The 114,086-nt window shown below is 66.2% G+C and carries 101 protein-coding genes, 1 other RNA gene and 1 riboswitch (2 of these 103 cut by a window edge); of the genes, 41 read left to right on the forward strand and 61 right to left on the reverse strand.

Annotated elements, in window-relative coordinates:
- The 13 genes from tkt to QOL57_RS08615 form a co-directional block, all read right to left on the reverse strand.
- Nucleotides 1-839, reverse strand: partial view of a transketolase gene (gene tkt, locus QOL57_RS08555; RefSeq protein WP_089236643.1) — the beginning only. It extends 1,159 nt beyond the left edge of the window; 839 of the gene's 1,998 nt are visible here — the first part of the coding sequence; it begins with the start codon at nt 837-839; its stop codon lies off the left edge, out of view.
- Between the two features lie 202 nt (nt 840-1,041).
- Nucleotides 1,042-2,376, reverse strand: coding sequence for a dicarboxylate/amino acid:cation symporter (locus QOL57_RS08560; protein WP_089236644.1), 1,335 nt, complete (start codon nt 2,374-2,376; stop codon nt 1,042-1,044).
- A 57-nt stretch (nt 2,377-2,433) separates the two neighbouring features.
- Complete coding sequence (locus QOL57_RS08565) at nt 2,434-4,137, reverse strand: BatD family protein (RefSeq protein ID WP_089236645.1); 1,704 nt, start codon at nt 4,135-4,137, stop codon at nt 2,434-2,436.
- Nucleotides 4,134-6,038: a tetratricopeptide repeat protein gene (locus tag QOL57_RS08570; protein ID WP_089238081.1), complete on the reverse strand. Its 1,905-nt coding sequence runs from the start codon at nt 6,036-6,038 to the stop codon at nt 4,134-4,136. The genes QOL57_RS08565 and QOL57_RS08570 overlap by 4 nt, the downstream gene beginning before the upstream one ends.
- A 17-nt stretch (nt 6,039-6,055) precedes the next feature.
- Nucleotides 6,056-7,060, reverse strand: a complete 1,005-nt coding sequence (locus QOL57_RS08575) for a VWA domain-containing protein (RefSeq protein WP_089236646.1) — start codon at nt 7,058-7,060, stop codon at nt 6,056-6,058.
- The gene (locus QOL57_RS08580; protein ID WP_089236647.1) at nt 7,057-7,506 is read right to left on the reverse strand and encodes a DUF4381 domain-containing protein; all 450 of its coding nucleotides are present in this window, start codon (nt 7,504-7,506) and stop codon (nt 7,057-7,059) included. Before QOL57_RS08580 ends, QOL57_RS08575 begins: the two co-directional genes overlap by 4 nt.
- The gene (locus QOL57_RS08585; RefSeq protein WP_089236648.1) at nt 7,503-8,432 is read right to left on the reverse strand and encodes a DUF58 domain-containing protein; all 930 of its coding nucleotides are present in this window, start codon (nt 8,430-8,432) and stop codon (nt 7,503-7,505) included. Before QOL57_RS08585 ends, QOL57_RS08580 begins: the two co-directional genes overlap by 4 nt.
- 8 nt (nt 8,433-8,440) lie before the next feature.
- Nucleotides 8,441-9,466 (reverse strand): MoxR family ATPase, encoded by a 1,026-nt coding sequence (locus QOL57_RS08590; protein ID WP_089236649.1) that lies wholly within the window; start codon nt 9,464-9,466, stop codon nt 8,441-8,443.
- A 254-nt stretch (nt 9,467-9,720) separates the two neighbouring features.
- Nucleotides 9,721-11,694 carry a type IV pilus secretin PilQ family protein gene (locus QOL57_RS08595; RefSeq protein WP_089236650.1) on the reverse strand — a complete coding sequence of 658 codons (1,974 nt, stop codon included), beginning with the start codon at nt 11,692-11,694 and terminating at the stop codon, nt 9,721-9,723.
- 21 nt (nt 11,695-11,715) lie between these two features.
- Nucleotides 11,716-12,252, reverse strand: coding sequence for a pilus assembly protein PilP (locus tag QOL57_RS08600; RefSeq protein ID WP_176429831.1), 537 nt, complete (start codon nt 12,250-12,252; stop codon nt 11,716-11,718).
- Nucleotides 12,249-12,905: a type 4a pilus biogenesis protein PilO gene (gene pilO / locus QOL57_RS08605; protein ID WP_089236651.1), complete on the reverse strand. Its 657-nt coding sequence runs from the start codon at nt 12,903-12,905 to the stop codon at nt 12,249-12,251. Before pilO ends, QOL57_RS08600 begins: the two co-directional genes overlap by 4 nt.
- Nucleotides 12,902-13,798 carry a PilN domain-containing protein gene (locus QOL57_RS08610; protein ID WP_089236652.1) on the reverse strand — a complete coding sequence of 299 codons (897 nt, stop codon included), beginning with the start codon at nt 13,796-13,798 and terminating at the stop codon, nt 12,902-12,904. Before QOL57_RS08610 ends, pilO begins: the two co-directional genes overlap by 4 nt.
- Nucleotides 13,798-14,856 (reverse strand): pilus assembly protein PilM, encoded by a 1,059-nt coding sequence (locus QOL57_RS08615; protein ID WP_032951624.1) that lies wholly within the window; start codon nt 14,854-14,856, stop codon nt 13,798-13,800. The genes QOL57_RS08610 and QOL57_RS08615 overlap by 1 nt, the downstream gene beginning before the upstream one ends.
- 217 nt (nt 14,857-15,073) lie before the next feature.
- On the opposite strand from QOL57_RS08615, the gene QOL57_RS08620 reads away from it, so the two are divergent.
- Together QOL57_RS08620 and QOL57_RS08625 are read left to right on the forward strand one after the other, a co-directional pair.
- Nucleotides 15,074-17,500 (forward strand): penicillin-binding protein 1A, encoded by a 2,427-nt coding sequence (locus QOL57_RS08620; RefSeq protein ID WP_089236653.1) that lies wholly within the window; start codon nt 15,074-15,076, stop codon nt 17,498-17,500.
- A gap of 237 nt (nt 17,501-17,737) precedes the next feature.
- Nucleotides 17,738-18,382 (forward strand): hypothetical protein, encoded by a 645-nt coding sequence (locus tag QOL57_RS08625; protein ID WP_089236654.1) that lies wholly within the window; start codon nt 17,738-17,740, stop codon nt 18,380-18,382.
- An 81-nt stretch (nt 18,383-18,463) separates the two neighbouring features.
- Here the strand turns inward: QOL57_RS08625 and QOL57_RS08630 are convergent, their stop codons facing one another.
- The 8 genes from QOL57_RS08630 to QOL57_RS08665 all read right to left on the reverse strand — a co-directional run bounded on the left by QOL57_RS08630 (nt 18,464) and on the right by QOL57_RS08665 (nt 31,296).
- The gene (locus QOL57_RS08630) at nt 18,464-19,189 is read right to left on the reverse strand and encodes a hypothetical protein (RefSeq protein WP_342351544.1); all 726 of its coding nucleotides are present in this window, start codon (nt 19,187-19,189) and stop codon (nt 18,464-18,466) included.
- Between the two features lie 81 nt (nt 19,190-19,270).
- The gene (locus tag QOL57_RS08635) at nt 19,271-24,562 is read right to left on the reverse strand and encodes an ESPR-type extended signal peptide-containing protein (RefSeq protein WP_089236656.1); all 5,292 of its coding nucleotides are present in this window, start codon (nt 24,560-24,562) and stop codon (nt 19,271-19,273) included.
- Between the two features lie 62 nt (nt 24,563-24,624).
- Complete coding sequence (locus QOL57_RS08640; RefSeq protein ID WP_089236657.1) at nt 24,625-25,332, reverse strand: pilus assembly protein; 708 nt, start codon at nt 25,330-25,332, stop codon at nt 24,625-24,627.
- Nucleotides 25,333-25,349: 17 nt separating this feature from the next.
- On the reverse strand, nt 25,350-26,459 hold the full coding sequence (locus tag QOL57_RS08645; protein ID WP_089238085.1) for a CfaE/CblD family pilus tip adhesin: 1,110 nt from the start codon (nt 26,457-26,459) through the stop codon (nt 25,350-25,352).
- Between the two features lie 20 nt (nt 26,460-26,479).
- Nucleotides 26,480-29,203, reverse strand: coding sequence for a TcfC E-set like domain-containing protein (locus QOL57_RS08650; RefSeq protein WP_089236658.1), 2,724 nt, complete (start codon nt 29,201-29,203; stop codon nt 26,480-26,482).
- Nucleotides 29,204-29,254: 51 nt separating this feature from the next.
- The gene (locus tag QOL57_RS08655; RefSeq protein WP_089236659.1) at nt 29,255-29,761 is read right to left on the reverse strand and encodes a CS1 type fimbrial major subunit; all 507 of its coding nucleotides are present in this window, start codon (nt 29,759-29,761) and stop codon (nt 29,255-29,257) included.
- A gap of 292 nt (nt 29,762-30,053) precedes the next feature.
- Nucleotides 30,054-30,419, reverse strand: coding sequence for a NirD/YgiW/YdeI family stress tolerance protein (locus QOL57_RS08660; protein WP_089236660.1), 366 nt, complete (start codon nt 30,417-30,419; stop codon nt 30,054-30,056).
- 109 nt (nt 30,420-30,528) lie between these two features.
- Nucleotides 30,529-31,296 carry an alpha/beta hydrolase gene (locus tag QOL57_RS08665; protein ID WP_089236661.1) on the reverse strand — a complete coding sequence of 256 codons (768 nt, stop codon included), beginning with the start codon at nt 31,294-31,296 and terminating at the stop codon, nt 30,529-30,531.
- A gap of 93 nt (nt 31,297-31,389) precedes the next feature.
- On the opposite strand from QOL57_RS08665, the gene QOL57_RS08670 reads away from it, so the two are divergent.
- Entirely contained in the window at nt 31,390-32,163 is a 774-nt protein-coding gene (locus QOL57_RS08670) for a helix-turn-helix transcriptional regulator (protein WP_089236662.1), read from the forward strand.
- 237 nt (nt 32,164-32,400) lie between these two features.
- Here QOL57_RS08670 and QOL57_RS08675 read toward each other — a convergent pair whose 3' ends face one another.
- The 4 genes from QOL57_RS08675 to QOL57_RS08690 all read right to left on the reverse strand — a co-directional run bounded on the left by QOL57_RS08675 (nt 32,401) and on the right by QOL57_RS08690 (nt 36,633).
- Nucleotides 32,401-33,498: a hypothetical protein gene (locus tag QOL57_RS08675; protein ID WP_089236663.1), complete on the reverse strand. Its 1,098-nt coding sequence runs from the start codon at nt 33,496-33,498 to the stop codon at nt 32,401-32,403.
- 292 nt (nt 33,499-33,790) lie between these two features.
- Nucleotides 33,791-35,068, reverse strand: coding sequence for a citrate synthase (locus tag QOL57_RS08680; protein WP_089236664.1), 1,278 nt, complete (start codon nt 35,066-35,068; stop codon nt 33,791-33,793).
- Between the two features lie 296 nt (nt 35,069-35,364).
- Entirely contained in the window at nt 35,365-35,607 is a 243-nt protein-coding gene (locus QOL57_RS08685) for a type B 50S ribosomal protein L31 (RefSeq protein ID WP_010484049.1), read from the reverse strand.
- An 87-nt stretch (nt 35,608-35,694) separates the two neighbouring features.
- On the reverse strand, nt 35,695-36,633 hold the full coding sequence (locus tag QOL57_RS08690; RefSeq protein WP_089236665.1) for a nucleoside hydrolase: 939 nt from the start codon (nt 36,631-36,633) through the stop codon (nt 35,695-35,697).
- An 801-nt stretch (nt 36,634-37,434) separates the two neighbouring features.
- Between QOL57_RS08690 and QOL57_RS08695 the strand changes: the two genes are divergently transcribed.
- Nucleotides 37,435-37,845: a hypothetical protein gene (locus QOL57_RS08695; protein ID WP_089236666.1), complete on the forward strand. Its 411-nt coding sequence runs from the start codon at nt 37,435-37,437 to the stop codon at nt 37,843-37,845.
- A 193-nt stretch (nt 37,846-38,038) separates the two neighbouring features.
- Here QOL57_RS08695 and recG read toward each other — a convergent pair whose 3' ends face one another.
- The 6 genes from recG to QOL57_RS08725 form a co-directional block, all read right to left on the reverse strand.
- Nucleotides 38,039-40,150, reverse strand: a complete 2,112-nt coding sequence (gene recG, locus QOL57_RS08700; RefSeq protein ID WP_089236667.1) for an ATP-dependent DNA helicase RecG — start codon at nt 40,148-40,150, stop codon at nt 38,039-38,041.
- Nucleotides 40,151-40,157: 7 nt separating this feature from the next.
- A complete protein-coding gene (locus QOL57_RS08705) occupies nt 40,158-40,544 on the reverse strand; it encodes a RidA family protein (RefSeq protein WP_025874214.1) in 387 nt (128 codons plus the stop codon).
- Nucleotides 40,545-40,620: 76 nt separating this feature from the next.
- A complete protein-coding gene (locus tag QOL57_RS08710; RefSeq protein WP_025874213.1) occupies nt 40,621-42,783 on the reverse strand; it encodes a bifunctional (p)ppGpp synthetase/guanosine-3',5'-bis(diphosphate) 3'-pyrophosphohydrolase in 2,163 nt (720 codons plus the stop codon).
- A 106-nt stretch (nt 42,784-42,889) separates the two neighbouring features.
- Entirely contained in the window at nt 42,890-43,189 is a 300-nt protein-coding gene (gene rpoZ, locus QOL57_RS08715; protein WP_005410877.1) for a DNA-directed RNA polymerase subunit omega, read from the reverse strand.
- A 110-nt stretch (nt 43,190-43,299) separates the two neighbouring features.
- Nucleotides 43,300-43,962 (reverse strand): guanylate kinase, encoded by a 663-nt coding sequence (gene gmk, locus QOL57_RS08720; protein ID WP_089236668.1) that lies wholly within the window; start codon nt 43,960-43,962, stop codon nt 43,300-43,302.
- Nucleotides 43,959-44,819, reverse strand: a complete 861-nt coding sequence (locus QOL57_RS08725) for a YicC/YloC family endoribonuclease (protein WP_089236669.1) — start codon at nt 44,817-44,819, stop codon at nt 43,959-43,961. The genes gmk and QOL57_RS08725 overlap by 4 nt, the downstream gene beginning before the upstream one ends.
- Nucleotides 44,820-44,941: 122 nt before the next feature.
- Here QOL57_RS08725 and rph point away from each other — a divergent pair, with 122 nt between their 5' ends.
- The 8 genes from rph (at nt 44,942) to pepQ (ending at nt 52,616) form a co-directional block, all read left to right on the forward strand.
- The gene (gene rph, locus QOL57_RS08730; RefSeq protein ID WP_025874210.1) at nt 44,942-45,667 is read left to right on the forward strand and encodes a ribonuclease PH; all 726 of its coding nucleotides are present in this window, start codon (nt 44,942-44,944) and stop codon (nt 45,665-45,667) included.
- Nucleotides 45,664-46,050, forward strand: a complete 387-nt coding sequence (locus QOL57_RS08735; protein WP_089236670.1) for a VOC family protein — start codon at nt 45,664-45,666, stop codon at nt 46,048-46,050. Before rph ends, QOL57_RS08735 begins: the two co-directional genes overlap by 4 nt.
- Complete coding sequence (rdgB, locus tag QOL57_RS08740) at nt 46,050-46,652, forward strand: RdgB/HAM1 family non-canonical purine NTP pyrophosphatase (RefSeq protein WP_089236671.1); 603 nt, start codon at nt 46,050-46,052, stop codon at nt 46,650-46,652. Before QOL57_RS08735 ends, rdgB begins: the two co-directional genes overlap by 1 nt.
- Nucleotides 46,653-46,678: 26 nt before the next feature.
- Nucleotides 46,679-47,179: a hypothetical protein gene (locus QOL57_RS08745; RefSeq protein ID WP_089236672.1), complete on the forward strand. Its 501-nt coding sequence runs from the start codon at nt 46,679-46,681 to the stop codon at nt 47,177-47,179.
- A gap of 35 nt (nt 47,180-47,214) precedes the next feature.
- A complete protein-coding gene (gene hemW / locus QOL57_RS08750; RefSeq protein ID WP_244900659.1) occupies nt 47,215-48,441 on the forward strand; it encodes a radical SAM family heme chaperone HemW in 1,227 nt (408 codons plus the stop codon).
- Nucleotides 48,442-48,561: 120 nt separating this feature from the next.
- Nucleotides 48,562-50,838, forward strand: coding sequence for a DUF1631 family protein (locus QOL57_RS08755; RefSeq protein WP_089236673.1), 2,277 nt, complete (start codon nt 48,562-48,564; stop codon nt 50,836-50,838).
- Nucleotides 50,835-51,209 (forward strand): PilZ domain-containing protein, encoded by a 375-nt coding sequence (locus QOL57_RS08760; protein ID WP_089236674.1) that lies wholly within the window; start codon nt 50,835-50,837, stop codon nt 51,207-51,209. Before QOL57_RS08755 ends, QOL57_RS08760 begins: the two co-directional genes overlap by 4 nt.
- Before the next feature lie 75 nt (nt 51,210-51,284).
- The gene (pepQ, locus tag QOL57_RS08765) at nt 51,285-52,616 is read left to right on the forward strand and encodes a Xaa-Pro dipeptidase (protein ID WP_089236675.1); all 1,332 of its coding nucleotides are present in this window, start codon (nt 51,285-51,287) and stop codon (nt 52,614-52,616) included.
- Nucleotides 52,617-53,115: 499 nt separating this feature from the next.
- On the opposite strand, the gene QOL57_RS08770 is transcribed toward pepQ, so the two are convergent.
- Together QOL57_RS08770 and QOL57_RS08775 are read right to left on the reverse strand one after the other, a co-directional pair.
- Nucleotides 53,116-54,438, reverse strand: a complete 1,323-nt coding sequence (locus tag QOL57_RS08770; RefSeq protein ID WP_089238089.1) for an aminopeptidase P N-terminal domain-containing protein — start codon at nt 54,436-54,438, stop codon at nt 53,116-53,118.
- Between the two features lie 5 nt (nt 54,439-54,443).
- A complete protein-coding gene (locus QOL57_RS08775) occupies nt 54,444-54,992 on the reverse strand; it encodes a YecA family protein (RefSeq protein WP_089236676.1) in 549 nt (182 codons plus the stop codon).
- 153 nt (nt 54,993-55,145) lie between these two features.
- On the opposite strand from QOL57_RS08775, the gene QOL57_RS08780 reads away from it, so the two are divergent.
- From QOL57_RS08780 to QOL57_RS08815, 8 genes are all read left to right on the forward strand, one after another.
- On the forward strand, nt 55,146-55,367 hold the full coding sequence (locus QOL57_RS08780) for a TIGR02449 family protein (RefSeq protein WP_025874200.1): 222 nt from the start codon (nt 55,146-55,148) through the stop codon (nt 55,365-55,367).
- Entirely contained in the window at nt 55,364-55,660 is a 297-nt protein-coding gene (locus tag QOL57_RS08785) for a cell division protein ZapA (RefSeq protein ID WP_025874199.1), read from the forward strand. The genes QOL57_RS08780 and QOL57_RS08785 overlap by 4 nt, the downstream gene beginning before the upstream one ends.
- Before the next feature lie 97 nt (nt 55,661-55,757).
- Nucleotides 55,758-55,943: non-coding RNA, 6S RNA (gene ssrS / locus QOL57_RS08790), on the forward strand.
- 83 nt (nt 55,944-56,026) lie between these two features.
- Nucleotides 56,027-56,620 carry a 5-formyltetrahydrofolate cyclo-ligase gene (locus tag QOL57_RS08795; protein ID WP_089236677.1) on the forward strand — a complete coding sequence of 198 codons (594 nt, stop codon included), beginning with the start codon at nt 56,027-56,029 and terminating at the stop codon, nt 56,618-56,620.
- Nucleotides 56,617-57,096 carry an EVE domain-containing protein gene (locus QOL57_RS08800; protein ID WP_089236678.1) on the forward strand — a complete coding sequence of 160 codons (480 nt, stop codon included), beginning with the start codon at nt 56,617-56,619 and terminating at the stop codon, nt 57,094-57,096. Before QOL57_RS08795 ends, QOL57_RS08800 begins: the two co-directional genes overlap by 4 nt.
- A 24-nt stretch (nt 57,097-57,120) precedes the next feature.
- Nucleotides 57,121-57,768 carry a ribose-5-phosphate isomerase RpiA gene (gene rpiA, locus QOL57_RS08805; RefSeq protein ID WP_089236679.1) on the forward strand — a complete coding sequence of 216 codons (648 nt, stop codon included), beginning with the start codon at nt 57,121-57,123 and terminating at the stop codon, nt 57,766-57,768.
- Between the two features lie 20 nt (nt 57,769-57,788).
- Nucleotides 57,789-58,235, forward strand: a complete 447-nt coding sequence (locus tag QOL57_RS08810) for a DUF192 domain-containing protein (protein WP_089236680.1) — start codon at nt 57,789-57,791, stop codon at nt 58,233-58,235.
- A gap of 318 nt (nt 58,236-58,553) precedes the next feature.
- Complete coding sequence (locus QOL57_RS08815; protein ID WP_089236681.1) at nt 58,554-59,399, forward strand: SirB1 family protein; 846 nt, start codon at nt 58,554-58,556, stop codon at nt 59,397-59,399.
- Nucleotides 59,400-59,461: 62 nt separating this feature from the next.
- On the opposite strand, the gene QOL57_RS08820 is transcribed toward QOL57_RS08815, so the two are convergent.
- Nucleotides 59,462-59,686, reverse strand: a complete 225-nt coding sequence (locus QOL57_RS08820) for a rubredoxin (protein WP_089236682.1) — start codon at nt 59,684-59,686, stop codon at nt 59,462-59,464.
- Between the two features lie 34 nt (nt 59,687-59,720).
- On the opposite strand from QOL57_RS08820, the gene thiE reads away from it, so the two are divergent.
- On the forward strand, nt 59,721-60,356 hold the full coding sequence (thiE, locus tag QOL57_RS08825; protein ID WP_089236683.1) for a thiamine phosphate synthase: 636 nt from the start codon (nt 59,721-59,723) through the stop codon (nt 60,354-60,356).
- A gap of 15 nt (nt 60,357-60,371) precedes the next feature.
- Nucleotides 60,372-61,661: a glutamate-1-semialdehyde 2,1-aminomutase gene (hemL, locus tag QOL57_RS08830; protein WP_089236684.1), complete on the forward strand. Its 1,290-nt coding sequence runs from the start codon at nt 60,372-60,374 to the stop codon at nt 61,659-61,661.
- Nucleotides 61,662-61,826: 165 nt separating this feature from the next.
- Here hemL and azu read toward each other — a convergent pair whose 3' ends face one another.
- Nucleotides 61,827-62,276 carry an azurin gene (gene azu, locus QOL57_RS08835; protein ID WP_089238091.1) on the reverse strand — a complete coding sequence of 150 codons (450 nt, stop codon included), beginning with the start codon at nt 62,274-62,276 and terminating at the stop codon, nt 61,827-61,829.
- Nucleotides 62,277-62,398: 122 nt separating this feature from the next.
- On the opposite strand from azu, the gene QOL57_RS08840 reads away from it, so the two are divergent.
- Nucleotides 62,399-63,001: an HAD-IA family hydrolase gene (locus QOL57_RS08840; protein ID WP_089236685.1), complete on the forward strand. Its 603-nt coding sequence runs from the start codon at nt 62,399-62,401 to the stop codon at nt 62,999-63,001.
- A gap of 148 nt (nt 63,002-63,149) precedes the next feature.
- On the opposite strand, the gene QOL57_RS08845 is transcribed toward QOL57_RS08840, so the two are convergent.
- A complete protein-coding gene (locus QOL57_RS08845) occupies nt 63,150-64,376 on the reverse strand; it encodes an acetylornithine transaminase (protein ID WP_089236686.1) in 1,227 nt (408 codons plus the stop codon).
- Between the two features lie 63 nt (nt 64,377-64,439).
- Here QOL57_RS08845 and QOL57_RS08850 point away from each other — a divergent pair, with 63 nt between their 5' ends.
- Nucleotides 64,440-65,312, forward strand: coding sequence for an ion transporter (locus QOL57_RS08850; protein ID WP_089238093.1), 873 nt, complete (start codon nt 64,440-64,442; stop codon nt 65,310-65,312).
- A 107-nt stretch (nt 65,313-65,419) separates the two neighbouring features.
- On the opposite strand, the gene QOL57_RS08855 is transcribed toward QOL57_RS08850, so the two are convergent.
- From QOL57_RS08855 to QOL57_RS08865, 3 genes are all read right to left on the reverse strand, one after another.
- Nucleotides 65,420-66,367 (reverse strand): YiiG family protein, encoded by a 948-nt coding sequence (locus QOL57_RS08855; RefSeq protein WP_089236687.1) that lies wholly within the window; start codon nt 66,365-66,367, stop codon nt 65,420-65,422.
- Between the two features lie 158 nt (nt 66,368-66,525).
- Nucleotides 66,526-67,518 (reverse strand): YiiG family protein, encoded by a 993-nt coding sequence (locus QOL57_RS08860; protein WP_089236688.1) that lies wholly within the window; start codon nt 67,516-67,518, stop codon nt 66,526-66,528.
- A 93-nt stretch (nt 67,519-67,611) separates the two neighbouring features.
- Nucleotides 67,612-68,430 (reverse strand): NAD(P)-dependent oxidoreductase, encoded by an 819-nt coding sequence (locus QOL57_RS08865; RefSeq protein WP_089236689.1) that lies wholly within the window; start codon nt 68,428-68,430, stop codon nt 67,612-67,614.
- Nucleotides 68,431-68,537: 107 nt separating this feature from the next.
- Between QOL57_RS08865 and QOL57_RS08870 the strand changes: the two genes are divergently transcribed.
- Nucleotides 68,538-69,221, forward strand: a complete 684-nt coding sequence (locus QOL57_RS08870) for a hypothetical protein (protein WP_089236690.1) — start codon at nt 68,538-68,540, stop codon at nt 69,219-69,221.
- A 44-nt stretch (nt 69,222-69,265) separates the two neighbouring features.
- Here the strand turns inward: QOL57_RS08870 and QOL57_RS08875 are convergent, their stop codons facing one another.
- Both QOL57_RS08875 and QOL57_RS08880 read right to left on the reverse strand, forming a co-directional pair.
- A complete protein-coding gene (locus QOL57_RS08875; protein WP_089236691.1) occupies nt 69,266-69,754 on the reverse strand; it encodes a DUF2867 domain-containing protein in 489 nt (162 codons plus the stop codon).
- Nucleotides 69,751-70,413 (reverse strand): serine/threonine-protein kinase, encoded by a 663-nt coding sequence (locus QOL57_RS08880; RefSeq protein WP_089236692.1) that lies wholly within the window; start codon nt 70,411-70,413, stop codon nt 69,751-69,753. Before QOL57_RS08880 ends, QOL57_RS08875 begins: the two co-directional genes overlap by 4 nt.
- Nucleotides 70,414-70,498: 85 nt before the next feature.
- Here QOL57_RS08880 and QOL57_RS08885 point away from each other — a divergent pair, with 85 nt between their 5' ends.
- Nucleotides 70,499-72,496, forward strand: coding sequence for a bifunctional DedA family/phosphatase PAP2 family protein (locus QOL57_RS08885; RefSeq protein ID WP_089236693.1), 1,998 nt, complete (start codon nt 70,499-70,501; stop codon nt 72,494-72,496).
- Nucleotides 72,497-72,752: 256 nt separating this feature from the next.
- Here the strand turns inward: QOL57_RS08885 and QOL57_RS08890 are convergent, their stop codons facing one another.
- From QOL57_RS08890 to QOL57_RS08900, 3 genes are all read right to left on the reverse strand, one after another.
- Nucleotides 72,753-73,331, reverse strand: coding sequence for an LON peptidase substrate-binding domain-containing protein (locus QOL57_RS08890; RefSeq protein WP_089236694.1), 579 nt, complete (start codon nt 73,329-73,331; stop codon nt 72,753-72,755).
- Nucleotides 73,328-74,692 (reverse strand): UDP-N-acetylmuramate:L-alanyl-gamma-D-glutamyl-meso-diaminopimelate ligase, encoded by a 1,365-nt coding sequence (gene mpl, locus QOL57_RS08895; RefSeq protein WP_089236695.1) that lies wholly within the window; start codon nt 74,690-74,692, stop codon nt 73,328-73,330. Before mpl ends, QOL57_RS08890 begins: the two co-directional genes overlap by 4 nt.
- Before the next feature lie 327 nt (nt 74,693-75,019).
- Nucleotides 75,020-75,583 (reverse strand): adenylate kinase, encoded by a 564-nt coding sequence (locus tag QOL57_RS08900; protein ID WP_025874177.1) that lies wholly within the window; start codon nt 75,581-75,583, stop codon nt 75,020-75,022.
- 136 nt (nt 75,584-75,719) lie between these two features.
- Between QOL57_RS08900 and QOL57_RS08905 the strand changes: the two genes are divergently transcribed.
- The gene (locus tag QOL57_RS08905) at nt 75,720-76,976 is read left to right on the forward strand and encodes a 6-phosphofructokinase (protein ID WP_089236696.1); all 1,257 of its coding nucleotides are present in this window, start codon (nt 75,720-75,722) and stop codon (nt 76,974-76,976) included.
- Between the two features lie 30 nt (nt 76,977-77,006).
- Nucleotides 77,007-77,396, forward strand: a complete 390-nt coding sequence (locus QOL57_RS08910) for a DUF488 family protein (protein WP_089236697.1) — start codon at nt 77,007-77,009, stop codon at nt 77,394-77,396.
- Between the two features lie 69 nt (nt 77,397-77,465).
- On the opposite strand, the gene QOL57_RS08915 is transcribed toward QOL57_RS08910, so the two are convergent.
- A complete protein-coding gene (locus QOL57_RS08915) occupies nt 77,466-77,969 on the reverse strand; it encodes a hypothetical protein (protein WP_089236698.1) in 504 nt (167 codons plus the stop codon).
- 291 nt (nt 77,970-78,260) lie between these two features.
- Between QOL57_RS08915 and QOL57_RS08920 the strand changes: the two genes are divergently transcribed.
- Nucleotides 78,261-80,288 (forward strand): sodium-translocating pyrophosphatase, encoded by a 2,028-nt coding sequence (locus QOL57_RS08920; RefSeq protein WP_089236699.1) that lies wholly within the window; start codon nt 78,261-78,263, stop codon nt 80,286-80,288.
- Between the two features lie 133 nt (nt 80,289-80,421).
- Here the strand turns inward: QOL57_RS08920 and QOL57_RS08925 are convergent, their stop codons facing one another.
- Genes QOL57_RS08925 through QOL57_RS08945 form a run of 5 tightly spaced genes read right to left on the reverse strand, consistent with a single transcriptional unit; the run spans nt 80,422 to nt 83,373 of the window.
- A complete protein-coding gene (locus QOL57_RS08925; RefSeq protein WP_089236700.1) occupies nt 80,422-81,141 on the reverse strand; it encodes an energy transducer TonB in 720 nt (239 codons plus the stop codon).
- Nucleotides 81,138-81,563, reverse strand: coding sequence for a TonB system transport protein ExbD (gene exbD, locus QOL57_RS08930; protein WP_089236701.1), 426 nt, complete (start codon nt 81,561-81,563; stop codon nt 81,138-81,140). Before exbD ends, QOL57_RS08925 begins: the two co-directional genes overlap by 4 nt.
- A gap of 8 nt (nt 81,564-81,571) precedes the next feature.
- Nucleotides 81,572-82,300 (reverse strand): tonB-system energizer ExbB, encoded by a 729-nt coding sequence (exbB, locus tag QOL57_RS08935; protein ID WP_089236702.1) that lies wholly within the window; start codon nt 82,298-82,300, stop codon nt 81,572-81,574.
- Nucleotides 82,287-82,754 (reverse strand): YbaN family protein, encoded by a 468-nt coding sequence (locus tag QOL57_RS08940; protein WP_089236703.1) that lies wholly within the window; start codon nt 82,752-82,754, stop codon nt 82,287-82,289. Before QOL57_RS08940 ends, exbB begins: the two co-directional genes overlap by 14 nt.
- A 31-nt stretch (nt 82,755-82,785) precedes the next feature.
- A complete protein-coding gene (locus QOL57_RS08945) occupies nt 82,786-83,373 on the reverse strand; it encodes a biliverdin-producing heme oxygenase (RefSeq protein ID WP_089236704.1) in 588 nt (195 codons plus the stop codon).
- A gap of 108 nt (nt 83,374-83,481) precedes the next feature.
- On the opposite strand from QOL57_RS08945, the gene QOL57_RS08950 reads away from it, so the two are divergent.
- A complete protein-coding gene (locus QOL57_RS08950) occupies nt 83,482-83,739 on the forward strand; it encodes a DUF2789 domain-containing protein (protein WP_089236705.1) in 258 nt (85 codons plus the stop codon).
- A gap of 166 nt (nt 83,740-83,905) precedes the next feature.
- Here QOL57_RS08950 and QOL57_RS08955 read toward each other — a convergent pair whose 3' ends face one another.
- The 5 genes from QOL57_RS08955 to QOL57_RS08975 all read right to left on the reverse strand — a co-directional run bounded on the left by QOL57_RS08955 (nt 83,906) and on the right by QOL57_RS08975 (nt 89,579).
- A complete protein-coding gene (locus QOL57_RS08955) occupies nt 83,906-86,821 on the reverse strand; it encodes a TonB-dependent receptor (RefSeq protein WP_089236706.1) in 2,916 nt (971 codons plus the stop codon).
- Between the two features lie 169 nt (nt 86,822-86,990).
- Entirely contained in the window at nt 86,991-87,932 is a 942-nt protein-coding gene (locus QOL57_RS08960; RefSeq protein WP_089236707.1) for a FecR domain-containing protein, read from the reverse strand.
- 103 nt (nt 87,933-88,035) lie between these two features.
- Entirely contained in the window at nt 88,036-88,536 is a 501-nt protein-coding gene (locus QOL57_RS08965; RefSeq protein WP_089236708.1) for an RNA polymerase sigma factor, read from the reverse strand.
- Nucleotides 88,537-88,620: 84 nt separating this feature from the next.
- Nucleotides 88,621-89,094 carry a hypothetical protein gene (locus QOL57_RS08970; protein WP_089236709.1) on the reverse strand — a complete coding sequence of 158 codons (474 nt, stop codon included), beginning with the start codon at nt 89,092-89,094 and terminating at the stop codon, nt 88,621-88,623.
- On the reverse strand, nt 89,094-89,579 hold the full coding sequence (locus QOL57_RS08975; RefSeq protein ID WP_089236711.1) for a hypothetical protein: 486 nt from the start codon (nt 89,577-89,579) through the stop codon (nt 89,094-89,096). Before QOL57_RS08975 ends, QOL57_RS08970 begins: the two co-directional genes overlap by 1 nt.
- 185 nt (nt 89,580-89,764) lie before the next feature.
- On the opposite strand from QOL57_RS08975, the gene ppa reads away from it, so the two are divergent.
- Entirely contained in the window at nt 89,765-90,301 is a 537-nt protein-coding gene (gene ppa / locus QOL57_RS08980; protein ID WP_025874161.1) for an inorganic diphosphatase, read from the forward strand.
- 151 nt (nt 90,302-90,452) lie between these two features.
- On the forward strand, nt 90,453-91,574 hold the full coding sequence (locus tag QOL57_RS08985; protein ID WP_089236713.1) for an HDOD domain-containing protein: 1,122 nt from the start codon (nt 90,453-90,455) through the stop codon (nt 91,572-91,574).
- 187 nt (nt 91,575-91,761) lie between these two features.
- Here QOL57_RS08985 and QOL57_RS08990 read toward each other — a convergent pair whose 3' ends face one another.
- From QOL57_RS08990 to thiC, 5 genes are all read right to left on the reverse strand, one after another.
- Nucleotides 91,762-94,650 carry a TonB-dependent receptor gene (locus QOL57_RS08990; RefSeq protein ID WP_176429833.1) on the reverse strand — a complete coding sequence of 963 codons (2,889 nt, stop codon included), beginning with the start codon at nt 94,648-94,650 and terminating at the stop codon, nt 91,762-91,764.
- A 49-nt stretch (nt 94,651-94,699) separates the two neighbouring features.
- Nucleotides 94,700-95,599, reverse strand: coding sequence for a helix-turn-helix transcriptional regulator (locus QOL57_RS08995; RefSeq protein ID WP_089236717.1), 900 nt, complete (start codon nt 95,597-95,599; stop codon nt 94,700-94,702).
- A 115-nt stretch (nt 95,600-95,714) separates the two neighbouring features.
- On the reverse strand, nt 95,715-98,039 hold the full coding sequence (locus tag QOL57_RS09000; protein WP_089236719.1) for a winged helix-turn-helix domain-containing protein: 2,325 nt from the start codon (nt 98,037-98,039) through the stop codon (nt 95,715-95,717).
- 259 nt (nt 98,040-98,298) lie between these two features.
- Entirely contained in the window at nt 98,299-98,970 is a 672-nt protein-coding gene (locus QOL57_RS09005) for an ion channel (RefSeq protein WP_089236721.1), read from the reverse strand.
- A 101-nt stretch (nt 98,971-99,071) separates the two neighbouring features.
- The gene (gene thiC / locus QOL57_RS09010) at nt 99,072-100,916 is read right to left on the reverse strand and encodes a phosphomethylpyrimidine synthase ThiC (protein WP_089236722.1); all 1,845 of its coding nucleotides are present in this window, start codon (nt 100,914-100,916) and stop codon (nt 99,072-99,074) included.
- A gap of 93 nt (nt 100,917-101,009) precedes the next feature.
- A riboswitch (TPP riboswitch) is annotated at nt 101,010-101,111 on the reverse strand.
- A 267-nt stretch (nt 101,112-101,378) separates the two neighbouring features.
- On the opposite strand from thiC, the gene QOL57_RS09015 reads away from it, so the two are divergent.
- Nucleotides 101,379-102,956, forward strand: coding sequence for a BCCT family transporter (locus QOL57_RS09015; protein ID WP_089236724.1), 1,578 nt, complete (start codon nt 101,379-101,381; stop codon nt 102,954-102,956).
- A 576-nt stretch (nt 102,957-103,532) separates the two neighbouring features.
- Here QOL57_RS09015 and ggt read toward each other — a convergent pair.
- Nucleotides 103,533-105,194, reverse strand: coding sequence for a gamma-glutamyltransferase (gene ggt / locus QOL57_RS09020; RefSeq protein WP_089238095.1), 1,662 nt, complete (start codon nt 105,192-105,194; stop codon nt 103,533-103,535).
- Between the two features lie 788 nt (nt 105,195-105,982).
- Between ggt and ilvC the strand changes: the two genes are divergently transcribed.
- The 8 genes from ilvC to leuD all read left to right on the forward strand — a co-directional run.
- Nucleotides 105,983-106,957 carry a ketol-acid reductoisomerase gene (ilvC, locus tag QOL57_RS09025; RefSeq protein WP_089236726.1) on the forward strand — a complete coding sequence of 325 codons (975 nt, stop codon included), beginning with the start codon at nt 105,983-105,985 and terminating at the stop codon, nt 106,955-106,957.
- 37 nt (nt 106,958-106,994) lie between these two features.
- On the forward strand, nt 106,995-108,731 hold the full coding sequence (gene ilvG / locus QOL57_RS09030; protein WP_089236728.1) for an acetolactate synthase 2 catalytic subunit: 1,737 nt from the start codon (nt 106,995-106,997) through the stop codon (nt 108,729-108,731).
- Nucleotides 108,715-108,966, forward strand: coding sequence for an ACT domain-containing protein (locus tag QOL57_RS09035; protein WP_089236730.1), 252 nt, complete (start codon nt 108,715-108,717; stop codon nt 108,964-108,966). The genes ilvG and QOL57_RS09035 overlap by 17 nt, the downstream gene beginning before the upstream one ends.
- Before the next feature lie 96 nt (nt 108,967-109,062).
- Nucleotides 109,063-110,154, forward strand: a complete 1,092-nt coding sequence (locus tag QOL57_RS09040) for a threonine dehydratase (protein ID WP_089236732.1) — start codon at nt 109,063-109,065, stop codon at nt 110,152-110,154.
- A complete protein-coding gene (locus tag QOL57_RS09045) occupies nt 110,151-111,743 on the forward strand; it encodes a 2-isopropylmalate synthase (RefSeq protein WP_089236734.1) in 1,593 nt (530 codons plus the stop codon). The genes QOL57_RS09040 and QOL57_RS09045 overlap by 4 nt, the downstream gene beginning before the upstream one ends.
- 10 nt (nt 111,744-111,753) lie before the next feature.
- The gene (locus QOL57_RS09050; RefSeq protein WP_089236736.1) at nt 111,754-112,533 is read left to right on the forward strand and encodes a class I SAM-dependent methyltransferase; all 780 of its coding nucleotides are present in this window, start codon (nt 111,754-111,756) and stop codon (nt 112,531-112,533) included.
- A 59-nt stretch (nt 112,534-112,592) separates the two neighbouring features.
- Complete coding sequence (gene leuC / locus QOL57_RS09055; protein ID WP_089236738.1) at nt 112,593-114,011, forward strand: 3-isopropylmalate dehydratase large subunit; 1,419 nt, start codon at nt 112,593-112,595, stop codon at nt 114,009-114,011.
- On the forward strand, nt 114,011-114,086 hold the 5' portion of the coding sequence (gene leuD / locus QOL57_RS09060; RefSeq protein WP_089236740.1) for a 3-isopropylmalate dehydratase small subunit. 503 nt of this gene lie beyond the right edge of the window; 76 of the gene's 579 nt are visible here — the first part of the coding sequence; it begins with the start codon at nt 114,011-114,013; the stop codon falls past the right edge of the window. The genes leuC and leuD overlap by 1 nt, the downstream gene beginning before the upstream one ends.

The following is a 114,086-nucleotide window of genomic DNA, read 5'->3' on the forward strand; positions in this document are numbered from 1 at the left end:
TCCAGCGCCTTGCGGGTGGCTTCCAGTTCGTCCTTGCCCAGCGGTGCGCCGTGGCTGGATTCCTTGCCGGCCTTGTTCGGCGAACCAAAACCGATCGTGGTGCGGCAGCAGATCAGGGTCGGCTTGCCGTCCTGCGACAGTGCCGCTTCGATACCGGCCTTGATGCTCTCCGGATCGTGGCCATCGACGCCACGGACCACGTTCCAGCCATAGGCCTCGAAACGCTCCGGGGTGTTGTCGGTGAACCAGCCTTCGGTGTTGCCGTCGATGGAGATGTGGTTGTCATCCCAGAAGCAGACCAGCTTGTGCAGGCCCCAGGTGCCGGCCAGCGAGGCGGCTTCGTGGGAAATGCCTTCCATCAGGCAGCCGTCACCCATGAACACCCAGGTACGGTGGTCGACGATTTCCAGCTCCGGGCGGTTGAAGCGCTGTGCCAGCAGCTTCTCGGCCAAGGCAAAACCGACGGCGTTGGCGAAACCCTGGCCCAGCGGGCCGGTGGTGGTCTCCACGCCCGGGGTCTCGTGACGCTCCGGATGGCCGGCGGTGTGGCTGCCCAGCTGGCGGAATGCCTTCAGCTGCTCGATCGGCAGGTCATAGCCGCTCAGGTGCAGCAGCGCGTACTGCAGCATCGAGCCGTGGCCGTTGGACAGCACGAAGCGGTCGCGGTTGAACCACTGCGGGTTGTTCGGGTTGTGACGGTGGTAGTCGTTCCAGAGGACTTCGGCGATGTCGGCCATGCCCATGGGCATGCCGGGGTGGCCGGACTTTGCGGTTTCAACCGCATCGGCGGCGAGGAAGCGGATGGCGTTGGCCAACTGGCGACGGGTAGGCTGCGTCATGGTTCTGTCGGAATCGGGAGGCGGCCGCGGAACTGCGGGCGGCCTATTGTCCCACAGACGCCGGGCGGGGTCAGGCCAACAAGGGTGGTCGTGCCGGCCGCTGGCCGGCAACGTCGTGATTTCCGCTGGATTCCGCATATGAAAAGGGGTCGGAGCCCTTTCCTGCGGAAAGGGCTCCGACCCCGATCAGGTATTGCCTGGGTCAGTTGTCCAGACGGGCCGCGGCGGCAGCGATCTCGGCCGGGGTGTCCGCAGCTTCGCCCTTGGCCACCAGGGTGGTCAGGGCCAGGTCGCCGGTCACGTTCAGCGCGGTGCGGCACATGTCCAGGAAGTGGTTCACGCCCAGGATCAGGCCGATGCCCAGCGGGTTGACGCCGACCATCGCACAGATCATCGCCACCACCGGCAGCGAGCCGGACGGCACACCGGCGGTACCGATACCACCAAGGATGCAGACCGCCATCACCATGACCTGCTGGCCGATGCTCAGGTCAACACCGAAGAACTGGGCGAGGAAGATCACCGTCACGCCCTCGAACAGCGCGGTGCCGTTCTGGTTGGCGGTGGCGCCCACGGTCAGCACGAAGCGCGACACGCGCTGCGGCAGGCCCATCTGGTCGGCCACACGCAGCGCGGTCGGCAGGGTGGCGTTGCTGGAGGCGGTGGAGAAGGCCATCACCGTGGCCTCCTGGGTCTGCCGGAAGAATGCCAGCGGCGAACGCCCCGACAGCCATACCGCGGTGCCGTAGGTCACCACCATGTGCAGGCCCAACGCCAGCACCACCACGCCCACGTAGGCACCCAGGCGGATGATCAGATCGAAGCCGAACAGCGCGGCCAGGTTGAACATGAAGCAGGCCACTGCATACGGCGCCAGGCGGATGACCAGGTTGATCAGGGTCATCGAGATTTCGAACACGCCTTCGATGGCGCGACGCAGCGGGGCCACCTTGGCCTCGTCGGTCAGCACCATGCCGATACCGAACATCAGCGCGAAGAACATCAGCGACAGGATCGCGCCATTGTCCGAAGCGGCCTGCAGCACGTTGCTCGGCACGATCGACAGCAGCATGTCCATGCCCTTCGGCGTGCCATGGATGCCAGCCACGATTTCCTTGCTGCGCTCAGCGTTCTCCGACAGCATCAGCGCGGCCACCTGCGGGTCGACGCCGGCACCGGGCTTGAGCAGGTTGACCAGCACCAGGCCGATACCCACTGCGATGCCGGACAGCAGCACGGTGTAGGCCAACGTCTTCCAGCCGATGCGGCCAAGGGCGCGGATGTCGCCCATCTCCGACACGCCCATGATCAGCGCCGAGAAGATCAGCGGCACGATCAGCATGAAGATCAGGTTGAGGAACAGGCCCGAAGCCGGGGTGGTGACGTAGTCCATTACCCACTTGGCACCGGTCTGCAGGCCTTCGATGCTGCCGCCCAGGGCATGCACGATCAGTCCCAGGACCAGGCCGATCGCAAAGCCGATGCCCATCTTCCAATGCAAGGGCAACTTCTTCTTGTCGGCAGCAGCTGCTGTCATGCGCGGGATTCCTCGAAAAATGAATCTACTCTAACAAAGCGCGCAAGCCGCGCCGGTTCAGGGTTGCCGCGGCGGATACAGCGGCGGCAGCCCAGTGTCGACGGCGCCGCTGGCGCCCGACCAGTGCGGTCCGTCACGGAAGCTTTCGCGCAGGCGGGACCGCAGCACGGAGACATCGCCCATCCCGCCCCAGCGCGCCTGCTGCAACGCCTGCAGGGTCTGCCGCTGGGCCGGGTCGGCCAGGCGCTCGATCACCTGTTCCAGGCGCTCCACGCCCGCCATCGAACACAGCAGCGCCTCCACCTGGTCGAAGCCCTCGCCATCGATGGCCCGGCGCAGCTCGGCCACACTGGCACGCGACGACGGCGCAGGTGCAGTGGTGGCCCCAGTGCGGAGAACCGGGCGGGCATGGGCGACCGCATGGCGACCACGTCGCCATCCCCATGCCAGGGTCAACAGCCACAGCAGCGCCAGACCTGCGGCTGCTGCAATCCACGGCCACGGCCGGGTACCGGCTGCGGTCGGTGCAAGAGAGGATGCAACGGCAGGCGCGGCGTCTTCCGGCAGCGCGGCATCGGTATCGATCGGTTGTGCCACGGGCGCGCCGGCCCGGCCTGCCGCCACGGCCAGATCCAGATCCGGCAGGCTGGCCTGCTGGGCACTGCCGCTGTCCACGTTCCACCAGGCCACGCGTGGCCCGGGCACGCGCAGCGATCCAACCTGCCGCGGCACGATCGAATAGCGTCGGGTGATCTTCAGGCGTGGCGTACTGCCGTTGAAGGTCTCCTCGTACTGGGCCGGTTCGGCGAACACCTGTGCGGCGTCGCCGAGGTCGGGCACGGGCAGATCGGTGAACTGGGCCCGGGTAGCGCCGTTGGCGATCGCTTCGACCATCACGGTGGCCGCTTCGCCCGTGCGCGCACTGCTGGGTGCAGTGGTGTAGCGCAACTGCAGGCTGTGCAGAGGCAACCACGGCTGCACAGCCTGCGCCGGTTGCGCCTGTACCTGCAGCGTGCGTTCGGCACCGACGGCATTCATGCGGCCATCGCCACCGTTGCCGAAGAAGTCATCGAAGAAGCCCCCTGCACTGCGGCCGGTGAAGCGCACGCCAGGCACACGCAACGCACCGCTGCGCTCGGGGATCAGCAGGAAGCGACGTTCGACCACGTTGTAGCGACGGCCGTTGACCTGGCGCACGTCACTACGGTCCTCGCCCACCCGCTGCAGCGAAGCGCCACTGGGAGTGTCGAGCACCAGTTCGCCCGACGCCAGCTGCGAAGCGAAATACAGCCTGACCACCACGCCCACGCTCTGCTGCACGTAGGGCGTCCGGTCATCCACCTCGGTTTCGATGAAGGCGGTGGCATTGCTCTGTGGGGTAGCCACCACGGCATCACTGACCTGCAGCGACAGGGGGGCGGTGCGTGCACTGCCGACCTGCAATGAAGGCACCTGCAGCGTACCGGTGCGGCGCGGCGTCAGCGCAACCGTATAGAGGTTGCGCTGCTGGACGCCGCCGTTGCTCCACTGCACCTGGCGATTGCTGCTCTGCGCGCTGAGCGCGAAATCAGCATTCAACGGTGCATAGTCCGGTGCACCTTCGTCGGTCTCGATGTGCAGGGTCACCGCATCACCGGCGGCAATGCTGTCCTGTTCCAGCCAGGCGCGCGTCTGCGCCATGGCCACCATCGGCAGCCACAGCAGCAGCATCGCCAGCACAGGTAGAGGCCACCGGAATTGCCTGCTCGCCATGCCTGTCATCGCCCTTCCCTCTTTCTACGTTCGTTTTCCAACTGGAACTTGGCCCGCAGCAGTGCCCCCGGATCATCCGGTACGCGCCGCATCCAGGCCTCCACGGCCTGCTGCTCCTCGCGCTGTTGCGGTGTGCCGCCAGCGCCGCGCACTGCCGTCTTGCCGGCTTCGCCAGCACGCGCCTGCTGCAGGGCTTGCTGCATGCGCTGACGCTGCTGGGCATCGGCCTGCGCCTGGGCCTGCGGGTCAGCTGCCTGCGGCGGCTCCTGTTTCGCACCCTGCTGGCTGGAGCCTGCAGACGCTGGATTCTGCTGGCCCTTCTGGCCCTGCGGTTGCTGCTGGCCTTGTTGACCCTGTTGAGGATTCTGCTGGCCTTGCTGCGGATTCTGCTGGCCTTGCTGCGGATTCTGCTGGCCCTGCTGCGGATTCTGCTGGCCCTGCTGCGGCTGATTCTGCTGCCCTTGCTGCCCTTGCTGTCCCTGCTGGTTCTGCTGCTGGCCCGGCTGCGGCTTCTGCTGCCCCTTGCCCTGCCCCTGGCTGTTGCTCGGTGGCGGCTTGCGCTTGCGCGCAGCGTCGACCACGGCGCGGTTGGCGACGGCGTCGGCCATCTGCGGGTGGCGCGTCAGGGCCTTGTCGTAGGCGGCGATGGCGCCGTCGTAGTCACCCTGGCGGGCAAGCACGTTGCCGAGGTTGTACCAGCCGGCGTCGCTGTCGATGCCTTCGAACTGCTTGCGGGCAGTAGCGAAATCACCTTGACGGTAGGCCTGCACGCCCGCAGCCAGGCGCGCATGCTCACGCTGGTCGGCACGCTCCCACAACGTGCCCGCTGCAGGTGCAGGTGTCTGTGCAGCTGTCGGCGCGCGCGGCTGCGCCTGCAGCTGCCCGCTCAAGGGCAGAAGACCCACGGCCAGCACTGCCGCCAGCACCGCACGGCGGCGGAACGCCAGCAGTGCCAACAGCATCACCGGCGGCAACAACCAATAGCCTTCGTCCTGCCATTGCCGGGCCTGTCCGGGCCGCTGCAGTGCGCCTCCATCGCTGGCATCCAGCACGCCCAATGCCTGCAGGTCGCGATCATCGCTGGCGATGCGCTGGTAACGCCCGCCGCCTGCGGTGGCGACGGCACGCAGGCTGGTTTCATCCAGCGCGGCCTGAGCGATCTGGCCTTGACCATCGCGATAGGCGGCGCCGGACGGCGTGCCCAGGCCCAGCACCGACACCTGCAGGCCGAGACCACGCGCCTGCGTTGCCGCAAGCATCGCTTCGCTGTCAGCCTGGTCGCTGACCAGGAGAATCTGGCCGCGCAGGGCACCGGTCTGCCGCAGCAACCGCACCGCCCAGTCGATGCCACGGTCGGCGCGCTGGCCATCACGCGGCATCACCTCCGGCGCCAGCGCATCCAGGTACAGCGCCACGTTTGCAGCGTCGTCGGTCAACGGCGCCACCGTATAGGCATCTTCGGCATACACCACCAGACCCACCTGCCCGCCTTGACGGGCACGCAGCAACGCACCGATTTTTGCCCGCGCCTGCAGCAGCCGCGAGGGTGGCAGGTCGGTCGCGGTGATGCGGCTGGAGAGATCCAGCACCACCACCAGCGGCGCGCTGGCCTGATAGACCGGCTGCGCCTGCTGCCGCCAGCTGGGGCCAGCCATCGCCAGTGCAGCCAGGGTCCAGCCCAGCAGCAGAGCCCATGGCAGGCGCGCGCGTCGCTTCCCCTCACCGGCCAGCAGGTGGGACAACAGATGGGCGTCGACTGCCTGCCGCCAGGCGTCGCTGCGCCGCTGCCGGTATACGGCCACCGCCACGATCAGCGGCAGTGCCGCCAGCATCCACAACCACTCCGGGCGCAGGAAATGCAGCGCGCTCCAATCGAACGTGCTCAAGTCGAACGCGCTCCAGTCGGGCATCTTCAGGAAGGTGGCGCTCATCGTCGGCGCTCCGGCCATACCCACGCCAACGCGCCCAGCAGCAACGCGACAGCCAGCGGCCACGCATAGCGCTCGTTGCGCGGACGCAGTGTCGGTCCCTTCGCGGCGATCGGCTCCAGCCTGTCCAGTTCGGCATAGATGCCGACCAGCTGGTCGGTGTCACGCGCACGGAAGAAGCGGCCGCCGGTCATCTCGGCGATCCTGCGCAGTGTTGCCTCGTCCACCGGGTCGCGGTCGGCGGCCACGGGAATGCCGAAGAACCGCGCACTACCGTCGCTGCCAAAGGCCACGGTGTGCACGCGCACGCCTTCGGCACGCGCCAGCTCGGCGGCGCGCAGGGGCTCCAGCACACCGGCGTTGCTGACGCCGTCGGTCAGCAGGATCAGTACACGCTGCCCTTCGGGCTGGTTGCGCAGGCGTTTGACCGCCAGCGCGATGGCATCACCAATGGCCGTCTCGCGCCCGGCAAGACCGACCACGCTGTCGCGCAGTTGATCGCGCACGCTGGACAGATCCGCAGTCAACGGCGTGAGCGTGTAGGCACGATCACCGAACACCAGCAGGCCGACGCGATCACCGGCACGACGGTCGAGGAAATCGGCCAATACCGCCTTGGCAGCGGTCAGGCGCTCTACCGCCTGTGCGCCGAGCACCATGTCCGGCTCGCTCATGCTGCCGGACACGTCCATTGCCAGCATCATCTGCCGGCCTCCCTGCGGCGGGGTGATCGCCTCGCCCAGTTGCTGCGGCCGCGCCATCGCCACGCACAGCGCCAGCCAGGCCAACCACAGCAAGCTGCTGCGCAGCCAGGAAACCCCGATGCGACCGCCGCCAGCCAGTGCTTCCAGTTCGGCAGCAGCGTAGGGTACGCGCAGCGCCGCGCCCGGGTCGGCACGCCGTTTCCACGCGTACATCAGGATCGGCAACGGTAGTGCCAGCAGTGCCAGCGGCCACGCCAGCTGCAGATCCGGCCACGGCCAGTAAGCTGCCAGCGCGCTCATCGGCGGCGCTCCTGCAGCAACGCCAGGTAGCGCGCCCGCGCCCACGTGCGCACCTCGGCCACGGCAGCGGCATCCACGTGTGGACGATAGGCCCCCTCGGCCAGCAGATTGCGCTGCGCAGCCGGAAGGGTGTCCTTGGGGTCGACGTACTGCCACCATGCGTCATCGCGCAGGGCTTCGCTGCCCGGGCGTGCCTGACGCGCCGCACGCCGCAGCAGGCTGGCGATGGCTGCCAGTTCCGACGGCGCGCCGTTCAGTGCCGCAATCTCCTGATCGAATACTCGCATCCACTGTTGGCGGCGACGACGGCGACGCCAGGCCAGCGCAGCGACGATTGCCAGCAACAGCAGAACCAGTGTGATCAGCATCAGCCAGCCAGGTGCGGGTGGCCACCACGCTGGCGAGGCCGGCAACTGCACATCACGCAGTGGCAGGGAGGCACTCATGCCGGCACCTCCGTCGGTGCCGGCGCCAGCCAGGCATCACTGGGCGCATCGGTGGAAAGCACCTGCACATCGACGCGACGCGCGGCAAGCTGGCTGCGCAACTGCTTCAGGGGTTCGACGAAATGCGCTTGCCAGTGCGCCTGCACATCGCTGCGACGCAGGTCCAGGCCGATGCGCTGCTGTGCGGCAAGAAACTGCAAGGGGGCCGCCGGCGGTTGCAGCTCCAGCGGATCGACCAGCAGCAGCAGACTCAGGTCATGGTGTTGGGCCAGTGCGCTCCAGCGCGCTGGCGGAATGCGGATCGCCTGCTGCGGATCGGCCAGTACCAGCATCCGCGCGCCGGGCCGCAGCACCCGCCCGGCATGGTCCAGCGCGCGCTCCAGGCCGAGGTCATCGGCGGGTGCCTGCGCGTACCAGCGGGTGAGTGCATCGAGTACGCGCAGTACACCGCGCGCACCGCCGGCCGGTGCGATCGGTGCTTCACGATCACTGCCGCGCAATGCACCGATGCGGTCACCGCGGCGCTGCGCAGACCATGCCGCGACGGCACCGGCGCGCGCCGCCTGCACCGACTTGAAGCGTACGCGGGTACCGAAATACAGCGCAGGCGACGTATCGGCAACGATCAGGGTGACCCGTTCGCGTTCTGCCTGGAACAGTTTGGTATGCGTGCGCCCGGTGCGTGCGGTGACGCGCCAGTCGATGTGGCGCGCGTCGTCGCCCGCCACGTACTCGCGTGATTCTGCATATTCCATGCCGCGTCCGCGCAGCGGCGAAGGTGCCTGGCCTGCGCTGCCCGCGCGCCCTCGACGAGGCGGCGGCGGACGCTGCGCCAGGCGGCGCAGTGCCACCAGCTCGGCCAGCTGCGGTCGCAGACCATCGCCTTCGCTGGTACCCGGAGCAGGTCCGTTGGTCGTGCCGGTCATGCGCGCACTCAGGGTGCCGGTACCCGGGCCAGCAGTTCCTGCACCAGGCGTTCGCCATCCCAGCCCTCGGCGATGGCTTCATAGCTGGGCAGGACCCGGTGGCGCAGCACATCGGCAGCCACGGCACGCACGTCGTCGGGGGTGACAAAATCACGCCCAGCCAACCACGCCCGCGCCCGTGCGCACCGTTCCAGTGCGATGGAGCCGCGAGGGCTGGCGCCCCACGCGATGCGGCGCGCCAGCGACGCGTCGTAGCGCGAAGGGTCGCGCGAGGCCAGCACCAGCTCGATCAGATAGCGCTCAAGCGCAGGGGCCATGTGCAGTTCCAGCACCTCGCGGCGCGCATCGAAGACATCCTGCATCGGCAGTTTTTCCGGCGCCGCTGCGGCCTCGCCAAGCGCACCCCTGGCACGCTCGCGGGCCAGCCGCAGGATCTCCGACTCGGCCGCCTGGTCCGGATAACCGATGCGTACGTGCATCAGGAAACGATCCAGCTGCGCTTCCGGCAGCGGGAAGGTGCCTTCCTGCTCGATCGGGTTCTGCGTGGCCATCACCAGGAACAGCGACGGCAGCGCGTAGGTGTGGCGGCCAACGGTGACCTGGCGTTCACCCATCGCTTCCAGCAGCGCGGACTGCACTTTGGCCGGCGCGCGGTTGATTTCATCGGCCAACAGGATCGGATGGAAGATCGGCCCCGGCACGAACTCGAAACGCCCTTCCTGCGGGCGCCAGATCTCGGTGCCGGTCAGGTCGGAAGGCAGCAGGTCCGGGGTGAACTGCACACGTGCGAAGTCTGCTTCCAGCCGCGCCGCCAAGGCCCGGATGGCCGTGGTCTTGGCCAGGCCCGGCGCACCTTCCACCAACAGATGGCCATCGGCCAGCAATGCGATCAGCAGGCGTTCGACCAGCGCCGCCTGGCCGACGATCTCGGCCGACAGCGCGTCGCGCAGGTTGCTGAAGGCCGCATGCAGGCGCGAGGTGGCGGGGGCAGGCGGCGGAGAAATGGATTCGGGCATCGGCGGAGGCAGGTTCATGGGGGCCTTTGACCGGCACAGGATGGCTCGGGTTCCCCACATCATCGCAGGCCCTCTGCCTGCTGGCATCAAGAACGGCTGAACAGCGTCCACGCATGGCGTGGATCTACTCACCCATCCACGCATGGCGTGGATCTACTTGGGGGACATGACATGGATCCATTGCGCCCATCCACGCATGGCGTGGATCTACTGGCGCAAACGACGCGGGGCCGCACGTGGCGGCCCCGGTCGGATGCAACAGGTGCAACGTCTCAGTTCTGGCGCGCCACGCGCAGGACCTTCGGGGTCACGAACACCAGCAGTTCGGCCTTGTCCTTGTTGCGACCGCGCTTCTTGAACAGGTTGCCGAGGAAGGGCACGTCACCCAGGAACGGTACCTTGCTGACACTGTTGCGGTCGGTGAACTCATACACGCCACCGATCACCACGGTCTGGCCATCTTCCACCAGCACCGCGGTATTGACCTCGCGGCGGTTGATGGACGGCACCGTACCGTAGCCCTGCAGCTGGATCAGCTGGTCGACCTCGTCCTTCTTCACCGCCATGTTGAGGAACACGCGGTTGTCGTTGGTGATGGTCGGGGTGACCTTCAGTTCCAGAACCACTTCCTTGAACTGGACGTTCGGGGTGGCCACACCACCGGCGCCACCACCACTGATGGTTACATAGCCGATTTCCTTGCCCTGCTTGATCAGCGCCTCGCGCTGATTGGTGGTCACCACCCGCGGATTGGAAATCACTTCACCACGCGATTCCTCCTGCATGGCCGACAATTCCACGTCAAGCAGATAGCCGGCATTGAGGATCGACAGCGCCAGCGAACCAGGATTGCTGGCCGTTGCCACCGGCAGGTTCCAGTTCAGGCCGCGGGTGATGGCCGAACCGACCGAAACCGGCGGCGGACCCACGCGGCCACCGGCGATCCAGTCGCGCTCGGCCTTCGCGTTCGTGCTGGCGGTGTCCACCTGCGATTCGCGGGTCTTCCGATTGGCCTCAAGGTCGCCGCTGAAGTACACGTTGTCACGGCTGCCACTGATACCAAACTTGGCACCCAGTTCGCGAGCGAATGTGTCGGTAGCGATGACGATGCGTGCTTCGATCAGCACCTGGTCGACCGGACGGTCGATGACGCTGATCAACTCGCGCATGCGCGCGATCTTCTTCGGAATGTCGCTGATCATCAGTGTGTTGGTGCGCTCGTCTGCGACGATGCGCCCACGTGCCGAGAGGAAGCCACTTTCTTCCTGCGAACTACCGCCACCACCACCGCTGCCACCGCCACCACCGCCACCGATTCCCTTGGCCTCGGTCAGCGCTTTGAAGATCTGCGTGGCGCTGTGGTAATTGACCTGGACGTAGTCGGTCACCAGGTCTTCGCGGTTCTCGATGGCGATGCGCGCGTCTTCCTTCTCCTGCTCGAACTTGGCCAGCTCGGACTGCGGCGCAACCCACACCACGCTGCCGTCACGACGCTTGTCCAGGCCCTTGGCACGCAGCACGATATCCAGCGCCTGGTCCCACGGCACGTTGACCAGGCGCAGGGTCACATTGCCCTGCACCGAATCGGAAGCCACCACGTTCAGATTCGACTCTTCGGCGATCAACTGCAGCACGGTGCGCACGGGCACGTCCTGGAAATTGAAGGTCACCGGCTTGCCGGCATAGCCACGCTGCGGCACACCCTTGGCGGCCTGGGTCACGCTGCCGGCAGTGACTGCGCCAACAGCGGCCTGCGCCTGCCGTGGGCTGATCTCCACCACATACTCGTTGCCACTCTGGTAGGCCAGCGACTCGACCGGACCGCCCGTGCTCAGCACCAGCTGGGTGCCGGCCCCGGACGGCTTGGCATCGATGCGCTGCACCGGGGTGGCGAAGTCGGTGACGTTCATCGGCTTCTGCAGATTGGCCGGCAGGCGTGCGTTGCCGACATCGACAACCACGCTGTTGCCCTGGCTGCGCAGGTCGGGCATGGCGCCCTGGCCATCGAACTGCAGGATCAGGCGGCCCGCGCCGTCATCGCCACGCTTGAAGTCGATACGCGAGACCGACAGGCCTGCCGGCGTAGCGGCCGGCGTCGCCGCCAGCGCCGTGCCGGTCGGTTTTTCCGACGGTGCGGCGGCCAGCGCCGGAGCGCAGGCCAGCATCAACGCGACTCCCAGCGCGCTGATGCGGTTCAAGGTAGAGCGCCGGATGGGACGCAGCCCCTTGGCTTGGTGAAAGGTCATCGTGCTATCCCCAGTAAACGATCATTGATCTTCCAGCGCGAGCGTTGCTGGACGTTCCAGCCAGCCACCCGCGCCATCCGGCACCAGTTCGATCAGCTCCACGCGGTCTTCGAAGACCGCGGTGACCCGCCCGTCGCTCTGCCCCAGGTAACCGCCGGGACGCACCCGGTAGGTCACCTTGTCCGGCCCCATCACCAGCGCCACGGTGCCGGCGCCTGTTCCGATGGTGCCGACCATGTCCAGCGCGTCCAGCGGGAAGCCTTCCATCGGCTCCTTGCGCCGGTTCGGATCTGGCCGCAGTCCCCCATTCCCCTGCTGCGGGTTGGTCCAGGCATCGGTGAACGGATCGCGCATGCCCTGCGCGGAATACTCGAAGGTCTCGAACTGCTGCATCACCGGCAGCGGCTCCAGCGGCTGCGCCGGTCGCGCACGCTCGCTTTCGACCCACTTTTCCAGGTTGGGTGAATCACCCGGCGTACTGGTCACGCCACGGCCACAGGCGGCCAGCAGCAGCACCGTCAACGCCATACCACCACGTGCAATGAAGGAACGGATCACTTCTTCGCCTCCTTGCCCGCTTCAGCCTTCTGCTGTTCCTCGACCTCGGCCTCATCCAGGTAACGGTAGGTCTTGACCGTACCGGACAGTTCCAGCGCACCGGCACGGATGTTGCCGCCGGTCTTGTCCTTGGGCTTGAGGTTGATGTCGTGCATGGTCAGGATCACCACCCGCGGCAACGAGGCCACGCCGCTGACGAAGGCACCGAACTGGTGGTAACTGCCCACCATCCGCAGCTTGATCGGCTTCTCGGCGTAGAACTCCTTGATCTGCTCCTGCTCCGGCTCGAACAACTCGTTGGACAGGCCGCTGGACAGCGCGGTCTGCGAGATGTCGATGATCAGGTCAGGCATCTCGGTCTTGCTCGGCAGCTGCCGCAGCATCTGCTGCAGGACCTGCTCCATCTGTGCCAGCTGCTGCTTCAACGGTTCCAGGTTGACCGCGCGTTCCTGTTCCTTGGTGAACTCGGCACGCAGCTCGGTTTCGCGCGACTCCAGACCGGCCAGCTCCTCGCGCTTGCCGCTGACCAGCAGCATCCAAAGCACGAACATGATGACCAGGGCGATCAACGAGCAGAACACGATCTTCGCGTTCCTCGGCCAGTTGCCGATGTCGTTGAAGTCCAGGTTCTTGATGTCGACTTTCTTGCTCATGCGCGATCCCCCTGCAGCGGGGCGTGGAAGGCCTGCGGCGGCTGCGCCAGGCGGCTGCCCTCAGGCTTGGGTGCGGGTGCGGCCTGCGCGGGCTTGGCCGGTGCAGGCGTTGCCGCCGGTGCCGGGGCCTGTGCTGGAGCAGTTGCAGGCGTGGCTGCCGGTGCCGGAATAGATCCCGGCGCCTGTGCGGCAGCAGCCGGCGCTGCGGCGTCGGGCCCTGCGCTGAGCGGTGCGACGGTCGGTGCCACCGGCGCGGTGCCGGCCACGCTGCCATCAGGGTTCAGGCCCGGAGTGGTCGCTGCTTCCTCGCTCTGCGCGGGCAGCTTGACCTTGACCTTGAACACGTACGGCAACGCCTTGATGTCAGCCACCGGGCCGGTCGCGCGTCCTTCCTTGTCCTTGTCCGGCTCACGCGCCTCGATGATCGCCAGCTCCGGATTGGTCATCCAGCCAGAAACTTCCAGGTTGCGCATGTAGGCCGAGACACGGGCGTTGGACTGGGTGCGGCCTTCCAGCGTCAGCACGTCGCCTTCCTGCTGCAGGGCGGTGAGCACCACGCCATCGGGGATGGTGCGGACCAGCGCATCGAACAGGTGGACCATCTGCGAGCGCTTGGCCTGCAGCTGCTCGATCACGGCCTTGCGGGCCAGCAATCGATTCTTCTGCTCGTCAAGGCGGTCGATTTCCTTGTTCTGCTCCTTGACCTTGTCGATCTCGGTCTGCAGGTAGGCGTTGCGATCGTTCTGCCCGCTGACCTGCATGTCGTAGTAGAACCAGATCAACAGCGACAGCAGCAGGCCACCGAGGGCGGCCATACCCAGCATGATGCCGAACTCGCGCTGGCGTTGCTTGCGCCGTTCGGCGCGCCAGGGCAATAGATTGATGCGCGCCATCAGTCAAAGCTCCTCAGCGCCAGACCGGTCGCGATCATCAGCGCGGGGGCGTCCTGGGCCAGCGCGTGCGCCTGCACCTTCGGCCCCAGGGTCATCTGTGCCAGCGGGTTGGCGACCACGGTCGGCACGCCCAGCTGTTCCTCGACCATCTCCGGCAGGCCTGCAAGGGCAGCACAGCCGCCAGCCAGCACGATGTGATCGACCCGGTTGAATTCGCTGCCTGCATAGAAGAACTGCAGCAGACGGCTGATCTGCTGGACCGTGGCTTCCTTGAACGGCTCCAGCACTTCCATCTCGTAGCTTTCCGGCAGCCCGCCCTGGCGCTTGGCCAGACCGGCTTCCTCGTAGCTCAGGCCATAGCGGCGCATGATCTCGTCGGTCAGCTGCTTGCCACCGAACACCTGTTCGCGGCTGTACAGGCTGCGGCCACCACGCAGTACGTTGAGGGTGGTCATGGTGGCGCCGATATCGACCAGCGCAACCACGCCCTCGGCCGAAACCGGCAGCTCGCTGGCCACCAGGGCGAAGGCGTTCTCGACCGCGAAGGCCTCCACGTCCATCACCTTGGCCTGCAGGCCGCCCAGTTCCAGTGCGGACTGGCGCAGTTCAACGTTTTCCGAACGCGAGGCCGCCAGCAGCACCTGGACCATTTCCGGGTTGTTCGGGATCGCCCCGATCACCTCGAAGTCCAGGTTCACTTCCTCGATCGGATACGGAATGTAGTTGACCGCTTCCAGCTCGATCTGGGCTTCCATGTCGTTCTCGTCCAGGTCGGCCGGCATCGGGATCACCTTGGTGATCACCGCCGAACCGGCCACGGCCGCAGCGGCCAGCTTGGCCTTGCTGCCGGAACGGTTCATCGCCCGGCGGATGGCCTCTCCCACGGCCTCCACTTCGACGATGTTCTTCTCCACCACCGCATTCGGCGGCAGCGGTTCCACGGCGTAATGTTCCACACGGAAACGGTTGCCGCTGCGGGAAAGCTGCAACAGCTTTACCGCAGTCGAACTGATGTCGACGCCAATGAGCGGCGACTGACTTTTTGGGATGAGCCCCACGGTTTCTCCCCTGCCGACGGGCACTTGGACGCAAGAGCTGCGTCCGCGCATTAATAACGTATTCTTAGCAAATGGCAACCGCCCTGCTGTGACATCCCTCACAGGATGAACACGCAGCCCCTGGCGTCCCCTTGCACTCCCCAGTGCCGGCCCCAGCCGCCACCTTGCGTAATCTATACTCTGCGACCACGAAATTCGCAATCGGAATCTGACACCGATGACCCGTCTCCGCCGCTGGCTGCGCTGGATCTTTCTTGTTGTCCTGGTCCTGGCGCTGGTCGGAGCGGCCGCCGTTGGCGGCCTGTACTACGCCGTTTCTTCCAAGCTTCCCGACGTGCAGACCCTGCGCGATGTGGAAATGCAGGAGCCGATGTACGTCTACGCTGCCGACGGCAAGCTGATGGCGGTGTTCGGTGAGACCCGGCGTACCCCCATCACCATGAAGGACGTGCCGGAGAAGCTGAAGCAGGCGTTCCTGGCCACCGAGGATGCCCGCTTCTACGAGCACGGCGGCGTGGACTACAAGGGCATTGGTCGCGCGGTGTGGCTGCTGGCCACCACCAACGACAAGCGCGTGCCCGGTGGCTCCACCATCACCCAGCAGGTGGCCCGCCAGTTCTTCCTCAGCTCCGAGTACAGCTACACCCGCAAGCTGGCCGAGATCCTGCTGGCGCGCAAGATCGAGTCCGAGCTGAGCAAGGACGAGATCTTCGAGCTGTATCTGAACAAGAGTTTCTTCGGCAACCGCGCCTACGGCGTGGCCGCCGCCGCCGAGTTCTACTACGGCAAGAAGCTGGGCGAACTGGACCTGGACGAGATGGCCTCGCTGGCCGGTATCCCCAAGTTCCCGTCCTCGGGCAACCCGATCTCCAACCCGGAGCGCGCCCGCCAGCGCCGTGACAACTATGTGCTGCAGCGCATGGCCGACCTGAAGTTCGTCAGCCAGGCCGAGGCCGACGCGGCCAAGGCCGTGCCGATGCACGCCACCGCGCATGAGCCGCCGGTGCAGGTCGATGCGCCTTACGTGGCCGAGCTGGTGCGCCAGGAAATGATCGCCCGCTTCGGCGGCGACGTGGTCAACAAGGGCTACCACGTCACCACTACCATCGACGCGACGCTGCAGACCGCCGCCAACCTGTCGGTGCGCGACGGCCTGCTGCTGTACGACCATCGCCACGGCTGGCACGGTGTGGAAAAGCAGGTGCAGCTGGGTGCCGGCGATGATGCCGCCGCACTGGCCGAGCACCTGCGCGGCACGTTCTCGCAGTCCGGCCTGCTGCCGGCGATCGTCGCCAGCACCGGCGCCGACGGCAGTGCCACTGTGGTACTGGCCAACCGCAGCGAGATCGTGCTGCCGGCCGGTGCCGCCAAGTGGGCCAACAAGAGCCCGGCCAAGCTGGTACAGCGCGGCGACATCGTGCGCGTGCGCGCCGGTGCCAAGGAGGGCGAGTGGCTGCTCGACCAGCTGCCGCGCGGCCAGTCCGCACTGGTCTCGCTGGACGCCCATAGCGGCGCACTGAAGGCGCTGGTCGGCGGCTTCAGCTTCTCCGGCAACAAGTTCAACCGTGCCACCCAGGCCCGTCGCCAGCCGGGTTCGAGCTTCAAGCCGTTCGTCTATGCGGCCGCCTTCGACAAGGGTTACAACCCGGCCTCGATCGTGCTCGACGCCCCGGTCGTGTTCCGCGACCGCCGCGGCAAGACCTGGGCGCCGCAGAACGACGGCGGCGGCTTCCGTGGCCCGATGCGCCTGCGTGAAGCGCTGGTGCAGTCGCGCAACCTGGTCTCGGTGCGCCTGCTTGATGGCATGGGCGTGGACTACGCGCGCAAGTACATCAACCAGTTCGGCTTTGCCGAATCCGAGCTGCCGCCGAACCTGTCGATGTCGCTGGGTACTGCCTCGCTGACGCCGCTGTCGGTGGCCCGTGGCTATGCCGTGTTCGCCAACGGTGGCTCGCGCGTGGACACCTGGCTGATCGACCAGGTGCTCGACCGCGATGGCAACCTGGTGTTCAAGGAAAACCCGGCGATGGCCTGCCGCGACTGCGCTGGCAGCAGCGACCAGCCGGTGAACCAGGTGGTGGATGGCTTCAACTTCGGCGCCCCGGCACCCAAGGTTGACGCCACCGCCGCCGCCAAGGCGGAAGCCAAGACCGAAACGCCGGCCGCACCGGTCAACCCGGACGCGCGTACCGCACCGCGTGCCATCGACGCACGTACCGCGTACCAGCTGGTGTCGATGATGCGCGACGTGGTCCAGCGCGGCACTGGCGCCCAGGCCAAGGTGCTCGGCCGCGAGGACGTGGGCGGCAAGACCGGCTCCACCAACGATCACCGTGACGCCTGGTTCTCCGGCTTCGGCGGCCCGTACGTGACCACCGTGTGGGTGGGCCGCGACGACTTCCGCTCGCTGGGCTACCGCGAATATGGTGGCAAGGCGGCCCTGCCGATCTGGATCGACTACATGCGCACCGCGCTGAAGGACACCCCGATCGCGCAGAACGAACCGCCGAGCGGCATGGTCCAGGCCACCCTCAACGGTGCGGTGGAGTGGGTGAAGGTGGAAGACATGGACCGCCTGACCGACTACGACCTCAACCTGCAGAGCACCCCGCAGGCCGACGCGGCCGCGTTCGATATCTTCTAAAGGCGCAGGTTCGGTGGGTGCCAACCGTTGGTTGGCACTGCCCTTTGTAGAGCCGAGCCCATGCTCGGCTCCGGGGGCCCGCGGTAGAGCAGCCGAGCATAGGCTCGGCTCTACAGCATCAACGGCACCCTCTTGCTCGGGTAAACGCCAACCCTCGTTGACACCTCCGTCAAATACCCACGCAGATGTCACATGCCTGCGTTAGTCTGTGGCCAGGTCGCAACAGGGAGTCATCGCATGCACCGCGCTCACCAGCATGCTGCCAGCCAGACCCGCGAACGGCGTCATCGCCTCGCCCACGAAGCCGCCCGGCTGATGGCCGAAGGCGGAATCCGCGACTTCCACCAGGCCAAACTCAAGGCCGCCAGCCGCCTCGGCATCCACGACGATGCCTCGCTGCCCCGCAACGTCGAGATCGAACAGGCCCTGCGCGAGTACCAGCGGCTGTTTTCCGGCCCACAACACGGCAACGAGCTGCAGCGGCGGCGCGAGTCCGCGTTGCGCGCGCTGGAGTTCCTGCACGGCTTCTCACCGCGCCTGGCCGGCCCCGTGCTGGACGGCACCGCCGACGCCAACAGCCCCGTGCAACTGCATCTGCACAGTGACGACCCGGAGGCCGTGCATCGCTTCCTGGACGAGCACCGCATCCCCGCCGAATCGCGCACGCGGCGCCTGCGGCTGGACCGCGAGCGCAACCTGGACGTACCGGTGTGGGTGTTCAGCGCCGAAGAACTGACCTTCGACCTGGCCGTGCTGCCCTACGACGCCCTGCGCCAGGCACCGCTGTCGCCGGTGGATGAGAAACCCATGCGGCGGGCGTCGGCCACGCAGTTGCGGCAGCTGCTGGCCGAGACGGAGATCACCGCCTACATCGGCGGCTGACCGAGGTAGAGCCGAGCCTGCGCTCGGCTCGGCTCAGGGCCGCCATATTTCGCGCGGAGAGCAGCCGAGCATGGCTCGGCTCTACGGGAAGATCAGCTTTTCCTCGGACGGGGTTGCCAATCGTGCCAGCCACGGCACCGCAGCACGGTACGGGTACTCGGCCATCATGCGCGCATGCATCTTCTGCAGGTCATGCAGGTTCCAGGCGTGCGAGTACACGTCCTGGAAATCATCCGCCCAACCACTGCGCACGCGCATGCGTTCGCCATCAAGATTCGGTACCAGGTACCACGGCACCTGCAGGATCTCGGCCAGTGCCTTGTTGCGTACAGCACTCTCGTGCCCCGACCGCTGCAGCTGTTCGATGCGGAAACTCACGCGGCGGCAGGGAAAGGGCATGCAGGCACCGGTAGCGTTGATGTAATCGGCGATATCCGCGTACATGTCCGCCTGCAGCTTCATCGGTACCGGGTCCTGCAGCGTCTGCCGCACCCGCAGCGTGCGCTGGGTGCTGCCGCGGATCTCCGCGGCACTGTAGAAGGGATGACCCGGCGTCGTGCCCCCGTGGCGCACCAGCACGATGCGATGGATCGCTTCGTCGGTCAGCACTTCCACCCGCACGGCGGCGGCTTCCGGATGGATGCGCGGCTGCGGCACGTTCACCACGCGCCAGAACCCCCACACCATCAGCCCCATGCAGATCATCAACACCAGGCACGCCAGCGTCCACGTATCCATGTCGTGGGTGACGTAGCGGATGCGGGCGCGCCAGACGTAGTAGCGCCGGTAGGTCATGAAACGGCTCATGAAGCTATACATCGCAATTTCCTCTGCAATGGCCCCGGCGCGGCGGGGCTCGTTACGCGCACCACACCGGGGCGCCATGGCTTACCAGCCGATGCCCACACCCACGCCCATGCTGCGCTCACCGCTGTTGGTGAACGCACCATTGAGGCTGAAGGTGGCTGAGCCCTTGTCGTTGAGTACGCGCTGGTAACCCACCGCCATGGCCGACTCGCCCTCGGCATAGCCCACGCCCGCGCCGAGGCGGTTGTAGGTGGCCAGGCCAGCGGTGTTCATGGCCATCGCCGTCTGCGCACTGCTCATCGCCGCCATGCGGTTGAAGCGCTTGTCCATCTTGTCCAGGCGACGCTCGAAGTTGCTGATGGCACCATCGGTGTACTCGTTGGCGCGGGCCAGCATCTTCTCCAGTTCAGCGGTATCGACCTGCGGCGTGGGCGACGGCGTGTCGTCCTGCTTCGACTTCGGCTGAGGCGTGGGCGACGTGCCCTCGCCTGCCGAGGCCACCTGCGGCGAATCGCTGGCTTCCGGCGTTGGCGTGACCTGTTCGGTCGGCGCGGCCGAAGCCGTAGCCAATGCACGTGCCTGCGGCTTGCCATCGACGCGCTGCTCCAGCCCGTCCATGCGGCCATTGAGCTGCTGCTGTACGGCATGCAGCTGGCCACCGTTGACCGCCTCGCGGCTGCCGGCGGCGATCAGGCCGTTGGCCACGTTGGAGATGACCATGCCGTTGGCGCCGGCCAGGGTGAGCAGGGCGGTGCCGTCGCTGCGGGTGGAAGGCGTTTCCTGGAAGACCGAGCGGAGCTGGGTTTCGACGCGGTCCATGCGGGAGCCGGTGATGACTACGGCGGCGTCGAGGGTGGTGAGAGCGTCGTTGACGGTGCTCTGATGCTGGCCCTGGACGTTGAAGCCGGGGGTGGTGACGTTGCCGTTGGCGTCGATGTTGCCGCCGAGGGCGGACAGGGCGCCGCGGAGCTGGCCGATGGTGGCTGCGTCGTTGGCGTTGCGGCCGTTGGCTACGTTCACAATTCGGCGTTTCAGGTAGTCATTGCCAACAGAAACTGTGCCCACCTGATCCGCGACAGACTCAGCCCCCAATGCAACACTACCGTCAGCGCCGCCGAGGACTTGGCTAGCTGCACCAATAGCAACACCGAATCTCGCGTTGACACGGGATCCACTTCCCACGGCGAATCCATAGAAGCCACTCTCTGAAACCCAAGCCCCCCGGCCCAGCGCAATGGAGTTGGTCGCCTCCGCCGTGGCGTAGCTCCCTAGAGCTGTCGCTCCGGTTCCACCAGCAACTGCATCACCACCAAGAGCCACACCTAGCGCCCCAGCAACTGCCCCGCGTGATTGGTCGTCAGTGCCCACCGCAAGCCAGGCCGAATCAGCTTCAACTTTCGAGAGACGAAGATTCGTCTCATGCAGCTGACCTCCATTGACAAGATCGCTGCTGTCGCCATCAATGCGTCCCTTGGCGGCTCCAGTTAGACGAGAGCCCCCAAAGTCGACCACGCCATCAGGATCTGACGCCTCCATGAAACCACGCGACTTCAGTTCCTCCAGATGGATACGGTTGCGCGCGATATCTTGCCTCGCCTCAAACAACTGGCTACCAGTCACTGCATCGCGACTACCTTCAGCAATACGCCCATCGGCCAAGTTCGATAGAACCATGCCCTGCGCGCCTGTCAGATTCAGCTGGCCAACTCCATCCACCCGGGTCGAGGGTGACTGTTGGAACGTCGCACGCAGCTGACCTTCGAGGCCATCTACGCGACTTTCTGACCTGACCACTGCACCATCGAGTGCAGCCAAGGCATCTCCGACATTGTTCTGCTTGCCACCTTGCACGCTATAGACTGGCCCGACAACGTTCCCCAAAGCATCCAAGCCTGCACCGCCACCCAGCCCGGCAAGAGTTTCGTTGAGCTGCGCGATTGTGGAGACGTCCCCCTCTGCGATACCTCGACTTACATTCACCAGCCGGCGCTGGTACAGACTCGTTCCAAAGGAGACGGTGTCAGACTCCCTTGCAATTGATCCAGCCCCCACGGCGACGGACCTGGCCGCACTTGCTTCAACCCTACTATTCGCGCCAACCGCCGTTGTTTCAACTGCCGCTGCGCGCGAACCGGCACCGAGCGCGAAAGAACTCTCCGCCCCCTTCTCCACAAGTGCCCCTCTACCGAGGGCTACAGAGTTCTTGCCACCCGCGTTGGCATATGCACCTACTGCGGTTCCTCCCTCATGTTCAACGCTTGCCTGCGCCGAATCACCGATGGCCACACCCAAAGAACCCGATCTGGCGGCTTCGCTGAGGCTGTCGCTTCCAATACTCAGGAACTTTCCAGCGCTCTCGATTGCATTGACGCGCTCATTGGTCGCAAACAACTGACCACCATTCACAGCATCCGTGCTGGTCGCAGAACTTATATCCCCCGCCGCCACGCCCGATACGCGCGCACCCTCCATATCCACCAGACTGCGATCGACACTGAACTTAACAACGCCATCCAGATCCGGATCGAAGTTATCGAAGTCCGCACGCAGCGCATCCAGCTCGAGCCGGTTATCTGTGATACGCCCGTCCTGATTCGTCAGCTGCTGCGCATGCCCGGCTAGAGCCTGCCGCTGCGTCTCCACCAAGGCGTTGGTTGCAAACAGCTGCTGCCCGGTCACCGCATCCGTGCTGCCCGCGCTCAACGCTCCGTTGGCGATGTTGTAGATGCGCCGCTTGGCACCACTCTTGTTTGCGACATCCACGATGGTCCCAGTGTTCTCTGCACCCAGGCGAACGCTGCCGCTCGCAGATACCTGCCCCACCAGTCCGCCCAAGGCATCAGCCTTCAGCACAGCGCCATCGGCCACGCCACGGGCAGCGTCGGCCGCCGTCTTCGCCGCGGTTGCCGCCGTGCGCACACTGGTCACTTCGCTGTTGGTGTTATCGAGCTGCTGCCCAGTTACCGCATCGGTGCTGGAAGCGCTGAGCACGCCGTTGGCCAGATTCTGCAGCTTGCGCTTAACGCCGGTCTTGTTAGCCACATCGATGACGGTGCCGGTGTTGTCAGCGCCCAGGCGCACGTTGCCGCTCGCCGACACCTGCCCCACCAGACCATCCAGTGCCGCCACCCGCGCCTGCGCACCATCTGCGGTCGCCTTCACAGCAGCCACGCTGGTGTTGGTCGCATGCAGCTGCTTGCCAGTCACGGCATCACTGCTAGACGTATCCACGGCGCCGTCGGCCACATTGATCACTTTGCGCTTCAACGAGCCATTGCCCACGGAAACCTGATTGGCTGCGGTCGTTACCGAGCCATTTCCCAGAGCCACCGCGCCCGCATGCGTCGCACTGGCGCGATCACCGAGCGCCAACGCGCTCTGTGCCGTAGCACTCGCCTGATTACCCAGTGCCGAGGCATACAGGCTGCTGGCAACCGCTCCGCGCCCGACCGCCGTCGCCTGGCTGGCAGACGCGTTGCTCTGGAAGCCAAGTGCCGTTGCGTGCGTGCCTTTCCCGGACGCCTCATGACCGACAGCAACGCCCCTATCACCCGTTGCAACAGCATCTAGTCCGAGCGCTACCGCACCGTTGCCACTGCGGGTGCCAGCACCGATGGACACACCTCCGTTGCCACTGATCTTGTTACCCGCGTCATCCACCGTCGCGCGAGCGTCTGCGCCCATGGCGACGCTCTTGCCGTTGTAGGCTTTGGCGTTGTTACCCAGTGCAGTACTGATGCCGTAGCTGGCCTGCTCCGCGACAGCTCCCGCGCCCAGTGCCACCGCACTGGCATTCAGCCGTGCAGCCGTTGCGTCGGCTGCTGCCTGCGCCTTGCTGACATTCGCATTGGCGGCGTTGAGCTGCTTACCCGTAACCGCCTCGGTGCTGGTCGTGCTCAGCGCTCCATCCTTCAGACCGGTGATGGCGCGAACAGCATTGGACTTGTTTCGGACATCCAGAACGGTGCCGGTGTTCTCACCGCCAAGACGCACGTTGCCACTGGCCGATACCTGGCTGACCAGGCCACTGACCGTATTGGCCTTGGCCAATGCAGTGTTGGCATTGGTATTGGCCGTAGTGGCCGTGGACTGCGCTGCCGTGGCCGTCGTCTTCGCGGCATCGGCTGCAGTTCTGGCACTGGTCACATTGGTGTTGGTTGCATTGAGCTGCTTGCCCGTCACGGCTTCAGTGCTGGATGCAGAAAGCGCCCCGTCCTTCAAGCCGGTGATGCTGCGAACGGCGTTGGACTTGTTACGCACATCCAGCACCGTACCGGTGTTCTCACCACCCAGCCTTACGTTGCCACTTGCTGATACCTGGCTGACCAGGCCGCTGACCGCATTGGCCTTCGCCAGCGCTGTGCTGGCATTGGTGTTGGCCGTGTTGGCGGTGGATTGTGCTGCCGTGGCTGTCGTCTTCGCTCCATCGGCTGCGGTCTGGGCCTTGGTTACGTTGGAGTTGGTTGCATACAACTGCTTGCCTGTGACCGCATCACTGCTGGTCGAGTTCAGCCGCGCATCGGCCACATTGACCACCCGACGCTTCACGCTGCTGGTACCGACCGAAACGGTGTTGGCCTCTGTGGCAAGCGATCCACGACCAAGTGCCACAGTGCCATTTGCCGATGTCTTTGCACCATAACCAACAGCCACACCGTCGTACTCTGCGCGCGATTCCCCACCCAGTGCGATCGCACCCGTCCAGCCAATACTGCCCGCGTACGCATTGCCGCCGATGGCAATCTTTGAGACGCCAGCCCCGGCGTCCGTCATGGAACCACTTCCCACGGCAATGGAGTTTTCGGTTTGAGCCTTGGCATTCTGCCCAAGCGCCGTTGCTCCAATCCCGTTGGCCCTACTGTAGGTGCCTACAGCAGTGCCATATCCACCGTTCTCGGTGACGGCATAGTGACCGAGCGCAATGCTGTTATCTCCCCATGCCTCCGAGAGGCTCCCAAGCGTCACGCTTCTCGCACCCGCGGCACGGCTGCTGATACCTGCCGCGAGACTATGTTCACCGCTGGCACGTGCTTCCGACCCCAGTGCCATGGACTCCTTGCCGTCGATGACACTCCAGTTGGCGCGCGATGTGTTGCTGTACACATCGCCACGATTGACTGCGCGGGTCTCGAATGCACGCCCGCTGGCGCCAGCCGTTGCGACGAAGGCACTCATTGTCTGTCGTGCCCACCAGGCTGTGTCATCTTCGTCATCCTCGCGCGCGCCAGCAGTCGGCACCACCAGCAACGAAAGAAGCACAAGACTCCCTGCACGAACGGTGGAAGACGCCTTTCCGCGCGATGGTGCCAGTTCGCTGGCCACCACCCAGCACTGACGGACGCGACTCCATAGACGGCGATAGATACGATTCATTGGATCTCCTTAACAGGGATGTCAGAAAGAACCCCACCAGCGCCGCTGGCGGGGCTGAGGAATCAACCGGCGCTGGGCGCCAGGGTCTGCAGGTGCTCGCGATAGCCATCGCGGGTCAGTCGGTAACGCATCTGCAGCGTGTGTCCCGGCTGCACGGGGAAAGGCAGCTCCAACGCACTGCCGGGATACAGGCTTCGCGACACGTCGTGCGCAGTGCAGCGCGCACCATCGCAGTCAGCGATGCTGGTGATGCCTACGCGCACAGTGCCGGTGTTGCGCAGGCGATTGCCTTCCACCTGCACCGCCATGGCCGGCTGCGCGGGCAGCACATTGACCAGTGCGCCCCATATCAGGCTGACGCCGACATTCGCCTGCGCGCGCTCGCCCTCGTCTGCGCGCTCAATGACGTCAGGGCCACGCACGCCTTCGAAATACACGCGGTAGGCGGTTTCCTTCTCGACCGGCTGCAGCGGAATTACCCGGATCAGGCGATTACCGCCACCAGCCAGCGCGAACTTTCCGGGCGTGATGGCGATGGCCGCTTCGCCGGGCTCGACCTCGACCTCGTGTTCTTCTGCACCGGCCGGGTCGACGATGCGCTTGATCGAGGCCTGCACGTACTGCGGCAGGGTGGACTGCGAATAGATGCGGATCTGCGCGCCCTTCTTCACGTCCACCGACGTGCGCATGGGGTGCACGGTGAGGTTGGCGTGGGCAGGCATCGCCATCAGCAGCGACAAGGGAAGCAGGCAGCGAATGAGAGGCTTCATCGGGGGCTCCATGGGAATCAGGGCGTGACAGTGGGAACGCGCAGTTCCACCTTGAGATCGCCGTCGTAGTAGCCGGGGCGTTTGCTGCTGACCGGCACGCGGGGGGTTTCCAGCGTCAATGGCGTGGGCACGCAGAACACCGGCTGCGTCATGCCGGGCAACAGCACCAGGCGCAGCTTGGCGGTATCGATGCCGTGCAGCAGCTGCTCCACGCCGTTGCGCAGGGGCATGGCGCTGCCGTTGTGATCGAGGGTGACGGTGTAGTCCACGCGTTGCGTGGCATCGCTGCCGCCGTCGGTATGCCAGACCGAATAGCCGGAAGGCCCCGGAGGACGTGGCCCGCTGTCGCGCACGGTGACGCCCAGGTACTGGCTCTGCGAGCCCAGTCCGTCGTACAGGCACATGTCGAGTTGGGTTCGGCCGCCGATGGTCTGTGCGAGCGGGTCGTACTGCAGGTTCAAGCCGACGTGTGGAGTGACCTGGTCGAAGAGCGGGAAGTAGATGGAGACCGCGTTGTAGTCGGTGATGGTGAAGTCGAAAGTGATGACATTGGTCAGCACCGTCCCTTGTGCTGGATCCACTTTGAGATCGAGCTGGAGCTCACCGTGCCACTGACCCGCTACCAGTCTCCTGAGTTCTTCTTGTGGAAGTACAAGCCTTACTCCGGTACCTAGCGGCTCATCAACATTGCATTGGTCCCAAGCTGCTGAGTAAAGCGGATACACGTACAGGGTCCAAAAATCGTTAGTGCATGCACGACCCGACACGATCCGTCGCAACCAACCGTTCAATCTCACTTCTGTTGGAAGACCGGATCGTTGTTCGACCATCCTGAGTACGATTTCCGACGATCCGAATAGCACATCCTCATCGCCAGAGGTTCTGCAGCTGCCTTGCGAAGGATCCACACTGGATCGGCAGGTCAGATGTATCTGGCCAAGCTTGCGCGACACGTCACGACTGAAGCCCAGAACCGTCCTGTCTGGCCAAATCTCCAGATCACCTGGCATGGACGATCGATCCCACGCAAGCGTCACCTGCTGAACTATCGGACTGGGATCGGTCTCCGGCGGCTGCTGCGCCATCGCCCGTGGCGCCAACACCACCAACGCGCACAGCACCGCCATCACCCACCACACCCGCCGGTTCACTGCGCACCTCCCGCTGCCGCAGTCTGCGGCGTGGCGGCAATCAACGCCTGCTCCTGCAGCAGTCGCGTCACCCGTGCCTGATGGCGGATGTCGGCGGGCAGCTGCGCTACGGCCAGCGGTTCGCACTGCACAGTGCCCACCAGCATCACCACGCTGCGGCGCTCACGCACCTGCAGCGGGCAGTGCAGCAGCCTGTCGTCCTGCAGCAGGTACAGGGTCTTTTCGCGTCGTGGGAAGTCGGCCACGAAGCCTCCATTGCTGCCGGTGCCGGGCACCGGCGCGTTGAGAATGCGGGCGCCGCGCAGCGGTGCACCGGCGATGTCGTGGGCGTTGCCGATGAAGGTGTAGGTCACTTCAATCGGCACCGGCATGCGCACCAGCCGCCCGGGCGAGAGGAACAGCGGACGTGCGCCGCCGACACCGCTCACACGCACGGCGGCGATGCTGTCCAGTGCGCTGGCGTCCTGTACTTCGGCGCGGTGCGATTGGTAGGCGGAAATCGGCAGCAGGCGACGTTCGCCCAGCTTCAGCCGCTGCCGGCGCAGTCCGCCCACCTGCAGTTCGGCGGCCACGCCGGTCAAGTCCAGATCGTCAGTGCCGTCCACCTGCACCGCCAGCCCGGCATCGGCACCCACGCCTGCGCCCCAGTACAGCCCGCGCGAGCCGATGGCCAGCCCGGAACTGTGCGTGGCGCTGTACGCCACCTCGTTGCCGCCCTGGTGCTGGTAGCGCGATACCGTGGCGCCGGTTTGGCCGATGCGGTTCTGCAGCTGCCCGCTGAGCGTGGCGCTGTAGCGTTCGTTGTTGTTGCCACGCAATTCGCCGGACACTTCGCGGTACTGGTCTTCGTATTCCTGGCGCAGGGTCTGGCCGGCGCTGTAATTGATGTCCGGTCGTGCGTGCTGCGGCTGGCGCACATCCAGGCCGTAGCGCCGCTGTGAGCTACCGCGATCACCGCGCTGCAGGCGGTTGAGGCTGAAGTTGAAATAGATGCCGCGGTCACGCCCGTCGCGCAGGCCGCCGCCGCTGGTCTGCTGCCACACGCCGATGCGGCTGGACACACTGAACTCGCCCCAGCGCTGGCTGCGGCTGTAGCTGGCCTGCCAGGTGCGGCTGAGCTGCGGCACGCGCGTGGGCTGTGGAATCCACGGCGGCAACAGCGGGTCCAGCCCGGCCAGCGGATCATCCCCCAGCCCCGGCTGCACGGTACCTGCGCGCCAGGTCTGGCGGCGGGTATAGGCCACGTAGGCATTGCCACCGGCCAGCGGCAGTGCCATCGAGGCGCTGAGCGAATCGGCACAGCCGAGCCGGTCGCGTGCGTCATCCTCGAACTGGCAGGCACGGCCGCGCATGCGCTGGTGGTACACATTCCACGAGGCACGGCGACGATAGGACACCTGATGCTGCTGGCCACGGCTGCCATCGCTGCCGTGCATGCCGCTGAGGGTGGCGCGGATCTCCTGGGTGGCGAAGACATGGCGCAGGTCCAGCCGCAGTTCGCCATAACTGAAGCCACCAAGGTCGGCGAGGCCGGCCGTCATCGCCACGTTGCGCGACATCGGCACGCGCACGCCGCCCATCGCCGCCAGCTCATCATCGAAACGATCGCTGCGGCGCTCGTTGCGGCGGCCGCCCTGCAGGAACCACTGCACGCTGCTGTCGGTCCAGTCGCCGCCCTTGTCGAACGGCGCGTCCTCGCTGCGTACCAGCACGCCGTCTTCGTAGATGCGCAGGGTGATGGTGTAGTTGCCCAGCGGGAACCGGCGCGTATCGAGCTGGTTGATGCCGGCCTGCAGATAGAAGGTCTGCAGCAGGCGCTCGCCATCGAAGGCGTCCACCCGTGCATCGCGCGCCAGCAGCACGGTAAGCGGCGTGGCCTGCACGGCGGCAGCTGCATCCACGTAGGCCTGCGTGGTACCCAGCCGCAGGCCCTGGAAGCGATCCATCGGCAGCATGCTGAAACTGAAGGTGCCGCCCTGCGGACTGCTCAGGTTGCGGCGGTCCATGCGCCCAGCCTGCAGGTAGTGCTGCTGCCCCAGGTCATGGCGGTAATAGGCGTTGTCCAGCTGGAAATCACGGGTGGCGCGGCCACCACGGTAGTGCTGCTGGCTGAAGGTCCAGTCGGCGGACAGGTGCCCGCGCTGGAACACGCCCAGCGCGCCCATGCCCTGCGCAGCCAGCGACTGGTAGCCGCGGCCACCGCTGACGTTGAGCGTGTGCTGGTGCAGGAAGGCGTTTTCGGCATTAGCGCTGACCTGGTGGTAGCGCTCGGCGGCCGGTTCGCCGGGAATCCATTGGCGGGCGACGAACAGGCGCACGGCGCCCTCGCCTTCGTCATACAGCGCGCGCACGGCGGTGGGCTCCTCGGGGGGATCGATGTAACCGCAACCGGCGCTGGCGCCACCATAACGGCAGGCCAGATGGCTGTTGCGCGGCAGCGGCTGCGACAGCGCCGGCAACAATGCGGCCTGTGCCTCGGCGGGGAGCTGCAATGCCTGCAGCGCCTCGGCCGGGGCTTCCAGCTGCACGTGTTCCAGGGTCACGCGCACCGGCACCAGCCCGGTCGAACGACCGAACAGGCGTACCTCGAGTTGTTCGGTCTGGCCTTCGACCAGATCCTCGAAACCGGCGGGAACGCCGCGCGCCGCGACCAGGGGCGTGGCCAACGACAGGGCGAGCGCGACCGCCAGCCGGGTGACGGCGGGTGCGGGAGATTTCATGGGGGTGTTACCGGAAGCGGCCGGCCCGGCAAGCGGGCCGGCGCGGGCGCCTTACGGGCTGGTGGTCTTCTGCTGCATGGCGATGGTGACGATGCCTTCGTACTGGCCACCGGCAGTGATCGGCGCCTGGTTGGTCTGCGCGATACGCAGCGGCATCGGAATCGATGCGCCCGGCAGCGCGCCATCGAACAGGTCGGAGGCAAGGAAGTCCTGCGCGGCCACGGTCAATGCCTTGCCGTTGAGGCTGACGGTCAGCGGCACCGGGGCGCCAGCGCCCGAGGTGTGCAGCAGCTGCGGCGCGCTGCCGACGCGCACTTCGATGTCCTGGTCGATATCGTTGGAGTAGATACGCACCTGCTGCGACCACGGCACCAGGCCGTTGACCGGGTTGTGGACCAGGTTCACCACCGAATCCAGCGCGGTGCCGTCGGCCTTCAGCATGGCCAGGGTCGGGTCGACGCTGGCCCAGACCTTGATGTCGGCGTCGAAGGCATGGGCGGACAGCGAAAGGGTGGCCAACGCTGCAGCGAGCGTGGCCTTCTTCAGAATGGCGTGCATGGTTGTCTCTCTCGGACAGGGGGATATGAAAGCTCCCCTCCCCAAGGAGAAAGGGAGGGAAGCGCCGTCCGCAGAGGTGGGTGCGGCCGACGAGAGAATGGTAGGTATGCCTACCCCGCGCCGGCCATTCAAGCTTTCCTAAATAACTGAACGTTAAGGAGATTCTTTGAAGGCGTTCAATGTTTGAGGGTTATGCAAATTTCCTCATTCGGCCTTTGCAACAAACCTCATTGCGCGGCATGCACTTTGCAGAGTCGAGCCATGCTCGACGCACGGGTGCACCACCGCCGCCTCAACGCGTGCTGACGATCCGCACATGATCCACGTCGATGTCGGTAGGCTTGAAGCGGTGCGTATCCACTTCACCGTGCAGCTCCACCACGGTGGTCGCGCTGACGGCCTGGTGGCTGGGCAGATCCTTGTCGTCGATTTCCACATCGATCTCGCCGGTCGCGTCCTTGAAGCGGTAGCGCTCGTGGCCGATCTTGGCCACCAGCGTGCCCTGCAGCACCACCGGCTGGTCGTCACGCTGGTCGCGTGCTTCGGCCACCGTGGTGACGGCACTGGTGGCGCCCGGGCCGGTGTACTGGGCAAAGGCCCCAGCGCTGAACAGGCTCAAGGAAGTGGCGAGGAGCGCAAGGGTGAGTCGTCGGTTCATGGTGTTCTCCATGCAGGGATAAGTGCCCTCAGGTTCTATCGCCTCGAATGTGATGCCCATGCAATAACTCCGAAAAGATGTGAAAACGACATCCAATGTCAGAAACCATTCATCCCGGACCCGACGCCTCTTTCAGGAACGATTCCATGGCCGCCACCAAGGCCAACGGCGTCTCGTTCATCGGGTAATGCCCGGCATCCTGCAGGACCTCCATCGCGGCCTGCCGGTAGCGGCACAGATACGTGCGCTCCATCAGTGCACGGTTGAAGGTGGGATCGTGCCCACCCACCAGCACCTTCAACCGATGAGTGCCGACGATCTCATTGCTGAAGTCGGTATCCGCCCACGCTGGAAGATAGGCAGCAAATGCCGCAGGTGAAGCATGTGCCGCCGAATACGCGGCCTTCCAGTCGAGCCATTGCGCCGGCAGCCGTCCGCCAGTGCTGCGATCGATGATGGTCCGGCGCATGCCGACGTCCCCGGCTGCCGCTTCAAGCAGGCCTCGCGTCGCGGCGTCGTAGGCAATGCCGCCGCAAGGCACCGGCGCAATGGCCACCATGCCGCGTATCCGTTCCGGCGCAAGCACCGCCATGCGTTCAATGGCCATGCCGCCCATCGAATGACCTGCCACGCTGAAGCGTTCGTGGCCGAGGGACGTCATCAGGTCCAGCGCATCGGAGGCGATCTCGTCGATGGTGTACGCGCCGGGCGCATCGCGCATGCCGCCGTAGCCGCGGCAGTCCATGAAGAGGTAGCTGAACTCGTCGCGCGACAACCATGGCTCGATCGGCTCGAACGCGTGCGCGTCGCCGAACCAGCCGTGCACGACCAGGACAGGGTGCGATCCGTGCCCCACGCGATGAAAGGTATTGGCCATGGGATTCCAGTGCAGTTGGGGGAATCCCCGATGCTAGGCATCGCACGTCAGTCGCACCGTTGATGACGGGTCAATCGCTATAGAATCCGGGCCATGCGCAACTCGCTGCTTGATCCCTACGAAGACCTGCCACGCGATGTCGTGGTCACCTCGAACGACTACGCAGCCGAGTTCACGTTTCCCCGCCATGCTCACCGGCGAGGGCAGTTCGCGTTCGCTGCGCGCGGCACCATCAGTGTGGCCACGCCGCAGGGGCGCTGGCTGGTTCCGCCACGGCGCGCCTGCTGGGTGCCTGCAGGCCTGGCGCATGAGATGACCACGCGGGGGCCGGTGACGATGCTCAACGCTTTTCTCTCCGCCGAGGCGGCCGACGCAGTGGCGCTGCCGGAGCACTGCCGGGTGTATGCGGTCTCTACGCTGCTGCAGCAGCTGCTGCAGGCGGCGGTGGACCTGCCCCCGCTGTACGATGAAGACGGACGCGCAGGCAAACTGATGCAGTTGCTGGTGGCGGAAATCGCATCGATGCCGGTACTTTCCCTGCATGCGCCGCTGCCTGCCGATGCACGCCTCGCACGTGTCTGTCGTGCCCTGTTCGATACTCCCTCACTGGCGGCCCGCCTTGATGATGTTGCCGCCGAGGCAGGCATGAGCCGGCGCACGTTCACGCGCCTGTTCCGCGCCGATACGGGGGTGGGTTTTGCCGAGTGGCGGCAACAGGTGTGCCTGCTGGCGGCCATCGAGCGACTGGGACAGGGCCAGGCAGTGACACGCGTGGCATTGGACCTGGGCTATGCAAGCCCGAGTGCGTTTTCTGCGGCCTTCCGGCGTGTGCTGGGATGTTCACCGAGCCGGTACGCGGAGGCGTAGTACCGGGCCTGCGCGTGGTTGTTGCTCGCGCTGCGCGCGTGCGTCGAGCGTGGCTCGACTGTGCAAATGCTCAGGCGCAACTGGATGGCATCAGGCCGCCTCACGGCGGCCTGATGGGTCTCACTCAACAACAGGTTCTCAGAAGAAGATCGCGTACAGGATCAGCAGCGGAATCGGTACTCCCAGGAACCAGAGCAGAAGCGTCTTCATGGCAGGTCTCCTTGCATCAGATGCGGATTACAGGTCGCGGCGACGGCCGCCCCAGGTGGCGCTGAGGCTGGCGAAGAACGCGCCGATCAGCAGGGTGATGAACAGCCACAGCGCGGCATAGGCCGTTGCCTTGCGGGCATCGTCGGCAACCTGCTTGGCGGTGGTCTTGGCCTTTTCCAGCGCAGCACGCATGCGGGTCTGCACGTCAGTCACACGGGCCTGCGCTTCGGCCGGGCTCATGCCCGTCTCGCGCGCGATCAGCTGCGACAGGTACTGGGTATCGGCCGGGTCCAGGCCATCTCCCTGCAGACTGTTGACGATGATGCGGTTCACTTCGGCACGCACTTCGCGGCGGTCACCCATCGGGCCATTGCCCGGCATCGGGCGCGGCGGCGGCGGGGCCGTGCGGGCGTCACGTGAGCCAACGCTGGCGGCGGCCGGGGGCGGCGGTGCGGTAGGGTCCATCGGGCCGTTGCCCGGTGCTGCGCCCGCTGTCGGCGGAACCGGAGGTGCACCGGCGGCGTCCGGGCCCGGCGTGGTGGCGTTGCGGAACAGCGAATCCACCCAGTAGTCGAGGTCGCCTTCCTGACCGCCGGCAGCCGCAGTGCCGACACCGGCAGCAGCCACACCTGCGGTGGAGACCGCGGCGCCTGCGGTGGCACCAGCCACCTTTGCGCCGGCGCCCAGCACGCCACCGATGGCCGAGGTCAGCAGACCGGCAGTGAGCAGCGTGGCCACAGCCCACGACACGAAGCCGTGCGCCGTATCGCGGAAGTAGGTTTCATCGCCGTGGATCTGCGTCCACTTGGTGCGCAGGCGGCCTGCCAGATAGCCGCCCAGACCGGAAGCGGCCAGCGCGGTGAAGGTGAGCCACGCGACGCTGGTCCAGCCGAAGGTTTCCTTGGAAACGCCCTCGAACGACCACGGCGATACCGAGGACAGGCCGAGGCCTACACCAAGGATGAGCAGGATGAGGGACAGTGCAGCAGCGGCAACGGCGCCGGCGAAAATGGCGCCCCAGGACACCGCGCTTTCGCTGGTGGGCGGCACGATGGGAGTGGTGACAACAGTCGCGACGTCGGGACCAAGCGGGCCGCGCTCGGGTGGGTCGAATCGGGTACTCATGGGGTCGAACGCTCCGTATCAGGTGCTGCGGGTGCAGCTGGCGTCCTGAGGCTGCGCGAGCGCTTGTGAAGCTGATGAGACCCTTGAATCACGCGCTCTTGGCGCGGAGAACAGCGTGCCAACCAAGGTTGGCACCTACCAAAGGCGGAGACGCGGTAGATCCACGCCATGCGTGGATGATGTTTCGCGAGCGCCGAAATCATGCCAACCAAGGTTGGCATCTACCAGAAGCGAAACAAAAAAAAACGCCCCGCGATTGCGGGGCGCCTTCAGCACAACCTACCGCAGGCGATCAGCCCTGGTAGTCGCGCACGTCGTGGCCGGTGTAGACCTGGCGCGGACGGCCGATCTTCATTTCCGGGTCGACCTGCTGTTCCAGCCAATGCGAGACCCAGCCGGAGGTACGGCCCAGGGCGAACATGACGGTGAACATTTCGGTCGGGATCTGCAGCGCCTTGTAGATGATGCCGCTGTAGAAATCGACGTTCGGGTACAGCTTGCGGGCGACGAAGTACTCGTCCTGCAGCGCGGCCTGCTCCAGCTTCACAGCCACGTCCAGCAGCGGATCCTGCACGCCCAGCTGCTTGAGCACCTTGCCGGTCATCTCGCCGATGACCTTCGCGCGCGGGTCGAAGTTCTTGTACACGCGGTGGCCGAAGCCCATCAGGCGGAAGCCGGAGGTCTTGTCCTTGGCCTTGAGCACGGCCGATTCGACGTTGTCGGCCGAACCGATCTCTTCCAGCATCTTCAGCACGGCTTCGTTGGCACCGCCGTGGGCCGGACCCCACAGCGCGGTGACGCCAGCGGCGACCGACGCGTACGGATTGGCACCGGTCGAACCGACCAGACGCACGGTCGAGGTCGAGGCGTTCTGCTCGTGGTCGGCGTGCAGGATGAACAGCAGATCCAGCGCCTTGACCACATCCGGGTTCAGCTCGTACTGGCCATCAGCCGACTCGAAGGTCTGCTTCAGGAAGCGGCTGACGTAGTCCAGCGAGGTGTCCGGCTTGTTGGCCGGCAGGCCCTTGCCGTGGCGGTAGATCAGCGCCGACAGGGTCGGCACCTTGGCGATCAGGCGCACGGCGGCCTGGCGGCGCTGTTCGGCGTCGGACAGGTCCAGCGAGGCGTGATAGATGCCCGACAGCTGCGCGATGGCGGCGGTCAGGATGGCCATCGGATGGGCATCCTTGGCGAAGCTGCCGATCAGGGTGTTGATCGACGCATCGACGTTGGCTTCGGCAGCCAGCTCGTCGGTGAAGGCCTTCAGCTGCTCGGCGCTCGGGCGCTCGCCGTTGATCAGCAGGTAGGCCACTTCGACGTAGCTCGACTTCTCCGACAGCTGCTCGATCGGGTAGCCGCGATACAGCAGCACGCCCTTGTCGCCGTCGATGTAGGTGATGGCGGACTTGCAGCTGGCCGTCGCGGTGAAACCGGAATCGTAGGTGAAATACCCCGTTTCCTTGGTCAGCTTCGCGATGTCGACGCAGTCGTTGCCGAGGGTGGGTTTGATGACGGGCAGAACGACCGACGTATCGCCGGCGTTGAGCGTGACCTGATCAAGATCGGACACTGTGTGCGCTCCTTCATGGGAAGGCGCCTGCCCAAGCGCATTGGTCAGGCACGTGAATGACGTCCTCGGCCTGTGCCGGGGATCAGGTCATTATCGCACAGCAGCATTTGCCGGGCGCTAGACAGAAGTCGTAGACGACAGGCAGCCGACACCCTGCCAGCGAGCGGCCGGGATCGGCAAACGCGTTGTCACAAGGACGCAGTGTTCCGTCCATCCAAACGCCCGTTGGGCAGGCGCCGGACAAAAACAAACGGCCGCGCAGAGCGCGGCCGTCGGTTCGAACCGGGTACGACGTATCAGCGCGCGTAGCGCTTCTGGAACTTGTCGATACGGCCCGAGGTGTCGATGACCTTGTGCTTGCCCGTGTAGAACGGATGCGAAGCCGAGGAAATTTCAACCTTCACCAGCGGGTAGTCGTTGCCGTCTTCCCACTTGATGGTTTCCTTCGTCGCCATGGTCGAGCGGGTCAGGATCTTGAAATCGGAGGTGACGTCATGGAAGACGACGTCGCGGTAGTTCGGATGGATATCGGCCTTCATGGGCTCACACCGTAAATGGGCTGGTGGTCAAGAGCGGCATTATAAGCACTGGTTGCCGCCCGGGGCAACCAGTGCGGGGGTCGAACTTCAGTCCGCGCCCAGGGCCTGTCGTACCAGGGCCTCGAAACGCCCCTGGTCGTAGGCCATCAGCAGATCGCAGTTGTCCGGCTGGCCGGTCTGCCGGTTCCAGTCGACGATGGTCGCGCCGCGGCTGAACGTGCCGTTCAGCTCTACGTTCAGCGGCCGCGACTCGACCTGCAGCTGCCCTTCCGGGTTCAACGCCCAGGCCATGGCCAGCGCATCGGCGGTGTACCAGCGCCCGCCCTTGCTGTCTTCAGACAGGCCACGGGTCTTGCGCGAGATCAGCTCGTAGAAGCGCGCGCGATCGGATTCGGCGCCCAGCCACTGTTCGGCTTCGGTCAACGGCAGGCCGTGGGCAACGGTGGCTTCCCAGTCCGACACCAGCAGGTGCGGGAACGCGGTGAACACCACATGCGCGGCTTCCGGATCGAAGGCGATGTTGAATTCAGCAGCGGGAGTGATGTTGCCGTGGCAGGTGACTGCACCGCCCATCACCACGATGCGCTTGATGCGCTGGGGCAGCGTCGGGTCGAGCTTCAGGGCCAGCGCCAGGTTGGTCAGCGGACCGAGCATCACCAGCATCAGTTCGCCGGCATGTTCGTGCGACAAACGCAGAATCGCCAGCGCGGCGTGCTCGGCGTCGGCCTGGCGGCTCGGCGGCGGCAGATCGACGTCGCCGTAGCCATCGCGGCCATGCACGTGGGCGGCGTCAACGGAGGGATGCAGCAGCGGATCGGGGCTGCCGGCGAACACCGGCACGTCGGTGCGGCCGACGATGTCGCAGAGCTTGAGGGCGTTGCGGACGGTGTACTGCAGGCCTACGTTGCCGGCGGCGATGGTCAGGGCGACCACGTCATGCCGTTCATCGGCGAAGGCCATCAGCAGGGCCAGTGCGTCGTCGACACCGGGGTCGGTATCGATCAACAGCGGGATCTTCTTGGTCATCGTTGCCGTCTTCAGATCGGCAACGAAGTGTGGACCGGGAAGATGACCGTTGCAAGTACGGGGGTTCGGCAGGGCGGCGCCCTGCACCCGCAGAGGCCGGAGCAACGGCAACGGCAACGGCAGAAGCTGGCATTCCGTGGGATGGCGGGGTGGGTCCGGTGGCGGGGGACGCTGCAAGTACGTCCATGTAAGCTCGGTCGCGCCATCCATGGCGCTCACGCCCCCGCCACCGGACCCACCCCGCCTTCGACAGTTCTCCGCGATCTGTCGGAATGGCATGGCCTGCTCTTGATGGGTGTCGACCCTGCTGCTGTTGGTGGGTGTCGACCTTGGTCGACACGTGGATCCACGCATGACCTGCTGTTGGTGGGTGTCGACCTTGGTCGACACAGTAGATCCACGCCATGCGTGGATGGACGTCGAAAGGATCGAGAACAATGACGTAATCGGCCTGCCTTGCAGGGCCCCGCTGCAATTGCAGCGTTTTCGACTTTTCCAATGATTCTCATTGAAGCGACGAGGGCTGTCGTGGACATCATGAGAGGCCATCGACAACGGATGGCACGGGCTTGCAATCCCGTTTGACTGCCTTGTTGTTTACGCTTGCCTGCCGGCGTTGCGCGCGTGTTACTGCGTGGCGTCCGGCAGGCAATCCGTCCGTGCGTTTTATGGCGGGCGGTGCGTGGGGGCCTCGTGCCCGCCGGCGTTCTTGAGGCAGTCACCGGTATTGCAACCACTCACCGTCCGCCACCCTCGCCTTCGCGTGGGTGGCCTCTTGCCTTGCGCACAAGGACTGCCGACATGACCGCATCCCGCTATCCCTTCCTGTTCGCCACGCTGGGCGACGCCGCCGCCAGCATCCCCGATGAACTGGCACGCGCACTGGAAACCACGCTGTCCGCCCCCGCGGCTGCCCATGCCGACGACGGCTTCACCCTGCTGGGTTGCCTCAAGCGCATCCGCCAGGGTGAAGGTGCCGATGGTCAGCCGTGGCCGAGCCGCTGGCATACGCCGGGCCAACGTGTGGCGCTGGCCCGCATCGACCGCGCCAATGCCGGGCTGATCCTGCTGCTGGAGATGCTGCATGCCAGTGAGCGCGTGCGCGTGGACGGCGAAGAAGTGCAGAAGATGGGCGATGACATCCGCGAAGGACTGCTGCTGGCCTGCCGTGGTTTGTCCGAATACATGGGTACGCAGTTGCCGGCCGTCTAGCAAATGCCAGTAGATCCACGCCATGCGTGGATAGGCTTTTGGCTTTTGTAGAGTCGAGCCATGCTCGGCTCACGCGCGCAGCGCGAACAGCAGCCGAGCATGGGCTCGGCTCTACCAGTCCGCGGCGGACGTCCTGGCCCTTGCGGGGTCAGTGCCCTTTGCTCGGCAAAGGGATCCGGCCCCAACCGGTCAATCAGGCCGAGGCGTACCGCACGGCGGTACCGATCCAGCGCTGCACCACGCGATCTGCAAGCGCCGGTTGCTGCGCCAGCAGGCGTTCGGCCAACTCATGCACACCCGGCAGCAGGCCCGCATCGCGCGCAAGATCGGCGATACGGAATCCGGCCAGGCCGGTCTGGCGGGTGCCCAGCAGTTCGCCGGGACCGCGCAGTTCCAGATCCTTCTCGGCGATGACGAAACCGTCGTTGGTCTCGCGCATGGTCTGCAGGCGCTCGCGCGCCATCTGCGAAAGCGGTGCCTGATACAACAGCACGCAGCGCGATACCGCAGAACCACGGCCGACGCGGCCACGCAGCTGGTGCAGCTGGGCCAGGCCCAGGCGCTCGGCATTCTCGATCACCATCAGCGAGGCATTGGGCACGTCAACGCCGACTTCGATCACCGTGGTGGCCACCAGCAGGTCGATGTCGCCGGCCTTGAACGCGACCATCGTCGCCAGCTTCTCGGCCGCTTTCAGCCGGCCATGCACCAGCCCCACGCGCACGCCGGGCAGCAGCGCCTGCAGCGATTCGTAGGTGGCCTGCGCGGGCGTGGCATCCAGTTCTTCACTTTCTTCGATGAGCGTGCATACCCAATAGACCTGCCGCCCTTCCTGGCAGGCCAAGGCGATGCGCTCGATCAGTTCCGGGCGACGATCGTTGTTCAGTGCAACGGTCTGCACCGGCGTGCGGCCCGGCGGCAGTTCGTCGATGGCCGATACATCCAGGTCGGCGTATTCGGACATCGCCAGCGTGCGCGGAATCGGCGTGGCGGTCATCACCAGCTGGTGTGGCACGTTGTTGCCGCCCTTGCCCTTGTCGCGCAGCGCAAGCCGCTGGTGCACGCCGAAGCGGTGCTGCTCGTCGACGATGGCCAGGGCCAGATCCTGGAACACCACCGCCTCCTGCATCAGTGCGTGGGTACCCACCACCACCTGCGCTTCGCCGTTGGCGACCTGTTCCATCACCTTCGCGCGCGCCTTGCCGGTGACCTTGCCGGCCAGCCAGGCAATGCGTACGCCCAGCGGTTCCAGCCAGCCGCGCAGGTTGTTGAGATGTTGTTCGGCCAGCAGTTCGGTGGGGGCAGCCAATGCGACCTGCTTGCCCTGCTCCACCGCCAGCATCGCCGCCAACGCGGCCACTACTGTCTTGCCCGAGCCGACGTCGCCCTGCACCAGCCGCAGCATCGGGCTGGGGCGCGCGAGGTCTTCGCGGATCTGCTTGAACACGCGCGCCTGCGCACCGGTCAACGCGAATGGCAGCTGTTTCAACAGCGCCTTGGCCAGCTTGCCGGGGCCGGCCAGCGGCGGCGCGTGGTGCGCCTGCAGCGCAATGCGCTGGCGACGCAGGCTGAGGTGGTGCGCCAGCAGTTCTTCCATCGCCAGCCGGCGCTGCGCTGGGTGGGTGCCGGCAGCGAGTGCGGCCAGGTCTGCATCCGGCGGAGGCTGATGCACAGTGAGAAGCGCACTGCGCAGCGATGGCAGGCCGAGGCCATCAAGCCAGCCTGTCGGCAGCAGTTCCAGCGTGCTTTCTTCCGGCAGGCGATCAAGCGCCTGGCCGATCAGCTTGCGCATCGTCATCGGGCCGACGCCTTCGACGGTGGGATACACCGGGTCGAGGCGGTCGCCGAGATCGGGATCGTCATTGCGCCCCAGCACCTGGTAACTGGGATGGACGATCTCCAACCCCAGGTGCCCGGGCTTGGGCGTACCGAAGCAGCGCAGCCGGTTGCCGACCGCGAACTGGCCGACCTGCTGCTGGCGGAAGTGGAAGAAGCGCAGCACCAGGGTGCCCTGCCCTTCGTCTTCCACCGCTACCTTCAGCATCGGCCGGTAGCGCATGCCGCGCTCGACGGCGACCACCCGCACTTCCACCTGCGCCGGAACACCGTTGCGCAGGTCTTCGATAAGGGTCAGCCGGGTGCGGTCTTCATAGCGCAGCGGCAGGTGCAGCCAGAGATCCTGCAGGGTGGCCAGGCCACGCGCCTGCAGCTTGGCGGCCACGGCCGGACCGACGCCGGCGAGCATCGCAAGCGATGCTTCACCGGACGGTGCCAGTGCCGGGGTGACCGCCGCCTTGCGTGCCACGTGGCGGTCAGTCGATGACCATCACCGCGTCGACCTCGAAGTTGGCGCCCTTCGGCAGGCCGGAGACTTCGATGGTGGAACGGGCCGGGAACGGGGCCTGGAAATAGTCCTGCATCACGGCGTTGACCTTGGCGAATTCGGCCAGGTCGGTCAGGTACAGGCCGAGACGCACGACCTTGTCCAGCGAACCGCCCGCGGCTTCGGCCACGGCCTTGAGGTTGTCGAAGGCGCGACGGGCCTGTGCTTCGACGTCACCCACGCCGACGATGTCGCCGGTGGCCGGGTCGAGCGGAATCTGGCCGGAGAAATACACGGTGTTGCCGGCGCGCACGGCCTGCGAGTACGGGCCGATGGCGGCCGGGGCCTTTTCGGTGTTGATGATCTGGCGGGACATGGGTCGCTCCGGTGCGTTGGGGGAAAACAGAGCGGTGATTGTACCGGGTGGGGGTGCATCCACGCATGGCGTGGATCTACTGGCGACGAACCGCCTGCACGACCGACAGGCGGCGCAGGCGACGCATCACTTCGGCCAGGTGGTTGCGGTCGCGCACCTGGATGTTGAACGCCAGCACGGCGGCGTTGAAATCACGGTCCAGGTAATCCACGCGCTCGATGTTGGAATGGCTCTGCGCGATTGCCGCAGCCAGCTGCGCGAGCACGCCGGTACCGTTCTCCACTTCCACCACCAGCGAGGTGTCGTAGTCGCCGGACACGGTGGTGTCCCAACCGATCAGCACCCAGCGCTCAGGCGACTTGCGCAGTTCGGCCAGGTTCGGGCAATCCATGCGATGCACCACGATGCCCTTGCCGGCGGTGTGGTAACCCATGATGTCGTCGCCCGGAATGGGCTGGCAGCAACCGGCGAAGGTGACCACGCCGCGCTCGCTGCCATTGATCAGGATCTTTTCCTGCGAGCTGTGGCGCGAATGCGCGCCGCCGCGCAGTTCGGCGTACGCCATCAGCGCCTGCGCGGCCTGGGTCGGCATCCAGTTGCCCAGCGCGACTTCCGCCAGCAGGGCCTCCAGGCGCGGGAAACGATGTTCAGCCAGGAAGGCATCCAGACGGCCCTTCGGCAGGCGCTCCAGCGAGCTGTCCATCGCCTCCAGCGCGCGGTCAAGCATGCGATGGCCCAGCTGCACGGCATCTTCGTGCTCCAGCTGCTTGAGCTGGTGGCGGATGGCGGTGCGTGCCTTGCTGGTGACCACGAACTCCAGCCACTGCGGCTTGGGCGTGGCCGAGCGCGCGGTGATGATCTCCACCGACTGCCCGGACACCAGCTTGGTGCGCAGCGGCACCAGTTTCTTGTCCACGCGCGAAGCCACGGCCATGTTGCCGACATCGGTATGCACGGCATAGGCGAAGTCGAGCGCAGTGGAATTGCGCGGCAGGGCCAGGATCTTGCCCTTCGGCGTGAACAGGTAGACCTCATCCGGGAACAGGTCGACCTTGACGTTGTCGAGGAACTCCAGCGAGGAACCGGCGGCACGCTGCGAGTCGATCAGTTCGACGATCCAGGCATGCGCGCGGCTCTGCGCGCTGTTGGGCGAGTCACCGCCGAACTTGTAGGTCCAGTGCGCCGCCACGCCGCGCTCGGCAATCAGGTCCATCTCTTCGGTGCGGATCTGCACTTCGATCGGCGAGCCATACGGGCCGAACAGCACGGTATGCAGCGACTGGTAACCGTTTGCCTTGGGGATCGCGATGAAATCGCGGAAGCGCCCGTCCAGCGGCTTGAACGCAGCATGCACTGCGCCCAGCGAGTGGTAGCACTGCGGCACGCCGCGCACGACCAGGCGGAAGCCGAACACGTCCATCACCTGGTCGAAGGATTTGTTCTCGTCGCGCATCTTGTTGTAGATGCTCCACGGGGTCTTGATGCGGCTGACCAGGCGGTGCTCGATGCCCTCCTTGGCCAGGCGCTGCGACAACTGCACCTCCACCTGCGCCAAGGCCTCGCGGCGCACCACCGGCTGGCTGCGGATGTGTTTTTCCAGGATCGCATGGCGCCATGGGTACAGCGCCTTGAAGCCGAGGTTCTGCAGTTCGCTCTTGACCAGGCTCATGCCCAGCCGCTGCGCGATCGGGGCGTAGATCTCCAGCGTCTCGCGGGCGATGCGACCCCGCGCTTCGCGGCTCTGCGCGCCCAGCGTGCGCATGTTGTGCAGGCGGTCGGCCAGCTTGATCATGATCACGCGCAGGTCGCGCGACATCGCCAGCAGCATCTTGCGGAAGCTCTCGGCGGCCGCTTCCTGGCGGTCGCGGAACTTCAGCTTGTCCAGCTTGGTGACGCCGTCCACCAGCTCGGCCACGGCTTCACCGAACTCGGCCGACAGGGCCTCGCGGGTCAGCGGGGTGTCTTCGATGGTGTCGTGCAGGATCGCGGCGATCAGCGCTTCCACGTCCAGGCCGAGCTCGGCCAGCACCTGGGCCACGGCCACCGGATGGGTGATGTAGGGCTCACCCGACTTGCGCGTCTGCCCAGCGTGCGCGGAGGCGCCGACTTCCCACGCACGGCGCAGCAGCGGCAGCTGCTCGGGCGGCAGGTAGTGGGCGGCGCGTTCGAGCTGGAGGACGTAATCGGGTACGGCGGCAGCGGGGACTGCGGCGACCTTGGCAGTGGGGCCTGGGTTCATGGCCAAAGCCTATGCCAGCGCGACGTTTACGGCAAACCCTGAATGCGAAACAGCCCGCACGGGGCGGGCTGTTCGGCGTATCCAGCGAAGACGTTGATCGATGCGATCAATCGTCGTTCTTGGACATGTCTTCGTCGGCGACCACTTCAGCGGCGGCCCACTCCAGCGCTTCGCGCTCGGCGCGCTCACGTTCGGCCTTCTCGACTTCGTCGATCAGCGCGTTGTCGATCTTGCGGGCAGCGATCTCGCGCAGCGCCAGCACGGTCGGCTTGTCCTCGGTCTCGCTGTTGTCCAGCGTGGCCTGCACGCCATTGGCGAGCTGACGGGCGCGCTTGGAGGCCATCATCACCAGCTCGAAACGGTTGTTAACGACTTCCAGGCAATCTTCTACGGTAATGCGGGCCATACGGGCTCCCGGCGACCGGTCGGCCGCTCAGTCGAATGAGGGAAAGGGGACGGAGTGTACTGGCAGGGGCTGGACAAAATCAAGCCGACCCCCACCGGACCCTTTAGGAATCAATCAGTTGAACTCGCATCCGGGGTCAACAGCGCCTGGATCAGGCCGGCGTGCCGGACCTTCTGGGCCTCCCGGCGCAGGCGGCTGGCGGTGAAGATCGCGCACAGCTCGTCCACGGCGGTGTCGAACACTTCATTGACGATGACGTAGTCGAATTCGTTGAAGTGCAGCATTTCATCGCGGGCGGCGCCCAGGCGCTGGGCGATGACCGCCTCGCTGTCCTGGCCGCGCTTGCGCATGCGGTCCTGCAGGGCCTGCTTGGACGGCGGCAGGATGAACACCGTCACCGTGCCCGGCACCAGCTGGCGCACCTGCTGCGCGCCCTGCCAGTCGATCTCCAGCAGCACGTCCTGGCCGGCGTTCAGCTGCGGCTCCACCGACTGGCGGGCGGTGCCCTTCCAGTCGCCATGCACCCAGGCATGTTCGAAGAAGTCGCCGGCGGCGATCATCTCCTCGAACTTCTCCGCGCTGACGAAGTGGTAGTGCTGGCCGTTCACTTCACCCGGGCGCATGGCCCGCGAGGTGAAGGAGATCGACAGGGCGATCTGCGGGTCGCGCGCCAGGGTGGCGTTGACGATGCTGCTCTTGCCGGCGCCGGAGGGCGCGGCAACGATGTACAGCGTGCCGCGTGCGATCGCGGCCGGGGGCGTGGAAATGCTCATTCGATGTTCTGCACCTGCTCGCGGATCTGGTCGATCAGCACCTTCAGCTCGACGGCGGCATTGGACGTGCGGCTGTCCACCGACTTCGAGCCGAGCGTGTTGGCCTCGCGGTTGAACTCCTGCAGCAGGAAGTCCAGGCGGCGGCCAACCGGCTCGCGCTGCTTGAGCACGCGACGGATCTCGACGATGTGGCTGGACAGGCGATCCAGTTCCTCGTCCACGTCCAGCTTCTGCAGCCACATCACCAGTTCCTGCTCGGCGCGGCCGGGATCGACCGGATGCGGCAGGTCGGCCAGGCGGGCGGCGAGCTTGGCGCGCTGGCCGTCGCGAATGGCTGGAATCAGCGTACGGACCTCGGCGGCGATGCGCTCGATGGCATCCACGCGCTCGGCGATGGCCGTGGCCAGCGTGTTGCCTTCACGCTCGCGGGCGGCGATGAAGCCGTCCAGCACCTGGTCCAGCAGCGCCAGTGCTTCAACCTGCAGGGCTGCGGCATCGGTGGCCTCGCCCTGGGTGACGCCCGGCAGCTGCAGCAGGTCGGTGAAGCTGACCTGCAGGTTGGGGAAATCGGAGGTCAGCCGGTGTGCCAGCTGGCCCAGCTGGCCCAGCAGCACCTCGTTGATCTGCAGGCTGGCAGCCGATTCCGGCGCGCGCAGGCGCATCACCAGATCCAGCTTGCCACGGCTCAGGCGGGCGGAAATGCGCTCGCGCAGCTGCGGTTCCAATGCGCGCAGTTCCTCGGGCAGGCGGGTGCCCACTTCCAGGAAGCGGTGGTTGACCGAGCGCAGCTCGCAGCCCAGCGTGCCCCACGTGGTGGAACGCTCGCCGCCGGCATAGGCCGTCATGCTTCGAATCATGGATGTATCCGGTGCTTGCAAAGGGGGAATGGTACCCTAGCGGTCTCTTTTGAGCCCCTTTCCCCGCCCCGTGAAGGCCGCGGGGATGGCGGCGTACTCCCTTTCCCTACGGAACCTGCCCCATGTCCGATTTCCGCCCCAGTGGCCGTCAGCCCGATCAGCTGCGCCCGGTCGTCATCCAGCGCGGTTTCACCCGCCACGCCGAAGGTTCGGTGCTGGTCTGTTTCGGTGAAACCCGCGTGCTGTGCACGGCCAGCATCGAGAACCGGGTGCCGGGCTTCCTGCGTGGCAAGGGCGAAGGCTGGGTGACCGCCGAGTACGGCATGCTGCCGCGCGCCACCCACACCCGCAGCGACCGCGAGGCCGCACGCGGCAAGCAGGGCGGCCGCACGCTGGAGATCCAGCGCCTGATCGGCCGCAGCCTGCGTGCCTGCGTTGACCGCAACGCACTGGGCGAACGCACCATCACCCTCGACTGCGACGTGCTGCAGGCCGACGGCGGCACCCGCACTGCTGCCATCACCGGCGCCTATGTGGCCCTGGTCGATGCGGTGAACGTGCTGATGAAGCGCGGCGACATCAAGCGCAACCCGATCCTGGGTGCCGTGGCAGCGGTGTCGGTCGGCGTCTACCGCGGCACCCCGGTGCTGGACCTGGATTACGCCGAAGACAGCGACTGCGACACCGACATGAACGTGGTGATGAACGATGGCGGCGGTTTCATCGAACTGCAGGGCACCGCCGAAGGCCATGCCTTCCGCCGTGACGAACTGGATGCGCTGCTGGGCCTGGCCGAAAAGGGCGTGACCGAGCTGCTGGCCGCGCAGCAGGCAGCGCTGTCGGCATGAACCGGCGCATTGCCCTGACCACCCTGGTGGTGGCCGACTATGACGAAGCGATTGCCTGGTACACCGGCAAGCTCGGCTTCCAGCTGCTGGAAGATATCGACCAGGGCAGCAAGCGCTGGGTAGTGGTCGGCCCGACCGATGGCAGCGCCGCCGCCCTGCTACTGGCCCGCGCCAGCAACGACGAACAGCGCAGCCGCATCGGCAACCAGACCGGCGGCCGTGTCGGCTTCTTCCTCAACACCGATGACTTCCGCCGCGACCACGCGGCGATGTTGGCTGCCGGTGTCGAATTCCTGGAAGAACCGCGCGAAGAACCCTACGCCACCGTCGCGGTGTTCCGCGACCTGTACGGCAACACCTGGGACCTGTTGGAGCCCCGCTGATGAAGAAGCTTGTCCTGGCCAGCCACAACGCTGGCAAGCTGGTGGAAATGCAGGAAATCCTCGCCGACCTGCCGCTGCAGATCACTTCGGCCGCCGAACTGGGCCTGGGCGATGTGGAAGAGACCGGCCTGACCTTCGTCGAGAACGCGCTGCTGAAGGCGCGCGCCGCCTGCGAAGCGACTGGCCTGCCGGCGCTGGCCGATGATTCGGGCCTGATCGTCGATGCCCTCGGTGGTGCGCCGGGTCTGTACAGCGCGCGCTATGCGGGCCATCCGACCAACGCCGCGGCCAACAATGCCAAGCTGCTGGAAGCGATGGCCGGCATCGCCGATAGCCAGCGCAGCGCCCGCTTCTATGCGGTGATCGTGCTGCTGCGCCACGCCACCGACCCGCAGCCGCTGATCTGCGAAGGCCGCTGGGAAGGACAGATCATCCGCGAACTGCGCGGCAGCAACGGCTTCGGCTACAACCCGGTGTTCCTGGATACAGCCCACGGCCTGACCGCTGCGGAAATGGAACCGGCGTTGAAGAATGCCATCAGCCATCGCGCCATCGCCCTGCAGCAGCTCAAACAGCAGCTCAAGCAGCAGCTCGCGGCCTGAACCAGCGTCCAACAGGAGACTCAAGGATGACCGTGAAGCGCTACCGCACCGGAATGGAACTGGTGCAATTGCTTGCCGTACTGGGACTGATCAGTGGTGCGATCTTTGGCGGCATGTTGGCGTGGGCAGGGAAGGAATCCTGGTGGGCGGTGCCGGTGGTTGCGCTGGTCGGCATGACCGTCATCACGCTCATCGGCGCGCCCATCATGTGGCAGCGCGTCGAACTGGACGGCGCTGCAGGCCACCTGCGCTATCACAACATCGGCAGCCTGCATCGGTGGCGCCATGTGGCACTGGTGGACGTGCTGGAAGTACGGCTTGACAGTTTTGCCGACAAGCGCAAAGCCATGGTCTCCGGTCTCCATCTGTGCATGCGCAATGGCTGCAGTCCTGCGCGCCACCGTTTGATGGACAACGCTATAGGCAGCTACAAAGGGCCCTCGCCCTTCTTCCGCCAGATTGCCGCTGCCGTGCTTCGCGCGCAACCGCGCTCCCTGGTCGACCCCCTTCTGCGGGCGGCGGACTGATCTGCCGCTCCCCCCACGTCTGCATCACGCCAGCCATGCCGCACGCCCACAACCACGACCACTGCAACCACCTGCCCGGCGAGTCCTGCGGCCACGACACCCCGCCACGTCTGGTGCCGCCGCCGCTGGCGCTGTACGTGCATCTGCCGTGGTGCGTGCGCAAGTGCCCGTACTGCGATTTCAACTCGCACCAGGCCAAGGGCGAACTGCCCTTCGATGCCTACATCGATGCGCTGGTGCGCGACCTCGACCAGGACCTGCCGCTGGTCTGGGGCCGGGTGGTCAGCAGCGTGTTCTTTGGTGGCGGCACGCCCAGCCTGTTCCCGCCGGAAGCCATCGACCGCTTCCTGCAGCAGGCCAGCGCACGTCTGCGCTTCGCGCCCAATGCCGAGATCACCCTGGAAACCAACCCGGGCACCGCCGAGCACGGCCGCTTCGACCGCTACCGTGCGGCCGGCGTCAACCGCCTCAGCTTCGGCATCCAGAGTTTCGATGATGCGATGCTCAAGCGCCTGGGCCGCATCCACGACAGTGGTGAGGCCGAGCGCGCGGTGAAGATGGCGCAGGACGCGGGCTACGACAATTTCAACATCGACCTGATGTACGCCCTGCCGGAGCAGACCCTGGCCGGTGCCGAGGCCGACCTGGAACGCGCCTTCGCGTTGCAGCCGACCCACATCTCGCACTACCAGCTGACCCTGGAACCGAACACCGTGTTCTTCGCGCGGCCGCCGCAGGGCATCCCCGATGAAGACAATGCGTGGGACATGCAGGAACACTGCCAGGCGCTGCTGGCGCAGGCCGGTTTCGGCCAGTACGAGGTGAGCGCCTATGCCCGCCCCGGCCGGCAGAGCGCGCACAACCTGAATTACTGGCGTTTCGGTGACTACCTCGGCATTGGCGCCGGCGCACACGGCAAGATCAGTTCCGGCGCCGAGGAGCACGTGCTGCGGCGCTGGAAGCACAAGCACCCGCAGACGTTCATGGATACCGCAGGCACGGCGGCATCCTTCGGCGGCGACGAGGTGATCGCCGCCGATCGCCTGCCGTTCGAGTACATGCTCAACCTGCTGCGCCTGCACGAAGGCTTCAGCCTGCGCGACTTCGAATCGCGGACCGGCCTGGCCCGCAGCGTGCTGGACGTTCCTTTGGCCGAAGCGGTGCAGCGCGGCTGGCTGGTGGTGGCGGACGGGTACGTGCAGCCAACCGAGCTCGGCCGGCGCTTCACCAACGATGTGGTGAGCCTGTTCCTGGAAGATTGATCTGCCTGCCGCGCGGCCATGGAAGGCCGCGCTGAATGAATCTGCCGCTAAAGTAGCGCCGCCACCGGCCGACACGGTAGATTCCAAGTTCGATACGCGGGAATCCGGACCCCCTCGCCGATGTCTGCTGTCTTCTCTCTTTCCAGTGCCGACACTGCCCGCTTGGCCGCGGCCGACCTGCCGCCGCGTGTACGCGAGCTGCTGGGCGCGTTGATCGGCCTGTGCCACCAGGCCCTGACGGCACCGCTGATCCTCACCGTGGAAGCGCTGGAGCAGACCCTGCTGCATGACGCCGACCATGCCCGCAACCCGCAACAGCAGGCCGATCTGCTGGGCCAACGCGGCCAGCTGCATGCATTCGCCGGTCACTTCAGCGACCGCATGCTCGATGCACTGGCTGATGCGCTTGCGCGGCTGCGTGAACCGGCCGCCCCGGTCGTGGCCGCCGTCACCCCACCGCCGTTGCCCGGCATGCTGGGGTTGACCCTGGTGGCCGAGCATGAGGTCGACCGCGACCTGCTGCTGACCGAAATGGTGCGCCGGGAAACACTGCGTTCGGCCAACGCCTTGAACCTGCTCGGCCAGCGTCTGGGTGTTGTTGCCGGCACACCGGCTTTTGAAGCCGATACCCTGCCGCTGGCACCGCAGGCCCTGTGCGCGATGGTGCGCAAGCTGGCCGAACAGGATGCCCTCAGCGCCGACGTCCAGATGGCGCTGTACCGCAGTTTCGAGCGGCAGGTACTGGAACGGCTGGGCGATGTGCTCGACCGCGCCAATGCGCTGCTGGCACAGCACGGCATCCTGCCGGGCCTGGTCTACACCCCGTACCTGGCGCGTTCTTCCAGCACCCGCCGGATCATCACCCAGTCGGTCGGCAGCGGCCGCAGCGGACGCCCGTCACCGCGCCCGCCCACGCCGATGACCGGTTGGGGTGGCTCGGCACCGGCCGGCTCTTGGTCGACATTGATGCAGGACGCTCTCGCCGATGCGACAGCGCCCGGCTCGTCGGTCGGACGGACTGTGCCGGCCAGCAGCATGCTGCATGAGATGCTGCAACGGGCGCGGCAAGCTCCACAGCCAGCGGCTGAAACGGCAGCCCTGCCCAGCGCGGCAGTTGATGCCGTACTGGCGCGCCTGCAGGGCCAGGCCAGCGCCGCCAGCGCCATGACCGATCTGCAGGCCGCCGTGGTCGCCCAGCTGCGCAGCGAGCATGGCGCGCAGGCAAACCTTGGTAGCCGCGACAGCGACAACCTCGATCTGCTGCGCCTGCTGCTGCAGCAGGTACAGCAGCAACAACGACCGGATCCGGTGCCGGCCGCGCTGCTCGCGCGCCTGCAGGTGCCACTGGCGCGCGCAGCGATGGCCGACCCCGGATTCTTCGTACGCGACGAACACCCGGCACGCGAACTGCTCAACCATGTCGCTGAAGCCGGCGCCAGCTGGCTCGGCGATGACGATGTCGACCCGCAGCTGCTGCAACGGCTGGCGCAGAGCGTACAGGGCCTGCTCGGCCAGGATGCACGCACGCCCGAGGCCTTTGCCGCCGCCAACGAAGAGATACAGCAGCACCAGCGTGCCGCCGCGCACCGCGCCGAACTGGCCGAGCGCCGTCACGTGGAAGCCGCACGCGGCAAGGAACGGCTGGAACTTGCGCGACGCCAGGCCAATGCGCAGATCGATCAGTGCTGCGACACGCAGGAACCGCCACGCTTCGTGCAGACACTGCTGCGCCAGGCCTGGGCGGACGCATTGACGCTAACCCGCCTGCGCCACGGTGATGATTCGCCGCAATGGCAGCAGCGCCTGCAGCAGACCGAACGCATCGCGGCGATCACTGCCGAGGCCGCCAGCGAAAGCAGCTCGACCGATGCATCGCTGGCCGCCGAGGTTGAATCGGCCCTGCTGCAGGTCGGCTACCACGCAGAGGAAGCCGCAGCCGTCGCGCGCCGCCTGTCCACGCCGGGTGGTGAAGACGAAAGCACCTCACGCACCGAACTCAGTGCACGCCTGAAGGCGCATGCACGACTGGGCGAGCACGCAGGCGCACAGGCCCTGACAAACGACGCCACCCCTCGCAGCGAAGCCGAAGAGGCCTGCTACCAGCAGTTGTGCGCGCTACCCTTCGGCAGCTGGTTCGATATCGACGATGGCGAAGGCACACTGCGCCGCCAGCGTCTGTCCTGGTACAGCCTGTTGACCGGCCATGTGCTGTTCGTCAACGCGCGGGGACAGAAGATCAGCGAAACCACCCTGGACGCCCTCGCCCGGCAGATGGATGCCGGACGCGCGCAACTGGTCACCGAAGACAAGGGCCGGCTGGTCGATCGCGCTTGGCAGGCGAGCTTGGGCGCACTGCGCACGCTCGCCGGACATCGCCCGCAGGAGCCCAATGCATGAGTACCCAGCCCCCTGTGGATACCCGCCGCGCACCGCGTCGGCAGGTCTCCGATCTGATACCGGTGACCGACCAGATGCGCGATAGCGTGGTCGGCCGACTTGGCAATGTGTCCGAGACCGGCATGCTGATGCTGGCCAGCGCCACGCTGCGCGACGATGCGCTGTATCAGTTGCGCTTCCCGTTGCCGTTGGCCGATGGTCGCAGCGAGCTGATCGACGTCGGCGTACACCTGCTGTGGAGCGAACCGGCGCATGCGCCCGGCCAGAGCTGGGCAGGCTTCCGCTTCCTGACCCTGTCACGCGAGCATCGGCAGCAACTGCGCCAATGGATCGGCGAAGACGACGACGAGGCACCGGTTTCGACGGGCTGAGTGCCGGTTCCGGCACAGCGGATTGCGTCGGTATCCGGCAGAATCTAAGGCCGTTTCCCGTGTCGAGCCACCGCAATGATCCAGCAAGACCCCGGCGCCCTGTATCCCGACCACCTGGCCGTGCTGTGCCGACGCGCCGAGCAGGCGCTGGCACGCGGCGGCTTCGACCACCTGGTGGTGCCCAGCGGCACCCTGCACTACCAGGTCTTCGACGACCGTGACTACCCGTACGCGGTCAACCCGCAGTTCAAGGCCTGGCTGCCGCTGACCCGCGTACCCAACAGCTGGATCGTGTTCACCCCGGGCAAGCGCCCGGCGGTGATCTTCCACCAGCCGTTCGACTACTGGCATGTGGTACCGGACGCCCCGAGCGGCTGGTGGGTCGAGCACTTCGACATCCACATCATCCGCACGCCCGAAGAAGCGCTGGCGCTGCTGCCGTCCGATCCGGCGCGCTGTGCGATCCTGGGTGAACCGCAGAGCGCGCTGGGCGCCTATGTGCCCAACAACCCCGCGCCGGTGGTGAACTACCTGGAATGGCATCGCGGCAGCAAGACGCCGTATGAAATCGCACTGATGCGCCAGGCGCAGGTGCTCGGCGTGCGCGGCCATCGCGCGGCCGAAGCGGCGTTCCGCAATGGCGCCGACGAGTTCAGCATCCACATGGCCTATTGCCAGGCCGTGGGCCAGGACGCCACTGAACTGCCGTACGGCAACATCGTGGCCCTGAACGAGCACGCCGCCGTGCTGCATTACACCGAGCTGGGCCGCAAGGCACCGCAGCCGCTGCGCAGCTTCCTGATCGACGCCGGCGCCAGCGCGTATGGTTATGCCAGCGACATCACCCGCACCTACGCCGCCGCCGGCCATGACGAGTTCGCGGCAATGATCGAAGCCGTCGATGCCGCGCAGCAGACGATGTGCGCAGCGGTGCGCCCGGGCTTCGACTACAAGCAGCTGCATGTTGACGCGCATCTGTCGCTGATGGGCGTGCTGAAGGACTTCGGCGTGATCAAGGTGTCGCCGCAGACCGCGCTGGAAACCGGCGTCAGCGCCGCGTTCTTCCCGCATGGCATCGGTCATCTGATCGGCCTGCAGGTGCACGACGTCGCCGGTTTCGCCGCCAGCGACGAAGGCGGCCGCATCGAGCGCCCGGCCGGCCATCCGTATCTGCGCCTGACCCGCGTGCTGGAACCGGGCATGGTGGTGACGATCGAGCCGGGTCTGTACTTCATCGACATGCTGTTGAACGAAGTGAAGGCTGCCGGCCATGGCGATGCGATCAACTGGGAGCGAGTGGATTTCTTCCGCCCGTATGGCGGCATCCGCATCGAAGACGAAGTGCTGTGCACTGATGGCGAGGCGGACAATCTGACGCGGCCGGTGTTTGCGGCGGCGAACGGCTGAGGCCCTCGTGGTTGGTCGCGAAATGCATCGAGACTACTGAGGCTTGGCCGGGCGGGTGAGCTGCGCAGGGGACGCCGTAAATACGTCCCTGTAGGCTCGGGCGCGCCATCCATGGCGCTTACGCCCCTGCGCAGCCCACCCGCCCGGCCACGGACAGTTTCCGTGTGCGGCCAGCCACGGAAGAAAGAAAGAAAAGCAAAAGCGGGTCGCTCGCTGCGCTCGCTCTGTGTCGACCAAGGTCGACACCTACCAACGGCCGCGCGTCCCAACAACCGCGCGTTCCAACAATCGCCGCTACCAACAGCCGCAGGAATCTGTCAGAGGTGGGGCGGTGTGGGTGGGCAGGACCGTTGGCGCCATGGATGGCGCCATCGAGCCCCCATGGATGGGTTTACGGCGTGTCCTGACTACCCACACCGCCCCGCCATCCCACGCAATGCCGCTCTGGCTTTGGCTGTTGCCTCTGCAGGTGCAGGGCTGCAAGCCCTGCCGAAAACCCTTACCCCGCCATCAACGCTTCGATCTCGTCGGCGCTGCGTTCCAGGCCCTCGGTCAACACCCGATGCCCGTCGTCGGTGATCAGCACGTCATCTTCGGTACGGATGCCGATGCCGCGCCAGCGCGGTTCCACCGTCGTGTCGTCCACGCCGATGTACAGCCCCGGCTCGATGGTGAAGGCCATGCCCGGCTCCAGCAGGCGCGAATCGCCGGCCAGGCGGTAATCGCCTACGTCGTGCACATCCAGCCCGATCCAGTGCCCGGTCTTGTGCCGGTAGAAACGCTGGTACAACCCTTCGGCAAGATTCTTTTCCAGCGTGCCCTTCAACAGGCCCAGCTGCAGCAACCCCTCGGTGAGGGTCTGCACCGCCGCCAGATGGCCCATTTCGTAGGCTACCCCCGGTTTGGCCTGGGCCAGTGCCGCCGCCTGCGCCGCGCCCACCAGATCATGCAGCGCGCGCTGCTCGGTGCTGAAACGACCGTTGACCGGGAACGTACGGGTGATGTCACTGGCATAGCCGCGGAACTCGGCACCGGCATCGATCAACACCAGTTCGCCGTCGCGCGAACGCGCGTTGTTGTCGCGGTAATGCAGGACGCAGGCGTTGCGGCCGGCGCCGACGATGCTGCAGTACGCAGGCACCGCGTCGTTGGCGCGGAACACCCGCTCAAGCTCGGCCTGCAGTTCGTACTCGTGGATGCCGGCCTTCGCGGCCTGCATGGCGGCACGATGCGCCAGCACACTGATATCGGCCGCGCGCTGCATCAACGCCACCTCGGCACCGGACTTGAACAACCGCTGCTCGTGCAGCAGATGGCCCAGTTCCAGGAACTCATGCGGTGGCTGCGCACCGTGGCGCACCTGCGAACGTACACGGTTCACCCAGCCGATCAGCTTCAGGTCGAAATCCGCATCGCGGCCGAAGTGGTAGTACACCCGCGACCGCCCTTCCAGCAGGCCCGGCAGGATGTCGTCCAGATCGGTGATCGGGTAGGCATCGTCCATCGCGTACTGCGCCACAGCGCCTTCCTGGCCGGCGCGACCGCCATCCCAGGCTTCGCGCTCGGGATCGCGCTCGCGGCAGAACAGGATGGCTTCGCCGTGGCGGCGACCGGGAATCAGCACCAGTACCGCTTCCGGCTCCGGGAAGCCGCTCAGGTACTGGAAATCCGAATCCTGCCGGTACGGATAATGGGTATCGAGGCTGCGCACCTTCTCCGATGCCGCCGGCAGCACCAGGATCGCGTCTTCACCCGCCATGTCCATCAACTGCCGGCGACGACGCTTGTACTCGCCGGCAGCGATGCCGGTGCGCTGCTTGATATCCATCAGTTCAGGCGCTGCCGATGGCGCGCGGCCAGCACCACGTCACCGTGCAGCAGCAGCACCGCCACCCGGATGAACTCTTCGATCTCCGACAGGGCTTCGTCGTCATCGTCACCGCCGGCTTCGAAGTCCTCGCTCGAGGCACGGGCCAGGCTGGCCAGGTCGTTCAGTGCTTCCTCGCCTTCTTCGGACAGGGTCGGCCGGTGGCCGCCACTGCCCAGGCCGAAGCCGCCCAGGAAAGAACGGGTCCAGCTGAACATGGCGTCCGCCTGCGCGGCCACGTCGCTGCTGTCGGTCAACAGCAGCTCGAAGGCGAAGTCACGGTCTTCCAGCTGCTTGATGGTGGCCTCCAGCAACTGCGCCAGCGCACTGTCGGCAGCCACCTGCGGCAGATTGTCGTCGGCCAGCACGCGCGCGGGCCAGTCATTGCCGGGGGCACCGCCAGCGGCCAGCCAGCCGCACAGCCCGCCATGCAGCTCGGCAGCAGTGGCGCCCAGGCCCAGTTCCTGGCTGGCGCGGGTAACGTCGTCGACGGAGGGAAGTTCGGTCATCGTGCGGCTCGTTCGGAAGGGAAACTGCGGAGCGCGCACGCGCGCGCCCGTGAGCCGGGTAGTGTAGCAATGTGTCCGCCTGCTCTCCGTAGCCGCCGGGGCCTGCTGCGACAGTGCTTGACCGCCCTGACCCGGCTTGCCTATCGTGCGGGCATGGAACCCGCCGATCCCCTTGCCCAGCTGCAGGCCTTCGCCGCCCGTGTGGAGGCGTTGCTCGACCGCAACCAGCGGCTGGCCGAGGAGAACCGCAGCCTGCGCCACCAGCAGGAACAGCTGGTGGCCGAGCGCTCTACGCTGCTGGCCAAGAACGAGCAGGCGCGTTCGCGGGTGGAAGCGATGATCACCCGGCTCAAATCCCTGGAGCAGCACACATGAGTGCCGAACCGGTCAGCGTCCGCATCCTCGACCGTGAATACACGGTTGGCGTCGGTGGTGATGAACGCGACAGCCTGATGGCGGCCGCCCGCCTGCTGGACGCGCGCATGCGCGAGATCCGTGGCAGCAACCGAATGGCTGCGGTTGACCGCATCGCGGTGCTGGCAGCGCTCAACCTGGCGCACGAACTGCAGCTGCTGCGCGATGAGAACGCCCGCCAGGCGGTGGCCCTGCAGCAGACCCTGGCCGACCTGAACCGGCGTCTGGACCGGGCAATCGACAGCAGCACGTGAGAAAGGCGCGGAATGCGCCTTCTCTTTTCTGAATTGGCACGCACTGTTGCCGACGAACGGCCTATCCAGATCCTGCGTGCTGGCTATAATGGCCACGCGTTCTCTGCGGTACTCGACGGCATGTGCAAACATTCGCCTTGTCCCTTAAGAACGACACCGGGAGCGCGACAGCGCCGGGAGTGCAGGTCCGCCTTGCAGCGGGAAGCCCGATGGTTCTCCAACGTTCCCACTTGAGCCCGCGGGTTCAAGGTCGTTTCGCATGCATCGACATTGCGGAGAATGCAATATTCCAGCAAGGGCGGCGTCTTCGGGCGTCGCCCTTGTTCTTTCCGGCACAATGACGGCTGATCCTTGCCGCATGCTGCCATGACCGACCCGCGACAGGCCCTGCGCCACGACCTGCGGCAACGCCGCCGCGACCTTTCCGCCCCCGCCCGTATCGCCGCTGCCGAATCGCTGGCCGATGCGCTGCTCGCGCTGCCGTTCGCCCCGCGCGAAGGCGCCGTGGCCGGCTACTGGGCGCTGGATGGCGAAATCGCCCTGCACCGCTGGCAGCTGCAGCTGCCCGACACGCTGCGCTACTGCCTGCCGGTACTGCACGGCGATGTGCTGCGCTTCGCGCCCTGGCGCCCCGGCCAACCGTTGACCAGCAACCGTTACGGCATCCCCGAACCGGACATCGCCCTCGAAGACACCCTGGAACCGGCGCAGATGGCCCTGGTGGTGACACCGCTGGTGGGCTTCGACGCACAGTGCCGGCGGCTGGGGATGGGAGGCGGCTGGTATGATCGCAGCTTCGCCTTCCGCCATGATCGGCCGGCGCCACCCTGGCTGGTCGGCGCGGCATTCTCGGTGCAGCAGGTCGAGTCCTTGCCGGTAGCGTCCTGGGACGTGCCGGTGGATGCGATCTGCACTGAAGCCGGCACCCTGCTCCCTTCCGCTGCCCCCGTGAACGCATGACCGCCCGCAAGCGCTACTGGCTGATGAAGTCCGAACCGGACGCCTTTTCCATCGATGACCTGGCCAAGGTCAAGGTTGAACCCTGGAATGGCGTGCGCAACTACCAGGCGCGCAATTTCATGCGCGACGGCATGCAGGTCGGCGACGGCATCCTGTTCTACCACTCCAATACCAAGGTGCCCGGCATCGTCGGCCTGGCCACGGTGGCCAGCGCGGCCTACCCGGATGACACCCAGTTCGATCCGAAATCCGACTACCACGACCCCAAGAGCACGCGCGAGAACCCGCGCTGGATGCTGGTGGACGTGGCCTTCGACCGCAAGCTGAAGCAGGTGATCGCGCTGGACGAGATCAAGCTGCACGCCGAGGAACTCGGCGAAGGCTTCCCGCTGGTTGCCAAGGGCAACCGCCTGTCGGTGTTCCCGGTGACCGCCACGCAGTGGAAGCTGCTGCTGTCGCTGGAAAAGAAATCCTGATTCCCTGCCTGAGAGCTCCCCGCAATGTCTGAAGCCAAGCGCCTGGCCGCCGAAAAGGCCATCGAGTACGTCGAAGACGGCATGATCGTCGGTGTCGGTACCGGTTCCACCGTCGCCTATTTCATCGATGCGCTGGCCCGCATCCAGCATCGCATCAAGGGTGCGGTGTCCAGTTCCGAACAGAGCACCGCGCGCCTGAAGCAGCATGGCATCGAGGTGATCGAACTGAACCACACCGGCACCCTGTCGCTGTACGTTGATGGCGCCGACGAGTGCGATGGCAACAAGTGCCTGATCAAGGGCGGCGGCGCTGCGCTGACCCGCGAGAAGATCATCGCCGAGGCCAGCGAGCGCTTTGTCTGCATCGTCGACCCGAGCAAGCAGGTGCCGGTACTGGGCAGGTTCCCGCTGCCGGTGGAAGTGATCCCGATGGCACGCAGCCTGGTCGCCCGCCAGATCCGCGACATGACCGGCGGCCAGCCGACCTGGCGCGAAGGCGTGGTGACCGACAACGGCAACCAGATCCTGGACATCCACAACCTGCAGATCACCGATCCGGAAAAGCTGGAGCGCGAGCTCAACCAGTTGCCGGGCGTGGTCTGTGTCGGCCTGTTCGCACGTCGCCGTGCCGATGTGGTGATCGTCGGCGGCGAGCCGCCGATCGTGCTCTGACCCTTCGAAGGACCCTGACGATGTCGTTGCTGCGCTCCCTGCTGATGCTTCCGCTGCTGGCCCTGGCCGGCTGCGCCACCGATGCCGCCCGCCACTGGGTGGAACTTGACGGTGCGCGCTATGTCGTTGAACTGGCCACCAACGATGAAACCCGTGCGCGCGGGTTGATGTTCCGCGACCAGATGGCCGAAGACCACGGCATGCTGTTCGTGCATGACCGCGAGGAAATGCAGGCGTACTGGATGAAGAACACCAAGATCGCGCTGGACATCCTGTACTTCGACAGCGAGCGCAAGCTGGTGAGCCAGCAGCGCGACGTACCGCCGTGTTCTGCCGGCGACATGTGCCCGCCCTACCCCAGCGGCGGTCCGGCGCGCTTCGTGCTGGAGCTCAATGCCGGCCAGGCGGAGAAGCTCAAGCTGAAGGATGGGACCGAGCTGACCTTCGGCCCGGGTATCGAGAAGTAAGGGTTCGGCCGGGCTGCGCCCGGCCCCCACCGAATCAACATCAAATGCAACATCTGGGCGACCGAGGGATGGCGGGGCGGTGTGGGCTTGCAGGACACGCCGTAAACCCATCCCTGGGGGCTCGTAGGCGCCATCCATGGCGCCTGCGGTCCTGCAAGCCCACACCGCCCCACCCCTGACAGTTTCCCGCTGCTGTTGGTAGGTGTCGACCTTGGTCGACACGGTAGATCCACGCCATGCGTGGATGGAAGGACGATGACGTGACGAATTCACGCCACGCTGCTTGAAACCGCCCACGATTGCCGCCAGTCTGTGGGCATGCAGGACCGGATCACACTCCCCGACTGGGATGCACTGGCCGCCTTCGACGACGAGGCGCTGCCACTGCTGCCGACCGCGCTGCTGATCGCGCGCGATGAATATCCCGATCTGCAGCCGTCGACCTACGATGCGCTGGTGCAGAGCCACGTCGAGCACCTGCGTGCCGAGGTGGACAGCATCGAGCACAGCCCGCTGAAGATGGCGGCCATCAACCGGCATCTGTTCGATGAGCTGGGTTACAGCGGCGACCACCAGGAGTACTACGACCCGCGCAACAGCTACCTCAACCAGGTGTTCGAGCGCCGTCTGGGCAATCCGATCTCGCTGGCGCTGGTGCAGATGGAAGTGGCGCGACGGCTGGGCATTCCGCTGGACGGCGTGTCATTTCCCGGTCATTTCCTGGTGCGCCTGCCGGTCGACGATGGCGTGCTGGTGATGGACCCGTTCAACGGTGGCCGCCCGCTGGACGTGGACGAACTGCGCGAGCGCGCCAAGTCGCACCTGGGCGGGCAGATGCCCGACGACCAGGTGCTGGCGCAGATCCTCGATCCTGCACCCAGCCGCGCGATCCTGATCCGCATGCTGCGCAACCTGCATGGGGTCTATGCCGAGGCCAGCGAGTGGGATCGTGCCGCGCGCAGTGCCGACCGCCTGCTCAAGCTCGCCCCCGAACAGGACGATGCCCTGCGTGATCGCGGCCTGGCCTATCTGCAGCTGGACTACCTGGCCGGGGCTCGCACCGACCTGGGCCTGTACCTGAAGCGCAACCCCGAGGCCAGCGACGCGCAATGGCTGCGCGAGAAGCTGATTGATCTCGGCGGGCCAGCACCACGGCTGCATTGAGTGAGGTTGTCGGGTGTGTGGACCAACGGTCCACACCCACAGGAGGGCCTGGCGGCCCCCCCTCAATCGACTTCGACCATCTCGAAATCGTCCTTGGTGACGCCGCAATCCGGGCACGTCCAGGTCTCGGGAATGTCTTCCCAGCGCGTGCCCGGGGCGATGCCCTCTTCCGGCAGCCCATCCGCTTCGCGGTACAGGAATCCGCAGACCACGCACATCCAGGTACGCAGGGTGGTGGGGGTGGCTTCGCTCATCGGATAATCAGGGCTGGATTCACGGGCCGCCATTGTCCCATCGCGGTCCACTCACCGGTAGCCATCGATGACTTCTGCTTCCCCGACGCCCCGCGGCGTCTACCTGATCACCCCGGATGAACCCGATACCGCCCGCCTGCTGGCGCGCACCGCGCCGCTGCTGGCCGCCGGTGCCACCTGGCTGCAGTACCGCAACAAGACCGCCAGCGATGCCCTGCGACAGGAACAGACCACGGCCCTTCAGGCCTTGTGCGCCGCCCATGGGGTGCCGCTGATCGTCAACGACGACCCGGTGCTGGCCCAGGCCATCGGCGCGGCCGGCGTGCACCTGGGCGGCACCGACGGTGACATCGGCGCCGCCCGCACCCTGCTCGGCCCCGACGCCATCATCGGCGCGTCCTGCTACGACCAGCTGGCCAACGCCGAGCGCGCCGTGGCTGCCGGCGCCAGCTACGTAGCCTTCGGCGCGTTCTTCCCCACCACCACCAAGGTCACCAGCAGCCGCGCCCACGTTGACCTGCTGCGGCAAAGCGCCGCACTGGGCGTGCCGCGGGTGGCGATTGGCGGCCTGAGCCCGGACAATGTCGGTCCCATCATCGATGCCGGCGCCGATCTGCTGGCCGTGGTCAGCGGCATCTACGCCGCGCAGGACCCGGTCGCGACCCAGCGCGCCTACCTCGCCCGATTCGATACGCAGCAGTAATCCCCAGGAAACCCCATGAACCACGACCAGTCCCACGCCCTGTTCTCCCGCGCCCAGGAACTGCTGCCTGGCGGCGTCAACTCACCGGTGCGCGCGTTCAAGTCGGTTGGCGGCGAGCCCTTCTTCGTCGAGCGCGCCGACGGCGCCTACCTGTACGACGTCGACGGCAACCGCTACATCGACTACGTGGGCTCGTGGGGCCCGATGATCGTTGGCCACAACCACACCGCCGTACGCCAGGCAGTGAAGAAGGCGATCGACAACGGCCTGTCGTTCGGTGCGCCGTGCGCAGCGGAAGTGACCATGGCCGAGACCATCACCCGCCTGGTGCCGTCGTGCGAGATGGTGCGCATGGTCAACTCCGGTACCGAGGCCACCCTGTCGGCGATCCGCCTGGCGCGCGGTGCCACCGGCCGCAACCGAATCGTCAAGTTCGAAGGCTGCTACCACGGCCACGGCGACTCGTTCCTGGTCAAGGCCGGCAGCGGCATGTTGACCCTGGGCGTGCCGACCTCGCCCGGCGTGCCGGCCGGCCTCAGCGAACTGACCCTGACCCTGCCCTACAACGACTTCGAGGCCGCCACCGCATTGTTCGAAGAACAGGGCAGCGAGATCGCGGGCCTGATCATCGAGCCGGTGGTGGGCAACGCCAACTGCATTCCGCCGCGCGCAGGCTACCTGCAGCACCTGCGTGCGCTGTGCACGCAGTACGGCACGCTGCTGATCTTCGATGAAGTGATGACCGGCTTCCGCGTTGCCCTGGGCGGTGCGCAGGCGTACTACGGCATCACCCCGGACCTGACCACCTTCGGCAAGATCATCGGCGGCGGCATGCCGGTGGGCGCCTATGGTGGCCGTCGCGAGCTGATGCAGCAGATTGCCCCCGCCGGCCCGATCTACCAGGCCGGTACGCTCAGCGGCAATCCGGTGGCGATGGCCGCCGGTCTGGCCATGCTGGAGCTGATCCAGCAGCCGGGCTTCCACGACGATCTGAGCGCACGTGCCGCACGCCTGTGCGCGGGCCTGGAAGCGGCCGCTGCCGATGCCGGTGTAGCGGTGACCACCACCCAGGTGGGCGCGATGTTCGGCCTGTTCTTCACCAGCGAAAAGGTGGAGACCTACGCCCAGGCCACGGCCTGTGACATCCCGGCGTTCAACCGCTTCTTCCACGCGATGCTGGACCAGGGCGTGTTCCTGGCACCGTCGGCGTACGAGGCCGGCTTCCTGTCCAGCGCACACGATGATGCGGTGATCGAAGCGACGCTGGCAGCGGCGCGCGTGGCGTTCAAGGCGGCCAAGGGCTGAGCCCACGCCCGGTAGATGCCAACCTTGGTTGGCATTGCCGTGGCACGGCATCCACGCGTGGCATGGATCTACCAGGCTGCGTGCGGCGTTCCACCTGTAGAGCCGAGCCATGCTCGGCTTACCGCGCGGAGAGCAGTCGAGCATGGCTCGACTCTACAGACGGCATCAACCGAAGACGAACTTGCCCTTCATCATCGCGAAGTGGCCGGGGAACGAGCAGAAGAAGGTGTAATCGCCGCCTTTCTGCATGCCCTTCGTGGAAAAACGCACGCGGGTGGTCTCGCCACCACCGATCACCTTGGTGTGGGCCAGAACACGCTTGTCGGCCTTCGGCAGGTAGCTGTCGGCCAGGGTCATGCGCATGCCCGCCATCGCCACCGGCTGGTAGTCGGCGGTGCGGGTCAACACCCAGTTGTGGCCCATCGCGGTGGCGGCCAGCTTGCCGGTGTGGCGCAGGGTCAGATCGATTTCGCTGCAATCGGCGGCCACCTTGATCTCGCGGCTGCTGAAACTCATCTGGTCGGTGCTGTCGATGCTCACCGCACATACGCGCGCCATCGCCGACGGCGCCAGCATCAACGCGCCCAGTCCCACCGCTACCATCCAAGCCTTCATCATTGCGTCTCCTGCAGGTTCGATGGCCATTCTAGGCAGCGGCCTGCCCGCCCGGCTGCGACCGTGTGTCGCAGTGGTGGTCCAGGGTTTGCGCGGGGTTGCGGCAATGGCATGCTCGACCGATGCGGATCGATCTTCTCCTGCTCGATGTCGACGGCGTGCTGGTGCACTACCAGCGCGCACAGCGCGTGCTGCACCTGGCACAGGCGCTGGACGTGCCGACCGCGCACGTGCAGGCCGCGCTGTACGACAGCGGACTGGAAGCGGCACACGACAGCGGCACGCTGGATGGCGGGCGCTATCTGGCCAAGCTTGGCGAACTGCTCGGCACGACGGTAACGCTGCCAACCTGGGTCGCCGCTCGCCACGCGGCCAGCCACCCTCAACTGCCAGTACTGCAACGGCTGCAGGAACTGCAGGTGCCGATCGCGGTGCTGACCAACAACGGTGCGTTGATGGCACAGGCGCTGCCGACGCTGCTGCCGCAACTGTTTCCTGCATTGCAGGATCGCGTGTTCTGCAGCGCGGACTTCGGCCTGCGCAAACCCGCGCCGCAGGTATTCCTGCGCACGCTAGCGGCCCTCGGCGTGGCACCGGGGCACACGCTGTTCGTCGATGACCTGTTCGCCAACGTGCGCGGCGCGCGCGCAGCCGGCCTGCATGCGGAAACCGTGCAGGACGGACGCGGACTGGGCAAGGTACTGAAGCGCTACGGGGTGCGGTAATCCGCAATTCTGTAGAGCCGAGCCCATGCTCGGCTGCTGTTGCCTGACATCGCGATGAGCCGAGCATGGGCTCGGCTCTACGGAGGTTCCGCAGCAGTAGGGTCGGATCCCTGTCCGCAGGGGAGGGATCCGACCCCGGCGTCGGAACTCAGCGCGCGGCGACGAACGCGGCAATCGCCGCGCGCAGGCGCTTCAGGCCTTCAGCCACTTCTTCGTCGGTGATGTTCAGCGACGGCACGAAGCGCAGCACATCCGGACCGGCCTGCAGGGTCAGCAGGCCCTGCTCGGCGGCGTGGTCGAGGATCGCCCCGGCCTGGCCGGCGAAATCCTTGCTCAGCACCGCGCCCAGCATCAGGCCGCGGCCGCGCACTTCGCTGAACACCTTGAACTCGTCGTTGATGCGGGCGAAACCATCGCGCAGCGCCTTCGACTGGCGGCTGACATTGGCGGCGATCTCGGCCGAGGCCAGCTTGCGCAGCGCCACGCGGGCGACGGCCGCGGCCAACGGATTGCCACCGAAGGTGGTGCCGTGGGCACCGAACTGCATGGTTTCGGCCACCTTCGGGCCGGCCAGCATCGCACCGATCGGGAAACCGCCACCGAGCGCCTTGGCCAGGGTCACCATGTCCGGCACCACGTCATCCTGCCAGTGCGCGAACAAGGTGCCGGTACGGCCCATGCCGGCCTGGATCTCGTCCAGCACCAGCAGTGCGTTGTGCTGGTCGCACAGTTCGCGCACGCGCTTGAGGAAACCGGACTTGGCCGGCATCACCCCGCCCTCGCCCTGGATCGGCTCCAGCATCACCGCCGCCACGTCACCGGCGGCCATCGCCGTTTCCAGCTGCACCTCGTCGTTGAAGTCGATGTAGCGGAAGCCACCCGGCAGCGGCTCGTAGCCTTCCTGGTACTTCGGCTGCGCGGTGGCGGTCACCGCGCCCATGGTGCGGCCATGGAAGCTGCCGCGGAAGGTGATGATGACCCGCTTGTCGGCCGGACGGCCCTGGCTGGAGGCCCACTTGCGGACCATCTTGATCGCCACTTCATTGGCTTCGGCGCCGGAGTTGCACAGGAACACACGCTCGGCGAAGCGGCTGGCCTTCACCAGTTCCTCGGCAAGGTGCAGCGGCGGCGCGCTGTAGAAGACGTTGCTGGTGTGCCACAGCTTGCCGGCCTGTTCGACCAGTGCGGCCACCAGGTCCGGGTCGTTGTGGCCCAGGCCGCACACGGCGATGCCGGCGGCCAGGTCGATGAACTCACGGCCCTGGCTGTCCCACACGCGGGCGCCCTGGCCTCGCTCCAGCACCACCTGGCGGGGCTTGTACACCGGCAGGTAGTAGTGCGACAGGGAGATCAGCGGATCGGTAGCGGCAGTCATGGCAGTCGGCAGGGTTCAGGAACGCCCATTCTCGCGCCGGAACCGGTGCGGCACAATGCACGCATGCGACCGTTTTCCGCCCCCCAGCTGAACCCCGCCACCGAGACCGGCTGGCGCCGCCGGTGGTTCGACATCATCTACCGCCACGACAGCCGGCCCTCGCGCAATTTCGACCTGCTGCTGGTGTACGCGATCATCGCCAGCGTGCTGGTGGTGATGTTCGACAGCGTGCAGCGTTTCCACATCGCCCACGCCGACTGGCTGTACGTGCTGGAATGGGGCTTCACCATCCTGTTCACCGCCGAATACGTGCTGCGCCTGGCGGTAGTGAAGCGACCGCTGCGCTATGCGGTGAGCATCTGGGGCATCATCGACCTGGCCTCGATCCTGCCGACCTACCTGTCGCTGTTCATTCCGGGTGCGCAGAGCCTGCTGGTGGTGCGCGCACTGCGCATCCTGCGCGTGTTCCGCATCCTCAAGCTGACCCGCTACATCGAAGAGAGCGGCGTGCTGATGCAGTCGCTGTGGCGCAGCCGGCGCAAGATCCTGCTGTTCCTGTTCACGGTGGTCACCATCACTATCATCGCCGGCACCCTGATGTACGTGATCGAGGGGCCGAACCATGGCTTCACCAGCATCCCCAGCAGCATGTACTGGGCGGTGGTGACGATGGCCACGGTCGGCTTTGGCGACATCGTGCCGCAGACCGTGCTCGGCCGCTTCGTCACCTCGGTGCTGATCCTGATCGGTTACAGCATCATCGCTGTGCCCACCGGCATCTACACCGCCGAGCTGGCCAGCACCATGCGCGATGCCGAACTGGCCGCGCGCCGCGATGCACGTGGCTGTCCGCACTGTGGGCTGGAAGGCCACGAACCTGATGCACGCCACTGCCGCAAGTGTGGCGGACCGTTGCCGGATACGTTCAGCCATTGACGCCGATGCCGGCCAGCGGCCGGCACTACCAATGCCTGCGGCAGTAGATCCACGCCATGCGTGGATGCAACATCCTGCATCCACGCACGGGAGGACAATCCGCCGGCTCAGTTCATGCGGTTGCTGGTGGTCACCAGGTCGTTGTAGGCCGCGACCACCTTCGATTGCGCCCCTTCGGGTGCAGAGATCATGCTTCCTTTCGCCTCAAGGTCGGCCTGCAATTCGCGTGGGGTGAACGGCTTGCCCGACGCCAACCGGTCGATACGGCGCCCGGCGTCGCGCACCAGCACATCGGCCGAGCGCTGCACATGTGCCCACATCGGGTTGTCCTTGCCAACGCCGGCATTCTGCATCTCGGCCAGCATCGCCTGGTAGGCGGCCAGCTGCCGCCGGGCCTCCGCCAGCTCCGGTTCGTCGCCCTTCAGGGCCATCACCAACTGCTTGCCGTCACCGACCATCCGCAGGTGGTAGTACGCAAGAGAACGGCCTTCGTCCGCTTCGATCTGCTTGAGCTGCGCGACACGGCGCTCCTGTTCGTTCATCTCCAGCGCCGCATCCAGCACTTCGCTGGCCTTGAAGAAATCGGCATACGCCTGCATCAGCGGGGCATGCTGGGTACGCATCCCTTCGCCGCTGTCGCGCCGATAGTCCTCGCGGGTGAAATAGCCGTCAGCGTGTTCGATCAACGCATACAACGACTGGAACGCCTTCTGGTAATGCCGCACCGGCTCATCGAGCGGCGTGGCTGGCGTCTTTGCCAAAGCATCGGTCAACGCTTGGCCACAGTACTCGACACGATGCGACAGCACCTTGCCCGGCGAGCGCGGCTGCGCTTCCTTGCCCGTCGGGCCCGCTTCGTGATCGCTGATCCAGGCGGTGTAGGTCTGGAAGCCGTCGTGGATGGGCTGTTCGACGCCGTTGTAGCACTCGATGTAGGCGTTGATCTTCTGCAGGCCGGGATCGGCTGCGGACAGTCCTGTCGATCCGTTGCAGCCAGAGAGGGCGGCGGCAGTGCCAAGCACAAGCAGAGAAAGTACACGCGCGGAAGAATTCAAATCGGTTCCTTGCAGATATGAGACGCCGCATATTCTCGCGCGCAGCGGCACAGCCCGCATACACGGGTCCCCGCGCCATTGAGGCGACGGGGCACTCCATCCTTCACGTCGCAATCAGCCTGCTCGAATGCGACAGAAGTTGCGTGCAGCACGCCGGGTCACTGGCGATTGCTCTGGAACACCAGTGCGTTGTAGATGTGCAGAAGGCGGCCGGCCGAGCCGCTCGGGGCCATCGACGGCGACGCAAGCATCCTCTGCTCGAAGACGGTGTAGGGAACCTTGCCGCTGACCCGCTGCAGCCGCTCCTTGCCTTCGCGGCGGAAGTTCTCGGCCTCGCGTTCGAAGCTGTTCCAGTCCAGCTTGCCCGGCTCCTTATCGGCCACCTTGGCATGCGCTTCGTCGGAAATGCGGTTGAAGGCATCCAAGCGCTCCCGCGCCCTGGCCACGTCGAAGTCGTCCTCGCCCATCATGTCCATGATCGCTTTCGCTTCCAGCATCATCGCCAGACGGTAGTACTCGCGCGTGCGCCCTTCGGCCTGTTCCAGCGCTTTGAGCTGTTCGCGCTGGGCAGCGTCGTTCTGGCGCTCCAGTTCGGCGTTGAACGTTTCACTGGCAACCACGAAATCCTTGAAGGCGGTCATCAACGACGCATGCAGCTGCTTGCCCTTGGCAAACCTGTCGTCTTCGTAGTCCTGACGCTCGTAGTAGTCGTGGGCTTCCTTGCTGATCGGCACCAGTGCCTTCAGCGCCTGCTGGTACTGACCTGCAGCGGCATCAAGATCGGCAAGCGCCGGCTTGGCGGCGATCGCTTCGGACACGGGGGCGTCGCATTGCTTCATGTCGTAATCGCTGATCTCGAACGGTCCGTACACGTTCGTCTCGCGACCGCTCGGGCCGGCGTCCACGTCCTTGATCCAGCGCGTATAGGACTGGATGCTGCCGTGCGTTTTCGAATCAAGCGCGTTGAAGCAGCCGATGTAGGCGTTGAGCTTCGCGGTCAACTGCTGCTGGGCGTCGGCCGGCGCCGCGCTGGCCTCCGGCTTTGCGGAAGAACCCGCGCCGCCGCCGGCTGTGGGCGTCTTGTCGCCACAGGCGGCCAGGATCAACGACAACGAAGCGGCCAGCGCCGCAATGGAAAGAGTACGTGACATGGGCTCACATCCCTGTTGGAAACGATTACAGCCGCGCATTCTAGCGCAGCGGGCCGAGGCTGACAGCGCCCCCCCCGCTCCCGTAAACCAAGATCAATCCAGGAACAGATCCGGCAGCAACGGACGCGACGCATCCACCGCGTACCCGGAAAGATCGGTCACGCCGGCTTCGGCCAGCACCTCGTCATCGATCAGGAAACGGCCGTGGAAGCCGGCCCCCTCGCGCACCAGCACCGCATGTGCTGCATCGGCCATGATCTGCGGCGTGCGGCAGCCGCCGATGTCCACACCGGGAATCATGTTGATCGCATCGGTCGCAATGACCGTGCGCGGCCACAACGCATTGACCGCCACGCCCTGCGGGCCGAACTCGGCGGCCAGGCCGAGAGTGACGAAGCTCATGCCCATCTTCGCCAGCGTGTAGCCAGTGTGCGCGCCCCACCACTTTGGATCGAGGCTCGGCGGCGGTGCGAGGGTCAGGATGTGCGGGTTCGGCGCCTGCAGCAGGTACGGCAGGCAGGCCTGTGCGCAGAGGAAACTGCCGCGCGAATTGACCTGCTGCATCAGGTCGAAGCGCTTCATCGGCGTGTCCAGGGTGCCACGCAACCAGATGGCGCTGGCGTTGTTGACCAGAATGTCGATGCCACCGAAGGTGTCCACGGCGGCAGCAACGGCTGCCTGCACCTGGTCTTCCTCGCGGATGTCGCACTTCAGCGCCAGGCCCTGGCCACCCGCTGCGGTCACCGCCTCGGCGGCAGTGTGGATGGTGCCCGGCAGCTTCGGATTGGGCACCGACGACTTGGCGGCAATGGCGACGTTGGCGCCATCGCGCGCGGCGCGCAACGCGATGGCCAGGCCGATGCCACGCGAGGCACCGGTGATGAAAAGGGTTTTGCCCTGCAGACTGCCCACGTTCCACACTCCAGCGTATGCAATGAGCCGCTAGTATGCCGCGCCGACGCGGAGTTCACCGCACGTTGACGATACTGGCGCCCCGGTCACTGCACGAGGTCCATGCCATGCGCTGTTCCCGCCTGTTGTTGCCTGCCCTGAGCCTGGCCCTGCTTGCTGCCTGCCAGGGCCGCTCGCCTGAACCCGGCAGCGCGCCGGCCAAGGATGACGCCGCCAGCGTCGACAAGGCGGCCGGTGATGGCAAGCTGCGCTGGAGCGAGGCCGTTGTCTGGGATGGCGACCTCAACGCCTGCCGCCAGGGCGACAGCGCGGCCACCCGCGATTGCCTGCGTGATGCGATGCGTGCCGGCGGCGCCAGTGCCGATGCAGTCACCGCCGCCGAACAGCTCTCCACCGGTGGCGAACTGGCCTACGTGACCGCCTGGCATGAACATGACGGCCTGGGCGTGGCCACCGTCGAATACCCGTTCCGCGCCAACACCAATGAAGGCACCCGCCTGGTCGATGCCGGAGGCAAGCGTATCGACGTGGATGCGGTGCAGCTGGACGACACGCTGCGCGCCGATCCCGGCGTGCAGGAGGTGCTGAAGGCGAACCCGCAGGCCACGCCGTTCGCGCCGGCGCAGGCCGCGGGTACCGCGCCGCTGGACGGTGGTGGCATCCGCCTGCTGTACCGCACGCCGCTGCGCGACTGCCATGCGTGCCCGGATGTGGGGCAGCTGCAGATCGGCTATGACTTCGATGGCAAGCGCAACTTCATCGGCCAGCAGGTGGTGCCGGTGACGCCGTAGCAGGCTGCGCCACGCCACAACGCGCATCCACGCATGGCGTGGATCTACTGATACCCGCGCGCCTGCTTGCTCAGCAGGTGCGGCGCGATCCATCGATGCACCGGTGCGACCGGCAGCATGTACAGGCGGCCGAACGCGTTGTGGGTGTGCACCACCGTTGCCACTTCCAACGCATCGCCATGCCACTGCAGCGCCAGCTGCACGCGCAGATGGCGGTCGTCGTCCTCCAGCACGATGGCATCTTCGCCCAGCGCCTGCAGGGTGAAGATGCCAAGGCGTTGCCCGGGCTGTGGATCGACGGTCTGCTGCACCGCGCGCAGCGAGCCGAGATCCTTCATGCGCAGCAGCCGCATGCCACGGTTGCGCAGGCCCATCAGCCCGTCGAACCAGCCCGGCACCGCCGCTGCCATATCGCGGTAGGCCTGCAGCGCCGAACGCCCGTTGCGCGGCGCCGCCTCTTGGCAGGCATGGACGAAATCGGCACCCGGCAGTTGCGAACGCAGCACACTGCCTTCGCTCAGCAGCGTGCTCACGGCTTGGGCCCCTGCCCTTCGTTGTCTTCCCAATGCAGGATGCGGCGGGTGACGAAGCGGTAGACCGGCTTGCCGGTGGCGAACCAGAGGTCGCGCACCCACGAGGTGCGCTTGAGCACGCGCTTCTCCACCGGCGTCAGCGACTCCCGGCAGTACATGCGCTTGTGCTTGAGCAGGTGGCGCAGGTCTTCGCGCGCCAGCAAGCGCATCCAGCGCGAGCGCGGGTCGCCGATCACCGCCAGCTGGAAGTCGATCAGCGCCGGGCGCCCGTCCTCGGTCACCAGCCAATTGGCTTCCTTGGCCAGGTCGTTGTGGGCCACACCGCGCCGATGCAGCTGTTGCAGCAGGCGGCGCGCGGCGCGGAACCAGGCCACGTCACCGCGCGGCGGGCGCTGGTACATCGCGTCACCGGCCATGAAGCTGCGGTCCAGGTGGCGGCCGCTCCAGTCCAGCAGTTGCGGCACGTCGGCCATGCCGTGGATGTGCTTCAGCGCGCGCGCTTCGCGCCGCGCCAGCCACCACGCAGGCAGCCGCAGCCACAGCGGCGTGGCCCCCAGATCGCGGCGCACGAAGGGGCCTTCCAGGCCCTGCACGAGGAGGATCCGGCCAAAGCTGTCGGCCTTCAGTGCATGCGTTGGCGCGTCGTTGGATACAGGCATGGCGACATTCTAGGCGATGCCGATGGTTGCAAACGGTCACCAAGCGGCTGGGAACCAGTCACCTTCACGCCCCTATAATCAGGAAATGGACTCTTCATGGATCGACGCCACCCTCGCGTGGATTGCCGCTCATCCCGTGTTGGCGGGTGCGGTCATCTTTCTGATCGCCTTCTGCGATGCGGTCATCATTCTTGGCGCCATCGTGCCGGCGCTGCCGTTGCTGTTTGCCGTCGGCGTGTTCATCGGCCTGGGCCAGATCTCCGGACCGTATGCGGTTGCGGCTGCGGCGCTGGGTGCGTTCGCCGGTGATGGCATCAGCTACTGGATAGGCCGGCGCTGGGGCGACCGCCTGCGCGGCGTCTGGCCGTTCAGCCGCTACCCGCAGCTGCTCGACCGCGGCGAAAACCTGTTCCGCCGCAATGCATTCAAGAGCATCCTGATCGCCCGCTATGTCGGTGCCATCCGCCCATTCGTGCCCGCCATCGCCGGCATGATGAAGATGCCCACCAGCCGTTATGTGCAGGCCAGTGGCATCGCCAGTATTTCCTGGGCTGTGCTGTTCCTGGCCCCGGGCTGGATCCTCGGCGAAGCCTACGACACCGTCGCTGCAGTTGCCGGCCGGCTGGTCGTGGTGGCCGGCCTGCTGGCGGTGATCCTCAGCCTGGTCTGGGCCATCGTGCTGTACGGCTATCGCTGGTCGGCCGCGCGCATGGACAACTGGCTGGCCCGCCTGCTCGACTGGTCCAACCGGCACCCGACACTCGGTCGCTACACCGTCGGCGTGCTCGACCCGAAGCGCCGCGAGTCGGTACCGCTGGCGATGCTGGCGCTGATGCTGCTGCTGTTGGGCTGGGGCTGGTTCGCCCTGTTGACCGTGGTGGTCGCCCATGGCGAGCCCCTTGCGGTGGATCTTCTGGTGCACCAGGCAATGCTGGCCCTGCGCAATCCGCTGGCCGATTACCCGATGGCCGCGTTGGCGTCGTTGGGCGCATGGCAGGTGCTGCTGCCGGCAACCGCTGCAGCGATGGGCTACCTGATCTGGCGCCGGCGCTGGATGGCGGCCGCCCATTGGCTGGCCGCATTGGCCTTCGGCCTGGCCCTGACCAAACTGCTCGGCGCCACCGTCGATGTGGTGCGCCCGATCGATGCCAGCAGTGGCTTCGGCTTCCCGTCGGTGTCGGTGACCATGGCCACCATCACCTTCGGCTTCTTCGCGGTGCTGATCGCCCGCGAAATGCCCGGCCGCACCCGCGTCTGGCCGTACTTGGTATCGGGCATCGTGGTCAGCCTGATCGGCTTCTCGCGCTTGTACCTGGGCGCGCACTGGCTGAGTGACGTCATCGGCGGCATGTTGTTCGGCACGTTCTGGCTGCTGGTGCTGGGCATCGCCTACCGCCGCCGCTTCAACCGCTCGTTCTGGGTCAAGCCGGTGGCCTGGCTGTTCTACGGCGTCTTCGCGGTGGCGGCGATGTGGTACGCGCCGCGCAACATCGCCATCAAGCTGGAACGCTTCGAGCCGACCCTTCCGGCGCCGCTGGCGATGGACGCGCAGGCCTGGTGGCAGCACGACTGGGCAAAGCTGCCGGCACGCCGCAACGAATTCGACGATGACCAGCGCTGGCCGCTGGACGTGCAGGTGGCCGGTCCGTTGGCGCAGCTGCAGGCGCAGCTGGAAGCGCGCGGCTGGCAGGTGCAGGCCCAGGCCGGCTGGCAGGAAGCGCTGCTGATGCTGGACAAGAACACCGGCGCCGATGAACTGCCGGTGCTGCCGGCGACGCTGGATACGCGCGTCGAAGCGCTGCTGATGGTGCGCCAGGGCGCGCAGGCCGATGAGCGCTACGTGCTGCGCCTGTGGCAGGCCCCAGCGCAGCTGCAGCCGGGCGACACCCCGTTGTGGCTGGGCAGCGCACAGACGCTGCGCTACGAGCGTCACTTCCAGTGGATCGGCATGTGGCACCCGGTACGCGGGATCGATCCGGCGTTGAACGCTGTGAAGGAAGCGGTACAGGCGCTGCCTCAGCAGGAAGCCGTGCACCCGGAGACCGGCCTGCCGGTGCTGCGGTTGAAGACCACCGCGCCCTGATGGATCCGCCGGGCATGGCCCGGCGCTACCGTCCCCGCTTTGGTAGACGCCAACCTTGGTTGGCGCTTTCGGGCAAAGGCCGCCAACCAAGGTTGGCATCTACCGGTTCTGTCCTGATGGATCCGCCGGGCATGGCCCGGCGCTACCGTCCCCGCTCTGGTAGTCGCCAACCTTGGTTGGCATCTACCGGTTCTGGCTTGGTTGGCATCTACCGGTTCCGTTTTGGTGGGCGGCTGCCGGTCTCGGCGTTCCGTCGTTACGGCATCCAGCCCAGCAGCTGCTGCAGGCGCTGGTGCGGGTCGTCCAGCTGCAGCAACTGCAGGCGCTGCTGTTCGCTCAGCGGCAGCAGTTCGCCCAGCCGCCAGCTGACCCAGCTGGCCTGGTCCATCAAGGCCGGCGTGGCCGGTGCGAATGCCGTGCCCGCCTGCTCGATGATGTGGTCCAGTACCGTCGCCAGCAGCGCATGCTGCGGACGCAGTTCGTCATCGGGATCCTCATCGCACCAGCGCACATCGGCCACCACCAGCCCGTTGTCGCGCACGCGCGTGCGCTCGACATGGAAACGGCGGGTGCCGCGCAATCGCAGCTGCAGCACGCCATCGGCGCCGACGTCGAAATCCTCGATCTTCACCTGCACGCCGAAGGCGGCCGGCGTTGCCGGCGCTCCCACTTCGTGCCCTTCCAGGATCAGGCAGACACCGAAACCTTCGCCGCTGCGCCCAGTTTCGCGGACCAGATCCAGGTAGCGCGGCTCGAAGACGCGCAGGCCGATGGCCGCTCCCGGAAGCAGCGTCGTATGCAGCGGGAACAGCGGCAGCGAACCCTCACCGCTCATCGTGCCTGCAGTCCTGCCAGGAAGCGGCGCGGTGCGCCGTCGAAGCCACCGTTGGACATGAACACCACATGGTCGCCGCTGCGCACGTCGGACTGCAGCTGCGCCAACAGCGCATCGGTATCGGCCACCGCATGTGCCTGTCCACGCACTGCCGCGATCACCGCTGCCGCATCCCAGGCCAGCTCCGGGCGGTGCAGGAACACCACCTCGTCGGCCAGCGCCAATGACGGTGCCAGCGCTTGGGCATGGGCCCCCAGCCGCATCGAATTGCTGCGCGGCTCCATCGCCACCACGATGCGCGCATCACCGACCTTGGCACGCAGGCCTTCGAGGGTGGTCGCAATCGCGGTCGGGTGGTGGGCGAAGTCGTCGTAGACGGTGATGCCATCGTGGTTGCCGATCACTTCCATGCGGCGCTTGACGCTGCGGAAGCGCGCCAGCGCCGGGATCACCTCGGCTGGCGCGACACCCACTGCGTGCGCAGCGGCCAGTGCAGCCAGGCCATTGAGCACGTTGTGCCGGCCCAGCAGCGACCACTGCACATCGCCCAGCGCCTGCCCGCGATGGTGGACGCGGAACGCACTGCCATCGGCGGCCAGCAACTCGGCATGCCATTCCAGCGACGGATCGAAACCGAAGCGCTCGACCGGGGTCCAGCAGCCCATCGCCAGCACTTCGGCCAGGTGCGCGTCTTCGCCGTTGACGATCAGGCGGCCGCGCGCCGGCACGGTACGCACCAGGTGGTGGAACTGGCGCTGGATCGCCGCCACATCGGGGAAGATGTCGGCGTGGTCGTATTCGAGGTTGTTGAGGATCGCCACCAGCGGCCGGTAGTGCACGAACTTGCTGCGCTTGTCGAAGAACGCGGTGTCGTACTCGTCGGCTTCGACAACGAATTCGCGGCCCTGGCCCAACCGGGCAGACACGCCGAAGTCCTCGGCCACGCCGCCGATCAGGAAGCCGGGGGAGCGGCCGGCATTCTCCAGCAGCCAGGTCAGGATGGTGGTGGTGGTGGTCTTGCCATGGGTGCCGGCCACGGCCAGGGTGTCGCGGCCCGGCAGGACCTGCTCGGACAGCCACTGGGCGCCGGAAATGTAGCGCTGGCCGGCATCCAGCACGGCTTCCACGGCCGGATTGCCGCGCGACAGCGCGTTGCCGATCACCACCTGCGCGGTGCCTTCCGGCACGCTGTCGGCGCGGTAGCCTTGGTCCAGGGTGATGCCCAGCTGCTCGAGCTGGGTCGACATCGGCGGATAGATGGCCTGGTCGCTGCCGCTGACCGTGTGGCCCAGTTCCCGCGCCAGGGCGGCCACGCCACCCATGAAGGTGCCGGCGATTGCAAGGATATGTACGCTGCTCATGACCGGGGATTGTGACCGATCACGGCTGTATAGGGCCATTGTCGGCAACAGGGTAAGAGAACCCCTACAGTCACTGTGAGAAAACTCCAACCGCATGTCAGGGAATTCCCGATAGCGATGTTCTGTGAACCCGGACACAATTCAGGATGCCAGCCGCAGTACCCGAACCGGTCCTACTCCCCAAGAGGCCATCCCCAAGGGAGCTCATGCTGTGGGGGCCCTGAGCAAGCCCTTTGCTGGCACCTATGAAACGAAACAGGCCTGATCCTCGCGGATCAGGCCTGTTTTTTTGCGCCTGCGGCGGCCGGCATTGACCGGCCAGCCGGGTCAGCGCTTGATCGCCGCCAGGATGCGGGCTTCGATCTCGTCGAGCTCGCCGACGCCATCGACGCGGGCCAGGGTGCCACGGCCAGCGTAGAAGTCGACCACCGGAGCGGTCTGCTCGGTGTAGACCTGCAGGCGCTTGCGCACCGATTCCGGATTGTCGTCGGCGCGGCCCTGTTCCTGCGCACGGCCAGCGATACGCTCGACCAGCAGTTCGGTGGCCACATCCAGCTGCACCACGGCATCGAGCGGCTGGCCAATCTCGGCCAGCATGCCGTCCAGCGCGTTGGCCTGGGCCACATTGCGCGGATAGCCGTCAAGGATGAAGCCCTTGGCGACATCGGCCTGGGCCAGGCGCGACTTCAGCATGCCCAGCAGGATCTCATCGGACACCAGGTTGCCGGCATCCATCACCGACTTGGCCTGCTTGCCCAGCTCGGAGCCGGCGGCGATTTCCGCGCGCAGCATGTCGCCGGTGGAAATGTGGGCGATCTCGAGCTTTTCCTTCAGGCGCGTCGCCTGTGTCCCCTTGCCCGAACCGGGCGGTCCCAACAGAACCAATCGCATTGACCTGACTCCAACGTGTTGAAAATAAAGAAGGTTCGCGTCCCGGACGGTCCGGTATCGCTGCACCGCAATAGCGCCACTTTAGCGCATCCGGGTAATGTCCCTGCAATGTCCCCTCCCCCGAGCAGGTAGAAGCATGCGCAATGGCACCCTCCTTTACGCCCAGTCCGGCGGCGTCACCGCCGTCATCAACGCCACGGCCGCAGCGGTGATCGAACAGGCCCGCGCCAAGGGAATCAAGGTCCTGGCCGCGCGCAACGGCATCCTTGGCGCCCTGCGCGAGGAGCTGATCGACACCAGCAAGGAGAGTGCTGCGGCCATCCGCGCCCTTGCCCACACCCCCGGCGGCGCGTTCGGCTCGTGCCGGGTCAAGCTGAAATCACTGGAGGCCGACCGTGCCCGTTACGACCGCCTGCTGGAGGTCCTGCGCGCCCACGACGTGCGCTGGTTCCTCTACAACGGCGGCAACGACTCGGCAGACACCGCCCTGAAGGTATCGCAGCTGGCAAAAAGCTCCGGCTACGACCTGACCTGCATCGGCGTGCCCAAGACCATCGACAACGACCTGGCGGTGACCGACACCTGCCCCGGCTTCGGTTCGGCGGCCAAGTACACGGCCGTGTCCGTACGCGAAGCGGCGTTCGACGTGGCGGCCATGGCCGAGACCTCCACCCGCGTCTTCATCTACGAGGCGATGGGCCGCCACGCCGGCTGGTTGGCCGCGGCCGCCGGCCTGGCCGGCACCGGCGAGGACGACGCCCCGCACATCATCCTGTTGCCCGAGCGCGCCTATGACGAGGCCGCGTTCCTGGCCAAGGTCAAGGCCGTGGTGGCGCGCGTGGGCTACTGCGTGGTGGTGGCGTCGGAAGGCATCGCCACCGCCGATGGCCGCTTCGTCGCCGACGCCGGCGGCGGCAAGGACTCCTTCGGCCATTCGCAGCTGGGCGGCGTGGCCGCGCATCTGGCCGGGCGGGTCAAGGACCAGCTGGGGCTGAAGGTGCACTGGGCCCTGCCCGACTACCTGCAGCGATCGGCCCGCCACCTGGCCAGCAAGACCGACTGGGAACAGGCCCAGGCGGTGGGCAAGGCGGCAGTGCAGCTGGCGCTGAAGGGACAGAACGGGGTGATGCCGGTGATCGTGCGCAGCAGCGATGCGCCGTATCGCTGGAAGATCGAAGCCGCACCCCTGTCGAAGATCGCCAACCATGAGAAGAAGATGCCGGCCAGCTTCATCCGCCGCGATGGATTCGGCATCACGGCCAAGGCGCGCGCCTACCTGCAGCCGTTGATCAAGGGCGAAGCACCGCTGCCCTACGGTAGCGATGGCCTGCCGAAGTACGTGACGCTGAAGAACGTCGCGGTGAAGCAGAAACTGCCAGCGTTCGAAGGCTGACCCCTTCGTCCCCTTTTTGCGAGGAATGCCATGGCGTTGCGTGTTGTTAGACTTGGCTCACCGCGTGCGCCCGGTGAAGGACTGCGCATCGGCACGGTGCGCCGCCCGCCGCGCGGTGTGCCGCGCAGCGAGTTCGCGAAGCAGGACTGGTACGACGTCTGGTTCCCGACACTGTCACCCAGCGCGGAGCTGGTGAAACAGGCGCACGAGGCGAAGACCGCCGCCGACTGGACGGCGTTCTTCCGTCACTACAAAGTCGAAATGAAGGCACCCGATGCGGCGCACGCGCTGGACCTGCTGGCGGCGCTGTCGCAGCACAGCGATATCGCGGTGGGCTGCTATTGCGAGGATGCAGCGCACTGCCACCGATCGGCACTGCGCGAGCTGCTGGTTGCGCGCGGGGCGAAACTGGCGGAGTGATCAATGGGCTGCCGGCCAGCGGCCGGCACTACCCAGATCTCTCTTCCCGCCATGCGTGGATGCTTGGCCTCAATTGCAGGCCTTGCCTTCCATCTGCAGCTGCGCGGCGAACATCGTCACCTGCGGGATCTTGCCGGCGGCGGCCTGCTTCTTGGCTTCTTCCAGATAGATGCGCGACTGTCCCTGCCCATCCAGCGCCTGGGCGTTGTTCACCGGCAGACGCCACACGCGCACCACCGCCTGCTGCGCCGGGCAGGCCGCATTCGGCACACGGATCACGTCATTGAGCTTCCAGCCCTTGTCGGCGCTCGGCTGTGCCTTGGCGTAGTCGACAAAGCGGGCGCGCGGCTGGCACTGCTCGCTGGTGCGCACCGCCGAGAAACGATAGGGCTCCGCGGCCTGGCCGGTGAACGCGCCTTCCAGGCGGGCACAGGCCTCGGGAATCTGCCGCAGCGTATGCACTGCACCGACCGCCTGCGGTGCACCGACCGCGCGCTGCAGTTCGGGTGCTTCCGCCGCGAAGGCAGGCAGGGCCGGGGCCAGAACGGCAAGCATCAACAGGGACGGGCGCATGGGGATTCTCCGACAGGACTGCGCGCAGGCTTGCAGAGGTTGGCTTAACGGGGTGCAAAGGCGCATCCATCGAGCAGCCGCTGCGCTCGCCGGGCGCGGCTAGTCGAGCATGGCTCGACTCTACAACTAGCCGGACGCATACTGCGGACACCAGGGAATGCTGAACACCGCCATACGTCGGACGACCACCAAGGTCGGTACGGGTTGGTTCCAGGCTGCAGCCCGTCGTCCCCCTCGTGGTGCAGTTCATCGCCACTGGATGCTTGTCCATCCATTCTGCGGAGGGGTCTAATGCTGGAACGTCACGGGCTGTCATTGGCGCTGGGCTGCGCCATTCTCGCGATCCTGTACGGAATCGTCTCGGCGCGCTGGATCCTGCGCCAACCCACCGGCAATGAACGCATGGTCGCCATCGCCACGGCCATCCAGGAAGGCGCGCGCGCCTACCTCAACCGCCAGTACCTGACCATCGGCATCGCCGGCGTGGTGCTGTTCGTGCTGGTCGGCATCTTCCTGAGCTGGTACACCGCGATCGGCTTCGCGGTCGGTGCGGTGCTGTCCGGCGCAGCGGGCTACATCGGCATGAACGTGTCGGTGCGCGCCAACGTACGTACCGCAGAGGCCGCGCGCCATGGCATCAGTGCGGCGATGGACGTTGCCTTCCGCGGCGGTGCGATCACCGGCATGCTGGTGGTCGGCCTGGGCCTGCTCGGCGTGGCCGGCTACTACGCACTGCTGCTGCGGCTGGGCCTGCCGATGGAACAGGCACTGCATGCACTGGTCGGCCTGGCCTTCGGTTCATCGCTGATCTCGATCTTCGCGCGCCTGGGCGGCGGCATCTTCACCAAGGGTGCCGATGTCGGCGCCGATCTGGTCGGCAAGGTCGAAGCGGGCATTCCCGAGGACGACCCGCGCAACCCGGCGGTGATCGCCGACAACGTCGGTGACAACGTGGGCGACTGCGCCGGCATGGCCGCCGACCTGTTTGAAACCTATGCGGTCACCGTGATCGCTACGATGCTGCTGGGTAGCCTGATGCTGGCCGAGGCCGGTGCCAATGCGGTGCTGTACCCGCTGGTGCTGGGCGGTGTGTCGATCATCGCTTCGATCATCGGCGCGCTGTTCGTGAAGGTGAAGCCCGGTGGCTCGATCATGGGCGCGCTGTACAAGGGCGTGATCGTCTCCGGCGTCCTCGCAGCGATCGCGTTCTATCCGATCACCACCGGGCTGATGGCCGACAACGTGCATGGTCCCATCGCGCTGTACGGCTGCGCGCTGATCGGCCTGGTCCTGACCGGCCTGATCGTATGGATCACCGAGTACTACACGGGCACCCAGTACAAGCCGGTGCAGCACGTGGCGCAGGCATCCACCACCGGACACGGCACCAACATCATCGCCGGCCTCGGTATCTCGATGAAGTCCACGGCGCTGCCGGTTATCGCCGTCTGTGTGGCGATCTGGGGCGCGCACGCGCTGGCTGGGTTGTACGGCATCGCCATCGCCGCCACCGCAATGCTGTCGATGGCGGGCATGATCGTCGCACTCGACGCCTACGGGCCGATCACCGACAACGCCGGCGGCATCGCCGAGATGGCCGAACTGCCCTCGGAGATCCGTGACATCACCGATCCGCTCGATGCGGTGGGCAACACCACCAAGGCGGTGACCAAGGGCTATGCCATCGGCTCGGCAGCACTGGCCGCGCTGGTGTTGTTCGCCGACTACACGCACAACCTGCAGGCGGCCAATCCCGGCCAGGAGTTCCGCTTCGACCTCAGCGACCACACGGTGATCATCGGCCTGCTGATCGGCGGCCTGATTCCCTATCTGTTCGGCGCGATGGCGATGGAAGCGGTCGGTCGCGCGGCTGGCGCGGTGGTGGAGGAGGTGCGGCGGCAGTTCCGCGAGATCCCCGGCATCATGCAGGGCACCGCCAAGCCGCAGTACGACAAGGCGGTGGACATGCTGACCCGCTCAGCGATCCGCGAAATGATCGTACCGTCGCTGCTGCCGGTGGCCGTGCCGGTGGTGGTCGGCCTGCTGCTGGGGCCACGCGCGCTGGGCGGGCTGCTGATCGGCACGATCGTCACCGGGCTGTTCGTGGCCATTTCGATGACCACCGGTGGCGGTGCCTGGGACAACGCCAAGAAGTACATCGAGGATGGCCACTTCGGCGGCAAGGGCAGCGAAGCGCACAAAGCAGCGGTGACCGGCGACACCGTGGGTGATCCGTACAAAGACACCGCCGGCCCGGCGATCAACCCGCTGATCAAGATCATCAACATCGTGGCGTTGTTGCTGGTGCCGCTGCTGTAGATCCACGCCATGCGTGGATGACGGCTCCGATGGGGTCGGAGCCCTTTCCCGCGGAAAGGGATCCGACCCCGCCGCCGGTCCACGGTGTTCCGGTAGATCCACGCCATGCGTGGATGGCCGACCCGGATGCCGATCACCGCCCGCGCAGGAAGAACGACACCGGCACCATCACGTCCACCGGGTCGCCGGCCACTTCGGCCGGCGGCGCCGGCACCGGGCTGGCGCGCTGCACGGTGTCCAGCGTCTCCTGGTCGAGCAGTGCGAAGCCGCTGCTGCGCTCGATGCGCGGCGCCGACACACGGCCGTCGCGGGCAACCGCAAAGCGCACATAGGCCACGCCCTGCTGGCGCAACCGTTCGGACTGGCGTGGATAGCGCCGATGCTGTTGCAGGTGTCCCAGCAGCAGCCCCTGCCAGGTGGCGCTGGCACTGCTGCGTTCGCCGGCCGTGGTACGCGGTGCAGCGTAACGTTCTGCTGGCTGTGCAGGAACGTCCGGTGGCGCCAGCGTGCGATCGACGTTGGCGTCCGCAGCTTCCTCTGTCGGCTTCGCAGGTGGCTCGAACGGGGCCGCAAGTTCCCCTTGTGGCAGCGCCGGCGCTTTGATCTGTTCGTGTTGCTTCGGCACGGTCACGCGCCGCTGCTGCTCCTGCTGCAATGGTCCGGCGGGCAGCGCGCGCGGCGGTACCGGCGGCGCCTGCGCGGCGGGCGCCAATTCCAGCATCAAGGCGGCAGGAGGTGCCACTGCTATGACCGGCGGCATGCGCGACGCCCACCACCACAGCGTACCGATCAGCACCGCATGTGCCAGCAGCACGATCGCCAGGCTGGTCGCCCAGCGCTGCAGCCCGCTCATCGAGCGCCCTGCTCCAACCCGACCAGGGCGACCTTCAGGTAACCGGCACTGCGCAGAGCATCCAGCGTCGCCATCAGGTCTCCATAGGAGACGCGCTGATCGGCACGCAGATAGAGACGCTGCGACGTATCGCCATGCGTTGCCGAGCGCAGCGCGTTGGCGAGGCCATCGCGTGCCACCGGCGCCTCGCCCACCCGCAGCGACAGGTCGGCCTGCACGGTCACATACACCGGCGCATTTTCTGTCGGCGTCGCCTGTGCACTGCTGGCGGGCAGCTGCACCGGCACCGACACCGTAGCCAACGGCGCGGCCACCATGAAGATGATCAACAGCACCAGCATCACGTCGATGAAGGGCGTGACATTGATCTCGTGGGCTTCTTCCGGGGTGTCATCGCGTCCGGATGCGGTCCTGATCGCCATGCCGTGCCTCAGTTCACTGCACGCAGCGTGCCTGCCGGCGCACGGCGTGCAGCCCGATCCAGATCACGCGACACCAGTTGCTGCACAGCTGCGGACAGATCGCCCAGCAGGCCGCGCAGGCCCGCCAGCACCCGGGTGAAGTGGTTGTAGACCAGTACCGCCGGGATCGCTGCGACCAGACCGAGCGCGGTAGCCAGCAGCGCCTCGGCGATGCCTGGCGCAACCACGGCCAGGTTGGTGGTGTTGCTGTGGGCAATGCCGATGAAGCTGTTCATGATGCCCCAGACGGTGCCGAACAGGCCCACGAACGGCGCCACCGCACCAATGCTGGCAAGCACGCCGATGCCACGACGCTGGTTGCGTGCGGTCTCCAGTTCCAGACGCTCCAGTCGTGACGCCACCCGCTCCTTGATTCCCTCGCGGTGATCAAGTTCCTGCGACAGATGCAGCTCGGTGCGCGCAGCATCCAGCATGGCGGCGGCGATGCTCTGCTGCAGTGCGGGCTCGCTACCTGCAACCGGCAGGCTGGGTGCCGACAGCAGCAGGCTTCGTGCGAGGCGCAGGGCGCGCGCCTGCCGGGCCAGTTCCCAGCCCTTGGCCAGCAGCACGGTCCAGGTGGCCAGCGAGGCTACAGCCAGGGCAATCATCACGCCCTTCACCACCACATCGGCAGCCAGGTACATGCCCCAGGGGGTCAGTGCGGGGGCGGCCATGGGAGCCAGATCAGCAGGCAGCATCGTCAGAGGTTCCATTGGAATCGGAAGAGGTGGCGCGACGGCGGGCAGCGCGCGGATCAGCAGCATCATCCACGCCCACCAGCGGCGCAGGATCAAAACGGGGCGCCGGTCGACTCAGGACATAGCCGGCACTGACGGCAAAGAACAGGCCAACGCCCAGCAGCAGGCGCCAGGACGGGTGTGCGCCCCAGCAGAACATCGCAAATCCCACCGCCATACCGGCGCTGGCGAACGCTTTGCCCTTGCGCGACACCGCGCCCTGCTCACGCCACAGGCGCAGCGAAGGGCCGTAGCGCGGATGCGCCAGCAGGCGCTGCTCGAACTTCGGCGAGCTGCGCGCGAAGCAGCCCACCGCCAGGATCAGGAAAATGGTGGTTGGCATTACCGGCAGCAACGCACCGATCACCCCGAGGCCGACCATCACCCAGCCCAGCGCGAACCAGAGCCAGCGCATCAGCCCTGCGCCTGCGCGCGGTAGGCGTTCATCAGGCGAATTCCACTTCGACATGTCCATGCACGCTGCGGAACGCAGCATCGGCGGCATCGATCACCTGCTGCTCCTGCTCGGCACTCAGTCGCACCGCGTCCAGCGCAGCGGTGAACTCACGCCAGTGGCGCGCGGCACCATCGGGATGCGCCGCCAGGTGACGCGCGCCGAAGTCGCGGTCCAGGCCGAGCCTGGCAGCCATTTTGTACAGCACGGTGCCCCCCAGGTTGGAGCCTTCGGCCACGTACAGCCAGCCCAGCGCTGCGGGCAGCGCCAGGTGCAACGGCAGTGCGGGGATGTCGGCGTCCGGCAGGGTCTGTTCCAGATCCTGCAGGTCACGTGCGACCTCTGTCAGGCGGCGGCGTTCACCGAGATCAGGCAGCAGTGCGTCCAGCGCAGGGTTGGCATACAGCGCATCGATGCTGCGGTGAAAGCGGTACTGCACGCGCAGGAAACGGGCGAAATTGCTGCGGTCGGCGAAGATGTCGCCGGCCATGATGCGCTTGTCCAGCGCACCGTGGCTGTCGCGGGTGGCGGCCTTCAACCGCAGGCTGCGGCTGTCTTCGGGAGCGATGTATGCGTTCATGGGGGAATGCCAAGAGGGTCGTCCTGCTGTAGACGTCTGCTGCGGGGGTTTCCCCAAGCCCGTGTGCGCCGATAATGGGCCATCCCCTTCTTCCACCCGGAACCGACGATGATCACCACCGAACCGCGCATGACCAACCTGTTCCTGCAGCTGGGCCTGGACGCCAGCGCCGAGGGCATCGCCCGCTTCATCCGCGAGCACCAGTTGGCCACCGATGTGGAAGTGGCCGAGGCACCCTACTGGAATGATGCCCAGCGCCAGTTCCTGAGCGAATCTCTGCAGGCCGATGCGGCGTGGACCACCGTGGTCGACGAACTGAACGAAGCGCTGCACGAAGCGGCGGTGAAGGCAGCGACCGGGTTGTAAGCGTTCGCCGGGCATGGCCCGGCGCTACCGATTGCATGACAAATGCGGTGCGGACCAAGGTCCGCACCCACCCTTGCAGATCGTCAGTAGATCCACGCCATGCGTGGATGGCCGGACCCGATGGGGTCAGAGCCCTTTCCGCAGGAAAGGGATCCGACCCCGCCGATCAGTACTTCCAGGTCAATGCCAGCCGCGCGGTGCGGCCTGGTGCCGGCATCACGCCCAGGGCAAGCGGGTCCAGATAGTAGCGGTCAGTCAGGTTGTCCACGCCCGCTTCCACCGACAACTGGTCGTTGAAGCTCCAGCTGGCGAACAGGTCGACCAGCGTGGTCGGCCGGTACAGCTGCTGGATCGCCGACAGGCCCACGTTCCAGTCCTTGTCCAGTTTGCTGATCGGACCCGCGTTGTGGACCACACGGGTGCCGAAGGTCAGGCGCTCGTCGAACAGGCGCGAGCCCAGGGTCAGGTTGACCATGTAGCGCGGCGGGTTCTGCGTGTTGGTGTATGAACCCTCGAAGCCACCGTCCACGCAGTTGGGCGTGTTGACCAGCTCGTCATTCTTCCGCTGTGCGCCGTAGGCACGACGCTCTGCGGCGATGTCCGGCGCGCAGGTCTTGGCCTTGAAGTAGTAGTGCGCGGACAGGTCGGCAAACACCTTGCCGCTGTCATAGCTGGACTGGAATTCCATGCCGGAGACCTTGAACTGGTCGACGTTGCGGATCAGGCCGGCCGACAGCGTGCGGTAGTCACGGGTGATCAGGTCATCGATGCGGGTATCGAAGTACGCCAGCTTCAGCGCCAGGCGGTCGCCGTTGGTGAACAGGTCGTAGCGGATGGTGCTGGCACCGACCTCCCAGCTGCGCGCACGTTCCGGCTTCAGTTCGCCCACCGGCTTGGCAGCGGTGAACAGGCCCAGCGTGGTCTCGAACAGGCTCGGCAGCTTGGTGCCTTCGGCGTACTTCACGTAGACCATGGTGTCTTCGCTGAAGCGATAGGCCACGCTGGCGGTCGGCGAGAACGCGGTGTCACGGCGGCGGATCGGCTGCGACCAGGTCCAGCTGACCGGCACTTCCAGATCCTGCGCCTTGCCAGCGTCGTAGAAGTTCCAGCCACCGATGTCGCCGACCGTGCCCTTCTTGTACGGCGAGGCCAGCAGCGATTCCTGGGTGAAATTGCCGTTCGCATCCGGATACCAGTTCAGCAGCGCAATGCGCTTTGCGCGCCACGACGGCAGCTTGGGGTTGCCGTTGAGCAGCTCGGTATAGCGGTACTGGCCCTGCACCTCGTAGGCGTCAGGGGTGGCCAGGCGGTTGCGGTCATGCACATCCACCCGGTTCCAGCGACCACCGGCCAACAGCTCCCAGTGTTCGTCGGGCTGCCACTTCAACGACGCCACGGCACTGTATTCCTTGCGCTCGGCATTGCGCAGGAAGCGGTTGTTGACCAGGTCGTCGTGCATGATCGGGCCGGAGCTGCCCGGGGCGATGTCTTCATCGCTGTAGGACAGGCCGTAATCGAGGGTGAAGCGGCCGGCACTGCTGTCGAACACCGAGGTGTTGCTGGCGTCCAGACCGAAGCGTTTCTGCCGCAACGGGTTGCGGTAGGCATCCTTGTAGCCGGGATTGCCGCTGAAGCTGGGTGCGTCGTACCACTCGGTACGGCGATCGAAGTACCACGGAGTGATGCCGGTCAGGCTGTTGTACATCACGCTGTCGGTGTCGGTGTACGAAGCGTTGACGCGCAGGTCGACCAGGTCGCTGTCCGGGTTGAAGCGGTAGCGCAGGCTGTAGCTGTCCATGTCGACGTGGCCTGGATCCCATTGCGGGATGCGGTCACGTTCGACGCGGATGATCTGCGACGCCATGATCTCGCCGGCGGTGCCTTCGTAGCGGCGATAGCCGGCTTCCAGCGTCTGCGCGTCGTCGATGCGCCAGGTGCCCTTGAGCAGGGTCGATTTCGAACGCGAGGACGTGTTGAACACTTCGGTGCGCGGCGGATTCAGTGGCGCCAGCGTGCGCCGGGTCTGCGGGAAGTCGTCGTAGCCATGCTTGCCGGAGAAGTAATTGCCGTTGTCGCGGTACGCGTAGGCAGCGACCAGATCGAAACGGTCCCAGTGACCTGCCGCAGCCACGTTGAAGAACTGGCTGCCGGTGGCGCTGCGATCAGTGCGCGGTACCGCACTGTAAGCCGGCAGGTTGTTGGCACTGGCGTTGGCCAAACCACCACGCACACGTACGCCGAAGTCGCGGCCCTCGCGCAGCACGTCACCGATCTTCAGCGTCTCCATTTCGACCACGCCACCGATACCACCAGAGGCGTTGGCCTGCAGGCTCGGGCCTTTGGTGATGGTCAGGCTGGAGATCAGGTCCGGATCGAGATAGGTGCGCTGCGACTGCCCGGCATAGCCCCGATAGGTGTCCATGCTGGACTGGCCACCGTCGATGATCACCGGTACGCGGCCCTGGCCCTGGATGCCGCGGATGTTGACGTCGAAGCCGTTGCCCACGCGCGGGTCTCCCGCAGTGACGCCGGCCACACCCTTGACGATGTCGCCGTTGGACGTACCGCGGAAACGCTCCAGCGCGACGCGGCCGATGGTGGTGGTCGAACCCACGCTGCGATAGCTGTCGAGCAGGCGCGCTTCGTCGCTGGAGGCGCCACTGTCAACACGGTCTCCCGCCACGCTGAGGGTATCGGTGACGATCACACCGCCCGTCTTGCCCGCCGCTGCGACCTCCAGTGTCACCGCATCGTCGCTTACCCGGCGCACGCTCAGGCCGCTGCCGCGCAGCAGACGTGCGAGGGCCTCGCCGGCTGACAGCGTGCCGCTGACCGGTTGCGAGATCACCCCCTTGGCCAGCGTGCTCGGATAGACCACCTGTACACCGGACTGGCGCATGTAGGCGCGCAGTGCATCGTCCAGCGGTTGTTTGCGAATATCGAAGTGCTGTACCGCAGCCGGGCCAGCGGTGCTGGACTGCGCCATCACGGTGGGGGTGGCGGTTGCCAGGCCGGCGGCCAGCAGCGCGATGCACAGACGGGACGGGCGCGGTGCGCGGCCCGGGCGGCGGAATTCGTACATGGGGGGAACCTGTCAGAGGAGCGTGGCCGCGGGCGCGGCATCATCCGCGCACGCGCGGACCCAACGACGTACGTGGCGGCGGCGGGTACGTTCGTGGATGAGACGCGTGGCGGCGTGCGATCCCCAAGACGGATGCGATGCATCCGCTGCATCCGCGGATGGCGTGGCGTTACCGGTGGACGATTGCCACACCCAGTGGCAGGCGGGTGACCTGCAGACCGGCGGTGGCCGCCAGCGCGTCCAGTGCCTGCTCCGGATGATCGACGCGCAGCGCCGCGCTGACGGCTGGAAGCGCCTGGAGATTGCCGCGCACGAACGTCGGCCCTGCGCGATAGCGACCGACCTCGTGCACGGCATCGGTCACGCTGGCCTGCTCCAGCAGCAGCTCGCCCTGTCGCCAGGCGCCGATGCTGTCTGCGGCAACGTCGGTCAGGCGCAGCACGCTTCGATGCTCGCCATAGCCCGCACGTTGCCCCACCTGCAGATAGGTCCAGCCGCCATCGACCGGACTGGCCACGCGTACGCGGCCCTGTCCGACTTCGGTCTCCACCCCGGCGGCAACGTGGGCAACCGTGAATGCGGTGGAGATGTCTTCCACCACACCGTTGCCAGCCGCGACGCTGAAGCGCCTCTGCGCATCGGGCGCCACGTAGAACCAGGCACGGCCACGCAGCAGTTCAATGCGACGACGCTGGTCATCGAAGTGCACGGCGATCGCACTGTCGGCATCGAGCACGGCACGGCTGCCATCGGGCAGATGCACATCCTGCACGCGGTGGTCGCTGCGATGATCCGCCTGCAGGCGCAGCCAGGCATCGGGCCAGACCACCAGCATTGCCAGCGCAGCGGCGGTGGCCATGGCCCAACGCAGCCGCCGCGGGCGACGCGCTGCCTGCCCGCGTTCGATGGCGACCGGACGCGGCCCCACACTGCGCCACAGCATGCGCTCATGCTCGAATGAACGCCGATTCGCAGGCTCGGCCAACCAGCGCTCGAACGCATCCATGCGCGCGTCGCTGATATCGCCGGACGCCAGGCACACGATCCAGTCCCTGGCCTGTTCGGCCACGGCATCATCGGCGGTGCTGCGGGGTGTCGGGGGCGGGCTCATCGGCTGGCGGGGGACACGATCAGAGGTGGGCGGAAGGACTAGACCGCATGGGCGGCCTGCGAATCAAGACGCACGGCGGGTGTCCGCCCCCAAGCCGGATCGTTCATCGACCGCTGCGTGCCCAGGCAAGCCGCTGCAGCGCAGCGCGTACGTGGTTCTCCACCGTGGTCACCGACACACCCATGCGCCGGGCGATGTCGGCCTGGGTCAGGCCCTGCAGGCGATTGAGATGGAAGATGGTACGCGTCGGCTCGGGCAGGTGACCGGCGGCATCGAGCACGCGCTGCAACTCATCCTGCGCCATCACCTGCTCCTCCGTGGAGATCTGCTCGTCCTCCTGCCACAGGTAGTGCTCGGCCAGCAGGCGGTTGCGCCGCGTCGATTCGCGGCCATGGTCGGTGGCGAGGTTGATGGCCAATCGATAGAGATAGGCGCGCGGATTGTCGATGCTCTGGCTGTTGTCGACCCCGCGCGCCTTGAACCAGACCGCCTGGATCACGTCTTCCGCCCCGCTGTCGCCACCGAGAATGCGCTGCACGCGCCGCAGCAGTGCCGATCGTTCGCGGATCAGCAGTTCGGTCAGGGTGACGGCGTTGGAGGACATGCGCGGCGACGGGGCAGACGGGGGCGGCGCGCATGCTACTCCGTTAATGCGAATAAATCACGTTTGCATTCACGAGCCACTGCATCAGAGACAGTCTGTCAGGCCGTCATAGACGCTCGTGGTCGTGCCGGGCAACGGGGCATCAATCGCCTCGTGCCCGGAAGCCTGCCAGACCTGGAGCAGCTCCTCCAGCCGGGTTGCAGGCGCCAGCGGCAACGTGCAGGCGTAGGTGCCATGGTCGACGTCGATCCGGCCGTCCTTCTGCACCCAGGTTTCGCTGCCAGCGAAGGTCCAGACGCAGCTGTCGACCACGCCTGTCGCGCGTTCCACCGAGCAGCGCAGGCGCATGGCCCACAGGTTGTAGTACTGCCCCTCACAGAACGTGTCGCCACAGACATCATCGAACCCGCGCACCAGCATCCGCTCGGCAGCGAGGAAGCGCTCCCGGCCGGTCGCGGGATCGGGATAGTCACGGGCGTCCACGAACGCCGGCGCCGCCTGCGCGGTTCCGGCCAGCAGCAGACCACAGAGCAGCCATCGTCCCGGGAAAGCACGCATCAGGCGCCCCTCCTCTGCAGGCAATCAGGCAGCACCTCGAACAGACCATGATCGAGCCCGGGCAGCGGCGCCATCAGGCCATCCGGCGCCTCCAGCGAGGCAAAGAAGGCTTCAACCGGCACCCCGGGCTGCATCTCCACCGGGCAGGTCCAGTGGCCGTTGTCGACCTGTACCTGCCCTGTGTCGGGTTGCACCGCCAGTTCGCTGGCCGCCAGCACCCAGACGCAGCGCTGCACCGTTCCCCGGTGGGCCAGCACGGCGCAGCGGAACTCCAGCACCCGGTAGTTGCTGTAATCGCCTTCGCAGAAGGTATCGGCGCACACCGCGGCGAATTCGCGGGCGAGCGCGTCCTCCAGCGCAAAGGCCCGTTCCCATCCAGCCTCGTCGGCAGGGTAGTTGATCAGGTCGACATGCGCCCCGCGTGCGAGCGCGGGCAGAGGCGCCAGCAGCAGGACGGCGCAACAGCACCAGCGGTTCCAGTTCATGGCAAGGCTCCTTGGTATGGAGCTCCAGCCTGCCGGGGCGGACTGGGGCGAACCCATCGGGGAACCCCGCTCAGGCCCCTCCGCCGGGGGAGAGTGCGCAGGTCGGCGCCGCCCTACCCTGCACAGCGACCGGCAAAGGCATAAAATGGCGAGCTATCCGTCTACACCCCCACCTGGAGCACACCATGGGTCTGGAACTCGTCTCGCCCGGCAAGAACCCGCCGGAAGAAATCAACGTCATCATCGAGATCCCGAAGGATTCCGAGCCGGTGAAGTACGAAGTGGACAAGGAAACCGGCGCGATCTTCGTCGACCGCATCCTGTCGACCCCGATGCGCTACCCCTGCAACTACGGCTACGTGCCGAGCACCCTGTGCGGCGACGGCGATCCGGCCGACGTGCTGGTGGTGCTGCCGCTGCCGCTGGTCCCGGGTTCGGTGGTGCGTTGCCGTCCGGTCGGCGTGCTGAAGATGAGCGATGAGGCAGGCAGCGACGAGAAGATCCTGGCCGTGCCGGTCACCAAGGTGTTCGGCGGCTACGCCCACGTGGAAGACATCGAGCAGGTGTCCAGCCACTGGCTGGAGCGCATCGGTCACTTCTTCGAGCACTACAAGGATCTGGAGAAGGGCAAGTGGGTCAAGCTGGACGGTTGGGGCGGCGCGGCTGAGGCCAAGCAGATCCTGATCGAGGCGCACCAGCGCCACCTCGACAGCAAGGCCTGAGACTGAACAGCATTGCTCCGGCGCACGGCGTCGGAGCGATGCGAGTCACGTTTCATGACGGCGGCACATCACCTTTGCCGCCGTATTAGGTAAATTGCGTCACTTCACACGTCGTCGACATCGACCGTCGAGACAGCCAGGGGAATGTGTCGTGCGTATTCTGCTTGTTGGGGATACAGCCAGCCTGCCGGCTGAGCTGACCGAATTCATTGCCGATCTTGGGGAAGACTGGCAGCCGCTGACCGCCACCGATGGCCATACCGCGATGACTGCGGTCGCCACCCAGGGCGTGGACGCGGTGATCGTCTGCCCGCAGTTGCCCGATCTCAACGCAACCACGTTGCTGGGACAGATCCGCACCTTGCGCCCGGAGACCATCCGCATCGCACTGGTCGATGCGCAGCATGGCAACCGGCCGCCGCCGGCACGCCTGATCGGTGTCGCCCATCGTTTCCTTCCGCTGCCATTGGCACCGGAAGTGCTGCTGGAAGCACTGACCAGCCTGGAAGAGCTGCGCGAAGTGCTGGACAGTCCACGCCTGCGCGATGCCATCGGCCGCATCGAGAAGCTGCCCTCGCCGCCGCATCTGTACCTGAGCCTGACCCAGGCATTGGAACATGACGACGACGCCGACAGCGCCGATGTCGCCAAGCTGGTCGCCGCCGACCCTGCGATCGCGGCCAAGGTGCTGCAGCTTTCCAATTCGGCGTTCTTCAGCCAGGGTCGCACCATCGCCGACCTGCGCACGGCCGTGACCCGCCTGGGCCTGGCGACGCTGCGCGATCTGGTGCTGGCCAGTGAAGTGTTCTCTGCGCCGACCTTGTCCGGCGCCGAGCGCAACTCGCTGCAGCAGCGTGCCTTGATGGCCTCGCGATTGGCCGCACGCCTGCTGCCCGACTCCAGTGCCGAACTCGGTGCCACCGCCGCACTGCTGGCCGACATCGGCCTGCTGCTGCCGGGCGTACGCAACGAGCGCAGCGAACCCGAGCTGGCGGGCGACGACCGCCCCGGCCATGCCGAAGCCGGCGCCTATCTGCTGGGCCTGTGGGGCCTGCCGATGCCGATCATCGAGGCCGTGGCGTTCCATCTGCAGCCGCAGCGCGCGAATACCCGCAGCTTCTGGGTGACCGGTGCGGTGCACGTGGCACTGGCACTGGTCAACGGCGATCCGGTGGATGAAGAGTATCTGCAGCGCGCCGGTGTGCTGAACAAGCTGCCGCAGTGGCGCGAGCACGCCAACAGCCTGATGGGGCTGGTGCCCAGCGACGCCTGAGGCGTAGCGGCAGGCGAGTGCGCAGGGGAGGAAAGGCAGGCCGGGTGGCCTGCCTTTTTTCGTTGTGCCGTTGTGCCGGAACGTTCATCCACGCATGGCGTGGATCTACCCAGTCGGTGCAGCGCGCAAACAAGAAAGGCGGACCTTGCGGCCCGCCCTCCTCTTTCTGCTGTCACGCTTCGATGGATCAGAAGCGCTGGGTGTACTTCATGTAGTAGTAACGACCGATGTCGAAGCCACCGTAGTACGAGAAGCTCGAGTTCGGCTGGCTGTACATGACCGGGCCTTCGTGGTTGAACACGTTGTTGGCACCGACCGAGACCGTGGCCTGCCACGGCAGGGTGTAACGCACCTGCACATCGTGGAAGGTGTTCGAACCGACCTTGCGGGTCGGCTGACCCAGGGTGTAGGCCGAGCTGAAGTCAGGCAGGTTGCACTCGGTGTCGTAGGAGCACGGCTCCTTCATGCTCGAGTAGTAACGCACCGCCCAGTTCACGCCCAGGTTGCCCAGGCTCCAATCGACATTCAGGTTCGAACGGACACGGAAGTTCGCACCCCAGTCACCGGTTGCCCAGCTGGTGTGCTGCTCGACCGGGGTCTCGGCTTCGTTGTCGCGCTTGTACTCGAGGTAATCGACGTAGGTGGTCTTCCAGTCAACCACGATCTTGCCGAAGGAGAACTCCGGCAGGCGGTACTTGATGCCCAGGTCGTAACCTGCGGTTTCCTGGTAACCACCGTTGATCAGGGTGCGGGTAACGTCGACCACCTGGTTGACGGTGCGGCCTTCGGTACCACGGCTGAAGCGGTCACACGCCGACGCCACGCCCAGCACGTAGCACTGGTTGAGGATCGAGGTCACCGACTCGGCGGCGATCACGTTGTCGATGCGGATCTTCCACCAGTCCAGGCTGACGTCCAGACCCTGCACGAAGTTCGGGCTGTAGACCAGGCCGGCCGTCCAGGTCTTGGAGGTTTCCGGCTGCAGTTCCGGGTTGGAACCGGATTCGAAGGCGCTGTAGGACTGGGTGCCCGGGCCGGTCGACTGTGCGCCACCAGAGGTGATCTGGCGGAAGTTCGCCGGAACGCCACGTGCGCCGCAGGCCGCGGCAACCGACGGGTTGCGCGAAGCCGAACCGAAGCTGCTGTCGCACGGATCGGTGTAGGCGTCGAAGGTCTGCGAGGTGCCGCCGTACATGTTGGCGATGTTCGGCGCGCGGAAGCCCGTCGAATAGGTCGCACGCACCAGCAGGTCGTCGATCGGCTTCCACTTCAGGCCGAACTTGCTGTTGATGGTGTCGCCGAAGGTGTTGTAGTCCGAATAGCGACCGGCCATGTCGAGCGACAGTTCCTTGGCGAACGGCATGTCGGCCAGCACCGGCACGTTCAGTTCGACGTAGAACTCGTCGAGCTTGTAGCTGCCCTTGGTCGGCGCGCCGGCCAGGTCGGTGCTCAGGCCCGACTGCAGCAGTGCATCCGGGTTGTACTCACCACTTTCCTGACGGTGCTCGTAACCGGCGGCGATGGCCAGGTCACCGGCCGGCAGCGTGAACAGCGAACCGGAGATGTTGGCGCTGTAAGCCTTGGTGGTGTTGGTGTAGGTGTCGTGGCTCGGCAGGAACAGGTAGGCCTGCAGTGCCGGATCAGCCAGCGAACCATTGCCGGTGGAGCCGTACGGTGCCAGCGGGTTCCACGGGGTGCAACCCGCGATCACCTTGCCCGGGGTACCGCAACGGGCAACGTCGCCGTCCATGAAGGACGGGCCGACGGCGTTCTGCACGTTCGGGATGAACAGGTTGCCGGTGCCGGTCTTGACGCCCTTGTTCTGGTTGTAGACGTAACCCACGTCCCAATCCCAGAACTTGTCAGCGAACTCGAACGAACCTTCCAGGCCGGCCGAGAAGCGGAAGGTTTCCTGCTCGGATTCGGTCTGGCGCGGGAACTCGGAGGTGCGACGGATGAAGTTCGCGTCCTTGCCCAGCGGGTTGTAGATGCTGTCGCCCGACAGCGGGGTGCCGTAGACCTCGGACTGGTACGGGTAGCCGGCAATCTGCGAAGTCGCGGTACGCTTGGTGTACAGCACGTTCGCGGTAGCGCGGATGTTGTCGGTCAGATCGTAGTTGCCGTTGGCGAACACCGAGCGACGGGTCAGCTTGTTCTGCAGCCACATTTCACGGCTGGCATTGGTGTAATCGCCGGTGCCGAATTCGCGGAAGTCGCCCATGCCGTTGCCGGCACCGGTATTGGCGCGGGTGTACCAGATGTCATCGTCGGCATCCTTCGGGGTGCCCATGTCATCGATCAGCACGCCCTGGTTGGATGCCGGCGACCAGCCGTTGGCATCGTCCGCGGTCGGGTTCGGATGGAAGCGACCGTTCGGGTAGCGGCTGAAGGAACGATCCTTGGCCTGGACCTCGTCTTCCTTGCTGTACTCGGCGCCGAAGGTGATCGAACCGCGCTCACCGGTCTGGCCGTAGACGAAGTTGTAGACCTGCTTCTGGCCGTCGCCCTGGCCGTACTGGCCACCGTAGACGCTGGCTTCCAGGCCGTCGAAGTTCTTGCGGGTGATGATGTTGACCACGCCGGCGATGGCGTCGGAACCATAGATGGCCGAGGCGCCATCGGTCAGCACTTCGATGCGCTCCACGACCGAGGTCGGGATCGATGCCAGGTCGGTGTAACCACCGGTGCTGGTGCCCATGCGCTTGCCGTCCAGCAGCACCAGGGTGCGCTCCGGGCCGAGGTTGCGCAGGTCGACGTACTGGCCGCCGACTTCTTCGCCCGAAGAAAGGGCATCGGCGCGGCTGATCGCCGGCGAACCGGTCGCCGACAGGTTCTGCACGATGTCGGCAACGCTGGTGAAGCCCTGCTTTTCAATGTCGGCGCGCTGCAGCGCGATCACCGGCTGCGCGGTTTCCATGCTCGCCTGACGGATACGCGAACCGGTGACCGAAATGCGGTCCAGGTCGGTCGTGCCGCCGGCAGCTGCGTCCTGCGCCGAAGCGAAGGACGGTGCCAAGGCAAGCGCAATGCCGGCCGGCAGCAAGCCGAGCCGCACTGCGGGAATACGAACGTTCATCAATCTCTCCAAGGTACGTGTTAGTAGCGTGTTAAAACGCCGTAGCACGTTACGATTGCGTTGCAGCGCTGTATTTGCGCGACACAACCGGAGACTTTGCGGAGTGTGGCGGAAGCTGTCCGTCGTTCTCGCGGAAGCGCGAGGCGGACTGGCCGTAGCGGGCGCGGAAGGCACGCGCGAAGCTGCAGCAGTTGTCGAAACCGCTGGCGGCAGCGACCTCGCCGACCATCATGTCGGTATCACGCAGCAGATCGGCCGCGCGCTCGAGGCGCAACCGTGCCGAAAGCGACTGCGGACTTTCCTCGTACAGGCTCTGGAACGTCTTGGAGAGATACCAGCTGGAGAAGTTGGTCAGCTCGGCCAGTTCGCCGATGCGCACCACGCGATGGCTGTTGCCTTCCAGATACAGGCGCGCGCGCTGCATGCGACCGAACACCTGGCGCTTGCGGCTGCGCGAGCGGCCCGGGCAACGCTGTACGTTGTCGGCCAGGCTGCGCTGCAGACCGGCCAGATGCAGCAGCAACGGACGCAGTACCTGCGCCGGCTGCCCGCTGGCGAGGGCGTCACGCCACAGGCGCAGTGCCACGCGTGCATCGGCACGGTTCATCAAGCCGCGACCGGCGTACAGGCCACAGTCGGCCATCTCGGTCAGCACGCGCAGCGCTTCGACATTCAGGTTCAAACCGACGCACAAGCCATTCCGCCCCGCCTGGACCAGCGGCCTGGACTCTTTCTCGAAGGCGATCCACTCGCCCTGGCGAAGGCGGAACCGTCCTTCCTTGGCTTCCACCCACGAGGTACCGCGCACCTGCATCCAGACGCTGAAGCTGGTGCCGGAGGTCTGCAGGCTGCCGAGGCGGGCAACACCCATGCAGGTCGGCGCGACATCGTCGATCGCCTTGTCGAGGGATACGGTTTGGCCACGATCGGCCAGCGAGAGTTGACGCATGAGGGCACCACGGATTTGCCAAGTACAGGCCTCCGTTTTGCCAAATCAGGCGGCAACGCGTCAGGAAAGACTGCCGAGATCGCCACGAATTCGCGGCGAGATCGTCACGAAGAAATTACGAAGGCCCTTTCTCGTTCAATATCAGCAACTTGGAGAATGCAGGGAACAGCGTTGGCGGTTGTTCGGGGAGTCGCATCACGCCAATGTCGGCGCCATCGCTGATGGCCAGTGCCAGGTACAGGCTGTTTCCGTCGGCGCTGGCGCTGAGTCCATTGCCCGCGCTCAGGCGCTGCGCGTCCAGGCAGCGCTCCGCCTCTTCGCGTCCGGACTGGATACGGACCAGCGTCGTGCCACAGCTGGCACTGCTGCCGAGGTAGTCGATGCTGCCGTTGCCGGCCACGGTCCAGGTCCGGTAGCGCCAACGGCTCGGCCGGTCTTCACTGACCTGCTGCACGCTGGCCGGGGTCAACGCCGCGTCCACCGACCACAGCCCGCCGGCTGCCAGCCGGGTGAACAGCACACGCCCGGTACTGCGGTCGAAACGCGCCTGCGACACGCCTTCCAGGCTGGCCAAGCGCCGCCATGGCTGCGCGCTGCGGTCGAACAGGCTCAACCGGGTGTGCTGGTCGGCGTCACGTTCAACCACCAGCAGCTGCTCCGCATCTGCACCGTACAACGCCTGCAAGGGCTGCTCTGCGGGAACCGGAAGACGATGCAGCTGCTCATCGCGCGGTGCGATCTCGTAGACCACGGCTTCGCCATGCTCATCGCGGCCCACCACCAGCAGATGCCGGCTGTCGGCCGACCAGTCGGGTGCCTGCCGTGCTTCCGGCTTCAACCCTTCGATCGGCCGCAGCGACTCCGGCCGCTGCATGTCGGCCCACCACAACGCGAAGCTGCCGGAGCGATCGGAACTGAACACCAGTTGCCGTCCATCCGGCGCCACCATCGGTTGCCCATCGCGGCCACTGGAGGCGAACAGTCGCTCGCCCGCACCGCCCTGCGCGGGCATCCTGAACACGCCGAACTGCGCGCGCCGATGCACGAAGGCCAGCATGTCGCCGCGACGGGAGACGGCTGGCCACTGCGCATCGTCGAGCCCGGCGTCGCGCAGCGTGCGGCGCTCGACGTCGAGGTAGTACAGGCGCGCTTCGCTGTCCACACGGCGACCAAACACGATATGTCGACCGTCGCCCAGCCATGCCCAACCGCGCAGCTCGGCCGATTCGGTCGTCAACTGCTCCGGCGTGCCACCGCTGGCAGGCATCCGCCACAGGTCGCCCAACTGAGGGTTGCGGACAAACACCAGCCATTTGCCATCCGGGGAATAGCGCGGGGCGTAGTCGAAATCATCTTCATCGACCGCGTAGTCCAGCGCCCGCCATTGGCCGGTGGCCAGATCGAGCACACGGATGCCGCGATGGGCGTAGCGACCGACCATGCTGCCGAAGACCAGGCCACGGCCATCGGGCGTCCAGTCGAAACTGAGCAGCTCGGTGCCGTCGCAGCGCGTGGCCTGGCGCACGGCGCCGCCTGTGGCACTGGCGATCAGCACCTGGCAGCTGGCATCGGCACCAAAGCGGGCGAAGGCGATTTCGCGGCCATCGGGCGACCAGTTCGGGAAACGGTCGCTGGCACCTGCCGGCGGCGAAAGCAGCTGGCGTGCGGGCGCGTTGCCGGAGGTCTGCACCTTGATGGCGTTGCCGCCCTTGCCATCGTCGTTGGCGCCTTCGTAGGCGACCTGCGATCCGTCAGGCGAAAGTGTGGGATAGGTCTCAAAACCGGCTGTGGCGGTAATCAAGCGATACGGCCGCTCAGGGCTTCCGATCACCCGCGTGCCGTTCTCCACTGCCGCATCCACCGGAGAATTCACCGGCGCCGGGCGGCGCAGCAGCAGCACGCTCAACACCACCAGTGCCAGCAGCATCACCACGCCCAGCGCCAGCAGCAGGCGACGGCGGAGACGCCGCCAGCGGCGACTGCCGCGTTCAACCACGGCCGCGCCGGCATGGGCGACGGCGTTTGGCGCAGGCAGCTGCGATGCGTTCGATTCCTCTGAAGGAGCGATCGCATCGGTCTCGTGGTCCGCCAGCGGCTGCACCGGCACCAGCAGGCGGTAGCCGGTCTTGGCAATGGTCTCGATATACGCCTGGCCATTGTCGTCGTCGACGCTGAACGCCTTGCGCAGCTGCGTAACCGCCTGGGTCAGCACATCGTTGGTCGGCAGCGTGTCCGGCCACACCTCGGCGAACAGCTCGTCACGGGTCACCACCCGCCCCTGCTGCCGCATCAACATGCGCAGCACGCCCAGCGACTTGGGCGTCAAACGTCGTGTACGGCGCGCACCTGCAACTTCAACCTCACGCGAGGACAAAGTAACGATGCACTCGCCGACGCGGACGCGGTCGGATTCAGGCAACTGGATTTCGCTGTTGATCATTCGTTGCTATGGGGTTGAAACAGGCCGCGAACACTGTTTACCAGCGATCCATTCCCATCCTTGGCATAGCAAGAAGCCAGATTCCGCACAAAGCATCGGCGCATACCGCAAAAAAAACGAAGCCTCCGGATATTAGCCTATGCAGGTTACCTCGCCTATCGCGTGGTCGACATCAGGCTCTCTCTCGCCGACGCATTCACATAATAAGCATCATCATTCGCGCCCTTTTGGGCGCGATATTTTTATCTGGCGTTCATTTTCAGAAGCGTTTCAGCATGGTCAGGCCGACCAGGCGCGAAACCACCAGCGCTACATACATGACGCCGGAAAACTGCTCCAGCATCACCAGCGCGCGGGCCTGCGGATGCAGTGGTACGACATCACTCAGCCCGACTCCGGACAATAAGCTGAAGCTCAGATAAAGCAGCTCCATCCACGTGCGCTGCGTTCCACCAGTGGCGCCCTGGAAACTGCCCGGATACCACTGCTGACATACGGCAAAGGTAAAAGCGAATGCCCATGCCAACAACGTGAACGTGGCACCGGCGGCGAACAGCTCGTCGCGGGTCACCTTGTGGTCCTGCAGCATGTAGGCGATCAGCGCACCAGCGGTATAGAAATACAGCAGGCTTTCCAGCAGTTGTGCGGTGATGCCCAGTGCCGGCCGGTCGAGCAGGGCCGCGGAAAGGGAAAACACCACCGCCGGAATGGCCAGCACCAGCGCCAGCCAGGTTCCCAGCGGGCTGCGCTGCACTACCCACAGGGCCAGGCCGAGCACGGCCATGCCAAACACCCCTACAGCCGCGCGCCCGGCAGCGGTTTCGTCCAGCGCCGGGTACAGCAATACCGACAGCAGCTGAGCCCCGAGCAGCCAGGCAGAGGGATGACGGCGGGCGATGGCCAGCCAGCGGGTGGTCACGGCAATGGGCATGGTTCCTTGTCCCCGGGGAACGATGGGCCGAGGATAGCGGCATGTCCGTGAGATGGGTGATGGGATGACGCCGGGCATGACCCGGCGCCGCCCATCTGCGATCAGCCCTGTTGGTAGACCTCGGCGCCGGCTGCACGGAACTGTTCGGACTTCTCCTGCATGCCCTTCTCGGCGTACTCGCGCACGTCCTGGGTGATCTTCATCGAGCAGAAATGCGGGCCGCACATCGAACAGAAATGGGCCAGCTTGTGCGCGTCCTTGGGCAGGGTCTCGTCGTGGAATTCCTTGGCCTTCTCCGGGTCCAGGCCGAGGTGGAACTGGTCGTCCCAGCGGAACTCGAAGCGTGCCTTGCTCAGTGCGTTGTCACGCACCTGCGCACCCGGGTGGCCCTTGGCCAGATCCGCAGCATGGGCGGCAATGCGATACGCCATGATGCCGTCGCGCACGTCCTGGCGGTTGGGCAGTCCCAGATGCTCCTTCGGGGTGACGTAGCAGAGCATGGCGGTACCGAACCAACCGATCATTGCCGCGCCGATCGCGCTGGTGATGTGGTCATAGCCCGGCGCGATGTCGGTGGTCAGCGGGCCGAGCGTGTAGAACGGCGCCTCGCCGCACTCGCGCAGCTGCTTGTCCATGTTCTCCTTGATCAACTGCATCGGCACATGGCCGGGACCTTCGATCATCGTCTGCACGTCGTGCTTCCAGGCGATCTTCGTCAGCTCGCCCAGCGTTTCCAGCTCGCCGAACTGCGCCGCATCGTTGGCATCGGCGATGCAGCCCGGGCGCAGGCCATCACCCAGCGAGAAGGTCACGTCGTAGGCCTTCATGATTTCGCAGATGTCTTCGAAATGCGTGTAGAGGAAGTTTTCCTTGTGGTGGGCCAGGCACCACTTGGCCATGATCGACCCGCCGCGGCTGACGATACCGGTAACGCGCTTGGCGGTGAGTGGCACGTAGCGCAGCAGCACGCCGGCATGGATGGTGAAGTAGTCCACGCCCTGCTCGGCCTGTTCGATCAGGGTGTCGCGGAAGATCTCCCAGGTCAGCGCTTCGGCGCGGCCGTCGACCTTCTCCAGCGCCTGGTAGATCGGCACCGTACCGATCGCCACCGGCGAGTTGCGGATGATCCACTCGCGCGTTTCGTGGATGTGCTTGCCGGTGGACAGGTCCATTACCGTGTCACCGCCCCAGCGGATCGCCCACACCAGCTTTTCCACTTCCTCGGCAATGCCCGAGGACACCGCGCTGTTGCCGATGTTGGCGTTGATCTTGGTGAGGAAGTTGCGGCCGATGATCATCGGCTCGCTTTCCGGGTGATTGATGTTGTTGGGCAGCACCGCACGGCCGCGGGCGATTTCGTCGCGCACGAATTCCGGGGTGATGAACTGCTGGATCGACGCGCCGAATGCTTCACCCGGATGCTGCTGCAGCAGTGCGGCATCACGGATCGCCTCCAGCCGCTGGTTCTCGCGGATGGCGACAAATTCCATTTCCGGGGTGATGATGCCGCGGCGCGCATAGTGCATCTGGGTAACGTTGGCACCGGCCTGCGCGCGACGCGGCAGGCTGCGCGCGGGGAAGCGCACCGGATCCAGCTTGGGATCGTGCTCACGCGCGCGGCCGAACGAAGAGCTGAGGCCATCAAGCTGTTCGGTGTCGTTGCGCTCCTCCACCCAGCCGCGACGCAGTGCCGGCAGACCGGCAGACAGATCGATGCGCACGTCCGGATCGGTGTATGGGCCGGAGGTGTCGTAGACGGTGACCGGCGCGTTCTCTTCGCCACCGAATACGGTGGGCGTGCGGGTCAGCGCGATCTCGCGCATCGGCACCTGCAGGTCCGCGCGCGAGCCGGGCACGTGGATCTTGCGCGAGCCGGGTATGGGCCGGGTCACGGACTCGGAGAGTTGCTGGGCCTGTTGCTGCAGGGCAGAGAGCTGTGCGTTCATCGGGCATCGTCCAGGAAGGTCAGGGACGAAGCGGCGGCGCACTGCATCCGCGCACGGACGGCACCAAGGCGGTCCTTGGGCGGGGTCGGGGCACGGCTGCATTGCAAAGCTTCCCTACGCCGGTATGAGCCGGATCAGGTTCCAAGGGACTATCTCAACCGTGGCCACAAGGCCGCGGTACCCCCGCTTCTTGGTGCGCATTAGAGCATAGACCGCCTGCCTCCGGAGTTGCCTCCGGGGTCAGATCCGTTTTCCTGCGGAAAACGGATCTGACCCCAATTGCCATTCGTTAACAGAACCGTGACGTCGCATTCAGTAACGTGCACGCGCACCGCACCGTTGCAAGCGGTGCTTTCCCTGCCGCCATCGCGGCTCCTGTCCGGTGTGCGCACGCTGTCGCCGGCCCACTCCCCGCAAGCTTTTGCTCGCTCCCCTCAATCCCTTGATCGGAGAAGCTCCTTCATGGTGTTTCGCATTTCCATCGCACTGGTGCTTGCCCTGGTGCTGCTGGCCGGCCTCGCGCCCGGCCCCTTCAATACCGTCGTGCAGGCGGCGCTGGGCGATGTCATCCGCAGCGTCGGTTGGCTGTACCTGCTGGTCGTATTCCTGGCACTGGTATTCCTGATGTACCTGGCGTTCGGCCGCTTCGGCAACCTGCGCATCGGCGGCGAAGACGCCGAGCCCGAGTTCTCGCGCGCCAGCTGGATGTCGATGCTGTTCGCTGCCGGCATGGGCATCGGTCTGGTGTTCTGGGGAGCTGCCGAGCCGATCTCGCACTTCACCAAGCCACCGGAAGGCATTGAACCGCAGAGCATGGACGCCGCGCGTGCATCGATGCGCTATGCGTTCTTCCACTGGGGACTGCATCCGTGGGCGATCTACGCGCTGATCGGTCTGGCGATGGCCTGGTTCCAGTTCAACCGCAATGGACGCGGACTGGTCAGCGATATGCTGCAGCCGATCATCGGTCGCCACCACCGCGGCTGGATCGGCCGCGTCGTCAACATCGCGGCGGTGGTTGCCACGGCGATCGGCGTGGCGACGACGCTCGGCTTCGGCACCATCCAGATCGCTGCGGGCGTGGAGCGCGTGTTCGGCCTGGAGGCTACGGTGCCGGTGCAGATGACCATCATCGCCATTGCCTTCGTGCTGTACATGGCTTCCACCGCCAGCGGCGTGGAGCGCGGCGTGAAGTGGCTGTCCAACTTCAACCTGGCGCTGGCGGCGTTGCTGGCCGCAACCGTACTGGTGCTGGGGCCGACCGGATTCATCTTCGATACCTTCACCACCACGCTGGGCTCCTACCTCAACCAACTGGTGACCATGAGCCTGCGCATGTCGCCGTTCTCCGGCAGCACATGGGTGGCCGACTGGACGATCTTCTATTGGGCCTGGTGGATTTCCTGGGCACCGTTTGTGGGCTCGTTCATCGCGCGCATCTCGCGGGGCCGCAGCGTGCGCGAATTCGTGATCGGCGTGGTGCTGGCACCGACGCTGCTGGGTTTCTTCTGGTTCGCCGTGTTCGGCGGGACGGCCTTGTGGGCGCAGATCTTCGGCCACGCGGATCTTGTACAGGCGCTGGGCAATGGTTATGAGACGGTGCTGTTCACCCTGTTCGACAGCCTGCCGGCGTCGCTGATGCTGTCGGCGGTGGCGTTGGTGCTGCTGATGATTTTCTTCGTGACCTCGGCCGATTCGGCGGTACTGGTGTTGGCCAGCATGTCCACCGACGAAGCCGGCGATCCGCCGCTGAAGCGCAAGCTGGCGTGGGGCATCGCGGTAGCGTTGATTGCGGCGGCATTGCTGCTGGCCGGTGGGCTGGATGCGCTGCAGGGAATGATCACGATCGCCGCGTTGCCATTCGCATTGCTGATGGTGCTGGTGATGGTGTCGCTGTACCGGGTGCTTGACCAGGAGTACACGCGCGAGCGCCGGCAGACGCAGCGCCAGCGACGCATGATCGATGCGTGGATCGCACGCGAGATGGCAGCGCAGGAAGAGACCCAGGCGGAGGCGGCGCGGGCGCAGGATTCGGATTGAGGGTGTTTTGCAGCCTGCGGCTGCACCGCTTTTTTCAAGCAAGAGCAAGTTCAGAAGCCAGAGCGGCTCTGGGTTTCTGCTGGTTGGGCGAGGCGGTGTGGGTGGGCAGGACACGCCGTAAACCCATCCCTGGGGGCTCGATGGCGCCATCCATGGCGCCAACGGTCCTGCCCACCCACACCGCCCCACCCCCGACAGTTTCCCGCGGCCGGTAGGTGTCGACCTTGGTCGACACAATCTATCCACGCCATGCGTGGATGAAGGTGTATCGGAAAACACGAAGGGGTCGGATCCGTTTTCCTCTGGAAAACGGATCCGACCCCAACCCAAAGCGCGCGGCTGTTGCCTTTGCTTTTGCTCTTCTTCTTTCTATTCCTGCGGTGGCGGCCGCAGGAAACTGTCAGGGGCCGGGCGGGTGGGCTGGGCGGGGGTGTCAGCCGCATGGATGCGGCTGCCAAGCCTACAAGGACGTACTTGCGGCGTCCCCCGACCAGCCCACCCGCCCGGCCCGATTACATGATCCCGCTTCTACGAACCCCCACCGCAGAGGGGGCTCAGCCCGGTGGCCGGAAAACCTCAGTACCCCGCCGCCTGCCCATCCTTGCGACTCTCCGACGCGCCGTAATACACGCCCGTGTCCGGATCACGCAGGATCGCCTGGTAGCCGCCGTACGGACCATCGGCAAACACCACGCGGTGTCCCTTGCGCATCAACGCACGCACCGTCTCGTACGGGAACCCGGTTTCCAGATTGACCTCGCCACCATCGGTCATCGCCGTCGCCTGCCCGGTCGGCTCGGTCGAGCCCTCGTGCTGGATGCGCGGCGCATCGCCGGCTTCCTGCAGGTTCATGCCGAAGTCCACCAGGTTCATCACGATCTGCGCGTGCCCCTGTGGCTGCATCGCACCGCCCATCACGCCGAAACTGGCGTACGGCTTGCCGCCCTTGGTGATGAAGGCCGGAATGATGGTCTGGAAAGGACGCTTGCCCGGTGCGTAGCCATTGGGATGGTTCTTCTGCAGCACGAACATCTCGCCGCGATCCTGCAGGATGAAGCCAAGCCCCGGCGGCGCCATGCCGCTGCCCATGCCGCGGTAGTTGGACTGGATCAGCGACACCATCATGCCGTCGGCGTCGGCCACGGTCATGTAGATCGTGTCGCCCTCTTCCAGCTGCTTCGGCGTACCCGGCTGTACTTCCTTCAGCGCCTTGTCCATCGAGATCAGCGCGCGGCGCTGCGAGGCGTACTCCTTGGAAATCAGCTTCTGTACCGGTGCCGGCTGGAAGGCCATATCGGCGTAGAAGCGCGCACGGTCGGCGAAAGCGAGCTTCTTTGCTTCCACGAACAGGTGCACGTGCTCGGGCGAGCCGAACGGAATCTTCGAGAAGTCGTAGCCTTCCAGCACGTTGAGGATCTGCAGCGCGGCGATACCCTGGCTGTTCGGCGGCAGCTCCCACACGTCATAGCCGCGGTAGTTGCTGCTGACCGGCTCAACCCACTCGCCATGATGGTCGGCCATGTCCTGGTAGCTCAGGTAGCCGCCATTCTTCTTGAAGTAGTCGCCGATGGTGTGGGCAATGTCGCCCTTGTAGAAGGCATCACGCCCGCCGTCGGCAATCTTCTGCAGGGTGTCGGCCAGGTTCGGGTTCTTCCACATCTCGCCCTTGCGCGGGGCGTGGCCGTCGACGGTGAACTGTTCCCTGAAACCCGGATACTGCGACAGCTTCGGCACCGAGCGATCCCAGTAATAGGCGATCACTTCGGCAACGGGATGACCCTCGCGCGCATAGCGGATGGCCGGCGCCAGGTTGTCGGCCATCGGCTTGCGGCCGAACCGGTCGTGCAACGCGAACCAGCCATCCACTGCGCCCGGCACCGATACCGGCAACGGGCCGGTGGCCGGAATCTCCTTCAGGCCCCGGCGCTGGAACTCGGCCAGGGTGAGCGACTTCGGCGAGCGGCCGGAGCCGTTGTAGCCGTAAAGCTTCTGCGTCTTCGGGTCCCACACGATGGCGAACAGGTCACCACCGACGCCATTGCCGGTGGGTTCCATCAGGCCCAGCGCTGCGTTGGCCGCGATGGCGGCATCGACAGCGGAGCCACCGCCCTTCATCACGTCCAGCGCGATCTGGGTGGCCAGCGGCTGCGAGGTGGCGGCCATCGCATGCGGGGCGATCACCTCCGAACGGGTGGCGAAGGTGTGGCCGGTGATGCGGTCGGCAGCCTGGGACAGCATGGGCACGGCAGCCAGCACGGCAGCCGCCAGCAGGGAACGGGCAAGACGTCGGGACACGGTCGGGTTCCGATGGAAGGGTGGTGACCCGATCTTCGCTGCTGCGGCGATCAGGGGCCATCGGGCATAGGTCATGGACGACAGTCCTTTGGTGGGTGCGGACCTTGGTCCGCACTGCTTTCGGCTTCGATGACTCCGGCGCGGACCAAGGTCGGTAACTACCAAGGCGAAATCACCCGGAATCCGCGCAAAAAACCCATTGAAAAGAGTGAATTCGGGTTCACCGAAACACTTTCAGCGGCAACCATCCTTGTGCCACAAGCGATTGCACTGCATGCAGCGGAAACTGACAGGAATATCGCTGCGAGGGTTGACAGCGCCGAAACGGCTGTGGTTTTCTCGATCACATGTTGCATCACAACACGCCACCGCGAACCCACATCGAAGCCGCCGATACCGGCGCCGCCTCGCTGCGTTCGATTCTTGTGCTCGTACTTATTACCCAACCAACAGGTGCGGGACGAGCCAGCGTGTAAGCAACAAATACACCGGAACTCTTCAAAACCCGCACCCGCCCAGGTGCGGGTTTTTTCATTTCAGGACCTGGTTTCAGACGCAACCACCATGACCAACGCCCATCGCACACCCCGGACCCGCTGCACCACGAATCCTCGTGGTGGCAGTACCTGTGCGACGCGCGGCGCTGCCCTCCCCGCTTTTCCCTGACCGGCCGGTACGTCGATTCGACTGCCGGCCGTCTTTTTTCTTCCCACCCGCAAGGAACCTCCCCCATGAGCACCAACGAACTGCCCCAGACCAAGATCGCCGTCATCGGCTACGGCAGCCAGGGCCGCGCGCACGCGCTGAACCTGCGTGAATCCGGCTTCGATGTGGTGGTAGGCCTGCGCCCGGGCGGCCCCACCGAGGTCAAGGCGCAGGCCGATGGCTTCACCGTGAAGGCACCGGCTGATGCGGTGAAGGACGCCGACCTGGTTGCGGTGCTGACCCCGGACATGGTGCAGAAGAAGCTGTACGAGGACGTGCTGGCGCCGAACATGAAGCAGGGTGCGGTGCTGCTGTTCGCGCATGGCTTGAACGTGCACTTCGACATGATCAAGCCGCGCGAAGACCTGGACGTGGTGCTGGTCGCGCCGAAGGGCCCGGGTGCACTGGTCCGTCGCGAATATGAGATCGGCCGCGGTGTGCCGTGCATCTGGGCGGTCTACCAGGACAAGAGCGGCAAGGCCGCCGAGTACGCCCTTGCCTACGCAGGCGGCCTGGGCGGCGCGCGCGCCAACCTGATCCAGACCACCTTCAAGGAAGAAACCGAAACCGATCTGTTCGGTGAGCAGGCGGTGCTGTGCGGCGGCGCTTCGGCGCTGGTGCAGGCGGGCTTCGAGACGCTGGTGGAAGCCGGTTACCAGCCGGAAATCGCCTATTACGAAGTGCTGCACGAACTGAAGCTGATCGTCGACCTGTTCTACGAAGGTGGCATCTCGCGCATGTTGGAGTTCATCTCCGAAACAGCGCAGTACGGCGACTACGTCAGCGGCCCGCGCGTCATCGACGCCGGTACCAAGGAACGCATGAAGGAAGTGCTGAAGGACATCCAGGACGGCACCTTCACCAAGAACTGGGTGGCCGAGTACGAAGCGGGCCTGCCGAACTACAACAGGTTCAAGCAGGCCGACCTGGAGCATCCGATCGAGAAGGTAGGCAAGGAACTGCGCGCCAAGATGGTCTGGTTGCAAGGTCAAGCCGCGTAACAACGCGGCACCCCCACCCGCTCTGCAAGGTTCCCCCATGAACTCTCCCACACACCGCAGCGCGCCGCCCAACGGCGCGCGCTGGCTGACCCAGGCGCTGGAGGCCGAGGGTGTCCGTACGCTGTTCGGTTACCCGGGCGGCACCATCATGCCGTTCTACGACGCGCTGGTGGATTCGTCGCTGAAGCACATCCTGGTGCGCCATGAGCAGGGCGCGGCACTGGCCGCCAACGGCTTTGCGCGCGCCAGTGGCCAGGTCGGCGTCTGCGTGGCGACCTCCGGGCCGGGCGCGTCGAACCTGGTCACCGGCATCGCCGATGCGATGCTCGATTCGGTGCCGATGGTCTGCATTACCGGCCAGGTCGCCACGCCGCTGCTGGGTACCGATGCGTTCCAGGAACTGGATGTGTTCGGTTTGACGATGCCGATCGTCAAGCACAGCTGGCTGGTGCGCAGCGTCGATGATCTGCCGCGCGTGGTGGCCGATGCCTTCCGCATCGCCCGCGAGGGCCGTCCTGGCCCGGTGCTGATCGACCTGCCCAAGGATGTGCAGCTGGCCGATGCCAGCCACCTGCCGGCGCATGTGCCGGCCAGCGTGGAGCCGCCGCCGGCCGCCGCCGCCGACGCCATCGCCGACGCCATCGCCGCACTGGCCGCGGCCGAAAAGCCGGTGGTCTACGCTGGTGGTGGCATCGCCCTGGGCGATGCCGTGCAGGATCTGCGCGCGTTCGTCGAAGCCAGCGCCATTCCTACCGTGATGACCCTGCGTGGGCTGGGCGCGCTGCCTCCCCAGCACCCGCAGTCGCTGGGCATGCTGGGCATGCATGGCACCCGTGCGGCCAACATGGCCGTGCAGGAGAGCGATCTGCTGCTGGTGCTGGGTGCGCGTTTCGATGATCGGGCAACCGGCAAGCTGGCCGAGTTCGCGCCGTTCGCCCGCGTGGTGCACATCGATGCCGATGCGTACGAGATCTCCAAGCTGCGCAGCGCCGATGTCGCCGTGCCCGGCAACGTCGGCCATGCCATCCGCGCCCTGCGTGCGGCCTTCCCCTCCCCCAAGGCCCACCAGGACGCATGGCGCAAGCGCTGCGCACAGCATCGCGACCGCTTCGCCGCCCGCTACGACGCACCGGGCCAGCACATCTACGCCCCGGCGCTGCTGAAGCGCCTGAGCGAACTGGCGCCGACCGATACGGTGATCGCCTGCGACGTCGGCCAGCACCAGATGTGGGTGGCGCAGCACTGCCGCTTCAATCATCCGCGCAACCACCTGACCAGCGGTGCGCTGGGCACGATGGGCTTCGGCCTGCCGGCAGCAATGGGCGCGCAGTTCGCCTGCCCTGAGCGCACGGTGGTGCTGGTGTCCGGCGATGGCAGCTTCATGATGAACGTGCAGGAGCTGGCGACCATCGCCCGCTGCCGCCTGCCGGTGAAGATCATCCTGCTGGACAACAGTTCGCTGGGCATGGTGCGGCAGTGGCAGGAACTGTTCTTCGCCGAGCGTTACAGCGAGATCGACCTGTCCGACAACCCGGACTTCGTCGCCCTGGCCAAGGTGTTCGGCATCGCGGCCACGCGCATCGATGCACGTGATGACGTCGAAGGCGGCCTGGCCGCACTGCTGGCCGAGCCCGGCCCGGCACTGCTGCACGTGGCCATCGATGCACGCGCGAACGTGTGGCCGCTGGTGCCACCCAATACCGCCAACAGCACCATGCTGGAAAGCAACCCTGCACATGCACGCCAGGAGATCCCCAATGCAATACCGGCTTGACCTGGTGCTGCAACCGGCCGAAGGCGCGCTGCTGCGCGTGATCGGCATGGCCGAACGCCGCGGCTTCGCACCGCGCGCGATCACCGGTGCGCCGGTGGCCGCCGATGACGGCCGTTGGCACCTGCAACTGGTGGTGGACAGCCAGCGCCCGCCGGAAACACTGTGCCGGCAGATGGAAAAGATCTACGACTGCGTTTCGGTGCAGATGACCGCACTGGAAGGAGTATCCGCATGAACGCCCGTACCGTATTCACCACGGTGCCGGTACGGAGGCGTCTTCTTCGCCACCCGTGCACGCATGCGCTGGTCGGCAACACCCTGCTGGTGGCCCATGCCGGCCGCTGATGCCAGCACGGAAAGCGATGTCGGCGACGTAACCGTTGCCGACGTACTGGCTGCGCAGGCCCGCCTGCGCCGCTTCCTGCCGCCCACTCCGCTGCATCATGCAGAGCGCTTCGGCACCTGGCTGAAGCTGGAGAACCTGCAGCGCACCGGTTCGTACAAGGTGCGCGGCGCCTTGAATGCCCTGCTGGCCGCCCGCGAGCGTGGCGATACCCGGCCGGTGATCTGCGCCTCGGCCGGCAATCACGCGCAGGGCGTGGCCTGGGCCGCCTATCGCCTGGATGTGCCGGCCATCGCCGTGATGCCGCATGGCGCACCGGTCACCAAGATCGCTGGCGTCGCCCATTGGGGCGCGACGGTGCGCCAGCATGGCAACAGCTATGACGAGGCCTACGCGTTCGCTGTCGAGCTGGCGCAGCGCCATGGCTACCGCTTCCTGTCCGCGTTCGACGATGCCGATGTCATCGCCGGCCAGGGCACCGTCGGCATCGAGCTGGCCGCGCATGCGCCGGACGTGGTGATCGTACCGATCGGCGGCGGCGGCCTGGCCTCCGGCGTCGCCCTGGCGCTGAAGTCGCAGGGCGTGCGCATCGTCGGTGCACAGGTCGAAGGTGTCGATTCGATGGCCCGCGCGATCCGCGGCGACGTGCGCGAGATCAATCCTGTGCCGTCGCTGGCCGATGGCGTGCGGGTGAAGATCCCCGGTTTCCTGACCCGCCGCCTGTGTACCTCGCTGCTGGACGATGTGGTGATCGTGCGCGAAGCCGAACTGCGCGAGACCCTGGTGCGGTTGGCACTGGAAGAACACATCATCGCCGAGGGCGCCGGGGCGCTGGCGCTGGCCGCCGGGCGTCGCGTTGCCGGCCGCCGCAAGTGCGCGGTCGTCTCCGGCGGCAACATCGATGCGGGCGTGCTAGCCGGCCTGCTCACCGATATCCGTCCGCGTCCGCCACGCAAACCGCGCCGACGCCGGGCAGAAACTCCGCGCTCGCCCAGCAAGGCGACCGCCACCGCTTTCCCCACGCCTTCCCCTTCCCCCCTGCAAGCCGTCGCACCCGCTGTCGAGGAGATTTCCCTGTGACCACCATCGAACGAATTACCACCCCGCGCATCCGCATCTTCGACACCACCCTGCGTGACGGCGAGCAGTCCCCCGGCTGCAGCATGAGCCCGCCGCAGAAACTGGTGATGGCGCGTGCGCTGGACGAACTGGGCGTGGACATCATCGAGACCGGCTTCCCGGCCAGCTCGCAGTCCGACCGCGAAGCGATGGCCCTGATCGGCCGCGAGCTGCGCCGCCCAAGCCTGAGCCTGGCGGTGTTGTCGCGCTGCCTGCAGGCGGACATCGAGACCTCGGCGCGTGCACTGGAAGCGGCGGCCAACCCGCGCCTGCATGTGTTCCTGTCGACCAGCCCGCTGCACCGCGAGCACAAGCTGCGGATGACGCGTGAGCAGGTACTGGAATCGGTACGCAGGCACGTAGCGCTGGCCCGCTCCTACATCGATGACGTGGAGTTTTCGGCCGAGGACGCCACCCGTACCGAGCTGGACTACCTGATCGAGGTCTCCCGCGTGGCGATCGCTGCCGGCGCCACCACCATCAACCTGCCCGACACCGTCGGCTTCACCACGCCGGAAGAAATCCGCACGATGTTCCAGCAGGTCATCGCCGGCGTCGCCGATGTGCCGAACGCAGGCAATGTGATCTTCAGCGCACACTGCCACAACGACCTGGGCCTGGCCGTGGCCAACTCGCTGGCCGCCATCGAAGGCGGCGCGCGCCAGGTCGAATGCACCGTCAACGGCATCGGTGAACGCGCCGGCAACTGTTCGCTGGAAGAAATCGCGATGGTGTTGAAGGTGCGCCAGGCCTTCTACGAGCAGGACACCGCCATCGACACCCCTCGTATCGTCGGTACTTCGCAGCTGCTGCAGCGCCTGGTCGGCATGCCGGTACAGCGCAACAAGGCCATCGTCGGTGCCAATGCCTTCGCCCATGAATCGGGCATCCACCAGCACGGCATGCTGCGCCATCGCGGCACCTACGAAATCATGCGTCCGGAAGACGTGGGCTGGGAGGACTCGCAGATGGTGCTGGGCCGCCACAGTGGCCGCGCCGCCGTCGAAGCGCGCCTACGCGCACTGGGCTTCTGGCTGGAAGAAGACGAGCTGAAGCTGGTGTTCGAGCAGTTCAAGGGCCTGTGCGAGCAGCAGCGTGTGGTCACCGACGCCGACCTGCAGACACTGATGCAGGGCGGCTCCAACGCACAGGGCTACCGCCTGGCCTCGATGACCATCAGCGATGTCGGCAGCCGCGCCAATGCGCTGGTCGAACTGTCCGACCCGGACGGCAACCGGGTGGCCGAGACCGCGCAGGGTGATGGTCCGGTCGACGCCCTGTTCGGCGCCCTGTCGGCCGCCACTGGCGTGCAGCTGATGCTGGACAGCTACCACGTGCACAGCGTCGGCATCGGTGCCGATGCACGTGGCGAAGCCAACCTGAGCGTGCGCCACGAAGGCGTCGAGTACGACGGCACCGGCACCAGCAAGGACATCATCGAAGCCTCCGCGCTGGCCTGGCTGGACGTAGCCAACCGCCTGCTGCGCCAGCGCCAGGCCAACGCCGGCGTCAGCACTGAAGCACCTGCCACCGCCACCGCCACCGCCTGAGGAATCCAAGATGAGCGCCTTCGACACCGCAACCGCCACCAGCAGCGCTGGCCAGCAGTGGAATGCCCAGGACTATGCGATCGATGCCGGCTTCGTGCCGACCCTCGGTGGCGCCGTAGCGCGTCTGCTCGACGCGCGGGCCGGCGAGTGCATCCTCGACCTGGGCTGTGGCGATGGCGTGCTCACCACCGAACTGGCCCTCAGCGGCGCACACATGCAGGGCGTCGATGCTTCACCGGAAATGGTGATCGCCGCCCGTGCACGGGGTGTCGATGCGCAGGTGATGGACGGTCACGCCCTGACATTCGACGGTGCATTCGATGCAGTGTTCAGCAACGCGGCGCTGCATTGGATGGCCAACCCGGACCGCGTGCTGGAAGGCGTGCGCCGCGCCCTGCGCCCGGGCGGCCGCTTCGTCGCCGAGTTCGGCGGTCATGGCAACGTGGCCACGATCGTTGCCGCCGTGCAGGCCGCGCGCGTCGCCCACGGCCACGGTGCCAGCGCATTCCAGTGGTACTTTCCCACCGCCGATGGCTACGCCGAACGCCTGCGTCAGCATGGCTTCCAGGTGCAGCTGACCGAATGCCTGCCGCGCCCGACCGCGCTGCCGACCGGCGTTGCCGGCTGGCTGCGGGTATTCGCCGCACCGCTGCTGGACGACCTGCCGGCCGAGGCGCGCGCCACCGTGCGCGATGCCGCCACCGCCCTGCTGGCCGATCTGCCGCGCAACGCCACCGGACAGCCGCTGGCCGACTACGTGCGCCTGCGCGTGCTCGCGCGCCGGCGCTGACCTGACCCTGCTACTTTCTCTTCGATGTCCGCTACTTCGTACTCCTGCCAGGCAAACGCATGACTTCCGCACCCCGCACCCTGTACGACAAACTGTGGGACGCCCACGTGGTGGTTCCAGAAACCGACAGCGCGCCCGCCGTGCTGTATATCGACCTGCACCTGATCCATGAGGTGACCTCGCCGCAGGCCTTCACCGAACTGCGCGAACGCGGCCTGAAGCCGCGCCGTCCGGATCGGACCAAGGCGACGATGGACCATTCCACGCCGACCCTGCCAGCCGCCGCCGACGGTACGCTGCCCTACGCCAGCGCTGCCTCCGAAGCGCAGGTCGCCATGCTGGCGCGCAACTGCGCCGAGCACGGCATCGAGCTGTTCGACATGGCCTCGGACAATCGCGGCATCGTCCACGTGATCGCCCCGGAACAGGGCTTCACCCAGCCCGGCATGACCATCGTCTGCGGCGACAGCCACACCTCCACCCACGGCGCGTTCGGGTCGCTGGCCTTCGGCATCGGCACCAGCGAAGTCGGCCATGTGCTGGCCACGCAGTGCCTGCTGCAGCGCAAGGCGAAGACGTTGGCGATCACCGTCGATGGCAAGGTCGCACCGGGTATCGGCGCCAAGGACGTGGTGCTGCACATCATCGGCGTGATCGGCGTCAATGGCGGCACCGGTCACGTGATCGAGTTCCGCGGCAGCACCATCGAAGCGATGGACATGGAGCAGCGCATGACCCTGTGCAACATGTCGATCGAAGCCGGTGCACGTGCCGGCATGGTTGCGCCGGATCAAGTGACGTTCGACTTCGTTGCCAATACACCACGTGGCCCGAAGGGCGCCGACTTCGACGCCGCCGTGTCCCGCTGGAAGCAGCTGCGCAGCGATGAAGGCGCACGCTTCGACAGCGAGGTGCACATCGATGCTGCCGACATCCGCCCGACCCTGACCTGGGGCACCCACCCCGGCACCGCCATCGCGGTGGACGCGCCGATCCCGGCGGCCAACGATGCCGCCGCGCAGAAGGGCCTGGATTACATGCACTTCCAGGCGGGGCAGACGCTGGCCGGTACGCCGGTGGACGTGGTCTTCGTCGGCTCCTGCACCAACGGCCGCCTGAGCGACATGCGCGAAGTGGCGCAGGTACTGCGTGGTCGTCGCGTCGCCGAGCGCGTGCGCATGCTGGTGGTGCCCGGCTCTGAAATCGTCAAGCGCCAGGCCGAGGCCGAGGGCATCCACGAGATCGTGCGCGCGGCCGGTGCCGAGTGGCGCGAGCCGGGGTGTTCCATGTGCATCGCCATGAATGGCGATCTGGTCGCCCCCGGCCAACTGGCGGTCAGCACCAGCAACCGCAATTTTGAAGGCCGCCAGGGCCCGGGTTCGCGCACCCTGCTGGCCTCGCCGATGAGTGCTGCCTGGGCCGCCGTGCAGGGCCACGTGGCCGATGCCCGTGAACTGTTCGCACAGGAGGTGGCCTGATGAGCGGCTTCCGCACCCTGAGTTCGGCCAGCGTGGTGCTGCGCCAGACCAATATCGATACCGACCAGATCATTC

It is taken from the genome of Stenotrophomonas sp. yr243, from assembly GCF_900184195.1.
Taxonomy (GTDB): domain Bacteria; phylum Pseudomonadota; class Gammaproteobacteria; order Xanthomonadales; family Xanthomonadaceae; genus Stenotrophomonas; species Stenotrophomonas lactitubi.

Excerpts from the sequence above, each read along its gene's own strand:
- QOL57_RS08560 (WP_089236644.1), bottom strand. The coding sequence starts at position 2,376 with ATGACAGCAGCTGCTGCCGACAAGAAGAAGTTGCCCTTGCATTGGAAG.
- QOL57_RS08565 (WP_089236645.1), bottom strand. The coding sequence starts at position 4,137 with ATGACAGGCATGGCGAGCAGGCAATTCCGGTGGCCTCTACCTGTGCTG.
- QOL57_RS08570 (WP_089238081.1), bottom strand. The coding sequence starts at position 6,038 with ATGCCCGACTGGAGCGCGTTCGACTTGAGCACGTTCGATTGGAGCGCG.
- QOL57_RS08575 (WP_089236646.1), bottom strand. The coding sequence starts at position 7,060 with ATGAGCGCGCTGGCAGCTTACTGGCCGTGGCCGGATCTGCAGCTGGCG.
- QOL57_RS08580 (WP_089236647.1), bottom strand. The coding sequence starts at position 7,506 with ATGAGTGCCTCCCTGCCACTGCGTGATGTGCAGTTGCCGGCCTCGCCA.
- QOL57_RS08585 (WP_089236648.1), bottom strand. The coding sequence starts at position 8,432 with ATGACCGGCACGACCAACGGACCTGCTCCGGGTACCAGCGAAGGCGAT.
- QOL57_RS08590 (WP_089236649.1), bottom strand. The coding sequence starts at position 9,466 with ATGAACCTGCCTCCGCCGATGCCCGAATCCATTTCTCCGCCGCCTGCC.
- QOL57_RS08595 (WP_089236650.1), bottom strand. The coding sequence starts at position 11,694 with ATGACCTTTCACCAAGCCAAGGGGCTGCGTCCCATCCGGCGCTCTACC.
- pilO (WP_089236651.1), bottom strand. The coding sequence starts at position 12,905 with ATGAGCAAGAAAGTCGACATCAAGAACCTGGACTTCAACGACATCGGC.
- QOL57_RS08610 (WP_089236652.1), bottom strand. The coding sequence starts at position 13,798 with ATGGCGCGCATCAATCTATTGCCCTGGCGCGCCGAACGGCGCAAGCAA.
- QOL57_RS08620 (WP_089236653.1), top strand. The coding sequence starts at position 15,074 with ATGACCCGTCTCCGCCGCTGGCTGCGCTGGATCTTTCTTGTTGTCCTG.
- QOL57_RS08625 (WP_089236654.1), top strand. The coding sequence starts at position 17,738 with ATGCACCGCGCTCACCAGCATGCTGCCAGCCAGACCCGCGAACGGCGT.
- QOL57_RS08630 (WP_342351544.1), bottom strand. The coding sequence starts at position 19,189 with ATGAGCCGTTTCATGACCTACCGGCGCTACTACGTCTGGCGCGCCCGC.
- QOL57_RS08635 (WP_089236656.1), bottom strand. The coding sequence starts at position 24,562 with ATGAATCGTATCTATCGCCGTCTATGGAGTCGCGTCCGTCAGTGCTGG.
- QOL57_RS08640 (WP_089236657.1), bottom strand. The coding sequence starts at position 25,332 with ATGAAGCCTCTCATTCGCTGCCTGCTTCCCTTGTCGCTGCTGATGGCG.
- QOL57_RS08645 (WP_089238085.1), bottom strand. The coding sequence starts at position 26,459 with ATGGCGGTGCTGTGCGCGTTGGTGGTGTTGGCGCCACGGGCGATGGCG.
- QOL57_RS08650 (WP_089236658.1), bottom strand. The coding sequence starts at position 29,203 with ATGAAATCTCCCGCACCCGCCGTCACCCGGCTGGCGGTCGCGCTCGCC.
- QOL57_RS08655 (WP_089236659.1), bottom strand. The coding sequence starts at position 29,761 with ATGCACGCCATTCTGAAGAAGGCCACGCTCGCTGCAGCGTTGGCCACC.
- QOL57_RS08660 (WP_089236660.1), bottom strand. The coding sequence starts at position 30,419 with ATGAACCGACGACTCACCCTTGCGCTCCTCGCCACTTCCTTGAGCCTG.
- QOL57_RS08665 (WP_089236661.1), bottom strand. The coding sequence starts at position 31,296 with ATGGCCAATACCTTTCATCGCGTGGGGCACGGATCGCACCCTGTCCTG.
- QOL57_RS08670 (WP_089236662.1), top strand. The coding sequence starts at position 31,390 with ATGCGCAACTCGCTGCTTGATCCCTACGAAGACCTGCCACGCGATGTC.
- QOL57_RS08675 (WP_089236663.1), bottom strand. The coding sequence starts at position 33,498 with ATGAGTACCCGATTCGACCCACCCGAGCGCGGCCCGCTTGGTCCCGAC.
- QOL57_RS08685 (WP_010484049.1), bottom strand. The coding sequence starts at position 35,607 with ATGAAGGCCGATATCCATCCGAACTACCGCGACGTCGTCTTCCATGAC.
- QOL57_RS08690 (WP_089236665.1), bottom strand. The coding sequence starts at position 36,633 with ATGACCAAGAAGATCCCGCTGTTGATCGATACCGACCCCGGTGTCGAC.
- QOL57_RS08695 (WP_089236666.1), top strand. The coding sequence starts at position 37,435 with ATGACCGCATCCCGCTATCCCTTCCTGTTCGCCACGCTGGGCGACGCC.
- QOL57_RS08705 (WP_025874214.1), bottom strand. The coding sequence starts at position 40,544 with ATGTCCCGCCAGATCATCAACACCGAAAAGGCCCCGGCCGCCATCGGC.
- QOL57_RS08710 (WP_025874213.1), bottom strand. The coding sequence starts at position 42,783 with ATGAACCCAGGCCCCACTGCCAAGGTCGCCGCAGTCCCCGCTGCCGCC.
- rpoZ (WP_005410877.1), bottom strand. The coding sequence starts at position 43,189 with ATGGCCCGCATTACCGTAGAAGATTGCCTGGAAGTCGTTAACAACCGT.
- gmk (WP_089236668.1), bottom strand. The coding sequence starts at position 43,962 with ATGAGCATTTCCACGCCCCCGGCCGCGATCGCACGCGGCACGCTGTAC.
- QOL57_RS08725 (WP_089236669.1), bottom strand. The coding sequence starts at position 44,819 with ATGATTCGAAGCATGACGGCCTATGCCGGCGGCGAGCGTTCCACCACG.
- rph (WP_025874210.1), top strand. The coding sequence starts at position 44,942 with ATGTCCGATTTCCGCCCCAGTGGCCGTCAGCCCGATCAGCTGCGCCCG.
- QOL57_RS08735 (WP_089236670.1), top strand. The coding sequence starts at position 45,664 with ATGAACCGGCGCATTGCCCTGACCACCCTGGTGGTGGCCGACTATGAC.
- rdgB (WP_089236671.1), top strand. The coding sequence starts at position 46,050 with ATGAAGAAGCTTGTCCTGGCCAGCCACAACGCTGGCAAGCTGGTGGAA.
- QOL57_RS08745 (WP_089236672.1), top strand. The coding sequence starts at position 46,679 with ATGACCGTGAAGCGCTACCGCACCGGAATGGAACTGGTGCAATTGCTT.
- hemW (WP_244900659.1), top strand. The coding sequence starts at position 47,215 with ATGCCGCACGCCCACAACCACGACCACTGCAACCACCTGCCCGGCGAG.
- QOL57_RS08755 (WP_089236673.1), top strand. The coding sequence starts at position 48,562 with ATGTCTGCTGTCTTCTCTCTTTCCAGTGCCGACACTGCCCGCTTGGCC.
- QOL57_RS08760 (WP_089236674.1), top strand. The coding sequence starts at position 50,835 with ATGAGTACCCAGCCCCCTGTGGATACCCGCCGCGCACCGCGTCGGCAG.
- pepQ (WP_089236675.1), top strand. The coding sequence starts at position 51,285 with ATGATCCAGCAAGACCCCGGCGCCCTGTATCCCGACCACCTGGCCGTG.
- QOL57_RS08775 (WP_089236676.1), bottom strand. The coding sequence starts at position 54,992 with ATGACCGAACTTCCCTCCGTCGACGACGTTACCCGCGCCAGCCAGGAA.
- QOL57_RS08780 (WP_025874200.1), top strand. The coding sequence starts at position 55,146 with ATGGAACCCGCCGATCCCCTTGCCCAGCTGCAGGCCTTCGCCGCCCGT.
- QOL57_RS08785 (WP_025874199.1), top strand. The coding sequence starts at position 55,364 with ATGAGTGCCGAACCGGTCAGCGTCCGCATCCTCGACCGTGAATACACG.
- QOL57_RS08795 (WP_089236677.1), top strand. The coding sequence starts at position 56,027 with ATGACCGACCCGCGACAGGCCCTGCGCCACGACCTGCGGCAACGCCGC.
- QOL57_RS08800 (WP_089236678.1), top strand. The coding sequence starts at position 56,617 with ATGACCGCCCGCAAGCGCTACTGGCTGATGAAGTCCGAACCGGACGCC.
- rpiA (WP_089236679.1), top strand. The coding sequence starts at position 57,121 with ATGTCTGAAGCCAAGCGCCTGGCCGCCGAAAAGGCCATCGAGTACGTC.
- QOL57_RS08810 (WP_089236680.1), top strand. The coding sequence starts at position 57,789 with ATGTCGTTGCTGCGCTCCCTGCTGATGCTTCCGCTGCTGGCCCTGGCC.
- QOL57_RS08815 (WP_089236681.1), top strand. The coding sequence starts at position 58,554 with ATGCAGGACCGGATCACACTCCCCGACTGGGATGCACTGGCCGCCTTC.
- QOL57_RS08820 (WP_089236682.1), bottom strand. The coding sequence starts at position 59,686 with ATGGCGGCCCGTGAATCCAGCCCTGATTATCCGATGAGCGAAGCCACC.
- thiE (WP_089236683.1), top strand. The coding sequence starts at position 59,721 with ATGACTTCTGCTTCCCCGACGCCCCGCGGCGTCTACCTGATCACCCCG.
- hemL (WP_089236684.1), top strand. The coding sequence starts at position 60,372 with ATGAACCACGACCAGTCCCACGCCCTGTTCTCCCGCGCCCAGGAACTG.
- azu (WP_089238091.1), bottom strand. The coding sequence starts at position 62,276 with ATGAAGGCTTGGATGGTAGCGGTGGGACTGGGCGCGTTGATGCTGGCG.
- QOL57_RS08840 (WP_089236685.1), top strand. The coding sequence starts at position 62,399 with ATGCGGATCGATCTTCTCCTGCTCGATGTCGACGGCGTGCTGGTGCAC.
- QOL57_RS08845 (WP_089236686.1), bottom strand. The coding sequence starts at position 64,376 with ATGACTGCCGCTACCGATCCGCTGATCTCCCTGTCGCACTACTACCTG.
- QOL57_RS08850 (WP_089238093.1), top strand. The coding sequence starts at position 64,440 with ATGCGACCGTTTTCCGCCCCCCAGCTGAACCCCGCCACCGAGACCGGC.
- QOL57_RS08860 (WP_089236688.1), bottom strand. The coding sequence starts at position 67,518 with ATGTCACGTACTCTTTCCATTGCGGCGCTGGCCGCTTCGTTGTCGTTG.
- QOL57_RS08870 (WP_089236690.1), top strand. The coding sequence starts at position 68,538 with ATGCGCTGTTCCCGCCTGTTGTTGCCTGCCCTGAGCCTGGCCCTGCTT.
- QOL57_RS08880 (WP_089236692.1), bottom strand. The coding sequence starts at position 70,413 with ATGCCTGTATCCAACGACGCGCCAACGCATGCACTGAAGGCCGACAGC.
- QOL57_RS08885 (WP_089236693.1), top strand. The coding sequence starts at position 70,499 with ATGGACTCTTCATGGATCGACGCCACCCTCGCGTGGATTGCCGCTCAT.
- QOL57_RS08890 (WP_089236694.1), bottom strand. The coding sequence starts at position 73,331 with ATGAGCGGTGAGGGTTCGCTGCCGCTGTTCCCGCTGCATACGACGCTG.
- mpl (WP_089236695.1), bottom strand. The coding sequence starts at position 74,692 with ATGAGCAGCGTACATATCCTTGCAATCGCCGGCACCTTCATGGGTGGC.
- QOL57_RS08900 (WP_025874177.1), bottom strand. The coding sequence starts at position 75,583 with ATGCGATTGGTTCTGTTGGGACCGCCCGGTTCGGGCAAGGGGACACAG.
- QOL57_RS08905 (WP_089236696.1), top strand. The coding sequence starts at position 75,720 with ATGCGCAATGGCACCCTCCTTTACGCCCAGTCCGGCGGCGTCACCGCC.
- QOL57_RS08910 (WP_089236697.1), top strand. The coding sequence starts at position 77,007 with ATGGCGTTGCGTGTTGTTAGACTTGGCTCACCGCGTGCGCCCGGTGAA.
- QOL57_RS08915 (WP_089236698.1), bottom strand. The coding sequence starts at position 77,969 with ATGCGCCCGTCCCTGTTGATGCTTGCCGTTCTGGCCCCGGCCCTGCCT.
- QOL57_RS08920 (WP_089236699.1), top strand. The coding sequence starts at position 78,261 with ATGCTGGAACGTCACGGGCTGTCATTGGCGCTGGGCTGCGCCATTCTC.
- QOL57_RS08925 (WP_089236700.1), bottom strand. The coding sequence starts at position 81,141 with ATGAGCGGGCTGCAGCGCTGGGCGACCAGCCTGGCGATCGTGCTGCTG.
- exbD (WP_089236701.1), bottom strand. The coding sequence starts at position 81,563 with ATGGCGATCAGGACCGCATCCGGACGCGATGACACCCCGGAAGAAGCC.
- exbB (WP_089236702.1), bottom strand. The coding sequence starts at position 82,300 with ATGCTGCCTGCTGATCTGGCTCCCATGGCCGCCCCCGCACTGACCCCC.
- QOL57_RS08940 (WP_089236703.1), bottom strand. The coding sequence starts at position 82,754 with ATGCGCTGGCTCTGGTTCGCGCTGGGCTGGGTGATGGTCGGCCTCGGG.
- QOL57_RS08945 (WP_089236704.1), bottom strand. The coding sequence starts at position 83,373 with ATGAACGCATACATCGCTCCCGAAGACAGCCGCAGCCTGCGGTTGAAG.
- QOL57_RS08950 (WP_089236705.1), top strand. The coding sequence starts at position 83,482 with ATGATCACCACCGAACCGCGCATGACCAACCTGTTCCTGCAGCTGGGC.
- QOL57_RS08955 (WP_089236706.1), bottom strand. The coding sequence starts at position 86,821 with ATGTACGAATTCCGCCGCCCGGGCCGCGCACCGCGCCCGTCCCGTCTG.
- QOL57_RS08960 (WP_089236707.1), bottom strand. The coding sequence starts at position 87,932 with ATGAGCCCGCCCCCGACACCCCGCAGCACCGCCGATGATGCCGTGGCC.
- QOL57_RS08965 (WP_089236708.1), bottom strand. The coding sequence starts at position 88,536 with ATGTCCTCCAACGCCGTCACCCTGACCGAACTGCTGATCCGCGAACGA.
- QOL57_RS08970 (WP_089236709.1), bottom strand. The coding sequence starts at position 89,094 with ATGCGTGCTTTCCCGGGACGATGGCTGCTCTGTGGTCTGCTGCTGGCC.
- QOL57_RS08975 (WP_089236711.1), bottom strand. The coding sequence starts at position 89,579 with ATGAACTGGAACCGCTGGTGCTGTTGCGCCGTCCTGCTGCTGGCGCCT.
- ppa (WP_025874161.1), top strand. The coding sequence starts at position 89,765 with ATGGGTCTGGAACTCGTCTCGCCCGGCAAGAACCCGCCGGAAGAAATC.
- QOL57_RS08990 (WP_176429833.1), bottom strand. The coding sequence starts at position 94,650 with ATGAACGTTCGTATTCCCGCAGTGCGGCTCGGCTTGCTGCCGGCCGGC.
- QOL57_RS08995 (WP_089236717.1), bottom strand. The coding sequence starts at position 95,599 with ATGCGTCAACTCTCGCTGGCCGATCGTGGCCAAACCGTATCCCTCGAC.
- QOL57_RS09000 (WP_089236719.1), bottom strand. The coding sequence starts at position 98,039 with ATGATCAACAGCGAAATCCAGTTGCCTGAATCCGACCGCGTCCGCGTC.
- QOL57_RS09005 (WP_089236721.1), bottom strand. The coding sequence starts at position 98,970 with ATGCCCATTGCCGTGACCACCCGCTGGCTGGCCATCGCCCGCCGTCAT.
- thiC (WP_089236722.1), bottom strand. The coding sequence starts at position 100,916 with ATGAACGCACAGCTCTCTGCCCTGCAGCAACAGGCCCAGCAACTCTCC.
- QOL57_RS09015 (WP_089236724.1), top strand. The coding sequence starts at position 101,379 with ATGGTGTTTCGCATTTCCATCGCACTGGTGCTTGCCCTGGTGCTGCTG.
- ggt (WP_089238095.1), bottom strand. The coding sequence starts at position 105,194 with ATGCTGTCCCAGGCTGCCGACCGCATCACCGGCCACACCTTCGCCACC.
- ilvC (WP_089236726.1), top strand. The coding sequence starts at position 105,983 with ATGAGCACCAACGAACTGCCCCAGACCAAGATCGCCGTCATCGGCTAC.
- ilvG (WP_089236728.1), top strand. The coding sequence starts at position 106,995 with ATGAACTCTCCCACACACCGCAGCGCGCCGCCCAACGGCGCGCGCTGG.
- QOL57_RS09035 (WP_089236730.1), top strand. The coding sequence starts at position 108,715 with ATGCAATACCGGCTTGACCTGGTGCTGCAACCGGCCGAAGGCGCGCTG.
- QOL57_RS09040 (WP_089236732.1), top strand. The coding sequence starts at position 109,063 with ATGCCGGCCGCTGATGCCAGCACGGAAAGCGATGTCGGCGACGTAACC.
- QOL57_RS09050 (WP_089236736.1), top strand. The coding sequence starts at position 111,754 with ATGAGCGCCTTCGACACCGCAACCGCCACCAGCAGCGCTGGCCAGCAG.
- leuC (WP_089236738.1), top strand. The coding sequence starts at position 112,593 with ATGACTTCCGCACCCCGCACCCTGTACGACAAACTGTGGGACGCCCAC.